Genomic DNA, 115,100 nt, shown 5'->3' on the forward strand with positions numbered 1-115,100 from the left:
CATAATCACGGGGGTCTGGTGTGTCTGGCGAAGCGCTTTCAGCGTATCGATACCGTTTTTCTTCGGCATCATGACATCAAGCAAAAGTAAATCAATGCTGTCGTCCAGAAGCTCAAGCGCCTGCTCCCCATCGTGGGCAACCAGCACATTGAAGCCTTCCATTTCGAGCAGCTCCTTTAAAAGGGAAGTCAGCTCTCGGTCATCATCAACTAACAGGATTTTATTCATTGTTTAAGTACCTCCGAGGCAGAAATTACGTCATCAGGCGTCGCTAATCCATGACTTTACGTTGTTTTACACCCCCTGACGCATGTTTGCAGCCCGAATCGTAAACTGTCTCTCGTTGAATCGCGACAGAAAAGATTTTGGGAGCAAATGATGCGCAAAGTTACCGCTGCCGTCATGGCCTCAACGCTGGCACTCAGTACCGTTAGCCATGCAGCTGAAGTCGTTACAGGCGATAACTGGCACCCGGGAGAATCCTCTGCGCCGCGCACTGTACAAAGCCATATGTTTGACGGCATAAGTTTAACCGAACATCAGCGTCAACAGATGCGAGATCTGATGCAACAGGCCCGACATGAACAGCCGCCTGTTAATGTTAGCGAAATGGAGACGATGCATCGTCTTATTATTGCAGAAAAATTTGATGAAACCGCTGTACGCGCTCAGGCAGAAAAGATGGCGCAGGCACAGGTTGCCAGACAGGTCGAAATGGCCAGAGTTCGCAACCAGATGTATCGCCTGCTTACCCCCGAGCAACAAGCGGTTTTGAACGAGAAGCATCAACAAAGAATGGAGCAGTTGCGCGACGTGACGCAATGGCAAAAAAGTTCTTCGTTGAAGTTATTGAGTAGTAGCAACTCACGTTCCCAGTAGTAAACCCTGTTTTCCTTGCCATAGACACCATCCCTGTCTTCCCCCACATGATGTGGGGGTTTTTTTTATCAATAACTTACATCAAACCTTAAACAAAAACAGCACCTTACAAAAAGCTGGAAGGAACCTGAACGACTTGGGATTCCCCAGAGTGTGGACACAATGTGGACACTCTGAGGACGGTTTTACATTAAATCGACGTTCCACCCGCAAGCGGATTCAGTGTGACAGCATTTTGCAGATAATCTGGCGACAAATGCGCATAGACCATCGTTTGTTGAATGCTGGCGTGTCCCAGTATCTGTTGTAAGGCAATTATGTTCCCCCCGTTCATCATAAAATGGCTGGCGAAGGTATGGCGCAAAATATGCGTTGCTTGGTTCGGCGGGATGTCGGGTTTGACCATCCGCAGTGTTTTGCAAAATTTCTCATAATCCACCTTAAACAGTTTCGCGCTGGCTTCCTTCCTGATCATCTTTTCCAGTTCTGACGAAATGGGGACCGTTCGTTTTTTCCCGTTCTTCGTTTTAAGGAATGTGATCCGGCAGTTTGCTATCTGCGAAGGTTTTAGCGTTGCCAGTTCTGACCACCTCCCACCAGTGCTAACCCCCAGCAATGCAATTAATCGGGCATCACCTGTTAAGGCATCCAGCAGGCTGGCTATTTCGGCTTTTTCCAGGAAGGTCATTTCTGGGTTAGCCTCGGCCAGTGGCGGTAATCCATGTACTGGATGTGTCCCGACAAACTCTTCCAACTGAATCAGCTTTGTGAACATGCCGGAAAAACGGTACATATCCCGGTTAATTGTTGATGGGCTGATCCCGTCGCGAAGTCTTGCGGAACGGTAATCCATCAACATTCTTTTGTTCATCCTGCTAACCGGAATATCACCCAGCCCGCTGATAGTTTTGAGCAGGTGATTAAATTCCTTTTGGCCGTGTTCATGATTCTGGCCGTGATACTTCCACCATAAATCCAGCAGTTCTTTTAGCGTGCGGCGATCTGCCCGCTGTCCAGCCCATTCTTTCTGGTTCGCGTTTGCCAGCGTATAGCGTTCAAATGCGACCGCCTCAGCTTTCCTTTCAAACTTCCGGCGAATGCGACGTCCTTCGCGCCCGCGCGGTCTTATGTCCACTTCATAGCGACCATCATCGAGCTTCTTAATTGACATAAGAAAGCCCTCCGGCGCATAGATCACTATCTTGGTAACAAATAGTGAAAATGTAATGTTTATAAAGTGTTAACCAGTCTGTTTCTCGGATTGGTCTGATTTTGTTACGTCTGGCCCAATGTGTGCGAGGGCCGGTGCGATTTGACCAGCTTGCGGGGCTGTCTTATTGGTCATTAGCCATAGCGTGTATTTTTCAAACAGCTTTGACTGGGTTATCTGCAAAACTACTTGGATTCCTGGTTCCTGCTGCCCAGACTCATAGTTCTTAATCGTACCTTTCGCTATTCCGCTGATTTCGCTGAATTTTGCTTGAGTAAACCCCTCTGCTTTCCTTATCGCTCTTAGTTTTTGCGCAAGATTCATTTGACATGTTCCTGACTTAATGACTATATTCACCCGAAAAGGTCATTGATTCAGGATCTTTTCGGGCATGACTCCAGCCCTTCAGGAGCGTTCCTGAACGGTCTGTAATGGGCTGGATCCTCTGAGACTAGCACGAACTGACCTTAACGCCGAGATTTCGACGGGTCATTCATCGGAAAAGAGTAGGGGTATGTGATGGAAGCTAATGATTACGTGATCCAGTACCCACTGGAAGCGGTACACCCTGATAAGTTCGCAGAATTGGTGGGCAAGCCAGCATCGGCGATTGAGTCAATGATTAAGGCTAACAAGCTGCCGGTTGTTGAATTCCGCGACCCAACCAAACCTAATGCGCGCGCTGGCGATAAATTGGTGCTTTTGTCTGAGTTTAACCGTGGTGTTCGTGAGGCATTTCGTAACCGTCCTGTTGAGCAACGCGACGCTTGGCTTTTATGGATGGGACTTTAAGCATGGTTGAACCTCGTTGCATTGCTCAGTTACTGCGTAGCGAAAGCCAACGCCCGATGCCGTTCAAGATTACTCATGGTAAAGGGCGGAAGGGAATCATCATTCGCACTCGTAAGCCGGGATTTATTTCCATGGTTAAACGTTTCATAAAATCCAGAGGGTTATCGTTATGACGGTTATGACTTTTGCCATAGTGGACAAACAACCCGCAGCCCTTCGCGGCTTGATTGGAAAGTATCTGGCCGCGCCTCGCTGGTCAGATACCTGTGATTTCTATAACCAGATGATGGAGCGCGAGCGCCTGACAATTTGCTTTCATGCTCAGTTAAAACAGCGTCACGCAAATATGCGCCTCGAGGAAATGAACGACGCCGATCGCGAACGTCTGATTAACGCGATTGACGAGCTGCGCAATACCTTCTCTAAATCCCGTCAGATGGGGGCGAGTGCCTCAACGTTCGTCGGGCGAATGACCGTCAGCCAGCGCCGCGCACTATTCATGCATGCCGGTTTAACTGAAAAAGAATTTAATCAGCCCATCTGGCGCACCGATGAGGCGTCATGTTATTGGCGTGAGAAGCTATTACGCGCACTGCGTGAATTGATTGCGCTATTTGAAAACGCACCAACGATATTAACTTCGGTAAAGCCTGAACAGTATTTACATTAATTAGTTTGGATGTGAATTTAACGCGCTTAACTGCGCGGGGAATTCTTTTATCTGGAGAATGGAATGAAAGAATTAATAGAGCTTATTTATAAAAGCAATACCTGTGAGGTGTTTGATTGCTGGCGCTTTATTAAAAAGCAAAAGCAATTATTTGTTTTTAATGTTGATGTAAATAAAATCATTTCGGCAGTTTTAGACGAATATTTTGCGCCCGGCGAAGTTGGTTATCTGTTTTACCTTGCCTCTAAACCTTCTTTTGTACCAGCCAATGCTACAGCCGTTTCTTTGTCAGCGCGTGATATCAACAAAATCGTTAAGTACGTTTGGCGCGAACAACAGCGGCGACGTCGTGCCGAGCGGTGTGACTCAGGCTTTGATGATGGGATTCCGTTTTGAGAATTTGTATTAATAAGGTGAGATCTAATGTCTGCTCATAATTATGTGATTATTAATAAATGGTTAATTATCTGTGCTATGCCCAACGGCGATTATCAGCTCGCGGAGTTGCGACACGATAAACAAACAGGAGGAGCATCACAGTCTGTTATCGCAATTTATCAGAATAAATTAAACCTCGTGGCTGACTCGGTGAATATGCTGGTCAAGCGCGCGATTTATTGTAGGGATATTTTCACAAATGAAGAGCTGGCAACGCTGACCGCTGAGTTTACTCGTAATTGCATTGATGGTGTAGCGATGTTCAAAAATAAAGGGGGTGGAAATGTCAGCAAATAAAACTAATGAACAAATCAGACGTGAAGCAACAAAAGAAGTTATTAACAAAATGCGCATTATTTCATTGGCTCAGGCAACCATTTTTGGTGTGGGTAATCCTGATGCCGGAAAATTAGTAAAAGAGTTGACCGACACAATTATCAACATTGTTGAAGCATCTTATCAGGAGTCTAACTAATGGGTGTTCGTATTGAAATAGGCGACCGCTATGTCGTCACCAGTGACCAGTTTCAATTTATTTTACGCGAGAAGAAAATCGCAAAAGCCGGGATTAACACCGATAAAGAATATCTTGATACTGTCGGATATTATCCGAAATTAAGCCAGCTTGTTTCTGGTTTGCTGCATCATACAATTCTGACCGGCGACGCAACCGCATTTGAATCGCTGGCCGTACAGGTTGAGCGCGTGGCCGAACAATGTCAGGCGGCTTTCTGCAACAATGGCCGTTGAGAACCGGGGGCGTGCAGCCCCTTCGCCTCCACCACCATTTCGCAAAAATGCCGGTGAGCCCTTCACCGGCGCTTTCCCATGGAATAAACCAAAAGCGGCCATTGGTCGCGACAGACCTCTTACACGTGCCGAATTCCGTCAGGTGCAAGCGGTTTTATTCAAAATTGACCGTCTGCCGTTCTTTCTGCGCTCACATTTTACCTCGCGTTATAACTACATACGCCGCACTAAAAGCCCGGTGCATGGCCTGTTTTACCTGAAAAAAACATTTGAAGAGCGGCTCTGGCCGCGCCTCGAGCGTGTTAATCAGGTGTACGGGATGGACACCAGTAAATCGATACGGCTTTTATCCGAACGCGATGAATTTGAAACGCTGCCCGACATGAATGACAAAGTGCTGAAGAAATTCGCCGCCCGATTATCTGCACAGATTTTCATGGCGTATGAAGAACTTAGCGATGAATACACTGAACGCTCAGGCAAAGAGGCGCTGTTTACCGATGGTGCTCAGTCGTTTCTTTACGGCCAGCTTGCTGGCGCGGTGCGCGCGCTTAACATCACCCCGATGCACTGGAAGAAATACCGGAAGGGTCAGATGACCATCCGTATGGCCTACTCAGCCATCGCGCGCATGATGAATAACGAGTGGTGGGTCAGCCAGCTTAAAGCCCAGCGCATGCGCTGGCGTGAGTCCCTGCTGATTGCTGCCGGTGAGGTCAATAAAGACCGTTCTCCGTATGCCAGCAAGACAGCAATTCGGGACGTTCACGCGCGCCGTCTGGCTAATCTGGAATACCTCAAATCCTGCGAGCTCGAGAATAAAGCGACAGGCGAACGTATCGACCTGATTAGCAAGGTCATGGCGAGTATTTCAAACCCTGAAATTCGTCGTATGGAGCTGATGAATACCATCGCCGGTATTGAGCGTTACGCCGCATCAGTCGGCGACGTTGGCATGTTTATCACCATCACCACGCCGTCAAAATATCACCCGACCCGTCAGGTTGGGAAAGGTGAGAATAAAACCGTTCAGCTTAATCACGGCTGGAATGATGAGGCGTACACGCCGAAAGATGGTCAGCGCTATTTATGCGGCATCTGGAGCAAAATGCGCACGGCATTCAAAGATAATGATTTGCAGGTGTACGGGATGCGCGTTGTTGAGCCTCATCACGATGCCACTCCCCACTGGCATATGATGTTGTTTTGCAAACGCAGCCAGCGTAAGCAGATTATCGACATTATGCGGCGCTATGCGATGAAGGAAGACGGTAACGAGCGCGGAGCGGCGCGTAATCGCTTCGAGGCTAAACACCTCAACAAAGGCGGCGCGGCTGGCTATATCGCAAAATATATCGCTAAAAATATCGACGGCTATGCGCTTGACGGCCAGCTCGATAAAGACACAGGTAAACCCCTGAAAGATACCGCCTCAGCTGTCACCGCATGGGCGTCAACATGGCGCATCCCTCAGTTTAAACCGATTGGCATCCCGACGATGGGCGCATATCGCGAGCTCAGAAAGCTGCCTCGCGGCGTCAGCATTGCCAGCGACTTTGACGAGCGTGTTGAAGCGGCTCGCGCGGCTGCTGATGAGGGGGAGTTTGATTTCTATATTGCCGCACAGGGTGGCGCGAATGTCAGGCGTGATGACCAGACCGTCAGGGTTGCGCGCACCACGACCGATGAGGTTAACGAATATGAAGAGGATATCGAGAGAGTCGTCGGTATTTACGCCCCGCATCTTGGCGCGGGTCACATTCGGATCACCCGTACATCAGAATGGCGAATCGTTCCAAAGGCTGTTGCCGTTGAGCCTTTGACTTTAAAAAGCGGCATCGCCGCGCCTCGGAGTCCTGTCAATAACTGTGGGTTGCCGGTCAACGGCACTACCACAGATATGCAGCCCACACCGTCTGAGCAAGCCGCAGCGGTGCTAGATCTCATTGATGCCGGGGTTATTGGTTGGGATGACCCGGAGGCCGTGAGGGTGCTCAGGGGCGCGCTAAAGGCGGGAGCTAAACCTCAAAACAGGCAGCAACGAAACCGATCACCGTTAAAACAGGATGAATTAGCACCTTCAGCGCGCCTGACTAAATCGCAGCGCGACCAGATATCACGCATCCGGTTTGACCTCGCACAACACGGTATCACGCAGGAACGGTGGGAACTGTATGTACTGGCACGGGGCGCAACGGTGACATATGGCGAGAAAAAATTCAGTTATGCGGTCGCTGATGAGTGGCCGGGGTATTCCAATTTTTCAACAATGGAGATTGATTAAATGACCATGTACACCGACGAAATAAAACAGGTTATCAAAGATAGCGAAGGAATGATCACGGCGCGAGACCTGCTATTTGACGTTATGCCGACTGCGGTATCTCGATTTTATCGTCTTTCTACCGCGCTAGAAAAACTGCGTCAGGAGGTGCGTAAACACTTCCCAGAGGCTAAGTACTACACGGTGGGTGGCGATGGCTTCGCGTTGGTTCTCGGGGATACACATAGCGGAAGGGATTCATCCGCAAATCATGAGTTAGCGGCGCTCATTTCAGACAAGCTACACGTTGAAGGTGGAGACTGGTAAATGCACAAACTACACCGTGAAATTCCGCTGCATAAGAACAGCAACATAAAACTGATGGGCATTGTGCATCGACTGCAACAAATAATGGTCAATGAGAACCTGACACCCGCCGAGCTGGTCGGGTGTGCCGAAATCGTCAGGGATAATTACGGGCGGCTGCATGATATCAGCAATCAGAAAATTGAGGCATTCATACCGGCGAGAGGTCCGATAATCCCGCCGCCACGTCGACCATAGGAAACGCCGACGGTGCTGAAACTTGCTTTCAGTGCTGACGGGGTTGAACAACGAGCCCCGTGAGGCGTTAGTGGTTTTCAGTATGTGCGTTGTATGTGGTAGGCTGCTATCTAACTTACTTCATGTTTTTATGGAAAAAAATCGAAAAGCATGGTAAAGAGGCAAAAAACGCATAGAATGTCGTTAAATTTATTTAGATTATGGTGCATGAAATGCCACTGACTGTCTTAGAACCATTCAAAACACAGATGATTTCCCCAGATGAATTAATCTTGGATGCTAAAAATCCAAGGCTTTATAACGGGAAAAGTTTTAATGACAATGCCGACCCGCATGAGCTGGTTAAGGCTCTCTCTGATACAGCTGATTTGGAGGAGTTGATTAAATCCATTTCAGAGAATGGATATATGTCAATCGAACCTTTGATTGTCATGAAAAAGGGTGCCAAATACGTTGTCTTAGAGGGGAATCGTCGTTTAGCGGCAATCAAGTTACTTACTGAACCGGGGTTGGCGCAAAAGTGTCGTGTTGTTGTTCCTAAAAGCCTAGACGCTCGTGTTATAGATAGCTTGAAAGAAGTAGCTGTATATCTCGTAAATGATGAGTCAGAGGCTCGTTCATTTATTGGTTTTAAGCATGTCAATGGTCCGCATAAGTGGGATTCTTTTGCTAAAGCGCAGTTTGCATATAAATGGTTTATAAATGAAAGGGCAAATGGGCTCACAATAGATGATATAACAAAGAAACTCGGTGATAGTAATAATACTGTGCGTTCTATTGTTAGTGCTATGTTTGTACTTGAACAAGCAAAAAATCAGGATGTATATGATATCCATGCTGATCGTATGTCTCCAAAGTTTTCATTTTCACATTTATATACTGCTTTAAATAGGTCTGAATATAAAGACTTCTTGGGGCTAGAGAGAGATTGGAATGTTACTCTTAAAGATAACCCTGTCCCATCGCAGAATATTGATAAGCTCAAAGATGTTCTTACTGGTCTTTATGGTTATAAAAAAGATAAGAGAGCTTCTTTAATCTCATCCCAGAATCCTGATTTAAAATATTTTGGCGAGGTTTTGGCTAATGAAGCATCATATGAAGCCTTTAAGTCTGGGGTTGAAAGTCTGTCTGAATTATATAAGCAGGCCGGGGATCCACTTCAGCACATTAAAGATGCTTTTCTGGAGATAAACAAGCAACTTGATACTATATCTTCTGTTCTGGATAGGACTGACTCGTTAGATGATACAACGAAGAACTATATTGAGCAATTTAAGAAAAAAGTATCTAAGGTTCAATTTCAATTGCAGAGTATTGAGGGATAATAAATGCAGTTGTTACCTTATCCGGAGAGTCATCATATTCAAGTTAAATTAGATTGGCTTGAATTGTCATGTTTGTCGAATATTTACTTTACTATGCGTATTTCGGAGTTAAGAAATATTCTTGAGAATTTAGATTCTTTTACATCCTCTGATATAGGTGAGGAAGATGCTGAAGTAGAAAATGAAATACAAAGGTTGCTGGAGCAATATCAACAAAGAAAAGACATTTTAGGTGACAGCTATCCATTTGTTTTTAATGAACAAACGCTTTGTCTTGAGTTAATAGAAGGTACATTGGAACAACTGACTGTTGACCAACATATCTATTTATATTGCTTGTATTTTTCTCATATGTCAGCATCGAGGTTATTTAGTGGTTTAGAAACTCCAACTAACCAACAGCGGGATTTATTACAGATTGCTGCAACCATTGCTTTAGCCGGTTATGTTCAAGGCCATAGTATTTCATTCGGTTGGCCAAGACCAGATAGCTCAAAGTTTTATGATGCGTTAACTCGAGCTGTTGATTTAATAGGGGAGGGAAGAGTCAAATCTATTGAGGATGTAAATCGTTATTTACAGTCTCGCCCTCATAAAGATGCTGGTATTGATGTTATTGCATGGAAGGATAACAATCCTCGCGATATGTACCCCGGTAATAAAATTATTTGTTTTGCGCAAGTTGCGAGTGGAAATGACTGGCGCTCAAAAGCAGTAAAAGAAGATATCTCTGTTATACAAAATCATTGGCTGTCGCAAAGAATATATAGAATAATTGATGCGATTGTTATTCCATTTGATTTCGAAAGTGATGACGAGTCTATAAAAAGAGATCATATTTCTCTGATAGCAGAGGAGTTTGGAGCGGTGTTACATAGGCTACGGTTGCCAGCTTGTTTTAAGAAGGGTTTAGAGCTTTTGGTTTCTAACCCGGAGTTGCTAATAGAAAGAGGGAATGAAATAAATAATATTTCACAATATGTGATATCAACAACTGCAACGTTGCAACAAGAAGCGGCCTAATATTAGGCCGTTTTAATAGCTTTTTTTTCAATCGAAATTTTACTTTCAGATTCTAATATATCGACAGTAAATAGTGACTCTGGCATTCTTAATCGAGAGTCTGCTATCATTAGTTCTTTTCCAACCTTGGCTTGGTTCATTACATAGCTTATCTCTACCGCTCTTGCGCCATGCTTTGAATATAACTCATGCACTAATGGATGGTCATCATAAGAAATTAGCCAACGGTTTGCATAACCGGCTATATAATCCTTAAGCTCTCGGTGCTGTGTATCATCGAAACAAAAGTTTTTAGAGTAAATATTTCGACCCTCTTTAACATAAGGAGGATCAAGATAAACAAAGTCATTTTCATAATTATCTTTGTTATCAAATCTTTTTAAAAAGTCAATGCAATGTTCATTGTAAACAAATATAGATTCACGCATGCTTGCAATTTTTTCGAGCTTCTTAATAAGGGTGCTTACAGTGTATCTACAATCAATTTTATATTTTCCTGATTGGTCTAAACCACCAATTGGCCCTGCACTTAGTACCCCAGATCTATTTGCTCTGTTTAAATAAAAAACACTGAATCCGTACTCGAGTTTAGTGTGCTTATTGGGGTCACTAATACTTGACTGATAAATTTTCTTTTGATTATGCCATTCATCGATACTTGGTATATTCTGATATACCATATCTAACAGATTATCGGTGTTGTTAAGTAGTTGATCCCAAAAACAAAACAAAGCATAGTTCTTGTCATTTAAGTGGATCTCTTTGACATATCCGCCCAATAACAGAGAAAGCGATGCACCAGCGCCGCCACAAAACGGTTCAATAAACCGTGCACCATTTAACTTATTATGCATGAGGAAAATAGCGAGAAATGAAGCAAGCTTGTCCTTGCCACCTGGATAGCGGAATGGTGAACTGGCTCTAGGGACATCGTGAACCCCAAACAACTTGCGTACTGATTTTTTGCTAAGTTGTTTTATCGCTTCATGTTCAAGGATTCTCTGATCCATATTTCACCGTTACTCTTATGAAAAATATTTCTATTATCGCATGCGATATTTGTTCCTGCAATAACGGTAGCTCATGCATCTATAGAGTGCATGAATTTGCATTTATGTTTTTTGGTCACTGACTCTTTCGTGTGCTAATCCCCAAGCGGGGTCGATTACCTAATGCAACTGCATGAAAACCGACCCATAAAGCGGGCAGGCGTGGCGGGGATAGCATTGCGCGCTGAGGCGGGTATTTATTTTATTTTTCCAGCGCCTGAGCGCGTCCCTGTGGCGTTGTTGTGGTCGTGGGTGAGTAATGAGGCGAAGCGAAGCGGCGACGGCGTGTCGTGGCGCTGAGGGCGTTGTGTGCGGTGGGGGTAAAGCCGCCACGACGGGCGGCTGTGAGTGGGGTTACTCGTCGTCGCCGAGGCTATATTTTTCGAAGCGGATAATCTCTTCACCCGCCCATTCGTTCAACTCCATAAACCGCGCCTGTAGCGGGGTCAGTTCGTTACGCACAAAGACCTTTGCCACCTTCTCAACGTCACCCACTGAGCCGACGTTCTCGGGCTTACCGCCCATAAGCTGGAACGGGATGCGGTGCGCGTCGAGCAGGTCAGCGGCGCTGACTTTTTTGATATTAAAAAAATCATCCTTCGTGGCGACTTCGCTCAGTGGCACAATTTTAATCCCGTCTGCTTTACCATTCGGCGCGTAAAAAAACAGGTTCTTAAAATTGCCGAGCCCTTTCGAGTCGCGCATCGCCTTTCGCAGTGCCTCGACGTCGGTGCTGCTTTGCGCGGCGTCGGTCACATACATGATGTAACCCGCATGCGCGCCGTTCTGATAATACTTGCGACGGAACAGGGTCGCCGATTCATTCAGCCAGGCTGAATTGAGTGCGCTCAGGTATTCCGGCATCCCGTAAAGCTCCTGATTAATATCGGGCTCGAGCAGGTGGAAGACGGAGCCGGGCGCGAACTGGTGCGGCTGTGTGTAGCTCTGAATGTACCAGTAAACGTCATCCTCGATGCCACGGCGGGTGTATTTCGCCGGTGAGGTTTCCAGTTTTAACGGCTTGCCGGTCAGGCTGCGACGCTCTTCGATAAACGCATTACCAAACACCAGATAGTCGAGCGCAAACCGGGTGAAATCCTGACGGGATAACAGCGGGTGCGGGATGTAGGTCGACACCAGAATATTACGCTTCACGTAAATCGGTGAGCTGTGGTGCACGGCGGCGCGCATGCTCTTCGCCAGCCCGGAGAAACTTACCGGCGGCTCGTACCACTGGCCGTTATCGATACACTCGACGTAATCGAGAATATCGCGGCGGTCGAGTACCGGCGTCGGCTCACCAAAGGTGAATGCCTCCATGCTCTGTGCCGGTGCGGCGGTGTGGTTTTGGGTGCGCGGCGGCTGCTGGCGCTTGTTGCGTTTCTTGCTCATTAGTTCCACTCCATGATGCTGGATGACTGCTCACCGGTCGCGGCGGTCAGCGGCTCATTGATTAATACGTGCATGGTTGCCCACGCGAGATCGGCGTGACTGGCTTCCTCGGTGCGGCTGGCCTCATAGGTCGAGCTGCGCCCGCTGCTGGTCATGGTTTTGCGGATAGACATAAACGACTGCGTGATATCGGTCGCGCTGACGTCGTACTCGAGGCAACCGCGGCGAATGGTGTCTTTGGCTTTGAGCACCATCGCGGTTTTCATTTCCGGCGTGTAACGGATTTCACGCGCGGCCGGGTAGAACGAGCGCACGAGCTGGAAAACGCCCTGACCGAGCCCGGTCGCATCGATGCCGATATATTCCACGGTGTATTTCTGCGTGAGCTCGCGAATGGATTCGGCCTGTTGGGCAAAGTCCATCCCTTTCCACTGGTGGCGCTCGAGGATGCGGAATTTGCCCCCGGCAACGACCGGCGGCGCGATGACGACGCACCCGGCACTGTCGCCACGTAATGACGGGTCGTAACCAATCCACACCGGGCGGTGACCGAATGGCCGGTCGGCAAATGGCGCGTAGTCCTCCCATTTCTCGAGGCTGTCGACCATGCAGCGCTGTAGCTCTTCGAACGGGAATACCGACGCTTTATCGTCGACGAACTCGCACATAAACAGGTTGCGGAACTCATCGACACTGTTCTCGCGCTTCAGCGTATCGATGTTGAACAGGGTGCACCCTTTGGCGAGTGCGTCCTCGATGGTGACAATCTGTCGCCACTGGCCGTCAGGACAGGCGACGCCCTTCGCGAGTGCGGCGTGACTGATATCGATATCGACGCGCTCGCTCTTGTCTGAGCGCCCCTTGTTGAACTGCTCACCCGACCAGAACGGGTAAGCGCCGTGCGCCAGCGATGAGGGGGTCGAAAAATAGGTCGTGCGTAAATGCTCCTGTGACGACATGCCCCCGGCGACACGCTTCAGTTTCTGGAAGTTGGGGATCCAGAAAATTTCGTCGACATACAGGTCGCCGTTGTGACTCTGTGCCGTGTTGGCATTGGTACCGAGAAACATCAGCTCCGCGCCATTGTTGCCGAGCACAATCGGGTCGCCGGTGAGTTCAACGCCAGCCTGTCGGGCAAAGGCGATGATGTATTTTCGGAACACGTAGGCCTGTGTCTTACTGGCCGATAAAAATATCTGGTTGTGGCCGGTCTTCAGCGCCTGTAACAGCGCCTCACGCGCAAAATAGAACGTCGCGCCAATCTGTCGCGATTTCAGGATGTGCCTGATGCGGTGCGCCAGCCCCGCGCGCCACCACTCAAGCTGATAGTCGAAAGACTGCTCGAGGAAAATCTCTTCGAGTTTCTCGATAGCCTCTTCGCTGAAAAAATTCTTTTTCGGCTTCTTCTTTTCCCCTTTGTTGCGGTTGGCCACGTTCGGGTTTAAATCCGCTTCGTTGCCGGTCTGGCCGTAGCGGTTTACCCGCGCGAGGCGCTCCATCTGGCGCGCCAGAAAATCCGCGACCTTAAAGTCGTGAGCCGTCAGGTCAGGCTTGGCATAGAGCTGAATCAGCCGCGCCTCGAGCGTGAATTCAACCCGGTTTAACGGGGCGGTTTCTTCCCATTTATCGCGCTGTTTCCAGCTCTGCACCGTGGGGCGCTTGACCTGTAACTGTTCCGCTATTTGTGGCACGGAATAGCCCTGCCAGAACAAAAGCGCGGCCTGTCGTCGCGGGTCGCTGAGTAATGATGTGTCGGTTGTAGTGGTCATAAAACCTCACTGTGATGAGTACACGGCAAGGCTAAAGATTCAGGGGGGATGAATCGCTAACCCCCTGTTGTGTCAGGGGTTGCACTTCTGTAACCGGTGGCTGGCGAGGGAGGGAGTCGGGAAACTACATCCGACCCGATAACCCAACTCAGGACACCTGACTCATGGCTAAAAAAGTTTCGAAATGGTTTCGCATCGGCGTCGAGGGTGACACCTGCGACGGTCGCGTCATCAGTGCGACCGATATTCAGGAAATGGCCGACGGCTTTGACCCGCGCGTCTATGGCTGTCGCATTAACCTCGAACATATCCGCAGCGTTATTCCCGACAGCCCGTTTTGCCGCTATGGCGACGTCACGGAAGTGAAAGCGGAAGTGATCGACGACGATTCGGCACTTAACGGCAAGCTGGCGCTGTTCGGCAAAATTGCCCCGCTCGACAACCTGCTCGCGATGCTGGCGAAAGGCCAGAAAGTTTACACCTCGATGGAAATTCGTCCGAACTTTGCCAACACCGGCAAATGTCACCTCATCGGGCTGGCGGTAACCGATGACCCGGCGAGTCTCGGTACCGAATACCTGCAATTCTGTTCCCGCGCACAACAAAACCCACTGGCCGGGAAGAAAGACCAGCCGGGCGACCTGTTCTCAGTGGCAACCCTTGCCGAGCTGGAATTCGAAGACCTGCCCGACACCCTGCTGACCAAACTCAGCGACACCGTGAAAGGCATCTTCAGCCGTAAACAGACTGACGACGATGCGCGTTTCGGTGATGTACATGAAGCTGTGACCGCCATCGCCGAGCGGGTGCAGACCGGCGGCGAAAGCGCCGGGGTGCGTTTCAGTGCCATTGAAGCCGAACTCGCCGACGTCAAAAAAGCGCTGGCCGAGCAGGCCGACGCCACCTCGCAGCAATTCAGCACCCTGACCACCACGCTGGAAAACACCGAAAGCAAATCACAGGCGCGCCGCAAGTTAAGCACCGGTGGCGACGGTGATTCGTCTGGCTCCACGCTGACCGACTGCTAACCCCTGATAACTCCGAAGGAATACAAAACCCATGCGTAAAGAGACCCGTTTTAAATTCAATCAGTACCTGAGCCGTATCGCCGAGCTGAACGGCATCGCGGCCAGCGACCTCGACAAAAAGTTTGCCGTCGAGCCGTCGGTGACGCAGACCCTGTTTGACAAAATCCAGCAGTCGTCCAGCTTCCTGAAACTCATCAACATGGTGACGGTTGGCGAGCTGACCGAAGAGAAAGTCGGCATTGATGTGACCGGCTCCATTGCCAGCACCGCTGACACCGACGGTGGCGTCGAGCGTAAGACCGCTGATTTTGGCAAGCTCGATTCGTACCGCTATTTCTGCCACCCGGTGAACTTCGACTATCACCTGAAGTACGGCAAGCTCGACCTGTGGGCGCGTTTTCAGGATTTCCAGATTCGGATCCGTAACGCCATCATCAAGCGTCAGGCGCTGGATTACATCACCATCGGCTTTAACGGCGTGAGCCGGGCGGCGACGTCTGACAGTAGCAAAAACCCGTTACTTCAGGATGTGGCTGTCGGCTGGTTGCAGAAATACCGCAACGACGCGCCTGAGCGTGTGATGTCCAGCGTCACCGACGCTGACGGTACCGTGATTTCGAACACCATCAAAGTGGGTAAAGGGGGGCATTACGCCAACCTCGACGCGCTGGTCATGGATGCTTTCGAGTCACTGGTCGCGGAAATTCACCGCGAAAACCCGGAAATGGTTGTCATCTGTGGTCGCCGTATCCTGACCGACAAATACTTCCCGATGATTAACAAGTTCCAGGCAAACAGCGAACAGCTCGCCGGTGAGCTGATTATCAGCCAGAAAACCATCGGCCAGCTTCAGGCGGTGCGCGCGCCATTCTTCCCGGCAAACAGCGTTTTCATCACCACGCTGGATAACATTTCGATTTATCTGTACGAGGACGGTCACCGCCGCCACATCGTCGAAAATCCGAAACTCGACCAGGTGGAAAACTACGAACAGGTCAAAGTCGATTTCGTTATCGAGGACTACGAGGCCGGTTGCCTGATTGAAAATATCGAGATCCTCGAACCGGAAGAACCCGCCACCTCGGAACCAGTGAGCGCGGAAGTCTTCGCGGCGGCAATGGTCAAAGCGATGCAGTCTCTGACAGGCGACGCACCGGCTGAAACCAGCGCCACTGACGGCAAGGAGGCATAACCGATGGCAACCCCCGCACAGCGTCATGCGATGCGGGTCTCGGCTATCAGGGCATCGCAGCGGGATAACGCCCCGCTGCGTCATGCCTCACCTTACGAGCAAATGCTCGTCAAGCTGGCCGCAGACCGCCGGACGCTATCAGCAATTCGTTCTAAAGAACGCAAAGCGGATAAAAAACGCGAATTACTCCCGCTGTACCTGCCGTGGGTCGCTGGCGTACTGGAAAGTGGCACCGGCGCACAGGATGACATTCTGATGACGGTGATGCTCTGGCGTCTGGATGCGGGGGATATCACCGGCGCGATTGAGATTGCGCGCTATGCGCTGCGTTTCGGCCTGTCGATGCCGGAAAACCATTCCCGCCCCGCGCCTTACATGCTGGCCGAAGAGGTCGCGCTCGCGGCTCTCCGCGCCCGTATCGCCGGTGAGCCGGTCGACGCTGCGCAACTGCTCGAGGTCATCGGGCTGACCGATACCGCCGATATGCCTGACGAAGTACGCGCCCGACTGCATAAGGTCACCGGTCTGACCCTGCGTGATGCCGGTCAGCCTGAGAATGCGCTTTCTCACCTGCAACGCGCCTTACAACTCGACACCAACGCCGGGGTAAGAAAAGACATTGAGACCCTCACTCGTGAGCTGAACCCGAAACCGGTCGCCGTCAAAAAAACAGCGCTGAAAGCCGCGAAAAAGGCACCCGCGAAAAAACAAGATTCACCGGTGAAACGAGGGCGTGGACGCCCGAAGAAAGTCGCCGGTTAACAGAACGCGCCCCGCGCCGGGCGGCACGCTGGTCAATGTCGGTGATTCACCGTAACTGCGACCGGCGTCCACCGCCCACCTATTTACTGAGGTACTCATGACCATGATTGTGATGAATAACCCGGCGCAACAGCGCGACCCGATGGTCATCCCGCCGGTGCCGGTCGACGAGCCGGTGATTAAAAACACGGCCTTTTTCCCGGATGTTGATCCGAAGCGCATGCGCGAAGAAATGCGCCTCGAGCAGACCGTGACGCCGGTGCGTCTGCGCCGGGCGATTAAAACCGCGATGGCCGAGACCAACGCCGAGTTAACCGACTGGCGCGACCTTCAGCTCGCCGCCGGTTATCAGCGCCTCGAGGATGTGCCGACGGATGAGCTCGACGGCGAAAGTGTGCGGGTTTTTCACTACTTCAACGCTGTTTGCTCGATGACGACCGCGACGCTGTACGAGCGTTACCGGGGCGTTGATGCGAGCGCCAAAGGTGACAAAAAGGCCGACAGCATCGATGACACCATCGATGAAATGTGGCGTGACATGCGCTGGTCGGTTGCCCGTATCCAGGACAAAGCGCGTTGCATCGTGGGGCAAATCTGATGAACGTCATCGCGCATCAGGGCGACACGCTCGACACGTTATGTCAGCGGCATTACGGGCGCACTGAAGGTGTGGTCGAGGCGGTATTGCTGGCTAATCCGGGGCTCGCCGAGCTGGGTGTCGTCCTGCCACATGGCACGGCGGTCAGTCTGCCTGAAGTCGACGCCGCACCGGTATCGGAGACCGTGAATTTATGGGACTGACTGTGGATAAAATCACAACCTTTCTGACCTACTGGCTGTCAGTGGTGCTGGCGTATTTCGGTACGCAGACACCGGAACGGCTCGCGCTTTATGTCGGGGGAAGCTGCGCCATTTTTACTGCGCTGGTTAACTTCTGGTACCAGCGAAAGAAATACCGCTATCTCGTCTCGATGGGGATTGATAAGGGGGTTATTCGTGGGCTCATTCGTTAAACGTTGCAGTGTGGCCGTCGTGCTGGCGCTGGCGGCACTGGTGCCTGATTTTCGTTTGCTTCACACCTCGCCGGAGGGGCTCGCGCTGATTGCCGACCTCGAGGGGTGCCGGTTGCGCCCTTATCAGTGCAGCGCGGGCGTGTGGACGTCAGGCATCGGCCACACTGCCGGGGTGGTACCGAAACGGGATATCACCGAGAAGGAAGCCGCCGCGAATCTGGTCGCTGATGTGCTGAACGTCGAGAAACGACTCGCGGTCTGTGTGCCTGTTGAAATGCCACCCGCCGTCTATGACGCGCTGGTCAGCTTCGCTTTTAACGTCGGTACCGGCGCGGCCTGTCGCTCAACGCTGGTGTATCACCTGAAACACCGGCAATGGTGGCAAGCCTGTGACCAGCTCACCCGCTGGGTGTTTGTGAATGGTGAGCGTAATACCGGGCTCGAAAATCGCCGCTTTCGCGAGCGCGCCTACTGCCTGAAGGGGGCGAAATGAAAACGATAGTCGTGTTGTTAGTGCTGGCGGTGGCCGGGCTGCTCTGGATGCGCCACGAAAACACCACGCTGACCCGCTCCTTTGAGCGGGCGAACAAGGTCGCAGGTGAACAAAAAACGGTGATTACCATGCTGAAAAGCCAACTTAAAACGGCCTCCCGTATCCGTGGGGAAAATGAGACCGCTCAGGTCTTACTGCGCGGTGAGCTCATCGATGCCGGAGCGCGGGCGCAACGCCGGGAACAGACCATTACGAGGTTACTCAATGAAAATGAACAGCTTCGCCGCTGGTATAGCGCTGATTTACCTGATGCTGTGCGCCGGTTGCACCAGCGCGCCGCCTGTGCCGACGCCGGTGATTGTTTACAACGCATGCCCGAGGGTCAGTCTTTGCCCGATGCCGGGAAGTGACCCGACCACCAATGGCGACCTGAGCGCGGATATACGCCAGCTCGAAAGCGCCCTCGAGCGCTGTGCGCTACAGGTCAGAACCGTGAAAAACTGTCAGGATAAAATCGATGTACAAGCCGAAGAGTCTGCGAAAAGCCTTAACTGACGCCGTGCCGGTGCTGGCACGAAACCCCGATATGATGCGTGTCTTTATCGACAACGGGAATCTTGCCTCGACGCTGGCGACGTCGCTGTCGTTTGAGAACCGGTACACGCTGAATGTGGTGGTGACTGATTTCACGGATGATATCGAGCTGTTACTCGTCCCGATTCAGGCGTGGTTGCGCATCCATCAGGCTGACATTATGACGACCGATGAAGGGCGTAAAAAGGGATTCACCTATTTTGCTGATATCAACGACAATGACAGCACCGATATCAGTATCAGCCTTATGCTGACCGAGCGCACCCTCGTTAAAGAGCAGGGGGATAAGCTCCACGTCGAACAGGCAGAAGAGCCGCAGCCGCCGGAACCCGTTACCCGGCCAGTTGAGCTGTATGTTAACGGTGAGCTCGTGAGTCGATTGCATGAATGACTTTAAACCCTTTGACGATAAGCTCGCGGGGCTGATAGCGGCGCTGTCTCCTGCCGCCCGTCGCAGAATGGCCGCAGATATCGCGAAGACCCTGCGAGCCCGTCAACAGCGCCGGATTAAAACGCAGAAAGCACCGGACGGGACACCTTACGCCGCCCGAAAACGCCAGCCGGTAAAAGCCAAAAAAGGCCGGGTTAAGCGGGAAATGTTCGCCAAACTCCGCACCAGTCGTTTTATGAAAGCCTCAGCGGGGAATGACACGGCGGTCGTGGAATTTACCAGCAAGGTACAACGAATGGCGAATGTGCATCAGTACGGCCTCAAGGATAAGCCAGGGCGAAACAGTGCGCCGGTGCAGTACGATGCCCGACCGCTCATCGGTTTTGATCAAGACTCTATTCAACTCATTGAGAATGCGATATTAATAAGATTATCCAGGAGTGGTTGAGAACGTTGATGTTATGAATTTAAAATTTAGCATGCTGAGACAACGGATAAAAAAGTCTCAAAAAATCGTTATGGATAGGATTATCGCGGATCACAACGCCGAGATTTGTGTTCTCTGTGGGAGTGAAAATGAAATTACTCGGGAGCATATTATTCCTCAATGGGCTTTTGAGGCTGACCAAACAAAGTTTCTTATTAATACTAAAAACAATCAGTCTGCCAGTTATATAAAATCAACCATACCGGCTTGTAGGGGGTGTAACTCAGATTTACTTGGCGCTTTTGAAGACTATTTAAAACGATTATTCCGTGATAAAGATGGCTCAGAACTGAATTCATATGAAGTTGATTGCATCATATGGTGGTTACAGTACATGGGTTTCAAACTGCAACTGATGGACTTGCGCTCTCGATTCCTAAGGTATAAGGGCGGGGATTATATACCTTTTATTGCGGATATCCCTGTTGCAATGTTTTGGGGCGATATTGATACGACTCCACACAAGGTTTTTCGCACGATAAGACGAACAAGAAGAACTCTTATTAAAATGAATAAATACAATAAGAGAAATTCATTATTGGTATTTAATACAACAAACCCTAGCTTTCATTTTTTTCATAAAGTAGATGAGTTTATTTTTATTGAAATGCCTCAGGTAAAGAAAGCTTTCTTTCTTTTCTACAACAAAGAGTTTGAACAACATAAAACCGCGCATGCTGAGTGCATGGACGTAATCAAAAAAGTTTACAATAGTTAATCCCGATGTTGTGCCACCGACAGTAAAACCCGCATCAATTGCCGTTCAGAGCACCGGGCGGCATCCTTTCTTGCATGAATACTCGCGCAACTCTTCAGGACGCTTTACGCCTCCTTCGCAACCTGATACGCACCGGCGTCGTTGTCGAAGTCGACCTCGATGACGGGCGCTGTCGCGTCCAGACTGGCGGCATTGTTACCGACTGGCTTCAGTGGCTGACCACGCGCGCCGGTCGCTCACGTGTCTGGTGGGCTCCGTCTGTGGGTGAGCAGGTTTTACTGCTGGCCGTCGGTGGTGAGCTCGACACCGCTTTTGTGCTGCCCGGTATTTTCTCCGATGACCACCCCGCGCCGTCGGCATCGGCTGATGCATTTCACATCACCTTTCCTGACGGGGCTGTTATCGAGTACGAGCCGGAGACCGGCGCACTGACTGTGAGCGGCATTAAAACCGCAGATGTTACGGCGTCGGATTCCATCACCGCGACGGTACCGCTGGTGACGGTGAAAGCCGAGACCCGCATCACCCTCGACACCCCGGAAGTGGTCTGCACCAACAAACTGACGACGGCGACGCTTGAGGTACAACAAGGCGGCACCATGCGCGGAAACATCGAACACACCAACGGTACGTTTAAATCAAACGGCGTGCAGGTCGACGACCACGGTCACGGTGGTGTGCAAAGAGGTGGAGCCTGGACGGAGGGCACGAAATGACGACCCGTTATATCGGTATGAACAGGGAGACCGGGCGCGCCATCACTGACGCCGATCATATCCGTCAGAGTTGTGGCGATATTTTGCGAACGCCGGTCGGCTCTCGCGTGATGCGTCGCGATTATGGCTCGCTGCTGTTCTCCCTGATTGATATGCCGCAGACCGATGCGTTGAGACTGCAAATTATGTGTGCCTGTTATATGGCGCTGCTGAAGTGGGAGCCGCGCATCAGCATCAGCTCGCTGACGGTCGAGCGTCAGTTTAACGGTCAGATGATTGTTGAGCTGACCGGCGAGACCCGGGACACCGGCAAAACCCTGTCACTGACTATTCCTGTGAGTTGAATTTATGGCAACCATCGACCTGAGCCAGCTCCCCGCGCCTGACGTTGTGGAAACGCTGGATTTTGAAACCATTCTCGCGGAACGCAAAGCGACGCTGGTCTCGCTTTACCCTGAAGAACAACAGGACGCTGTTGCGCGTACTCTCGCCCTTGAGTCTGAGCCACTGGTGAAGTATCTGGAGGAAAACGCCTATCGGGAGGTTATCTGGCGTCAGCGTGTGAATGATGCGGCGAAAGGCTGCACACTGGCTTACGCGAGTAATAACGACCTCGATGTGATGGCCGGAAACAACAACACCGGGCGACAGATTGTGACGCCCGCCGATGACAGTACTATCCCGCCGACACCTGCCGTCATGGAATCTGATACCGATTTACGGTTACGCGCACAACAGGCCTATGAAGGGCTCAGCGTGGCTGGTCCGGTAGGTGCATATGAATACCACGGTCGCAGCGCCGACGGTCGGGTCGCTGATATCTCGGTTGTCAGCCCGTCACCGGCCTGTGTGACCATCACCGTGCTGTCACGCGAGGATGACGGCACCGCATCCGATGAACTTCTGACCATCGTTGAAAAAGCACTAAATGCTGAAGAGGTGCGCCCGGTTGGTGACAGGGTGACGGTGCAGAGTGCTGAAATCGTGCCGTATCAGATTGACGCCACGCTGTATTTTTATCCGGGGCCGGAGGCCGCGCCCATCCGTCAGGCCGCAGAGGAAAAACTCAAGACGTATATCACCGCACAACAGCGACTGGGCCGCGACATTCGTCAGTCAGCCATCTATGCCGCCCTGCACGTCGAAGGTGTGCAGCGTGTCGAACTGGCCGCGCCACTGGCTGACATTGTGCTCAGTAAATACCAGGCATCCTGTTGCACCGAATACCGCATCGCTGACGGGGGTGCTGATGAGTAATAACCGGCTGTTGCCTGTTGGCTCATCGCTGCTCGAGGTTGCCGCCGCCCGCGCGGCCGCAGATATCGAGCGTGTGCCGGTACCGCTTCGCACATTGTGGAACTGGCGTACCTGCCCGGTGCGGCTGTTGCCGTATCTGGCGTGGGCGTTTTCGGTTGACCGGTGGGATGAGAACTGGCCGGAGGCGACAAAACGCAGCGTCATCGCCTCGGCGTTTTTCATCCATGCCCACAAAGGCACTATCGCCGCCTTACGGCGCGTGGTGGAGCCGCTGGGCTATCTGATTGAGGTTAAGGAGTGGTGGGAACTCAACGAAGAGCCCGGAACTTTCCGGCTTGTTGTTGGCGTACTCGAGACCGGCATCACCGATGAGATGTACCTCGAACTCGAGCGCCTGATAGAAGGGGCAAAACCGGCAAGCCGACACCTGACCGGGCTCGCTATCAGCCTGAGCACCACCGGGCGCGCTTATGTGGGCGCAAGCTGCTATGACGGTGACCTGTTAACCGTTTATCCCTATGCCGCCGGGGAAATTGTCGTCGGTGGTGAGTTTTATCCGGCTTCGGCCATTCATCTGATTGATAACCTGCGAGTAAGCGCATGACAACTAAATATTTTGCCATCCTGACCAATCAGGGCGCGGCGCGACTGGCAAACGCGACCATGCTCGGTACAAAACTGAATATCACACAAATGGCTGTCGGTGATGGTAACGGCACGTTGCCGACGCCTGACCCGGCTCAGACAAAACTCATTAACCAGACCCGCATCGCGCCGATTAATTCACTGAGCGTGGATGCTAACGACGCCGGTCAGATTATTGCCGAACAAATTATCCCGGAAAATGAGGGTGGTTTTTTCATCCGTGAAATCGGTCTTTATGATGACGATGGCATTTTGATTGCTGTCGCCAACTGCCCGGAAACCTACAAGCCGTTACTGGCCGAGGGGAGCGGTAGAACGCAGACCATTCGCATGATTCTTGTTGTCTCGAGCACGTCGGCGATCACCTTAAAAATCGACCCGTCGGTCGTGCTGGCAACCCGCAAATATGTTGACGATGCGGTCATCGAGGTAAAGAACTACGCTGATGAACTAATGCGCAACCACGAACAGTCGCGCAATCATCCCGATGCAACCACTACCGCTAAAGGTTTTACGCAGCTTAACAGCAGTGTGACGGATGACCGCGAGACACAATCGGCAACCCCGAAAGCCGTAAAAATTGCGATGGACAATGCGAATGCACGGCTGGCTAAAGAACGCAATCTCGCCGATTTACCTAATCCGGCACTGGCGCGCCAGAATCTGCAACTTGGTGACAGCTCGATGAAAAACACCGGTACAACGGCCAATACTGTTGCGGCGGGTGATGATGCACGTATCACCGGCGCGATGCAGAAAAGCCAAAACGGCGCGGATATTCCAGATGTGGCGAAGTTTCTCCAAAACCTTCATTTGGGAGAAGTGGCGAATGCTCCGTATATAAAGAGTCGTGGAGGTAATGCTAATGGTAGTTGGACTATCTGGTCTGACGGGGCAATTGAATTGACCGGGATGTCTCAAGGGGTCGTTAACGGACTAGCTACGATAAATTATCCTATTGCGTTGCCCTACGTCAGTCGCCATATCAGTATTGCTGAACACCAGGCTGTCGATACTGGCCCTACAGATAATTATGTACACGTATCAACAATTATTGGTGATCAGGTCACAAAGTCAGGATTTAAAGCGCGTTGTACGATGGCGGCAACTGGCACGCCATCATCTAGTGGTTTTTCTTGGAGGGTTTATTGTGCCCCGTCTGTTTAATCCTAATACCATGACTGAAGTAATCCCAGGGTTCCACGATATTACCGGTGCCATTGAATTGCCGGATGACAACTGGTTTTTCACAACAGATGAAATGCCGGACGGCAAAATACTCACCGTTAATAATAACGGCGAGCCTGTGATGATTGATATTATTCAGGATAATTAAGCCATTCAATGTCTGACGCACTGGCGGTGTCTACCGCTTCCAGTGCGCCGGATATCAACTGGCCTACGCCTCCGGAGGAACAGGCCAGCTAATATTCTCAGGGTCGATTGTCACATCGACCGCCTTAACCTCATTTTTATAGCCCTGCCACGCCGATAGCTTAGCTCTGTTGGCGTCGCTGATTTCACCTAGCATCAATTCTGTACGCCAGTCGAGCATCACTTCATCAGCATAGTTAAGACGTTGCTGGCGCTCATTCTCTGCTGCTGCTATCCAGTCTTCCTGTGATGGTGGAGGCAAAGCCACCCAGGATGGCATATTGCTGGCATCCGGTTGCATGGCAAAACCATCACGGCATCCGAGATAAAACTCCTGATAGACTGAATCATCAACCTGAATACAGTCTTCAGGCCACGCACCGAGGGCATCGTAATAATCAGGTTTCAGGTCGCTGTTATAAAATGTATTCTTTGTCGGACTGTAGAAATAATTCATCAGACACCCTCCGCGATAAATCCAACACTCCATCCACCATTATCCCCGGTAATACTTAGTGTAAACCCCGTGGCTGTTATGGCAGTAATAGCCAGCCCTTCGACACTTGCTCCATGCGGTGATTGCAATACAGGAATGACATACCAGCACTGACGGGCAAATGGCGTCGGAAAATTAATCTGAACCTCCTTATTAACCACTCCGGCAGCACCAGAGAAACTACTTTTAAAGAACTGTTTCAACACTCCGCCAGTTATCCGATGAAAGCTACTACCGAACGAAAACTCATCCTCACACACATTGCGACGCCATGGCGTTGCTGTGTCTAATTTGACAGGGGAGTTGCTAAATCTGTGGTGGAGTTCACCAGCAGCATTAATAAAAATCTGTGCCCTCCGGTTCTCAGCATACGATGACTGAAATCCAGCCCCGTTCGCGGGGACCTCATCACTATTTGCGCTGTATGCCAGAAACTGATTCTTCATCCCCATAACAATGTTTCCAGAATATCCTGCGCCTGACGTGTTAACTCTTTCTACTATTTCTCCCAAATGAAGGTTTAGGAAAATGCAGGTTTACGTCTCAACTGGCATCATTCCGGCTTTTGCATGAGGGAAAAAGGATGCAGGTTGGTTATGTGCGCGTATCAACAAATGAACAAAACACCGCGCTACAGCGTGACGCACTGGAGCGGTCGGGATGTGAGCTAATATTCGAGGATAAAATCAGCGGTAAATCGACAAACAGACCAGGATTAAATCGCGCTCTCAGGCAACTAAATGCCGGTGATACTCTCGTTGTCTGGAAGCTCGACCGGCTCGGGCGTAGTATGCGTCATCTTGTCTCGATGACTGAAGAGCTTCGCCAGCGCGGGGTTAATTTCCGAAGCCTGACCGACAGTATTGACACCTCAACGCCAATGGGGCGTTTTTTCTTCCATATCATGGGGGCTCTTGCGGAAATGGAGCGCGAGCTCATTGTCGAACGAACCCGCGCCGGTCTGGATGCTGCCAGAGCACAAGGCAGAATCGGAGGTCGTAGGCCGAAGCTGACGCCTGATAAATGGGCTCAGGCTGGCCGGTTGATTGCGGCCGGGGAGTCACGACAGCGTGTCGCACTGATTTTTGATGTGGGCATATCGACGCTGTATAAAAAATTTCCGGCGACAATTCCCGTTGTGTCAGCCACCGGAGAACCCTGACAAATAGCCCCCTGTAAACGTACACCCGACAATATCACTCACCCCAACTAACGGAGTTAAACGGATGAGTGATTTTCATCACGGTGTCGAGGTCGTCGAAATTAACGACGGCACCCGCACAATCTCGACGGTATCAACAGCGGTCGTTGGTATGGTCTGCACGGCCAGCGATGCTGACGCCGGGGCATTTCCGCTCAATGAGCCGGTGCTGATTACCAACCCACAAAGCGCCATCGCAAAAGCCGGTACTAAAGGTACCCTGGCAAAATCCTTACAGCTCATCGCTAACCAGTCAAAACCGGTTGTTGTTGTCGTGCGTGTCGCCGAGGGTACCGGTGATGACGAAGAGGCTCAGAAGCAAACCATTTCTAACATCATCGGCACCACGGATGAGAACGGCAAATACACCGGGCTGAAAGCGCTGTTGACGGCGAAAGCGGTCACTGGCGTGAAGCCCCGCATTCTCGGTGTGCCGGGTCTCGATACTCAGGAAGTGGCGACCGCGCTTGTCTCTGTGGCTCAGAAACTGCGCGCTTTCGCCTATGTCAGCGCATGGGGCTGTAAAACCATTTCTGACGTCATTGCCTACCGTGAGAATTTCAGCGCGCGTGAACTCATGATTATCTGGCCTGAATTCCTCGGATGGGATACCACGGTCAGCGCCACAACGACCAGCTACGCGACCGCCATCGCGCTGGGTCTGCGCGCAAAAATTGATAATGACACCGGCTGGCACAAAACCCTGTCAAACGTCGGTGTCAATGAGGTCACTGGTATCAGCGCGTCCGTCTTCTGGGATTTGCAGGAAAAAGGCACCGATGCTGACCTGCTGAATGAGGCCGGTGTTACCACGCTGATTCGTGCCGATGGTTTCCGTTTCTGGGGTAACCGTAATTGCTCCGATGACCCGCTGTTTCAGTTTGAGAGCTACACCCGCACGGCACAGGTCATCGCCGACACAATGGCCGAGGGGCATATGTGGGCGAACGATAAGCCCATCACCGCGACGCTGATTCGCGACATTATCGACGGCATCAACGCGAAATTCCGCGAGCTGAAAAGCGGCGGTTACATCATCGATGCGACGTGCTGGTTTGACGAAGAGGCCAACAGCAAAGAATCCCTGAAAGCCGGGAAACTGTTTATCGATTATGACTATACGCCGGTGCCACCACTCGAGCACCTGACCTTACGCCAGCGCATCACCGATAAATATCTGGCGAATCTTATCTCGTCCGTCAACAGCAAATAAGGAGCCTGACAAATGGCATTACCGCGCAAGCTCAAACTCATGAACCTGTTTATCGACGGGGTGAGTTATCTCGGCGTCGTGCAGTCCGTCACGTTGCCGAAATTAACCCGCAAGCTCGAGAAGTATCGCGGCGGCGGGATGAATGGCTCAGCCTCGGTTGATCTTGGTCTCGATGACGATGCGCTGTCGGCTGAAATCTCGCTCGGCGGTTTTCCTGATGATGCTGTCTGGTCGTTATATGCCGCCACCGGTACGGCCTCCGTGCCGCTACGTTTTGCCGGGTCTTACCAGCGTGATGACACCGGCGAGACCGTGCCGGTTGAGGTTGTTCTCCGTGGCCGTCAGAAAGAAATCGACCTCGGCGAAGCCAAGCAGGGCGAAGATACTGAGTCGAAAATCTCGCTCGAGTGCTCGTACTACAAGCTGACCCTCAACGGTAAAGATATGGTCGAAATTGACACCGTGAACCTCGTCGAAATGGTGAACGGTACCGACATGCTTGAGGCACACCGACAGAATATCGGCCTGTAATTATTGTCCCGGTCAGCATGGCTGGCCGGGCATCCTGAAACCTGAATTTAACGAGAAATATCATGGAAAAAGCTAACGAAAATATCGTCACTCTGATTAAACCCATCAAGCGCGGTGAACAGGTTATTTCCGATGTGACGCTGTTAAAACCGTGTGCCGGAACCCTTCGCGGTGTCAGCCTGGCATCTGTCGCAAATTCTGACGTCGACGCGCTGATTAAAGTGCTGCCACGCATGACCATGCCGTCGCTGACTGAGCAGGAAGCCGCCGCGCTGGAGCTGCCCGACTTGCTGTCGTTTGCCGGTAAGGTGGTCGGTTTTTTGTCACCGAGTTCGGCGGCGTAACCTTCCCGAAAAAACTCTCGGTCGATGACCTGATGGCTGACATAGCGGTAATTTTCCACTGGTCGCCATCAGACCTTTATCCCATGAGCCTGACCGAGCTCGTCAACTGGCGCGAAAAAGCGCTACAGCGAAGCGGAAACACGAATGAGTAATAACCTCAAACTCGAAGTGCTGCTGAAAGCTGTCGACCAGGCGACCCGACCCTTTAAAGCGATCCAGACGGCGAGTAAAACGCTGTCTGGTGATATCCGCACGACTCAGCAATCCCTGCGTGATTTGAATGGTCAGGCATCGAAAATCGACGGTTTTCGTAAAACCAGTGCGCAACTGGCGGTAACCGGTCAGTCGCTGGAAAAAGCAAAACAGGAAGCTGAAGCGCTGGCGGTGCAGTTTAAAAACACGGAACGGCCAACAGCGGCACAGGCCAGAGTGCTGGAGTCAGCGAAACGCGCGGCTGATGGGTTACAGACGAAATATAACAGTCTCACGCAGTCAGTTAAGCGGCAACAGGCCGAGCTCGGTAAAGCGGGGATAAATACCCGCAACCTGACGAATGATGAAAACCGCCTGAAAAATAATATCAGCGAAACAACCGCACAGCTTAACCGCCAGCGTGAAGCACTGGCGCGCGTCAGCGCTCAACAGGCGAAACTGAGTGCGGTTAAATCCCGCTATGAATCCGGGCAAAAGCTCGCCGCCGGTGCGCGTAATGTCGGTGTGGCCGGTGTTGGGATGGCGACCGCCGGTGTGGTCGCCGGTGGTGCAGTGCTCAAACCCGGCTTTGATTTTTCGCTGAAGAACTCAGAGCTTCAGGCTGTACTCGGTCTCGATAAAGAATCGCCAGAAATGAAGGCGTTAAAGGGGCAAGCCCGAACGCTGGGCGATAATACGGCTGCATCTGCTGATGACGCCGCAGCGGCACAAATTATCGTGGCAAAATCCGGCGCGGATAAAGACGGTATTCTCGCGCAGACGCCCGCCATTCTGAATATGTCGCTCGCGAATAAAGAAACGATGGAGGATAACGCAAAGTTACTCATCGGTACGAAATCCGCTTTCGGTCTCGCTGATGACAAGGCAACGCATATTGCCGATGTGATCTCGATGACCATGAATAAATCACAGGCTACGTTTGCCGGTCTGAGTGACTCACTGACTTATGTCGCGCCGGTCGCAAAAAATGCGGGTGTGAGTCTGGAGGAAACCGCCGCGATGATAGGCGCGCTTCATGACAACAATATCACCGGCTCGATGGCCGGTACCGGTAGCCGTGCCGTGTTAAGTCGATTACAGGCACCATCCGGCAAGGCATATGACGCGATTAAAGAACTGGGCGTCAAAACGATGGACAGCAAGGGCAACACCCGCCCGATTTTCTCCATCCTCAAAGAAATGCAGGCCAGCTTTGAGAAAAATAACCTCGGTACCGGCCAGCGCTCAGAGTACATGAAAGCGATTTTCGGTGAAGAGGCCAGCTCATCGGCCAGTGTCCTGATGGCCGCAGCGGCCAGCGGAAAACTGGATAATCTGACACGTCTGATTAAAAGCTCTGACGGCAAAACTGAAGAGCTGGTCAAGGTCATGCAGGACAATCTCGGCGGCGACTTTAAAGAGTTTCAGTCAGCCTATGAGGCGGTCGGAACTGACCTTTATGACCAGCAAGAAGAGTCGCTCCGCAAGCTCACCCAGACGGCCACAAAATACGTGTTACAGCTCGATGGCTGGATCAAAGACAACAAGGAGTTAGCGGAAACTATCGGCCTTATCGCCGGTGGTGCGCTTGGTCTCATTGCCGTGATTGGCGGTATTGGTCTGATTGCATGGCCGGTCATCGCCGGGATTAACGCCATTATTGCGGCGGCTGGCTTGCTTGGTGCGGTCTTTACGACCATCAGCGGCGGGGTTATCGCTGCTATCGGCGCTATTACGTGGCCGGTCGTGGCCGTTGCGGCGGCGGTTGTCGCTGGCGCGCTGCTGATTCGCAAATACTGGGAGCCTGTCAGCGCCTTTTTCGGCGGTGTTATCGAGGGGCTGATGAGCGCCTTTGCGCCGGTCGGGGAAATGTTCGCGCCGCTGGCACCCATCTTTGACGGCCTCGGGGAGAAACTTCGCGGTGTCTGGCAGTGGTTTAAAGACCTGATAGCGCCGGTAAAAGCGACTCAGGACACGTTAAACAGTTGCCGTAACGTCGGTGTCATATTCGGTCAGGCGCTGGCTGATGCTTTGCTGATGCCGCTTAACGCCTTTAACAAGCTGCGAAGCGGTATTGACTGGGTGCTCGAAAAGCTCGGGATTATCAACAAAGAATCCAGCTCACTTGACCAGACCGCGGCGAAAGCCAGTGCGGCGACGCAGAACGGCTACAGCCCGGCTATCAGCTCTTACAACAGCTATCTGCCGGTCACGGCACCCGCCGGTAAAACCTACATCGACCAGAGTCGGCCAACCTATCAAATCAACGTGCCGGGCAACGGTATGCCGGGCGGTCGGTTAGGTGATGATTTACAGGATGCACTAGAAAAATATGAGCGTGAGAAACGCGCCAAAGCCCGCGCAAGCATGATGCATGACTAAGGAGACCGATTATGATGCTGGCATTAGGTATGTTTGTTTTTATGCGTCAGACGTTGCCCTATCAGAGCATGCAGCGCAGCGCGGATTATAGCTGGGCGTCAAACTCCCGCATCGGGAAGCGTGATGCTTTTCAGTATCTCGGTGAAGGGGAGGACAAAATCACCCTGAGCGGTGACCTTTATCCTGAGCTGACCGGCGGCAAGTTTTCGATGCTGACGCTTTATGCGATGGCCGAGCAGGGGCGAGCATGGCCGCTTATTTCTGGCTCAGGCTGGATTTACGGGATGTTTATTGTCAGCAATGTCTCGGAGACCGGCACGGTATTTTTTGAGGACGGGTCCCCCCGAAAAATCAGCTTCACTCTGTCACTGACCCGTGTCGATGAATCGCTCGCGGCGGTCTATGGCGATATCGGAAAACAGGCCGAAAGTCTGGTCGGTAAAGCTGGCGATCTGCTGTCTAAGGTGGGGGCTTAATCATGCTGGATATTATCACCGGCGCGGGTGCCACACTGACGCCCGATTTTATGCTGACACTGGAAAGCAAAGATATCACCGGCAATATCAGCGACCGGCTGATTAATCTCTCGATGACGGATAACCGGGGCTTTGAAGCTGACCAGCTCGACATTGAACTCGATGATTCTGACGGGCTTGTCGCGCTGCCGATTCGCGGCGCGGTGCTGTCACTGTATCTCGGCTGGAAAGGTTTCGCGCTCGTTGGTAAGGGGCGATTTACCGTCGATGAGGTGGAGCACCGGGGGGCGCCAGATACGGTGACCATTCGCGCCCGTAGCGCTGATTTTCGCGGAACGCTCAATTCACGCCGCGAGGAATCATGGCACGACACCACACTCGGCGCTATTGTCAGCGCGATAGCCGCCCGGAATAAATTAACGGCCAGCGTCGCGGATTCTCTTGCCGGGATAAAAATTCCGCATATCGACCAGTCGCAGGAATCCGACGCTGTTTTCCTGACTCGCCTGGCGGAACGCAACGGCGGCGCGGTATCGGTCAAAGCGGGTAAATTGCTGATGCTTAAAGCGGGAAGTGGTACGACGGCCAGCGGAAAAGCTATCCCTCAGATTACTATCCAGCGCAGTGACGGCGACCGGCATCAGTTTGCTATTGCTGACCGTGGTGCTTACACCGGCGTAACGGCTAAATGGCTGCACACCAAAGACCCAAAACCGGCGAAGCAAAAGCAAGCGGTGAAGCTGAAGCGCAAGCCCAAAGAGCAACACCTCAGGGCGCTACAGCACCCGAAAGCAAAAGTCGTGAGCAGTAAAACCGCAGCGAAAAAGAAGAAAGAGCAGGAAGCCCGCGAGGGTGAATATATGGCCGGTGAGGCTGACAACGTTTTCGCACTGACGACCATTTACGCGACAAAGGCGCAAGCGATGCGCGCGGCTCAGGCGAAGTGGGATAAATTACAGCGTGGCGTTGCGGAGTTCTCAATCATGCTGGCAACTGGTCGGGAAGATATTTATCCCGAAATGCCGGTCAGGGTCTCGGGCTTTAAGAGCGTCATAGATGACCAGTCATGGATAATCAGCAAGGTGACCCATAACCTCGGCGGGAATGGCTTCACGACGGCTGTAGAGCTCGAGGTGATGCTCTCTGATGTGGAGTATGAAACGGATAGTGATATGTTAGAATGTGATGATAAGTAATTGTTTTGTAAGTATTAAATGGTTAAAATTGGGTCATTGAGTCCAGCCGGTGAGGTGAAAAAATGTTTCATTGTCCTTTATGCCATACAGCCGCTCACGCGCGCACCAGTCGTTACTTTACTGATACCACCAAAGAGCGCTATCACCAGTGCACTAATATTAATTGTAGCTGCACGTTTGTAACGACTGAAACGGTCGAGCGATACATCGTCAAGCCGGGTGAAGTGGTACCTGCATTACCTCATCCTATGCAAAACGGCCAGCAATCAATACCTTGGATGTAGACGCAAAAAAGCCCCGTGAATGCGGGGCTTTTTAATTCGATGTGGACGATGTGTGGACATCGGATAAAACAAATCCTTTTGTTTCATTCAGTTATGGTGAAAAATAAATCACCATCCCTGTCTTCCCCCACATGATGTGGGGGTTTTTTTTGCCTTAAAATTGTCACTGTCATAATCGCTGACTGTCTTACACCATCCGTTATACTACCGGCATGAGATGGCAGGAGTGTTTATGAATCAATCCTATGGGCGGTTAGTCAGTCGGGCGGCCATTGCCGCGACAGTGATGGCGTCGCTGTTACTTTTGATCAAAATTTTTGCGTGGTGGTACACCGGGTCGGTGAGTATTCTGGCGGCTCTGGTCGACTCGCTGGTGGATATTGCCGCGTCGCTCACTAACCTGTTAGTGGTGCGCTATTCGCTACAGCCAGCGGATGATGAACATACCTTTGGTCACGGCAAAGCGGAATCCCTGGCCGCGCTGGCGCAAAGTATGTTTATTTCCGGTTCGGCGCTGTTTTTGTTTTTAACCGGTATTCAGCATCTGATTTCACCTACGCCGATGAACGATCCCGGCGTGGGGGTTGTGGTTACCATTATCGCCCTGATATGTACGGTGGTGCTGGTCTCGTTTCAGCGCTGGGTGGTGAAGCGGACGCAAAGCCAGGCGGTGCGGGCAGATATGCTTCATTATCAGTCTGATGTTATGATGAACGGTGCTATTCTCGTGGCGCTCGGTCTGGCCTGGTACGGCTGGCATCGTGCGGACGCATTGTTTGCATTGGGGATTGGCATCTATATTTTATATAGTGCGTTACGCATGGGCTATGAAGCCGTGCAGTCGTTACTGGATCGCGCCTTACCCGATGAAGAACGACAGGAAATTTTTGACATTGTGACATCATGGCCGGGCGTCAGTGGTGCTCACGATCTCCGTACGCGGCAGTCAGGGCCGACCCGCTTTATTCAGATTCATTTGGAAATGGAAGATAATCTGCCGCTCGTTCAGGCGCATGTCGTGGCTGAACAGGTAGAGCAGGCGATTTTACGGCGTTTTCCGGGATCCGATGTCATTATCCATCAGGACCCGTGTTCCGTCGTCCCCAGGGAAGGCAAAAGGTTTGAGCTTTCGTAAGTGAGCGTAAAAAAGAGAGCCAGGCCCGCATTTTGTGTATAAATTACCGCCATTTGGCCTGACCTGAATCAATTCAGCAGGAAGTGATTGTTATACTATTTGCATATTCGTTGGAGAGTATCGATATGCAGGATCGACTTCCGGCAACAGACTTCATTTTGCATTCCAAAGTTCAGAGGTAGTCATGATTAAGAAAATCGGTGTGTTGACAAGCGGCGGTGATGCGCCGGGCATGAACGCAGCAATCCGTGGTGTGGTGCGCGCAGCACTGACGGAAGGACTGGAAGTCATGGGTGTTTATGATGGCTACCTGGGTCTGTACGAAGACCGAATGGTGCAGCTTGACCGTTACAGCGTGTCCGACATGATTAACCGCGGGGGTACCTTCCTGGGTTCCGCACGCTTCCCGGAGTTTCGTGACGAAAACATCCGCGCCGTGGCTATCGAAAACCTGAAAAAACGCGGTATCGACGCGCTGGTGGTGATCGGCGGTGACGGTTCTTACCTGGGTGCAAAACGCCTGACTGAAATGGGCTTCCCGTGCATCGGTTTGCCTGGCACTATCGATAATGATATCAAAGGCACTGACTACACCATCGGTTACTTTACGGCGCTGGGCACCGTGGTTGAAGCGATTGACCGCCTGCGCGACACCTCGTCTTCTCACCAGCGTATCTCTATTGTTGAAGTGATGGGGCGTTACTGTGGCGACCTGACCCTGGCCGCGGCGATTGCCGGTGGCTGTGAGTTCGTTGTGGTACCCGAAGTGGAATTCAGCCGGGACGATCTGGTCAATGAAATCAAAGCGGGCATCGCGAAGGGTAAGAAACACGCTATCGTGGCGATCACTGAGCACATGTGCGACGTAGACGAACTGGCGCATTACATTGAGAAAGAGACGGGCCGTGAAACCCGTGCGACCGTCCTGGGCCACATCCAGCGCGGTGGTTCTCCGGTGCCTTACGACCGCATCCTGGCGTCCCGTATGGGTTCTTACGCCATTGAACTGCTGCTGGAAGGTCACGGTGGTCGTTGCGTCGGTATTCAGAACGAAAAACTGGTTCACCATGACATCATCGACGCTATCGAAAACATGCAGCGTCCGTTCAAAGGTGACTGGCTGGATTGCGCGAAGAAACTGTACTGATTCTTCTCTGCGCCTGATGGCGCTACGCTTATCAGGCCTACAGATCGCAAAGACTTGTAGGCCGGATAAGGCGTCAGCCGCCATCCGGCATAAGCCCTTCATATATTCCTCCAAGTTATAGCCAATCTTTTTTTATTCTTTAATGTTTGAATGTCTTTCTGGCACGCTTTGCTCATCACAACACAACATAAGAGAGTTGGGCGATGAACAAATGGGGCGTGGGGTTAACTTTGCTGCTGGCATCCAGCGGCGTTCTGGCAAAGGATATTCAATTACTGAACGTGTCTTACGATCCAACGCGTGAGCTGTACGAGCAGTACAACAAAGCGTTTAGCGCACACTGGAAGCAAGAGACGGGCGATAACGTGGTGATTCGTCAGTCGCACGGCGGGTCGGGCAAACAGGCCACTTCGGTGATCAATGGCATTGAGGCGGATGTGGTGACGCTGGCGCTGGCCTATGATGTTGATGCGATTGCCGAGCGCGGTCGTATTGATAAAAACTGGATCAAACGCCTGCCGGACAACTCTGCGCCTTATACCTCCACCATTGTGTTCCTGGTTCGCAAAGGCAACCCGAAGCAAATTCATGACTGGAATGATCTGGTAAAACCTGGCGTCTCTGTGATCACGCCGAACCCGAAAAGCTCCGGCGGCGCTCGCTGGAATTACCTGGCGGCGTGGGGCTATGCGCTGCACCACAACAACGGCGATCAGGCGAAAGCCCAGGATTTCGTGAAGGCGCTGTTTAAAAACGTTGAAGTGCTGGACTCCGGCGCGCGCGGTTCCACCAATACCTTTGTGGAACGCGGCATCGGCGACGTGCTGATCGCCTGGGAGAACGAAGCGCTGCTGGCGACCAATGAGCTGGGCAAAGATAAGTTCGAAATCGTGACGCCGAGTGAATCCATTCTGGCTGAACCGACGGTCTCCGTCGTGGATAAAGTGACCGAGAAGAAAGGTACTCAGGCCGTGGCGGAAGCCTATCTGAAGTATCTTTATTCACCGGAAGGTCAGGAGATTGCGGCGAAAAACTACTACCGTCCACGTGATGCAGATGTGGCGAAGAAATACGAAAATGCGTTTCCGAAACTGAAACTCTTCACTATCGATGAGGAGTTTGGCGGCTGGGCGAAAGCGCAGAAAGAACACTTCTCGAACGGCGGAACGTTCGATCAGATCAGTAAGCGTTAAGCGCGGATCAACGAAGAGGCCCGGGGCAAATGCCATCGGGCTTTTTTTATTTGTCATGATTTTGCGTTACTCTTGCAGGTCGTTGAGATACAGGGAACGCGTTATGAAAAAAACGGGCTATGGACTACTGACCGTTGTCGTTATTGTTGTGGCAGCCGGTTTTGGCTACTGGAAGCTGGCCGGAAACCCGGATGCGTTGCGTAAAATTGTCCTTGAGCAATGTCTGCCCAATCAGTTGCAGCATCAAAACCCTGCGCCATGCGCCGAAGTGAAGCCCGGTGCCGGATACGTGGTCTTTAAAGACCGCAATGGCCCGCTGCAATATCTGCTGATGCCGACTTACCGCATTAACGGCACCGAGAGTCCGCTACTGGTGGAACAATACACGCCGAATTTTTTTTGGCTGGCCTGGCAATCTCGTGACTTTATGAGCAAGACGTATGGTCAGGATATTCCGGACAGCGTCGTGTCGCTGGCAATCAATTCGCGCAGTGGACGGACGCAAAATCATTTCCACATCCATATCTCCTGCCTGCGTCCTGATGTCAGAGCGCAACTGGACGCGAATCAGGCAAAAATCAGCACCCGCTGGTTGCCGCTGCCAGGCGGACTGCGCGGGCACGAATATCTTGCCCGTCGCGTGACGGAAAGCGAACTGGCGCAGCGCAGTCCGTTTATGATGCTGGCAGAAGAGGTGCCGGAGGCACGCGAGCGGATGGGGAGCTATGCGCTGGCGTTGGCCCGTCAAAGCGATGACACTTTTGTTCTGTTGGCGACGCAGCGCAACTGGCTGACGTTTAACCGGGCGTCGGCGGAAGAAATTCAGGATCACGACTGCTCACTGCTTACCCAACCCTAGTCACACCCCGCCGAACGGTCGGCGTTTTTTTGCACGATCTCTCACTTCAGACCCGCGAAGATGTATCGTTGGTTAAATTAATGTGAAATTGATCAAAAGATATAAAGGTATACCTTTATATCTTTTGTGATTCCATTACACTCCCTCATAACGCTTACCCCTGGCTGTCCGGGGAATGTGTTAATCATAAAAGCTTTTATTTCACGTAGTTACGTCATCCTTTTTTCGACATTCTTGCGCCCAACGGCGCAAAAGGAATACCGATATGAAATTGTCTATCGTGGAAAAAATAGGTTTCGGCGCCGGGGATATGGCGATCAACGTAGTGATTATTGCCATGCAGCTACTGCTGGCATATTTCTACACGGATATTTACGGTTTACGTGCAGCGGATGTGGGTGTGCTGCTGGTGGTTGTACGGATGATCGATGCCATTATCGATCCGGCGATGGGAATGCTGACTGACAAAGTCTCGACCCGCTGGGGGCGGTATCGTCCGTGGTTGTTATGGTTTGCCATTCCGTTTGGTTTTGCCGTCTATCTGATGTTCATCACGCCGGATATGGCGTATACGGCGAAGCTGGCGTGGGCCTATTTCACTTACATCCTGATGACGCTGGTCTATACGGCGATCACCATCCCGTATATCTCTCTGATTGGCGTCATCACGGACGATCCGGGCGAGCGGTTGAGCGCCAACGGGTATCGCTTTGTGATGACCAAAATCGCCGCGTTTCTGGTGACGATTGTGGTTCCCATGCTGGCAGTCTGGCTGGGACAGGGCAATAAAGCGCTGGGTTATCAGCTCTCTATGGGCCTGATGGGCGCGATGGGTGCAGTGCTGTTTATCTTCTGCTTTATGACCACCCGCGAACGCAGCGAGCCTGAACTGCCGTCACTGTCGGTAAAACAGCAGTTCGCGAATTTGCTGCGCAACGACCAGTGGCTGATTTTGGGCGTGGTGATTATGTTGCTGATGTGCGGCTACGTGATCCGTGGTTCGGTTGCCGCCTACTACGCCAAATATTATCTGAATGGTGGTGATAGCCTGATTTCACCGTTCCTGACCGTCGGTGTCGTGGCGTCTATTCTGGCGATGATTGCGACCACGTGGGTGACCAAGTTCTGGGACAAAATAAAAATGTTCCGCTACACCCAACTGATGACCTTCGCGCTGAGTATCGCCATGTACTTCTGCGTCGGGCAGCAGAACCTGATCCTCGCCTTTATCTTTTACTTTCTCATCAACTTCTTCTGCGACATGCAAATGCCGGTGTTCTGGTCTTCCATCGCGGAAGCGGTCGATTACGGCGAGAAGAAAACCGGGTTGCGCGTTTCCGGCCTGGCTTTCGGCGGCATTCTGTTCTTTCAGAAATTCGGTATGGGGATTGCCGGCGGCGTCCTCGGCTTCCTGCTGAGCCACTTCGGTTATCAGGCGGATGTCCAACAGAGCGCGAGTTCGCTGGCAGGAATTGCACTGATGATGACGCTCATCCCCGCCATCTTCCATCTGGTGGTTGGTGTCGTGATGAAAAAGTATCTGATCAACAACGATTATTACCGCGACATCCAGAGTGAACTGGCGCAGCGCCAGGCGTGAGGAGGAGCAGATGAGTCATCTCAATAAAGTGTGGGTGATTGGCGATGCGTCCGTGGATCTGGTGCCGGAAAGAACGGACTCTTACCTGAAATGTCCGGGCGGGGCATCGGCTAACGTCGCCGTCTGCGTCGCACGACTGGGAGGCGACTGCGGATTTATCGGCTGTCTCGGAGAAGATGATGCCGGGCGTTTCCTTCGCCAGACGCTGGCAGAAAACGGGGTAGGCGTGGGTTCGCTACGCCTCGACCCACAGCAAACCAGCGCGGTGCTGATAGTCAATCTGACGCCAGAAGGCGAACGCAGTTTTACCTATCTGGTGCATCCCGGCGCGGACACCTTTGTCTCCGTGCAGGATTTACCGGCCTTCAGCGCTAACGAGTGGTTTTACTTCAGCTCGATTGGCCTGACCGACAGTCCGGCGCGCGAGGCGTGTCTGGAAGGGGCCAGACGCATGAAGGCGGCGGGCGGGCACGTTATGTTCGACGTCAACCTGCGCGTCAGCATGTGGCGAGATACCCATGAAATCGCCCCTTTACTCGCGCAATCTATTGCGCTGGCCTCCATCTGCAAGGTCTCTGCCGATGAGCTGTGTTGGCTGGGCAAGGTCGAGCGCTGGCAGGACGCACGTTACCTGATGCGTGAACTCGGCTGTGAAACCACCGTCATCTCACTGGGCGACGAGGGAGCGTATCTGGTGACGCCAGAGGGCGAATGCGCGTTCCCGACCGCGAAAATTTCCGTGGTGGACACCACTGGGGCAGGCGATGCCTTTGTCGGTGGGCTGCTCTATACCCTTTCACAGGCGGCGAACTGGGATAGCCGCCTGCTTGCTCAGGCGATCGGTACCGCTAACGCCTGTGGCGCGATGGTAGTCACGGCAAAAGGGGCGATGACCGCGCTGCCTTACCCTGAGCAGCTCGCCGCTTTTCGCGCCAGCCATCCGCTGGAAAAATCATGCTAAACCGTTAAGGAGTCATTCATGCACGTTGAAATTAACAAAATACTGGGCTGCCTGATTGGCGCCGCTGCGGCGGACGCGATGGGCGCGGCGACTGAAGTGCGCACTCAGCAACAAATTCGCGAATACTTCGGTGGCTGGGTGACCGGTTTTGAGAAACCGCCCGCCGATACGTTTGGCCGCTGTAATGAAGCCGGAATGTGTACCGATGACTTTATTCAGGCGAAGTACATCATGGACGCCCTGTTACAGCATCATCGTCAGGTGAGCGATGACGCGATGCGTGAAGCCTTCCAGCGCTGGCTGGCCTATCCGTATTACGCCAATTTTACCGGGCCAACCACCCGGGCCGCGATGAAAGCCATTTTTAACGATAACCGTGCGTCCCTGCAGGGGGAACTGGAAGGTGAGAAGCAGTCGGTACAGATTATCAATAAAGGCAATGCGGAAGCCACTAACGGCGCGGCAATGAAGATTTGGCCTGCCGCCGTATTGCATCCTGGCGATATTGAAAAAGCGATTCAGACTGCGCTGGATATCTGCCGTTTTACCCACAACAACGTGCTGGCGATGTCGGGTGCCGCGGCGATGGCAGCGGCGACCAGCGAGGCGCTACAACCTGTGGCGAGCGCGGAAAGCATCATTGCGGCCGGGATTTACGGTGCCGACCGGGGCTATGCGCTGGCGGCTGAGCAGGGCGCGATGATGGTTGCCGGGCCGTCGGTGGCACGCCGTATCGAACTGGCGGTGGCGATCGGCAAACGTCACGCCCATTGGGAGACGGCGATTGTCGAGATTGCCGATATCATTGGTTCCGGACTGCATGTCAGCGAGGCCGTTCCGGCGGCGTTTGGTTTGTTCGCGTGTTGTCCGAATTCTGCCGTTGATGCTATTATTTCCGCCGTTAATATCGGCAATGACACCGATACCGTCGCCACCATGGTTGGGGCACTCTCCGGCGCCTGGCACGGTGCTGATGCTTTTCCTGCCGACTATTTAACTACCGTTAATCGTATGAATCATTTCGATTTGGCTGAACTCGCCAGACAGATTAAAGGGTAGTGCGCTGCCCTGCGGGGGCGGCGACAACCGTCCCCGACTGGCAGACTTTCGAGGTAAATGGCTTGCAGGTTGATAAAACGAGTTTCACTCCGCTGTATAAGCAGTTGTTTTATATCATCTGCCAGCAGATCCAGAATGGCACCCTGCCGCTGGGGAGTCAGTTGCCGACGCAAAAGGCGATCGCGCAAACCTATAACGTGTCGCTGATTGTCGTGAAGCAGGCGTGGAGTGAGTTGATCAACGCCGGTGTGATTACCTCCCAGCGCGGAAGCGGCTCCGTGGTGAGCGCGGTGCCGGAAGGCGTCAGCTATGGCCATACCTTTCGCGGGATCACCAGCGATCTGCGTGATGCCAGCGTGGCGGTTGAGAACCGCATTCTGGAGATCGCCACACGGCGGGCGCGCGACGCGCAGGAAGATGGTTTAAGCCTGCCAGCCCATCATCACTATCTCTATATTTCCCGGGTGCGATACCTGAATAATCGCCCGTTTAACCACGAGAAAATTTATCTCGATCTCTCCTTCTTTCCGGGACTCACGCTGACGGCGGATGAACTGGCCCATACCTCGCTTTATCACCTGTTGAATGTGAAAAGCGACTCGGCGATCGAAAAGGTCGATGCCATTCTGCCCAGTCCCGATCTCTGCGAGAAGCTACAGATTGCTGAGAACAAACCGCTTCTTTCCGTGGCGCGCCAGACATTTATGGCGGGGGAAGAGCACCCCTTTGAGTATTGCCGCTACTATGTGCTGTCTGACTACTTCGGCGAAATCCATTATCACTAACCCTCTGCTTTTTTAGGGGGAAACGCGCGTTTACAGACGGGGGATGCCCCCGTATCCTTGTTGAAAAAAACAACAGGAGACAGGCATGTCGCTCTGGTTTTCACACCCTCTGTTTCTGCCCTCGCTGGTGGTGCTGGTCACCATCCTGCTCTGGGCGACCTCGCTCTTGCCGGAATTTATCACCGCGCTGCTGTTTTTCACCGTGGCGATGGTGGCGAAAATCGCCCCACCGGACGTCATCTTTGGCGGCTTTGCCTCGTCGGCATTCTGGCTGGTATTCAGCGGCTTTGTGCTGGGCGTGGCGATCCGTAAAACCGGACTGGCAGACAGAGCGGCAAGAGCACTGTCCTCACGGCTGACGGAGTCCTGGCCGCTGATGGTTTCAAGCGTGGTGCTGTTGAGCTATGCGCTGGCGTTTGTGATGCCTTCCAATATGGGACGTATCGCGCTGCTGATGCCCGTCGTTGCCGCGATGGCGAAACGCGCCGGGATCCTCGATGGCACTCGCGCGTGGTATGGCCTGGCGCTTGCCGTGGGTTTTGGCACTTTTCAGCTTTCCGCTACCATTCTGCCAGCCAACGTGCCGAACCTGGTGATGAGTGGGGCGGCGGAAGGGTCGTACGGCATCCACCTGAACTATCTGCCTTATCTGCTGCTGCATACGCCGGTATTAGGCTGGCTGAAAGGTGGACTGTTGATTGCGCTGATCTGCTGGCTGTTTCCCGGAAAACCCCATGCGCCGCGTGAACTCACACCGCCGGAACCGATGAGCCGCGATGAAAAACGACTGGCCTGGATGCTGGCAGTGGTGCTGGTAATGTGGGTCAGCGAAAGCTGGCATGGCATTGGCCCGGCATGGACCGGACTGGCGGCGGCAGTCATCACCCTGTTACCGCGCGTTGGGTTTATCAACGGAGAGGAGTTTTCCGCGGGACTTAACATCCGCACCTGCATTTATGTTGCCGGTATTCTTGGACTGGCGAGCGTGGTGACGCAAACCGGCATTGGCGATGCGGTTGGTGAGGCGCTGCTGCACGTGATGCCGCTGGACCCGGAGAAACCGTTCACCAGTTTTCTCGCCCTGACCGGCATCACCACCGCGCTTAACTTTATCATGACCGCCAACGGCGTTCCGGCGCTGTATACCACCCTGGCGCAGAGCTTTTCTGAGGCAACGCAGTTTCCGCTGTTGTCGGTGATTATGATTCAGGTGCTGGGCTACTCAACGCCGCTGTTGCCGTATCAGGCATCGCCTATTGTGGTGGCGATGGCGCTGGGAAGAGTGCCGGCGAGGGCCGGGATGCTGCTGTGTCTGGTGCTGGCGGTGGCGACCTATCTGGTCCTGCTGCCACTGGACTATGCGTGGTTTAATTTATTAGGGAAATTGTAGTGTTAATCGCCTGATAATGTTGATTTTGTGAGAGGGCGGTGGGTTTTACCGGCACGAATAACGGTTAATACCAAAACGCATACTTATGCGCAGGATACTCAAGGATTGATCCATGGACAGATTGACCCCTATTCGCGGTTGGCCCGCCATTATCTCTATCGTTATCACACTGACTATCTGGTTTATCATCCCCTGTCCTGCGGATGTGACGCCACAGGCGTGGCATCTGCTGGCGCTGTTTATCGGCACTATCGCGGCCATTATCGGTAAAGCCATGCCCATTGGGGCGATTGCCGTTGTGGCTATCATGCTGGTGGCGATGACCGGCGTGACGAATCCCGGTAAGCCCGCGGCGGCGCTTAACGATGCGCTGAGCGGTTTTTCCAACCAACTGATCTGGTTGATTGGCTTATCGATCATGCTGTCGCAAAGCTTGCTGAAAACAGGACTTGGCGCGCGCATCGGCTACGGGTTTATTGCGTTGTTTGGTAAGCGGACCTTAGGTATCGCATGGGCATTAACGCTCGCAGAAACGCTGATTGCTCCCGTCACCCCAAGCAACACGGCGCGCGGTGGCGGTATTATCCACCCGGTTATGCGTGCCATCGCCGACAGCCTCGGGTCGCAGCCTGGCGACAGTGAAAATGGCTCAACGGGCCGCTATCTGGCGCTGGTGAATTACAACATTAACCCCATCAGTTCGGCGATGTTCATCACCGCAACCGCTCCTAACCCTCTCATTGTCACCTTTTTGACTCAGGGGACGGATGGCGTACTGAACATGACCTGGGGGATGTGGGCCATTGCGGCGCTCCTTCCGGCGGTGGTCTCGCTGCTGGTGATGCCCATCGTCATCTGGTGGCTCTATCCGCCCGCCATTACCCGCACGCCCAATGCGCCGCAGTTCGCCCGACAAAAGCTGGATCTTCTCGGCCCGCTGTCGCTGGCAGAGAAAATCACGCTGGGGGTGTTCATTTTGCTGCTCTGCCTGTGGGCTGGCGTTCCCGCGATGATTATGGGCAGTGGCTGGACCGTGAACCCCACCAGCGCGGCGCTGATCGGATTATCGATTCTGCTGGTGACGGGGGTCTTAAACTGGGAGGACATTCTTAAGTGTCGCGGTGCCTGGGATACCATTGTCTGGTTTGCCGCGCTGGTGATGATGGCGGATTTCCTCAGCAAGCTGGGGCTGGTCGGCTGGCTGGCGACGAGTGTGGGGACGGCTATCAATCATCTTGGCGTTCACTGGAGTATCGCGACGCTGCTGTTGATCCTGCTTTACGTCTATTCTCACTACTTTTTCGCCAGCACCACGGCGCATATCACGGCCATGTTCTCTGCCTTCTTCATCGCAGGGTTAGGTCTGGGTGCACCACCGGCCTTGCTGGGGCTGATGCTCGGTTTCTCCTCCTCGCTGATGATGTCGCTCACCCACTATGGCACGGGCACTGCGCCGATTATTTTTGGCTCTGGCTACGCCACGCTGGCGGAATGGTGGAAGACGGGGCTGGTGATGAGTGTGGTGAACCTGACTATCTGGGCGGTGACCGGGGCTTTCTGGTGGCACTGGCTGGGGTATTGGTAATTCGGAAATAAACCGGGGGAAAGGCTCCCCCGGCTGCACAACTTACGCCTGTTTTGCCGCTTCAGCCGCTTTTACGATCACAGCGAAAGCGTCAGCTTTCAGAGAAGCACCGCCAACCAGCGCGCCGTCGATGTCCGGCTGAGTGAACAGTTCTGCCGCATTGGCTGCGTTTACGGAACCGCCGTACTGGATGATGACCTGCTCAGCAATTTTCGCGTCTGCTTTAGCAATGTGGTCACGGATGAATTTGTGAACAGCCTGTGCCTGCGCAGGCGTTGCGGATTTGCCGGTACCGATTGCCCAAACAGGTTCGTAAGCGATAACCACGCCTTCGAATGCCGCAGCGCCCTGGGTTTTCAGAACCGCGTCAATCTGACGTGCGCACACTTCTTCCGTTTTGCCCGCTTCGTTTTCGGCTTCGGTTTCACCGATGCACAGAACCGGCGTCAGACCCTGCTCTTTCAGCACGGCGAATTTTTTCGCGATCAGTTCGTCAGACTCTTTGTGGTAAGTACGACGCTCAGAGTGGCCGATGATGATGTACTGGGCACCGATGTCTTTCAGCATTTCAGCGCTTGTTTCACCGGTAAATGCGCCGGACAGGTTCAGGTCAACGTTCTGCGCGCCCAGGAGGATATGGCTACCGGCCGCAGCATGTTTTGCCAGGTCGATGTACATTTCCGGCGGCGCGATCGCTACCGCGCAGCCTGCGACGCCAGCCAGCTCTGTACGCAGGTTAGCAATCAGTTCGTTTACCATGTGGCGGCTGCCGTTCAGTTTCCAGTTACCCATCACTAAAGGATGTCGCATTTCTATTCTCCACGCTTTGTCAGCGAATTAAGGAAGATGGCCGCCCCTCAGGGCAGCATGGTCTGTGAAACAGTATAGAGATCACTCCCTGGAAAGGCTTTGCTTTTTATCATCTCCCCGTCATTCTCCGCGTTGCAGGTGCGTTGGCTATACTCGCTCACCCCAGTCACTTACTGATGTAAGCTCCTGGGGATTCGTTGCGTCGCCGCCTTCCTGAAACGTGAATAATTTAGGGGGAATTGGACCCGTCCAGGTTTTCAGATAACGCCAGCTTAATCGGTTCAACTGCGAAGGTCAGCCCCTTTTCGCCGTTATCTGCGACAACATAGCGAATTGCGCCTTCGGTCTCTGCGTAATAGCGCTTATTTTTCCCGGCGGTAAGCAGCTTTTGCAGCTTTTTCTGGCTCTGCTCTTTGGTTAGCAAGGGGGCGATGGTGCGGATCACCGCCGCCATATACTCCAGCGCTTTAGCTTTCGCCGCTTTCTGTTCCGGCCCCTGAATCGGCAGCCAGGTTATCTGCATGCTCTTGATCTTCAATGTCCCGCGCTCAAGGGCGGTCGAAGCATAGAGGTTTTCATTAATTTTGCTGGCCGCACGAGTGAGGTTGGCTTTGTCGCGGTTGCTGTCGATCGCGCGGAATTCGTTTAAGGTAAGCTTCGGATTTTGCGTATTAAAGTTTTCGCGAAACTGGCTGATGGAAAGGTCAAACGTGGGGGCGCCGGCGATCAAATACGGGGCAGTGGTGGCCGTCAATGACTCAGCCGCCAGCGTCGGAGCGCTGGAGAATATCGCAGAAAACAATAATAAAAACAGTGAACATCCTGGCTTCATCAATCTTACCTTTCGTTATGCCTGTTCACGATTAAAACGATAACCGTCTGGCTTGTCAAAAGGGTAAACTGTCAAAGATAGTCATTTTTAAGGAACAGGCATGACCTTACAGCAGTGGTTATTCTCATTTAAAGGGCGTATTGGACGCCGTGATTTCTGGATCTGGATTGCGCTGTGGATTGTCAGCATGGTGGTTTTATTTTCGCTCGAGAGTCAAAAATTACTCCCCGATCAGATAGCCCCCTTTGCCCTTGTGTGTCTGCTCTGGCCGACGGCGTCGGTTACGGTGAAGCGTCTGCACGATCGCGGGCGTTCAGGGTTGTGGGCGTTATTGATTATTCTTGCCTGGATGCTGTTAGCCGGCAACTGGGCCATTCTTCCGGGGATGTGGCAATGGGTGGTCGGACGCTTTGTCCCGACGCTTATCCTCATCATGACGATTATCGATCTGGGGGCGTTTGTCGGCACCCAGGGCGAAAATAAATACGGTAAAGACACCCAGGATGTGAAGTTCAGGTAACGCGCAGGCCGGATAAGGCGAGGCCGCCTGTCCGGCAACATGCTTACCAGTAGTGTTCTGCGGTCATATGACCCGGTCGGCGGCGCAAATGTTTAGTCATTTGCCGGGTCTCTTTCAGCAACTGCTGCGTGTCGCGTACCATCTGCGGATTCCCGCATAGCATCACATGGCTGGTCTCTTTATCCATTGGTAAGCCTACCGCTTTTTCCAGTTCGCCACTTTCAATCAGCGCCGGAACGCGACCGGTCAATGAACCTGCGACCGTCTCACGGCTTACCACCGTCTGGATCCGCAGTTTGCCTTCATAGCGCGTTTGCAGTTCCTGCATCAGCGGCAGGTAGCTTAAATCAGCGGCGTAGCGCGCGGCATGGACCAGGACCAGGTGCTTGAAGCGATCGAGATCTTTACCCAGTTGCAGAATCGATAAATAGGGGCCGATGGCGGTGCCGGTTGCCAGCATCCACAATGTGTCGCAGTCCGGCACCTCATCCAGCACAAAGAAACCAGCGGCTTCGCTCACCACCTGTACCTCATCGCCAGGCTTCAGTGCAGCCAGACGCGGGCTCAGCTTACCGTCAGGTACGGTGACCAGGTAAAACTCCAGATTCGGATTATCAGGGGCATTCACATACGAGTAAGCGCGCTGGACGCGCTCGCTGTCAATCTCAAGACCGAGCTTGGTAAATTGACCTGCGGTGAAGGGATGAACGGGGGCGTGAACGGTCAGACTAAACAGGGCATCGGTCCAGTTCTGTACCTTTGTGACTTTGCCTGTTACCCAATCTGCCATGGTTTTCTCCTGTACGGGTCTCGTTCCCTTATCTTCGTTGGTTGGCAGAAAGATTTCCAGCCCGGTGGGGCTGGAAGGCTCTAACAAACAAATTCGTTAAAGGATATGCGTCTGCACGTCCGGGTCTTTGCGATCGAGATAGTGAATCGACTGAATGCGGCGGATGGTACGTGATTTACCGCGGATCAGCAGCGTTTCGGTGGTCGCGATATTGCCTTTACGGCTGATCCCTTCCAGCAGATCGCCTTTAGTGATACCGGTCGCAGAGAAAATGACGTTGTCGCTGCGCGCCATGTCATCCAGACGCAGCGCTTTACCGGCCTCGATGCCCATTGCCTGACAGCGCGCCAGCTCCTGCTCGCCGATACGGCGGTTCTCTTCGCTGTCGCCTTTGACATCATGACGCGCCAGCAGACGGCCCTGCATGTCGCCATCCAGTGCGCGGATCACCGCAGCGGACACTACGCCTTCCGGCGCGCCGCCAATCCCGTACAGCACATCCACTTCGCTGTCCGGCATACAGGTCAGGATAGACGCTGCCACATCGCCATCAGGAATCGCGAATACGCGTACGCCCAGCTTCGCCATCTCTGCGATTACCTCATCATGGCGCGGTTTTGCCAGAATCGTCACCGTCAGTTCGCCAAGCGGTTTGCCCAGCGCGTTGGCAATATTGCGCAGGTTCTCTTCCAGCGGCAGATTGAGATCGATGCTGCCCTTTGCGCCGGGCCCGACAATCAGCTTTTCCATGTACATATCCGGCGCGTTCAGGAAGCAACCCTTGTCACCGACGGCCAGAACGGCCAGCGCGTTGGCCTGGCCCATCGCCGTCATTCGCGTGCCTTCGATGGGGTCGACGGCAATATCCACCGCGTCGCCGCGACCGGTACCGACTTTCTCACCGATGTAGAGCATCGGCGCTTCGTCGATCTCGCCTTCACCGATCACGATGGTCCCGTCAATGTTGACCTGGTTTAGCATAATGCGCATGGCGTTAACCGCCGCGCCGTCGGCGGTGTTTTTGTCACCGCGTCCCAACCATTTATAGCCAGCCAGCGCCGCCGCTTCGGTTACGCGGGAAAATTCGATGGCAAGTTCTCGTCTCATAGCAAACTCGTAGCAGAAAGGAATGGCGCGAAGTGTAGCACAGGGGAGGGGAGGGAATTATTGATATCAGAGGGTGAGTGTGCGGGGTTGCCCCCGCACACGTAATACAATCCGTAGGCCGGATAAGACGCTCTCGCGTCGTCATCCGGCGATTCACGATTACTCTTCGTGATCTTCCCACGCCAGCGCGCGTTTGACCGCTTTCTTCCAGCCGCTGTAACGGTAGTTACGCTCGGTGGTTTCGATGCCAGGGCGGAATTCACGTTCGATAACCGCTTTCTCCTGCAACTCATCAAGGTTCTGCCAGAAACCAACGGCCAGACCGGCCAGGTAAGCTGCACCCAGCGCCGTCACTTCACGCACTTCCGGACGTTCAACGCGCGTGCCGAGAATGTCTGACTGGAACTGCATCAGGAAGTTGTTGGCGACCGCGCCACCGTCCACGCGCAGGGCGTGCAGGCGAATGCCGGAGTCTGCCTGCATCGCTTCCAGCACGTCGCGAGTCTGGTAGGCAATCGATTCCAGCGTTGCGCGAATGATGTGGTTGGAGTTCACGCCACGGGTCAGACCGAAGATCGCCCCACGCGCATACGGGTCCCAGTAAGGCGCGCCCAGTCCCGTAAAGGCCGGCACGACGTACACGCCGTTGGTGTCCTTCACTTTGGTCGCGAAATACTCGGAATCGAAGGCGTCGCTGATGAGCTTCATTTCATCACGCAGCCACTGAATGGAGGCGCCCGCCATAAACACGGCGCCTTCCAGCGCGTAGTTCACTTCTCCGCTCGGGCCGCAGGCGATGGTGGTCAGCAGGCCGTTTTCGGACTTCACCGCTTTCTCGCCGGTGTTCATCAGCATAAAGCAGCCGGTGCCGTAGGTGTTTTTCGCCATCCCTTCCTTCACGCACAGCTGGCCGAACAGCGCAGCCTGCTGGTCACCGGCGATGCCGGAGATAGGAATACGCGTGCCGCCTTTACCGCCGATGTTGGTCTGACCGTAGACTTCAGAAGAACGACGTACTTCCGGCAGCATGGCACGCGGAATATCCAGCGCATCCAGCATTTTGTCGTCCCAGTCCAGCGTGTGGATGTTGAACAGCATAGTCCGTGAGGCGTTGGTGTAATCCGTTACGTGTACGCGTCCCTGAGTCATTTTCCAGATAAGCCAGGTATCAACGGTACCGAACAGCAGTTCGCCGCGACGTGCGCGCTCACGGGAGCCTTCGACGTGGTCGAGGATCCACTTCACTTTGGTGCCGGAAAAATACGGGTCAATGACCAGACCGGTGTTATTGCGGACGTACTCTTCCATGCCATCGCGCTTCAGGCGCTCGCAGATCTCCGCGGTACGGCGGCACTGCCAGACAATCGCGTTATAGATAGGTTTACCGGTTTCACGCTCCCAGACGATGGTGGTTTCACGCTGGTTAGTAATCCCGATAGCTGCAATCTGATCGGAACTGATGTCCGCTTTGGCCAGCACTTCCACCAGAGTAGAGCTTTGTGTTGCCCAGATTTCCATCGGGTCGTGTTCTACCCAGCCTGCTTTCGGGTAGATCTGCTCAAATTCGCGCTGTGAAACGCTCACAATATTGGCATCATGATCCATCACGACGGCGCGGGAGCTGGTGGTTCCCTGGTCGAGCGCAACGATATACTTTTTCTCAGTCATAATTATTTGTCCCGTAGTCACATTACAGCGAAGCTTTTTGTTGTGAAGTGGTCGTGGTTTCCTTCTCTTCCACGGCACAGGTATCGCACGGCAAATGGCGACCGATCAGCTTGCGATAGGCAAAAGCGCCCAAAATAGCGCCAACGATGGGGCCAAACAGCGGCACCAGGAAGTAAGGAATATCTTTGCCACCGGTGAAGGCGACATTACCCCAGCCCGCGAGCCAGGCGAACGCTTTCGGACCAATATCACGCGCCGGGTTCATCGCAAACCCGGTCAGTGGGCCCATGGATGCGCCGATAACCGCAATCAGTAAACCAATCAACAAAGGAGCCAGCGGGCCACGCGGTACACCGTTACCGTCATCAGTCAGCGCCAGGATAAGCCCCATCAGGATAGCGGTAATCACCATTTCAACCGCGAAGGCCTGCACAAAATTGATATGTGGGTTGGGATACGTTGAGAAAGTGCCGGCCAGATCAACACTCTCAATGCTGCCACGTACAATGTGGTGCGTCTGTTCGAAGTCGGCAAAAAGGTTGTAGTAAAGCCCGTAAACTAACGCCGCTGCACAAAAGGCACCGGCAAATTGAGAAAGGATAAAAGGAACAACTTTGCGCTTGTCGAAACACGCAAACAGCCACAACGCGATGGTGACTGCCGGATTGAGATGCGCGCCAGATACCCCTGCGGTCAGGTAGATAGCCATGGCTACCCCCAGTCCCCAGATGATGCTGATTTCCCACTGTCCAAAAGACGCACCCGCGACTTTAAGCGCAGCGACACACCCCACACCGAAGAAAATCAACAACCCGGTACCGAGGAATTCAGCAATGCACTGGCCTTTTAAGGTTGATGTTTGACTCATAATCGGATCCTGAAGAGTTTAATGTTTATTGTATGCGAGGAGGTCACTGACGTCCGCGATGCCCTGTAGGCACACTGTTAATTTATCGTTAACGAGCAAAAACGAGAAATATCGAACTTAAAATGTGTGTACTCCGTCAATAAAATGAGCGTTTTCGCGCCATGAAGCGCGTTTTGTTATACAAAAACAGTGTGAGCTGAATCATTTCATTAACCAAAGCGTTAACACTTAAGGGTTAGGCGGTCGCTGTCTGTAAGAGTCGACTGAAAAGTGTTGCAAACCGCAATCAGCGCGGGATGCCGCTGGACAGGGAGGACGGGGCTTCATACAATCGGCACTATATATTGTGCGCGTTCACGTGAAGCGTCGCCTTGCAATTCAGGAGAGTATGACCATGTCTTTAGAAGTGTTTGAGAAACTGGAAGCAAAAGTACAGCAGGCGATTGATACCATCACCTTGTTGCAGATGGAAATTGAAGAGCTGAAAGAGAAGAACAACTCGCTGTCACAGGAAGTGCAATCTGCACAGCACGGCCGCGAAGAGCTCGAGCGCGAAAATCAGTCTCTGAAAGAACAGCAGAATGGCTGGCAGGATCGTCTGCAGGCTCTCCTCGGCCGTATGGAAGAAGTCTGATTACGCTTCATCTTTCGCGCCGTAGCGGCGTTGGCTGCGCTCAGCTACCCCAGTCACGTAGTTTACTACGCTCCTGGGGATATCTTCGTTTGCCGCCTTGCTACAACACGAAATCTTTCGCGTAATCGCATTGTCATGCAGTCATGTAGGCCGGATAAGGCGCAAGCCGTCATCCGGCAATATCCTAGCGTTACCGCGATACAACGTTAGTTTCAGGCATTCAAACCCCCATCCACGTCCAGACCAGTGCCGGAAATCTGCCCAGCCGCTGGGCTTGCCAGAAACGTCACTGCCGCTGCAACATCCTCCGGTGTACCGTAATGCCCTGTCGCAATAAGCTGTCGTTGGGAGTCCGCCTGTTCGCCATCTGCTGGGTTCATATCACTGTCCGTTGGGCCGGGATGGACAAGGTTGACGGTAATACCCCGTGGGCCGAGATCACGAGCCAGGCCACGGGTTAGCGAGTTGAGCGCTGATTTAGTCATCGCGTAGACAGCAATCCCCGGCTGGGCGACACGGTTGGCAAGGCAACTGCCAATATTGATAATTCGCCCACCTTCAGGGAGATGTGGCAACGCGGCCTGTATGGCTACCACCACGCCACGGATATTCACGTTAATCAACGCGTCGATGTCTTCCAGTGACAGCGACTCCAGCGGGCCACCGCGTGCGATCCCTGCGTTGTTGACCAGAATATCTAATCCTCCTAGTGACTGTATCGTGTGATTTACGGCGTTCTGAATAGCCTGAGCGTTTGCACTGTTTGCCTGAATAGCCTCGCCATGGCGGCCGAGTGCTGTAATTTCATTGGCAACGGCCTGGGCTTTCTCCGCAGATTTTTCATAGGTTATAACAACATCAGCACCGGCTTTCGCCAGCGACAGTGCAATAGCGCGCCCTAATCCACGACTGGCTCCGGTGACCAGCGCTTTTTTACCTGTCAGATCGATATGCATGATGACCTCGTGACGAGAGTGATGAGATTCATCATTAGGTATAGAGAGAGTTTTTTCTTCGTCAATGCGCTGAATGGGGGAATCGAAAGGGTGAAGTGACAAAAAAGAGGATCTGGAGATGTCCAGAATCGAAGTAAATTGCCAGTCAGTTGTTTAACCGACTGGCATCACACCGAATGGCGGTATTTTCTTTACTCGATATCGAGCGGGTCTTCGGAGAGGATGATTCCCGTATTGTCGGCGTACAGATGGTCGCCGGAGAAGAACGTCACGCCGCCAAAATTGACGCGGACATCGCTTTCCCCAATCCCTTCACCTGCTGCACCTACCGGAATCGCGGCAATCGCCTGAATGCCGATGTCCAGCTCTTCCAGATCGTCTACCTGACGCACTGCGCCATAGATGACCAGTCCTTCCCATTCATTCTGTACAGCCAGACGCGCCAGTTCGGCATCGACCAGCGCACGACGGACAGAACCGCCACCATCGACCAGCAGAATGCGACCACGACCATTTTGTTCGAGCAGATCATACAGCAACCCGTTGTCCTCGAAACATTTCACCGTGACGATTTGTCCGCCAAACGACGACCGTCCTCCAAAGTTGGAGAACAGTGGTTCCACGACGTTGACATCTTCTTGATAGATGTCACAAAGCTCGGAAGTATCGTATTTCATAGGATTAACGTTCAGTTGCTGCGAGAATTTTTAGTATATCGCGCTATGTGTACTGTTGGCAAAATCATCAATTGTTAATTGATATTTGTCAGTTATCTTGCCCACTGACTTAAGAAAATCCCGACGACAAACAGCAGGTTAGTCAGCAACGCGGCTTTTACCGTACGTTCGAGCATCGGACGCATCGCCGCCGGTTCCATTTGGCGCATAACGTAACGCGCCTGTTTTACCAGTACCGGCGCGGCCAACAGGAACAGCCAACCCCACGGACTTTGTAGCGAAAGCAGGTTAAACAGCGCCAGGCAAACCAGCGTCCCCATCAGCAGACCGGCATGGTAACGACGGGCATTCACCGCGCCGAGGCGGACGACCAGCGTATTCTTGCCGTTTTCCCGGTCGCTGTTGATATCGCGCAGGTTATTGATGTTAAGTACGGCAGTGGCCAGCAGACCACAGGCGGTTGCCGGAAGAATAAGCGCCGGGATCAGCGTATGCGCCTGCAGATACCAACTGCCCATCACGCTCAGCCAGCCAAAGAAGACCAGTACGGAAATATCACCCAGGCCGATGTAGCCATAGGGACGATTGCCCACGGTATAGGTGATGGCGGCAATGATCGACAGCACGCCAAGTACCAGGAAACCAACAAAATCCGCCGGCGTGCGGCACGCCACGGCAACCAGCGACAGACCGGACAAACAAATGAGTACAACGGTGATGACCAGCGCGCGCTTCATCTCCTGTTGGGTGATCACCCCTTTCTGCATCCCACGCAGCGGTCCGATGCGGTCCGGTTTATCGCTGCCCTTAACGGCATCGCCATAATCGTTGGCGAGATTTGACAGGATTTGCAGAAGCCCTGCGGTAATGAGTGCCAGCAGGGCGACCAGTGGATCAAAGTATCCCCGCCACCATGCCAGGGCCGTACCGACGATGATCGCCGCGAAGGCGAGCGGTAGGGTCTTGGGTCGTAAGCTTTCCAGCCAGGCCTGGGAGCGGCTAATTTGTTGTTGTTCAGTCATATTTAGCGCCAATAAAAATGGGGCCTTTCAGCCCCATCAACAATGATGAAAATGCAGTGAACGCGATTATAGGATAAAACGGCTCAGATCTTCATCTGCGACCAGCGCATCCAGATGTTTGCTCACATAATCCGCATCAATTGTTATGCTTTGACCATTCAAATCGCTCGCATCATAGGAAATATCTTCCATCAGGCGTTCCAGAACGGTGTGCAGACGACGGGCACCGATGTTTTCGGTGGTTTCGTTAACCTGCCATGCCGCTTCAGCAATTTTCTTGATACCGGATTCAGTAAACTCAATGTTGACGCCTTCGGTCGCCATCAGTGCCTTGTACTGCACGGTGACAGAGGCATTAGGCTCCGTCAGAATGCGTTCGAAGTCGCTGGTGGTCAGCGCCTGCAGTTCCACGCGAATCGGCAGACGCCCCTGCAGTTCCGGGATCAGGTCAGACGGCTTCGCCACCTGGAATGCGCCAGACGCGATAAACAGAATGTGGTCGGTTTTGACCATACCGTGCTTGGTGGAGACGGTGCAGCCTTCAACCAGCGGCAGCAGGTCGCGCTGTACGCCTTCACGGGACACGTCCGGGCCGGAGGATTCGCCGCGCTTACAGATTTTGTCGATTTCGTCGATAAACACGATCCCGTGCTGCTCAACGGCGTAAATCGCTTCCTGTTTCAGCTCTTCCGGATTCACCAGTTTGGCCGCTTCTTCTTCAATCAGCAGCTTCATCGCGTCTTTGATTTTCAGCTTACGCGCTTTCTGCTTCTGCCCGCCCAGGTTCTGGAACATGGACTGCAGCTGGCTGGTCATCTCTTCCATTCCCGGAGGCGCCATGATTTCCACGCCCATCGGTGCGGCGGCAAGGTCTATCTCGATTTCTTTATCGTCGAGCTGGCCTTCACGCAGTTTTTTACGGAACGCCTGACGCGCAGCGGACGGCTCAGACTGTTGTTCCGCCTGACCCCAGTTATTTTTAGCCGGTGGGATCAGCACATCAAGAATACGTTCTTCCGCCATCTCTTCTGCACGATAGCGGTTTTTCTCGATAGCCTGGACGCGAACCATTTTGATGGCGGCATCGGTCAGATCGCGGATGATAGAGTCGACTTCTTTACCGACATAACCCACTTCGGTGAATTTTGTCGCTTCCACTTTGATGAACGGCGCGTTGGCAAGCTTTGCCAGACGACGGGCGATTTCGGTTTTACCGACACCGGTGGGGCCTATCATCAGAATGTTTTTCGGGGTGACTTCATGGCGCAGCTCTTCGTCGAGCTGCATGCGGCGCCAGCGGTTACGCAGTGCAATCGCCACGGAACGCTTGGCGTTATCCTGGCCGATGATGTGCTTGTTCAGTTCGCTGACGATTTCGCGTGGGGTCATTTCAGACATGGGAGATCCTTACGCTTTAGACGGTAATTCTTCAATGGTATGGAAATGGTTGGTGTAAATGCAGATATCGCCTGCAATATCCAACGCTTTTTCAGCAATGTCGCGAGCGCCGAGCTCGGTGTTTTCCAACAGAGCACGTGCCGCAGCCTGGGCGTAGGGACCGCCGGAGCCGATGGCAATCAGATCGTTTTCCGGCTGCACGACGTCACCGTTACCGGTGATGATGAGGGAGGCGTTTTCATCCGCGACCGCTAACAGCGCTTCAAGTTTGCGTAGCATCCTGTCGGTACGCCAGTCTTTCGCCAGCTCAACGGCGGCTTTGACCAGATGTCCCTGATGCATTTCCAGCTTGCGCTCAAACAGTTCAAACAGCGTGAACGCATCCGCCGTTCCCCCCGCAAAGCCAGCAATGACTTTGTCGTTGTACAGACGACGCACTTTTTTCACGTTGCCTTTCATTACGGTGTTACCCAGTGTGGCCTGACCATCACCGGCGATAACCACATGGCCGTTACGGCGTACGCTTACTATTGTTGTCACGAGCAGACCCCTTGGTTACAAATACAGAATACAAGCCCCGCACGGTGTACGGGGCGTAATGCAAGTATAGATGGGGGGGATTTTGGGGGTTTCAACCCCCGGAGGCGAGCCGAATACAGTTTGTGTGACCCGCCATCTTCAGACGGCTAATGGTGCTGTCGGCATTCTCTTTGCCTTTCACCGGCCCGATGACCACGCGATTCCAGCCATTGTTGGTGGTGATTTTGGAGTCAAAGCCTTCGAAAGCCAGCTGCGCCCGCACTGTTTCTGCCTGCTCAGCGCCTTTAAACGAACCGCACTGCACCATCCAGCGACGTTCGTCTTTCTTCTCTGCTGTCGGCTTCGGTGCTTCCGGCACGCGCTCAACCGGAGCGGCCGGTTGCGCTTTTGGTGCAGACGCCGTTGTGTGCGCTGGGGTCTGAAGCAGATCCTGATACGGCTGTGACGTCGCGGCCGGTTTTTGCGGCTGCGTGGCAGGTTTCGACGGTTGCTGTACCGGCGCCGTTTGCGCTGTGCGCGTTTGCGTCTGTGGCTGTGTACGCGGCTGTTGAACCGGCGGCGTGTTGTTCCACTGCTGCTGTTGCTGCTCAACCTGACGTTGTTGAGCCTGGCGCTGTAACGTTTGCTGACGCTGTGCCGGCGTCTGCTCGTTCCACGGTACTTCGTTGAGCTGTGTTGGCTGCTGGCGCATATCGGCCTGCATTTGCGCAAGCAACTGGCGCTGTTCGTTGGTCAGCTGATCCGGCTTCATCACTTCACCGCCTGCAGACGGTTCTGTCGGCGCGCGTACGCCCGGCTGGCGGCTTTCCAGCTCTTTAATATAACGCCAACGCTCTTCCGGCTTCGGCGGCAACCCGTTGCCGGTCACTTTCTGACCCTGCAACGTTTCGGATTCTTCTTTCTTATGATGCGTAATGAAGTACAAACCACCGATAAAGGCCACAAGTACGGCGGCGGCAATGGCGACCATTGCGGGCGATACCGCAGACGTGTTGCGTTGCTTTTTCCGTGAGGTGCTCTTTTTGCGCCGCGAAGGTGCCGGTTGGCCGCGACGTACATAATCTCGTTGTGCCACTATCGTTTCGCTGTATTGATTTGTTCGTCAGCCCGCCATGTTACTTAAGCGGCGGGCCTTTGACCAGACACCGTGTCTGAAAGGTTTACGTTAAGGCGCGCGTGGTGCCCCGAAGGATCAGTTCACAGTCCATCAAACGCGAGCCGCTGTTGACATTCTGCCCATGAATTTGGTCAAGCAGCAACAGCATCGCTTCACGACCAATTTCGAAGCGCGGTTGCGCAACGGTGGTCAGCGGCGGATCGCAAAATTCCGCGAGGGCGATGTTGTCGAAACCAATAATCGACAGGTCATCCGGGACTTTGATGCCCTGACGCTTGGCCCATGAGAGGGCGCCGAGCGCCATGACATCGCTATGACAGAATACGGCGGTCGGCGGTTGCGGCAATTCGAACAACTGCCTGAGCGCATTGCCGCCAGCTTCGAAGGTGAAATCCCCGCGAGCGATATAGTGCGGATCCACCGTCACACCGCAACGACGCAGCGCCTGTACGTAACCCTGCAAGCGGTAATGACATAGCGGCATCTCTTCCGGCCCGGCAATGCAGCCAATGCGCTGATGCCCCAGTTCATGCAGGTAGTTCACGGCATTGAAGGCGGCGGTCAGGTTATCGATATGGACTGTGGGCAACTCCAGTTCCGGCGCAAACTCGTTCGCCATCACCATCGGCGGCAGATTGCGCTGCTCTTCAATACTGGCGTCAAACGGCAGACGAGAACCCAACAGCAACATGCCATCAATTTGCTTGGTGATGATCAGATTGACGAAGGTTTTTTCCTACTGGTTCTGGTGCGCGCAATCGCCGATCAACACCAGATAGCCATGACTGGCGGCAGTGACCTCGATCCCACGGATCAGTTCGCTAAAGAAGGGATCGCAAATATCCGGGACAATCACCAGGATCGTTCGCGATTCATTACGTTTAACATTGCGTCCTGTCGCCTGCGGTAAATACCCCACCTCTACAGCTGCCTGTTCAACCCGGTTTCGGGTGGACTGAGAGACTTTATCGGGGTTCATTAGCGCACGGGACACCGTTGCCGTTGAGACTTTCGCCTTCATGGCAACATCTTTCATTGTAGCGGCAGCGGCCTGCTTATTCGATTTCACTCTTTCTCCTCGCCTGGAAAATTCGGCGCAGCACAATCCCTGTTTAAATTCACATCGAAAACATTTTTATCAGATAGCGGATGGAAACGGTTACAGAATTTTCATGAAAAGTGTGATGAATGTTGAATTTTTCGATCCGCCTCGCATCATGAGCGGATTATCCCTCAATCGGATCGACATCCAGCACCCATTTCACCTTGCGCGACTCCGGTAACGTATTGATGAGCGCCAGCGTTCCGCTGATGATATGTTGCAAACGAATCCGCGACGGATGCTGCAATAAAATCTGCCAGCGATAGCGCCCGCCGCGCTTCGGTGCCAGCGCCGGTACCGGGCCTAAAATCCAGAGCTTATCGTCAGCCAGCGGACTGGACTGAATCAGATTACGCAGTTGCTGCAAAAACAGCGGCGCCTGCTGATTGTTATGATCTTCTGCGCGCACGATGACGTGACTGGTCCACGGCGGCAGTTGCAGGGTTTGTCGTTCCGCCAGCGCCTGTTCAGCAAATGCGTCATAGCCTTTATGCAACAGGGTTTGTAGCAGCGGATGTTCCGGGTGGTGGGTCTGCAAGACCACTTCCCCCTGTTTGCCTGCGCGTCCCGCGCGCCCGGAAACCTGGGTATAAAGTTGGGCAAAGCGTTCTGCTGAGCGGAAGTCTGCCGAGAACAGCGCGCCGTCCACATCCAGCAGCGCAACCAGCGTCACATCAGGGAAGTGGTGGCCTTTTGCCAGCATCTGGGTGCCGATCAGGATCCTTGCGCCACCGCGATGCACTTGCGCCAGATGCTGCTCAAGCGACCCTTTGCGGCTGGTGGTATCGCGGTCAATGCGGGAAATCGGCACGCCGGGAAAGAAAGGCGCCAGGGCTTGTTCAAGCTGCTCGGTGCCTAACCCGACCGGTACCATATGCGTGGAGCCACAGGAAGGGCACTGACGTGGCACCGGACGCTGGCTGTCGCAGTGATGACAGCGCAAGTGATGCTGTGCCTGATGCAGGGTGTAGTAGTGATCGCAACGCGGGCACTCCGCAATCCAGCCGCAGTCGTGGCAAAGCAGCACAGGCGCAAAGCCCCGGCGATTGAGAAATAAAATCACCTGGTTGTCGGCCTGTAAATGCTGACGCATACGGGCGATCAGCGCCGGTGCCAGACCGGCCTGCACCTGCTGACCTTTTAAATCCAGCACGTGCTGGGTCGCGGGTCGCGCGTTTCCGGCACGGCGCGTCAGGCGCAGCATACGGTATTTTTTCTGGCGCACGTTACACAGCGTTTCCAGTGCCGGCGTGGCCGATCCGAGGATTATTGGAATGCGTTCGCTATGGGCGCGCCAGACCACCAGATCGCGGGCATGATAGCGCCAGCCTTCCTGCTGTTTATAGGAGCTGTCGTGTTCTTCATCGATCACGATCACGCCAAGATTTTTAAACGGCGTAAATAAGGAGGAGCGTGTGCCAATGACGATCGCCGCTTCGCCGTTTTTGGCCTTCAACCAGGCAGAAAGGCGTTCGCTGTCATTGAGGCCGGAATGCAGCACTTCCACCGGCGCGTTGAAACGTTCGCGAAAACGGGCGATGGTCTGCGGCGTCAGACCGATTTCCGGTACCATCACCAGCGCCTGCTTACCCTGCGCCAGAACGTTTTCCAGAATGCTCAGGTAAACTTCGGTTTTACCTGACCCCGTCACCCCGGCCAGTAGCCAGGCGGAGAAACTGTCTGACGCGCTGTGAATGGCGCCAACGGCGGTGGCCTGTTCAGTGTTCAGTCGCAGACGTTCGCCGCAGACCGCGTAGTGCGTACGCCAGTCGCTAAAACCGGGGGTTTCGCTCGCCAGTTCACACAAGCCTTTTTTACGCAGAGCCTGAAGCGCGGCGTCGTTGAATTCAAGAGCGGCGACCTGATCGCGCCAGATTTTCCCCTGTCGCAACGCGGCCAGCGCCTGCTGCTGTTTGGGGGAACGTTTCAGGCTATTGAGATCAACGGCCTGGCCCTCTTCGGTGGCAAACCAGTACCACATTGGCGTGTTGGTGGCAGGCTTCCCTTGACGTAGCAGGATGGGCAGGGCATGGAACAGCACATCGCCAATGGGATGATGATAATAATCCGCCGCCCAGATCAGCAGACGCCAGACGGAGGTCGAAAAGAGCGGCTCATTATCCAGCACATCAACGATCGCTTTCAGTTCATTCAGCGGCAGCTCGCTTTTGTCGCTGACCGAGACCACGATCCCGACGCGTTCCTGCTGTTTGCCAAACGGTACGCGCACGCGACATCCCGCTTTGACGTTCATGCCTTCCGGCAGAAGATAGTCAAAGGTGCGAGGGAGCGGAACGGGTAAGGCAACGTGCGCTACGGGCATAAATCATCCTGACTTGAAATCTGGCCGGTTAGTATACACATTAGTCACGGGTGACGAGCGAATCAGTTTGCATGAGCGGGCTAATTTCTGTATGATTCGCCGCCTTTGATGCAAATTGATTGTGTCAAAACTTGACCGTTACCCGAGAATTTCACGCTGCTGGAAGGCGACGGGTAAAAATTAACATCGCGTGGTGTCTGGCGTTAGGGCTGGAAGAGCGACGCGGCCTTAAACTGAGGTTTCCCCATGAAAAAAGATATTCACCCGAAATACGAAGAAATTACTGCTACCTGTTCTTGCGGTAACGTCATGAAAATCCGCTCTACCGTAGGTCACGATCTGAACCTGGACGTATGCGGTAAATGCCACCCGTTCTACACTGGCAAACAGCGTGACGTTGCAACCGGTGGCCGTGTTGACCGCTTCAACAAGCGTTTCAACATCCCGGGCAGCAAATAAGTTTCCGCTGTCAAAAAAAAGCGCCTTCTGGCGCTTTTTTTGTATCCGAAGTTTATCTGTTTCATATTTTCTATTGACGTCTTGAATAAATAACGAGATGCTAAATTGAAATGCTGTTTCTAATTTATCGATAAATTGTTTCTGTTGGTGATGTTCGTCTCTCTCATCTTTCTTTTTTTGCCATATTTTTTATTTGCTGGCAAAATTCAAAAGGTTTTAACTTCCCCGCTTAAATAAACTTCATTACGCAATATAAAATTATTTTTATCCCTTATTGTTATCATGGCGTTTTAGTCGTAGTGATACCGATAAGGTCAGATTGTTGTTGGCGTTTTCTTTGAGAGGGATTGCTATGAAGCGTGGATATGCATTATTACTTATTCCATTATTATCTGGAGCCGCTCACGCAGGCTACGTAGATTATCGTCATGAATATTATGATGATGGACGTAACTATGACCGTGTTTATATGTCTCACCGTTTTGCGACTGGTTTTGGTGTGGCAGTCGAAGCGATCTCCCGTTCCGATGATGCGCAATCTAATGATGCGTGGAACAATATGGAAAGTAATGGTAACGAGTATACTGCAAGCTATCAATTCACCTGGCAGGGTCTTATCTGGCAACCGGGCATCGCGGTTGAAACGGGTGATAACATGACGATCTATAAGCCTTATCTTCGCGTACAGTATAATATCAATGACAACTGGTGGACGGCGTTCCGCTATCGTCAGGAATATATGCGCAGAAATGCTGACGGTAAAGACGATCGGATGGTCTATCGCCCGGAAGCATGGCTCGGTTATAACGTCAATAACTGGATGTTTGAACTCAACGGCATTTATAAAATTGCCGACAGTGAAGATTTATATAACAACAAAAATGAAGATTATGAATATAACTTCCGTGTGGCTTACAAGATAGGTTCCTGGGTTCCTTTTGTTGAAGTGGGTAATGTTTCCTCTGGTTATAACACGACAACGACGGACGATCGCCAGACGCGTTATCGCGTTGGTCTGGGTTATAACTTCTGAGTGTTAACCCCGTTAAAGTGAAGTTTATCTATATAAAACATCATCAAGTGCCTTTCAATACGCAAACCATGCTTGCCTTAATTTTTTGCGTGAATAAGGTGTCTAAGGAGTTGACATAATGTCTAGTGATGAACATGTTATAAGAACTAATGCAAGCATTGCTATTAGGCCTTTCGGATTCAGAGATAAAATAGGTTATTTATGCGGCGACCTGGGAAATTGTTTCATTCTTGGGTTGGTGAATAGTTTTCTAATGATTTATTACACTAATGTGCTCGGTGTTTCCGGGGTTATTGTCGGGTCACTCTATTTTGTAACGAAACTCTTTGATGCGTTTGTTGATGTCGCCGTAGGGCGCTTATGCGATACGTCTAAACTGACCGTTCACGGGCGTTTTAACCCCTGGGTTCGTCGCATGAAATACCCTTTCTGCATCATTTCGGTCGTTCTTTTTCTGCCGTTTGTTCATGAATTTTCTGAAACGGCGAAAATTATCTATATCTGCTGTTCCTATTTTATTTATGGTTCGCTGCTATCAACCGTTAGCATTCCTTATGGCGCAATGTCCGCCGCGATTAGCTCGAATCCGGACCATCGTGTTTCGCTTTCGACCTACCGCAGCGTTGGCTCGGCAATTGGTGGTGGGGCAACCGGTTTTTTTATTCCCATTCTGATGTATTCCACCCTTGTTGACGGAAGCATGGTGATTTCCGGGCAGCGTTTCCTCTGGATTGCGATTGGTTGCTCAATACTGGCTTTTATCTTTTTAACACTGACCTGTCACTTAACGACAGAGCGTGTGCGTGTGGAAAGAAAAGAGAGCATGCCCGTTTCTGTTTTGCTGAAGGGATTGCTACGCAATAAGGCGTTGATTGTTCTGGTTGTGGTTGATCTGCTTATTGTGATTAATCAGGGACTCTCCGGCACCAATATGACCTATCTGTTTAATGATTATTTCCACAATAAAGCCGCCATGTCTGTCGCACTCTTGTTTACCTTTGGTTCCCTGATTCTGCTGGCACCATCGGCGTCCTGGCTCACGAAGCGGTTTGGTAAAAAAGAAGCCAGCGTAGGCGCACTGTTCTTCTCAGTGGCGATGTATCTGATTATGTACTTCATCCATATTACGGATGCGAAAGTCTATCTGGTCTTTCTTTTCCTTGCGACGCTTGGAGCCGGATTATTCAACCTGATGATTTGGGCGTTTATGACGGATGTTTGCGATTATCATCAGTATGTTACTGGCGATCGCGAGGATGGCACCGTTTATGGTGTGAACTTCCTTGCTCGCAAAGTGGGTCAGGCATGTGCGGGGGCCATTGGGGGTTTTATGCTGGCCATCATCGGTTATCAATCCTCGTCAACGGGCGGGGCTGTGCAAACCAGCGTCGTGCAGGAAAATATTTACACGATGGCGAACCTCATACCGGCTTTATGCCTGTTTCTGGCCGCCGTAATGCTGATTTATTTCTACCCATTGAACCGTAAAGAAACGCTCAAAATGGAAGCAACGCTGAATAAATTTAATGGGATCAGCAAATAACCCGTGAGTACTGTATGAAAACAGTGGGGCAGCGAGTCTGAAAGGCAGAGGAAACCCTCTGCCTTTGTTGCTTCACCACCAACGCAGTGGCCACGCCTTCCCAACCGTTTCCAGCTGCGGCGCATCAAAAAGCGCCTGCGGGGAAATAACCGTTTCATTCAGCGGGATATTTTTACCGTAGCGTTCTCTCATTTTGGCTTGTACCGCCGGGTGACTGAGATCGAAATCCTTCAGCTTTTGCAGCTTACCCATTTTCATCCCGAGCGCATGGTCATACACCTTCCACACCACTTCAGAGCAGTACTGACGCTCGTCACTCCAGGAGAAGGCCAGATCGTAAGGTTTGCCGAGATACTGCTTCGCGGTTTGCGCGAGCTTTTGCTGCTGCTGTGGCGATAATCCACCGTCAACGCGACGCACAATGTATTTTCCGTCTTTACCGTGTTTTATCCATTTTTGCAGCGGGGTATAAACCACCGGGCCAATGGCCTCAAAGACATACGGTTTTTTCTCACGGATAACAACCATGCCGGTATGGCTATAGTCGGAATGGGTTGCCAGTTGAATCGCCTGGCTCTGGGAGGATAAGGACATTTGAAAGATGATGTCGCCGGTTTGCGGTTCCCAGGCAAAAACAGGCGTCGCAATCAGCAGACTGAAAACCAGTAAGCCTCGATTCATGGCATAACGTCCTTGTTACACAATTAAAAAGAGCGGCCAGGAAGCCCGCGCCGCTCTTTTCTGCAAATCAATATTCCCATGTCTCCGGGTCGATCCCCAGTTCACGCATAATCTCTTTCGCCGCTTCCGGGATTTCATCACTGCGCTCTTTACGCAGGTCTGCATCGTTCGGCAGAGGTTGCCCGGTAAAGGCATGCAGAAACGCTTCACACAGCAACTCGCTGTTGGTGGCGTGGCGCAGGTTGTTCACCTGACGACGCGTGCGTTCATCGGTGAGGATTTTTAACACCTTCAGAGGAATGGAAACCGTAATTTTCTTTACTTGCTCACTCTTCTTACCGTGCTCAGCGTATGGGCTGATATATTCGCCGCTCCATTCAGCCATGAGATACTTAATCCTCTTTGTCATTAATATGAGGCAAAGCCACACTGTTTGTGTGCCTACTCGCCGTAATTCCGCATAGTTTACCGTACAGGCGATACTGTGACACTGATAAAGCGCCTGTAGTTGTGCGCTAATGCAGATAATTTTAACGGCTATTTCCAGTTTGCTCAATCTATACGCAAAGAAGTTTAGATGTCCAGATGTATTGACGTCTATTGTTAACCTGTTTACTCTGGGACCTGACTTTTCATCGACTCAGCTCAGGAACACCCTAACATGACGCGTAAACAGGCCACCATCGCAGTGCGTAGCGGGTTAAATGACGACGAACAGTACGGTTGCGTCGTTCCGCCGATTCACCTTTCCAGCACCTATAATTTTACCGGTTTTAATGAGCCTCGCGCCCATGATTACTCTCGTCGCGGCAACCCTACGCGCGATGTGGTTCAGCGTGCGCTGGCCGAACTGGAAGGTGGTGCGGGTGCGGTGTTGACCAATACCGGCATGTCAGCGATTCACCTGGTAACGACCGTGTTCCTGAAGCCTGGCGATCTGCTGGTGGCGCCACATGACTGCTATGGCGGCAGCTACCGCCTGTTTGACAGTCTGGCGACGCGCGGCTGCTATCGCGTGCGGTTTGTCGATCAAGGGGATGAGCAGGCGTTGCAGGCCGCGCTGGCAGAAAAACCCAAACTGGTGCTGGTTGAAAGTCCGAGTAATCCGCTGTTACGCGTGGTGGATATTGCGAAAATCTGCCAACTGGCGCGTGAAGCCGGAGCCGTCAGCGTTGTCGACAACACTTTTTTAAGCCCGGCGCTGCAAAATCCGCTGGCATTGGGCGCCGATCTGGTGTTGCATTCATGCACGAAATATCTGAATGGCCACTCTGACGTGGTGGCGGGCGTGGTGATTGCCAAAGATCCGGAAATCGTCACCGAACTGGCATGGTGGGCGAATAATATCGGCGTGACCGGCGGCGCGTTTGACAGTTACCTGCTGCTGCGTGGTTTGCGTACGCTGTCGCCGCGCATGGAAGTGGCGCAACGCAATGCGCAGGCGATCGTCGATTATCTGCAAACCCAGCCGCTGGTGAAAAAGCTCTATCACCCGTCGCTGCCGGACAATCAGGGGCATGACATTGCCGTGCGCCAGCAGAAAGGCTTTGGCGCAATGTTGAGTTTTGAACTGGATGGCGATGAGCAGACGCTACGTCGTTTCCTGAGTGGACTGTCGTTGTTTACACTGGCGGAATCCTTAGGGGGAGTGGAAAGCCTAATCTCTCACGCTGCAACGATGACGCATGCCGGCATGGCGCCAGAGGCGCGTGCTGCCGCCGGGATCTCCGAGACGCTACTGCGTATCTCCACCGGTATTGAAGATGGCGAAGATTTAATTGCCGACCTGGAAAATGGCTTCCGGGCTGCAAACAAGGGGTAAACATGAGTGTGATTGCGCAGGCAGGGGCGAAGGGTCGTCAACTGCACAAATTTGGTGGTAGTAGTCTGGCTGACGTGAAATGTTATCTGCGCGTCGCGGGCATCATGGCGGAATACTCACAGCCTGACGACATGATGGTGGTTTCCGCTGCGGGCAGTACGACCAACCAACTGATCAGTTGGCTGAAACTGAGTCAGACCGATCGCCTCTCTGCGCATCAGGTGCAACAGACCCTGCGTCGCTATCAGTGTGAGCTGATTAGCGGCCTGCTTCCCGCTGACGTGGCGGAGGCATTAACCAGCCTGTTTATTAGCGATCTGGAACGTCTGGCAAATCTGCTGGATAGCGGCGTGAATGACGCCGTTTATGCGGAAGTTGTGGGCCACGGTGAAGTGTGGTCGGCGCGTCTGATGTCCGCGGTACTTAATCAACAGGGCATGGAGTCGGCCTGGCTGGATGCGCGTGAATTCTTACGCGCCGAGCGTGCCGCGCAACCGCAGGTGGATGAAGGGCTTTCTTACCCGTTATTGCAGCAACTGCTGATCCAGCACCCGCAAAAACGTCTGGTGGTGACCGGTTTTATCAGCCGCAGTAATGCGGGCGACACGGTGCTACTGGGTCGTAACGGTTCTGACTATTCCGCCACGCAGATTGGCGCGCTGGCAGGCGTTTCCCGCGTCACCATCTGGAGCGACGTAGCCGGGGTGTACAGCGCCGACCCGCGTAAAGTCAAAGACGCCTGCCTGTTGCCGCTGTTGCGTCTGGATGAAGCCAGTGAGCTGGCGCGTCTGGCAGCGCCGGTTCTGCACGCCCGTACGCTGCAGCCGGTTTCCGGGAGCGATATCGATCTTCAGTTGCGCTGTAGTTACACGCCGGATCAAGGCTCCACGCGCATTGAGCGCGTACTGGCTTCGGGGACCGGCGCGCGTATCGTGACCAGCCATGATGACGTTTGTCTGATTGAATTTCAGGTTCCCGCCAGCCAGGACTTTAAGCAGGCGCATAAAGATATCGATCAGGTCCTCAAGCGTGCGCAGGTGCGTCCGCTGGCCGTTGGCGTCCATACCGATCGGCACCTGCTGCAGTTCTGCTACACCTCGGAAGTGGCCGACAGCGCCCTGCGAATCCTCGATGAAGCGGGTTTGCCGGGTGAACTGCGTTTGCGTCAGGGGCTGGCGCTGGTGGCGATGGTGGGCGCGGGCGTCACCCGTAATCCGCTGCACTGCCACCGTTTCTGGCAGCAACTGAAAGGACAGCCGGTGGAATTTACCTGGCAGTCGGAAGAAGGCATCAGCCTGGTGGCGGTGCTGCGTACCGGCCCGACAGAGAGCCTGATTCAGGGTCTGCACCAGTCAATCTTCCGCGCGGAAAAACGCATCGGCCTGGTGCTCTTCGGCAAGGGCAATATTGGTTCCCGTTGGCTGGAACTGTTTGCCCGCGAGCAGAGCACGCTCTCGGCGCGTACTGGTTTTGAATTTGTGCTGGCAGGGGTGGTGGATAGCCGTCGCAGCCTGCTGAACTACGAAGGGCTGGATGCCAGCCGCGCGCTGGCGTTCTTCAATGATGAAGCCATTGAACAGGATGAAGAGTCGCTGTTCCTGTGGATGCGCGCGCACCCGTATGACGATCTGGTAGTGCTGGATGTGACCGCCAGCGAACAGTTGGCCGATCAATATCTCGACTTCGCCAGTCACGGTTTTCACGTCATCAGCGCGAACAAACTGGCCGGGGCGAGCACCAGTAATAAGTATCGCCAGATCCACGATGCGTTTGATAAGACCGGACGTCACTGGCTGTACAACGCCACCGTGGGTGCCGGGTTGCCGATCAACCACACCGTGCGTGATCTGATCGACAGCGGCGACACCATTCTGTCAATCAGCGGGATCTTCTCCGGCACGCTGTCCTGGCTATTCCTGCAGTTTGATGGCTCCGTGCCGTTTACCGATCTGGTGGATCAGGCCTGGCAGCAGGGACTGACGGAGCCGGATCCGCGTGTCGACCTGTCGGGTAAAGATGTAATGCGCAAGCTGGTGATTCTGGCGCGTGAAGCGGGCTACGACATCGAGCCGGATCAGGTTCGCGTCGAGTCGCTGGTTCCCGCGCACTGTGAAGAAGGTTCAATCGATCACTTCTTTGAAAATGGCGATGAGCTGAACGACCAGATGGTGCAACGTCTGGAAGCGGCCCGCGAAATGGGGCTGGTGCTGCGCTACGTCGCGCGTTTCGACGCCAACGGCAAAGCGCGCGTCGGCGTCGAAGCCGTTCGTCCAGAACACCCGCTGGCGGCGCTGCTGCCGTGCGATAACGTCTTCGCCATTGAAAGTCGCTGGTATCGCGATAACCCGCTGGTCATTCGCGGACCGGGCGCCGGTCGTGACGTTACCGCCGGGGCGATCCAGTCGGATATTAACCGTCTGGCGCAACTGCTGTAGTTTTTGCCGGATGGCGCTGCGCTTATCCGGCCTACGGTTCGTCAATCATGCTGGCCGGTGCGTTACCGGCCGGCAAACACCTCTTTTGCGGCGAACAGACCGTTCAGTGCGGCTGGAAAGCCTGCATATACTGCCATCTGCATTATCACTTCAATGATTTCCTCCTGCGTTAACCCGACGTGCAGCGCAGCGGCAATATGTACCTTCAGCTGTGGCGTGGCATTGCCCAGCGCGGTCAGGGCGGCGACGGTGGCAATCTCCCGACTGCGTAAATCCAGTCCCGGGCGGGAATAGATATCGCCGAAAGGAAATTCGATCAGGTAGCGGGCGAAGTCCGGCGCGATATCTTGCAAACTTTCGACGACGGCATCGCCGCCTTTGCCATCCACCCGTTGCAGCATGTCCTGACCCGTTATAAAGCGTTCTGAATGCATCACATCTTCCTCGTTTGCTCAGTATGTGGCGTGAGGATAGGGCGCGCAGAATGATTTGGATAATACCGTTTCCGTGATACCTTTTCGGTATGACAACACCGCCTCTGCACTCTCTGGATATTCGCCTGCTGCGCTATTTCGCCGTGGTGGCGGAAGAGAACAACATCAGCCGGGCGGCCCAGCGACTGTTTATGGCGCAGCCGCCGCTCAGCCGCCATATACGCCAGCTTGAAGAACGTCTGGGGGTCACGCTATTTGTCCGTCATACCAAAGGCCTGACGCTGACCAATGAGGGATTGCGTGTGCTGGAGATCGTGCGTCCGCTGCTGGAACTGCAGGATAAAACCTGGGCCGCCCTGAGTCAGCTTGCGCCAGATGGCGTGCAGTCGCTGCGTCTGGGGCTGACGACGGCGTTTGAGCAGGGGGTTTTCGCGGCGCTGGAAACACAACTGAATACCCGGGTGGAGACCCTGCGTCTGGTACGCCAGAGCTCGCCCGATCTCGTACGTCAGGTGCGACGCGGAAAACTGGATGCCGCCGTGGTGGCGTTGCCGCTGGAGAGCGTCGGACTTGCCGTCACGCCGCTCGACTGGCACGAGCCGCTCATCGCTGCGCTACCTGCCATCTGGTCAGAAGCTGGCAGAGCGTCGCTCCCGCTGGCGGCACTTAACCACCGGCCGCTGTTCTGGTTCAGCCGGGAACGCAATCCGGCCTTCTTTGACGCCACGCGGGCGCGCTTTCAGCGCGTGGGTTACGCCCCTGCCTGTCTTGAGGAGCCGCTGGAGCATGACGTTCTGCTGGCGCGAATTGCGCACGGCGACGGTCTGAGCTTACTCCCGGCCTCCTTTGCCGCCATTCAGCGCCAGGGCGTGGTTTTTCGTCCACTGAGTGATGGCGAGCTCAGTATTCAGGCGGGGCTGGTGATGCTGCCGGAGAACGCTTCGCGCTTACAATGGCTGAAAAGCGAGATGCCATCCTTCTGATAAAAGGTCGCTTTGTTCTTGTTTTTTTCCTGCTTCACTAATGTGGTTATATTAGCGAACCCACCAATTGCACGTTTACCGTCTGCCACATACGGTAATTTGTAAGTATCAACATGAGCATGGAGATCATTGGTATAAATAATAATAACATTTTGCGCCATGCTGGAAACTGAAAAAAATCCCAGCAACGCTGTGGAAATAAACATACGTTTCATTATTTGCATTTTACATTCCTTGTTCAATAAATGGTTTCTATACATTAGAATCTATTTTGCTACGTCCATTACTCTTTTAGTTAAGTCTGGTGTAACAGGGTCATGCTTTTTGAAATAATCAATAATGGAATCTGCCGATGTTACTCCTGGAAGCGTTTTTATATTTTTTCCTTTCAGAAATGCTTCAAAGCCGTCGCCGCCACTGGCACAGAAAGAATGAGTGGCAATACGATATGTTTGGTTATCTTCTACTGGTTTGCCATTGATGGTGAACGAGATCAGCCGTTGGTTGAGGGGTTTACTACTGTCGTAGACAACAGCAACGCTTTTGGAAACCTGTAAAACACCATTAGTCAAATTTGTTGCATGTATCATCAACGACTTGAGATCACGACCCGTCAAATCCATCTCAATGAGGTCGTTATTGAAGGGGAAAGTGCTAATGACATCCCCTAATGTGATATCTCCTTTAGGGAAATCAGCGCGCATTCCTCCGCTATTTTGAAACCCGGCAACCGCATCTGGTGCTTTTTCCACCATTGCATCAAGAATGAGATTACCGGTAGAGGAAGAACTACCATATTCACGTGTTAACACGGCTGTAGAATGACCGATAACTTGCTGAGTGATCTTATTAAGTTTTTCATTCCATTTGTTAATAGTATGTTGAACTGTAGCATCAGGTTGAAATTTATCTGCAAACATGGTGATTAACTCACCTTTATAACTATCAATTTTCTTTGTTTGCGGATTGTAATCAAGTACCAGTTTTCCAATATTCGTACCATATGCATCGGTCGATACAATCAATGTATTATTAACTTTTATCGGTTGCGGCGTTCCAACATGGGCGTGACCGGTAATCAAGACATCAACACCATTGACTTTTTTAGCTGTATCGATATCTGCCTGTAATAGTCTTTCCACATCTTTATTACCAAAACTGGATTGCCGCGCAGGAACACCCTCATGGATTAGCAGAACGGTAATGTCTGCTTTGCCTTTTAATTCTGAAAGCGCTTTATTTAAATACTTAATTTCATCCCTGGCTTCGACGCCTTCGCGGGCTTTCGCTGCGACTGTATCATAAAAGGCAAATGCGCCATGCAATCCAATAACGCCAATCTTTAATCCGTCTTTTTCAATGATGGTCCATGGATGATCCCAGACGGGTTTATGTGTCTCTGTGTAGTAAATATTTCCCAGTAACACGGGGAATTTCGCTTTGGATAATTGGGTAACCATGTTAGCTACACCATGATCAAATTCATGATTACCAACAGAAACAGCGTCAAAAGGCATAGCGTTCATTATATCAATAATGGCTTCACCTTTAGTCAACGTACTGATATATGGGCCAGTAAAGTAATCTCCTGCATCAAAGAAAAATACATCTTTAGCTTTTTTCTTCGCTTCATTAACGACGCCTGCGATATTTGCCATTCCACCAATAGCCCTGTTTTTATCAACCGAAGGGATTTTTGCCGGATTGACGTGAGCATGGAGATCGTTAGTGTAATAGATAGTAATGTCTTGTGCTAATGCACTGTGAAAAAATACAAGGCTAAATATAATTGATATCGTGTTGAATGTAGTTCGCATAATTCTTCCTTGATAAGGATAGTGTTACATGAGGATCTGATTAATAAAAGACCTGACCATTAAACTCTACGTGAAAGGAATGTTATGTGATCTTAGTTACAAAAGATGTTATTAAATAAACATTTAAAATATGTATATATTTACAATAATAAATAAAGTTTTTTTATTTGAAAATATTATGTTTTCATAAGGGGGAAATAACAAAGGATCATGCTATACATTCGTGGAATATGTCAGTGCGCGAAATTTTGACCCGCTATCAATCTCTCTTGAATATCGCCATCGGCTGTGACGATTACATCAAAATATTACCGGCCCAGAGAGAGCAATGCATTGTATCTGCCCGCTAGTGAAGCCAGTATTTGCGTTACGCGCCCTGCAGAAAAGGGGGTACTGTGTGTCAATTCGGGCTGCTCTTTCAGCCATGTGATAAAGCGACGACTGGCTGCCAGAGTGATGGTTGCGCCTTTTTCTAATGGGGCTTTGGTGAGCAGGCAGACCATCTTGCGATTGTCACCCTGTCCCCAGAGTTGCCATTGGTTTTGCCACCATCCCTGATGTGTTTTACCCAGCAATTGCCAGGATGCGGAACATGCGGCGTCGTTTATGGTTTCTTCAACGAACCAAAGCGCGCCGCGACAATGGCGAAACCGTTCTGCCCACGCGGTAATCACCGCGCCACGCAGAAAACATTCATGCGCCACAATATGTTCTTTCACCTCCGGGAAAAGCGTTTTCAGTAAACGGAAATGGCCGTGCGCGGCAATCACTGGACGCAAAATGGCACCGCTGGCGTTACGCTTGAGCACGGCGCTCCCGTACTGAATTTCGTCAAACTGGCTGCGGCGTAAAAATTGGGTTTCTCGCTGACTCACACGCTGAACAATATCGTCATGAACCTCAACTGATTCACCAACTCCACTCCAGCGGTAAAGTAGTGAGGTACCCGCAGGGTGAGGCGTGAAATTGCTGGAAATATGCAGCACATTGCCGCGAATAGCGTCAAAGCTGAGTAAGACATAAAGCTGCTGATCTGCGCTTGCGCCCTGAAAAGGTACGATAAAAGGGATCGTGGCTAATTGTTCTGGCGGATCGATGGAGACCAGCGGCTTCTGCTTAGGCGTCCAGACTTTTTTACAACGCAGACACTGTACGCGTTGTGTCCCGCCTGGATTATGCCCATAGCGGATGATTTCCTGTTGATAGCAGGCAGGGCAAAAACGACCGTTCTCTTTGGCGTAATCTGATAACCCAGTCGATGCCCAGGACCGAAACTCCGCGCCGTTGAATAAGGGGGGATAACTCCCGCATGCCCGGCAGTGCAGTGCGGCATAACCCAACCGATAATCTGGCCAGGTGTAATCTGGCGAGCTCGCTAGTCCCAGATTGGGACAGCCAAAGGACTTGCAGCAATTGATGGTGAACAGAGACGTCATCGCATTACCAACGATTTTTAAGGGTCGTTGATATTGACCTGTAACTACCTCCGATGGATGTGAGTTTTCTCACATAAAAAAACCTTTCAGAACGTAACGTAGCGCTTCTTTAAATTACTGAAAGGGATTAATCATGAAATTAAAAATACTCGCTGTCGGTGTGTTGGTCTCACTGCCATTCTGGGCATCCGCGAAAGATGTCACGATTATCTATACTAACGATCTCCATGCCCATGTCGAACCGTATAAAGTGCCATGGATTGCTGATGGCAAGCGCGATATTGGCGGTTGGGCGAATATCACCACTCTGGTAAAACAGGAGAAAGCCAGGAACAGCGCAACGTGGTTTTTAGATGCGGGAGATTATTTTACCGGGCCGTATATCAGCAGCCTGACAAAGGGGAAAGCCATTATCGATATCATGAATACCATGCAGTTTGACGCAGTCACCATGGGGAATCATGAATTCGATCACGGCTGGGACAACACGCTGTTGCAGCTCAGTCAGGCGAAGTTTCCAGTTGTGCAGGGGAATATTTTCTATCAGAACAGCAGTAAAGCATTCTGGGACAAGCCTTACACCATTATTGAAAAAGACGGTGTGAAAATTGGCGTTATCGGTTTGCACGGTGTGTTTGCCTTCGATGATACCGTTTCCGCGGCGACGCGCGTGGGCATTGAAGCACGGGATGAAGTGAAGTGGCTACAGCGTTATATCGATGAACTGAAAGGCAAAGTGGATTTGACCGTAGCGTTGATTCATGAAGGCGTACCTGCGCGTCAGTCAAGCCAGGGTAGTACCGATGTGCGTCGTGCGCTGGATAAAGATATTCAGACTGCAAGTCAGGTGAAGGGGCTGGATATTCTTATCACCGGCCATGCGCACGTTGGCACGCCAGAACCGATCAAAGTGGGCGATACTCTGATCCTCTCTACCGACAGCGGGGGTATCGATGTCGGTAAGTTGGTGCTTGATTACAAAGAGAAACCACATCATTTTACGGTGAAGAACTTCGAGCTGAAGACCATTTTTGCCGATGAGTGGCAGCCCGATCCGCAGACCAAGCAGGTCATTGATGGCTGGAATGAAAAGCTCGATAAAGTGGTACAGCAGACGGTGGCGCAGTCACCTGTTGAACTGACCCGCGCCTATGGCGAATCGTCTTCGCTGGGGAATCTGGCGGCAGACGCCTTGCTGGTCGCGGCGGGTAAAGATACTCAGATAGCGTTGACCAATTCCGGTGGCATTCGTAATGAGATTCCGGCGGGCGCGGTAACGATGGGCGGAGTCATCAGCACCTTCCCATTCCCTAACGAACTGGCCACGATGAAATTGACGGGTAAACAGTTGCGAAACCTGATGGAGCACGGGGCGGGACTGAGCAACGGCGTACTGCAGGTTTCCAGAGGTGTGGAAATGAAGTATGACAGCAGCAAGCCTGTTGGTCAGCGAGTTATCACGTTTACGCTCAATGGAAAAGCGGTCGAGGATGCGACGGTTTACCTTGTTGCCACCAATAGTTTCCTTGCCGATGGCGGAGACGGGTTTACGGTGTTTACCGAAGGCAGCGCGCGAAATACATCTGGTGGATACTACGTCTCTAATGCCGTGGTGGACTATTTCAAAAAGGGAAATACCCTGACGGATGAGCAGTTAAAAGACATGCGTGTGAAAGATGTGAAGTAAAATGAGTGGGATGGTCGGCCTGAATGCGGGCCGACCATAGGATTATCAACGCAGGGTTGTGGCAAGTGATGTTGAATTATTTTCATATTGGCTGAATATTCCTCACCGTTTACGCGGATCTTTCTATTGACCTTACCTGTCTTTTCCTTCATCTTTACATCCAGACGTCTAAACGGATAGATGTTCACAACACAACATATAATGACAAGCGATTGATGAGGTAAGGTATGAGCTTTTTTCACGCCAACCAGCGGGAAGCCCTGAATCAGAGCCTGGCGGAAGTCCAGGGTCAGATTAACGTTTCGTTCGAGTTTTTCCCGCCGCGCACCAGTGAAATGGAGCAAACCCTGTGGAATTCCATCGATCGCCTGAGCAGTCTGAAGCCGAAGTTTGTTTCAGTGACCTACGGCGCCAACTCTGGCGAGCGCGACCGTACGCACAGTATTATCAAAGGGATTAAAGATCGCACGGGTCTGGAAGCGGCACCACACCTGACCTGTATTGACGCGACCCGTGATGAACTGCGCACCATTGCGCAGGACTACTGGAACAACGGTATCCGCCACATCGTTGCGCTGCGCGGCGACCTGCCGGCAGGCAGCGGCAAGCCGGATATGTATGCTGCCGACCTGGTGAGCCTGCTCAAAGAAGTGGCCGATTTTGACATCTCTGTTGCCGCTTATCCGGAAGTGCATCCGGAAGCGAAAAGCGCGCAGGCGGATCTGCTCAACCTGAAGCGTAAAGTGGATGCCGGGGCGAATCGCGCCATCACCCAATTTTTCTTTGATGTCGAAAGCTACCTGCGTTTTCGCGACCGCTGCGTCTCCGCGGGCATCGACGTGGAAATCATTCCTGGCATTCTGCCGGTCTCGAACTTTAAGCAGGCGAAGAAGTTTGCTGATATGACCAATGTGCGCATTCCGTCGTGGATGTCACAAATGTTTAACGGCCTCGATGACGATGCGGAAACCCGCAAGCTGGTGGGGGCAAATATCGCCATGGACATGGTGAAAATTTTAAGCCGGGAAGGGGTAAAAGATTTTCATTTCTATACACTTAACCGCGCTGAAATGAGCTACGCGATTTGCCACACGCTGGGCGTCAGACCCGGTGTATAAAATGCCTCAGCCCTCCCCGGAGGGCTTTTTTACACCTCATTTTGATCTACATCTCTGTAACTAAAAATATAAAAGGTATCAGCTATCGAATCTGTGGATTATTTCGACTATATCTTATCTCTGTAGGTGTATATCGTAATGTAAACACTGTAAAGGGAGCATATAGATGAGCACGCCAGACGATATCCATAACCCGACGTCCGCCGGAAAATGTCCTTTTCATCAGGGCGGCCATGACCAGAGCGCTGGAGCAGGAACAACCAGCCGCGACTGGTGGCCTAACCAGCTCCGCGTCGACCTTTTAAACCAACATTCCAATCGCTCAAACCCGCTGGGTGAAGATTTCGATTACCGCAAAGAATTCAGCAAACTCGATTATTCCGCGCTGAAAGGCGATCTCAGAGCGCTTCTCACCGAATCTCAACCGTGGTGGCCTGCTGACTGGGGAACATATGCCGGTCTGTTTATCCGCATGGCCTGGCACGGCGCAGGTACCTATCGTTCCGTTGACGGACGCGGCGGCGCGGGTCGTGGACAGCAGCGTTTTGCTCCCCTGAACTCCTGGCCGGATAACGTGAGCCTGGACAAGGCGCGTCGTCTGCTGTGGCCAATCAAGCAAAAATACGGACAAAAAATTTCCTGGGCAGACCTGTTTATTCTGGCGGGTAACGTTGCGCTGGAAAACTCGGGCTTCCGTACCTTTGGTTTCGGTGCGGGTCGTGAGGACGTCTGGGAACCGGATCTGGATGTGAACTGGGGTGATGAGAAAACGTGGCTTGCCCACCGTGACCCGGAAGAACTGGCAAAACGTCCTTTAGCCGCCACCGAGATGGGGCTGATCTACGTTAACCCGGAAGGCCCTAACGCCAGCGGTGAACCGCTTTCTGCGGCCTCAGCGATTCGTGCGACCTTTGGCAACATGGGGATGGACGATGAAGAAACCGTCGCGTTGATCGCAGGGGGTCACACGTTGGGTAAAACCCACGGCGCAGGCCCGGCGACACATGTCGGTCCGGACCCGGAAGTGGCACCGATCGAGAACCAGGGTTTAGGCTGGAAAAGCGATTTTGGCAGCGGTGTGGGCGCGGATGCGATTACCTCCGGACTGGAAGTGGTCTGGACGCAAACGCCAACCCAGTGGAGCAATTACTTCTTCGAGAACCTGTTCAAATATGAGTGGGTACAGACGCGTAGCCCGGCAGGCGCCATCCAGTTTGAAGCGGTCGATGCGCCAGAAATCATTCCCGATCCGTTTGACCCGTCGAAAAAACGTAAGCCCACCATGCTGGTCACCGACCTGACGCTGCGTTTTGATCCGGAATTCGAAAAAATTTCCCGTCGCTTCCTGAACGATCCGCAGGCGTTTAACGAAGCCTTCGCCCGCGCGTGGTTCAAATTGACCCACCGTGATATGGGGCCGAAAGCGCGTTACATCGGACCGGAAGTACCAAAAGAAGATCTGATTTGGCAGGATCCGCTGCCACAACCGACCTTCAATCCGACAGAAGAAGATATCCTGAGCCTGAAGTCCGCGATTGCCGCGTCTGGCCTCTCTGTTGGTGAGCTGGTGTCCGTCGCATGGGCATCTGCGTCGACCTTCCGTGGTGGTGATAAACGTGGCGGGGCGAACGGTGCGCGTCTGGCATTAGCGCCGCAGCGTGGTTGGGATGTCAATGCGATTGCCACGCGAGTGCTGCCGGTTCTGGAGAAAATCCAGCGTGACGCTGCTAAAGCCTCGCTGGCTGACATCATCGTTCTGGCCGGTGTCGTGGGGGTTGAAAAAGCCGCCAGCGCCGCAGGTGTCAGCATTCATGTGCCGTTCACCCCAGGTCGCGTGGACGCGCGTCAGGACCAGACAGATGTCGAGATGTTTGAACTGCTCAAGCCGATTGCCGATGGTTTCCGTAACTATCGCGGAGAACCTGGCGCGGCAACGACAGAGTCCCTGCTGATTGATAAAGCGCAGCAGTTGACCCTGACCGCACCGGAAATGACCGTGCTGGTGGGTGGTCTGCGCGTGCTTGGCGCGAACTACGACGGCAGCAAGCACGGTGTCTTTACCGATCGTCCGGGCGTACTCAGCAATGACTTCTTCGTCAATCTGCTGGATATGCGTCACGAATGGAAACCGGTTGATGAGGCAAACGAACAGTTTGAAGGCCGCGATCGTCAGACCGGTGAAGTGAAATACACCGCTTCCCGTGCGGACCTGGTCTTTGGCTCTCATGCCGTATTGCGTGCTCTGGCGGAGGTGTATGCCGGAAGCGATGCGCATGTGAAGTTCGTGAAGGACTTCGTTGCGGCATGGGTGAAAGTGATGAACCTGGACCGCTTCGACCTGCAGTAATCCCGATTCTGACGTAATCTGACCCCATTTCAGCGACTGCGTGCAGTCGCTGAAATGTATCAGTAGGGGTATAGTGTCCGCAGGAAACGTCAACTTACTGGATTTATCATGTCTGTCTCAGGAAAGGGCAATCCACTGGCAATCGGTGGTCTTATCTTACTTACCCTTATCTGGAGCTATAGCTGGATTTTTATGAAGCAGGTCACGAGCTATATCGGCGCGTTCGACTTCACTGCATTACGCTGTATCTTCGGAACCTTACTCTTATTTATCGTCCTCCTCTTGCGCGGCCGCGGTCTGCGCCCGACACCGTTCAAATACACGCTGGCGATTGCGTTATTACAGACCTGCGGCATGATCGGGCTGGCGCAATGGGCGCTGATGAGCGGCGGGGCGGGGAAGGTCGCGATTCTGACTTATACCATGCCATTCTGGGTCGTTATTCTGGCGGCGCTGTTTCTGGGCGAACGGCTACGGCGTTTGCAATACGCGGCAATTATGATTGCGGCTATCGGGTTACTGCTGGTGATGCAGCCATGGCAACTGGATTACTCCTCGCTGAAGAGTGCGTTGCTGGCGATCCTCTCCGGGGTCAGTTGGGGCGCGAGCGCCATCGTTGCCAAACGGATGTATGCCCGCCATCCTCGTATCGATTTACTGTCGTTAACCGCCTGGCAGATGTTGTATGCCGCGCTGGTGATGAGTGTGGTGGCCTGGTGGGTTCCACAGCCGGAGGTTGACTGGCAGCCCATCGTATTCTGGGCGCTGGCCTATAGCGCGATTCTGGCGACAGCGCTGGCCTGGAGTTTGTGGCTGTTTGTGTTGAGGAATCTGCCTGCCAGTATTGCCAGCTTAAGTACCCTGGCGGTGCCGGTGTGTGGTGTTCTGTTTTCCTGGTGGCTGCTTGGCGAAAACCCCGGTCCTGTCGAGGGTGGGGGAATTGTGCTGATTGTCATGGCGCTGGCGATTGTCAGCCGGAAAAAGCGCGAAGTACAGACGGTAGAACAGGCTTGATAACATAAGAAACACTCCCGGGCGATGCCGGGAGTGTTATGCGTTTTATTCCCACTCTTGCAGATAGCGCTGACCGTACTGGTCGGCAACCAACAGCGCTGCATAAACCTGATCCGGCGTCGCGCCGCCAGGCATGTTATGAATGGTTTCGCCTTCCGCACAGGCGGCTTCCGCCACGATACGCATCTTCGCCGGAATATCCTGTTTGATATCCAGTTGCGCCAGCGTAATCGGCAGACCGACGGAATGGCAAACTGCGGCAACGGTCTCAATCTCTTCAACCGGCGCGTTTTCCAGAACCAACTGAGTCAGTGTACCAAACGCCACTTTTTCACCGTGATAATAGTGGTGCGCATCCGGGATCGCCGTCAGACCGTTGTGAACCGCGTGTGCGGCGGCCAGACCGCCGCTTTCAAAGCCGACGCCGCTCAGATAGGTGTTAGCTTCAATTACGCGCTCAAGCGCCGGGGTGACGACGTGCTGCTCGGCGGCCAGCATCGCTTTTTCACCCTCTTCGAGCAGCGTGTTGTAGCACAGTTCAGCCAGCGCCAGTGCCGCCTGCGTGCATTTGCCGCCCGCCATGGTGATCGCGCCGCTGCGTGAACACGCGCGCGCTTCAAACCAGGTTGCCAGCGCATCACCAATCCCTGCGGCTAACAGACGCGCCGGGGCGCCGGCGACGATTTTGGTGTCGACAATAACCATATGCGGGTTATGCGGTAGCAGCAGATAACGGTCAAATTCACCCGCATCGGTGTAGATAACGGAAAGGGCGCTGCATGGCGCATCGGTTGAGGCGATGGTGGGTGCGATCGCCACAGGCAGGTTCATAAAGTGGGCAAGGGCTTTCGCGGTATCCAGCGTTTTACCGCCGCCGATGCCGAGCACCGCGCCGCACTGCGCGTTTTCCGCCACGCTGCGCAAACGGTCGATCTCGTTTTGCGAGCATTCACCGCCAAATGGCGCAACTTCCAGCGCCAGTCCTGCATTTTTAAAGCTTTTTTCCAGTTCGCCCTGAGCGAAACCGAGAACGAATTTATCGCCGACAACCAGCCAACGTTCAGCCAACGGCTTGAGGTATTCGCCAAGACGAGTGATGACATCTGCACCCTGGATGTACTTACCGGGGGATTGAATAATGCGATCCATATCCTATTTTCCTCACAGGTTGATGTTACCGAATGCGTTTTTCCAGTCTTGCTCAAACTTCTCAACAGCTGACTGTACCGCAGGGGTATCGAGCATTTGTTGCGCTACATCTAAAGGAAGGGTGATCGCTTCACAACCCGCCAGCAGGCAGTCGAGTGCCTGGCGTGGGGTTTTAAAACTGGCGGCCAGTACCTTGCTTTTCGGCGCATGCCGTTCCAGCAGCGTCTGTAATTCCTGTACCGTGCGGATACCGTCTCCGCCCTGGGCATCCACGCGGTTGACGTAAGGCGCGACATATTTCGCCCCCGCCAGCGCGGCAAGTAGTCCCTGAGACGCGCTGTACACAGCGGTACCCAGGGTGACAATGCCCTCTTTTTTCAACTGCTTGATGGCGACCAGTCCTTCAGAGGTCACCGGGATTTTCACCACAATTCCCGGAACGGCATTGTTCAGACGTTTGGCTTCGTTCACCATTCCCTGCGCATCGCGGCTCATGGTCTGGGCAAACAGAACGCCGTGTTCGCCAATCACCCTTTGCAGACGCGGCAGGACATCCCAGATAGATTCTTTGCTTGCCGCCACAATGCTCGGGTTGGTTGTCACCCCGGCGATAGGGAAGATGCGGGCCAGACGTTCGACTTCCGCCACATTGGCGCTATCCAGATACAGTTCCATTTTGCTTCCTCTTAAAGTTCAAGCTCATGTTGCAGCAGGTTGGCAATCGCGTCTGCAGACGCGGCGTTCACCAGCGCGTTGCGAAATTCTTCGTGCATAATGCGGCGGGCCAGGCGCGAGAAGATACGCATATGCTGGTCCCCCGCCGCGTGTTTGTTGAGCGTCAGCATGATGATGAACTGCGCCTCATCATCCCCCCAGCGTACGGGGGCTTTCAGGCGCGCGACGCTTATCGTGGACTGCTCGATATGTTCCGATTTACTGTGCGGAATGGCGAAACTGAAGCCCAGTCCGGTGGAGAATACCGCCTCGCGAGCCCACAGATCGGCTTCCAGTTTGCGGGGATAGCGACAGCGACTGGCGAGCAGCAGGTTGTCGGTCATTCCCTTGATCACCTCTTCTTTGCTGCGCCAGTCGCTGTCGAGGGTGATGCACTGGGCGGTGACCAGCGGGGCATCCTGCTGCGTCATGCGGAACTGCGCCAGCAGATGCTCCACTTCCAGCGACGTGCGACAGGCCATCGCCTGATTCAGCAACTGTCGGCAAGCGCGACTGTCGAGTTGTGCCATCCGCGCTTTAGCGGCAGGAATGGCGGGGGCGCTCATGCTGATTTCGTCCAGCCCCAGTCCGACCAGTAGCGGCAGAACGGAGCCTTTTGCCCCGAGCTCGCCACACAGGCCGATCCATTTCCCCTGACGGTGTACTGCCTGCACCGCGAAATCCAGCGCGCGCAGGAAGGCCGGGTTCAGGCTGTTGTAATGGCGGGTGACTTTGGCGTTATCGCGGTCAACAGCCAACAGGTATTGCGTCAGATCATTACTGCCAATACTAAAGAAATCAATCTCTTCACAGCACTGATCGATGATGAACATCACTGACGGGACTTCCAGCATAATGCCGAGCGGGATCTTTTCATCAAACGGGATCTGCTCATTACGCAGCTGTTGCTTGGCTTCCGCCAGTTTCTCTTTAACCCACAGGATCTCTTCCATCGAGGAGATCATCGGGATCATGATTTTCAGGCTACCGTGCGCCGACGCGCGCAGGATCGACCGGAGCTGAGTGGTAAACAGCGCGGCGTATTCTTCATAGATACGCACGGCGCGATAGCCGAGGAACGGGTTGGCTTCAGCAGGAATATTCAGGTAATCAACGGGTTTATCGCCGCCAATATCCATCGTGCGCACAATAATGCTGCGTCCCTGCGCGGATTCCAGCGCCTGGCAAAAAATGTTGTACAGCTCGTTCTCGCCCGGGGCGCAGACCCGGTCCATATACAGCATTTCGGTGCGGAACAGACCGACCGCCTCCGCGCCATTGCCAAATGCCGCCTGCGCTTCCACGGAGTGGGCGATGTTGGCGGCAACTTCCATACGGATACCATCAGCCGTGCGCGCTTCCTGGGTCAACCAGACGCGCTGTTGCTCGCGCAGCGCCTCGTGCACGCGGGCTTCCTGCTGATAGTAGCGGCTGACCGGTTCGTCAGGCGCGACCACTACCGCCCCTGCATTGCCATCGATATAGACCTCTTGCTGTAGCCATGGAGTTAAGGCGTCAGTCGCGACGCCAACCAGCGTTGGAATATTGAATGAACGAGCAAGAATCACGGTGTGCGAGGTCGTACCGCCGCTTTTCAGCAACAGGCCTTTGAGGAACGTTTTGTCCAGTTCCAGGAACTGGCTGGGCGTCAACTCATCCGCCATGCAGACGGTCGGTTGGGTCAGTTTTCCGGGGGCCGGAAAGCGTTTTTCGCCGTAGATGTGTTGCAGCAACTGGAAGCAGACGTCGCGTACGTCCAGCGCGCGTTCCTGCAAATAGCTGCTGCTGGAACGGGCAAACTCATCGCAGAAATGGTTAGCGCTGTCGACAATCGCCTGCGCGCAGCTTAAGCCGCGAGAAACGCCTGCCAGCAGATGCTGACGCAGGGAGGTATCACCTGCCAGTGAACGGTGGGCTTCCAGAATGGCGCTGGTGGCGCCGTCGCTGTCGAGCAAACGAAACTCAATGTTCTTCACCAGTAGCGTTAAGCCGCGATCCAGTGCCGATTGCTCGCTTTCCACATCGTTTGCCGCAGGGAGTTCGCCGAGTGCATTGAGATCCAGCGAAGAGAGAAGCGTCAGGATGCCGCCTGCGCTGCCGCTGCAAACGCTGCGGGCGCGGAAAAGCTGCGGGTTCAGGTGAGTCAGCGAGGCCGGTAGCGGTTCTAATTCGCTGTTGTTGACCTCTGCCAGCGGCGCATCGCAGTGGGGGAACTCGTCGCGTAACCACTGGCTCAGGCGCTGATGGGCATCGGCTTCATCCGAGCCTGTAATCAGTAACTGACAATGGTCGCCAGCCAGCGTATCGGTGCCAATCAGCGCCAGCGCGCTCTTGGCGTTGCCTTTACGATCGGTTCGTAGGTTGTGCCACTCAATGTGTGAAGTAAAGGTATTACACAGTGTCTCAACATGGCTTGCCGGGCGTGCATGAACGCCATTGGGCAGCTCACAGGTAAATTCCACAATCAGGGCCATTGCCTCTCTCCCATAACGGTTTTCTGCCTACAGGATAAAAGGCCTTGGTTGTTCCCTGCCATGTGACAATTCTGCCAAAAACTGGACAAATGTAATGTAAGACGAAAAGTGGGAGATAGTTCACAAGTCCTCGTGGCATCCGTGAATTCTCTTATTCCTCAACTTATGAGGCGGATCCCATTTTTGTACTGACAATACAAAAATCCAGTAAATGGCCTTTTTATCCACTGTCTGCGCCCTTGCGGATTGCCTATTGTTTGCCACAACAACGTTATGGACATGGGCAAACATATGCCCGGGAGCGACTTATGAATGAGTTGGTACAAATCCTGAAAAATACCCGTCAGCATCTGATGACGGGGGTGTCGCATATGATCCCCTTTGTGGTCGCGGGCGGCATATTACTGGCGGTCTCTGTCATGCTGTATGGCAAAGGTGCGGTGCCTGATGCCGCGACCGATCCGAATCTTAAAAAACTGTTTGATATCGGCGTGGCCGGGCTGACGCTGATGGTGCCTTTCCTCGCGGCGTACATCGGTTATTCCATTGCGGAGCGCTCCGCACTGGCACCGTGCGCGATCGGCGCCTGGGTGGGCAACAGCTTCGGCGCCGGGTTCTTCGGGGCGCTGATCGCCGGGATTATCGGCGGCATCGTTGTGCACTACCTGAAAAAAATACCGGTTCATAAGGTGCTGCGTTCCGTGATGCCGATCTTCGTGATTCCTATCGTCGGGACCTTTATCACGGCGGGCATCATGATGTGGGGGCTGGGCGAACCCGTTGGCGCGCTGACCGCCAGTCTGACCCAGTGGTTGCAGGGGATGCAGCAAGGCAGCATCGTGATGCTGGCGGTGATTATGGGGCTGATGCTGGCCTTTGACATGGGCGGCCCGATCAACAAGGTTGCTTACGCCTTTATGCTGATTTGCGTGGCACAGGGCGTTTATACCGTGGTGGCCATTGCGGCTGTCGGGATCTGCGTACCGCCATTGGGCTTAGGACTGGCGACGCTGGTGGGGCGTAAAAACTTCTCTTCTGAAGAGCGCGAAGCCGGTAAAGCGGCGCTGGTGATGGGCTGTGTCGGCGTGACCGAAGGGGCGATTCCTTTCGCTGCCGCTGACCCGCTGCGCGTCATTCCTTCCATCATGCTGGGTTCGGCCTGTGGCGCGGTCACTGCGGCGCTGTTCGGTGCGCAGTGTTACGCCGGTTGGGGCGGGCTGATTGTTCTGCCGGTGGTTGAAGGCAAACTGGGCTATGTCGCCGCGGTGGCGGTGGGGGCGGTGGTGACGGCTGTTTGTGTGAACGTGCTGAAAAGTCTGGCGCGCAAGAATGTCTCTCAGGCCGACGAGAAAGAAGACGATCTGGATTTAGATTTTGAAATTAATTAAGTGAGGAGTGGCGTCATGACGAAAATTATTGCAGTAACCGCATGTCCTTCAGGTGTTGCACATACCTATATGGCCGCTGAAGCGCTGGAAAGCGCAGCCAAAGCAAAAGGCTGGGAAGTGAAAGTTGAGACGCAGGGCTCGATTGGTCTGGAAAATGAACTGACGCCAGCCGATGTGGCGCAGGCCGATATCGTCATTCTGACCAAAGATATCGGGATCAAATTTGAAGAGCGTTTTGCAGGCAAAACCATCGTACGCGTCAACATCAGTGATGCGGTGAAACGCGCCGACGCGATCATGAACAAAATTGGCGCGCATCTGGCGCAGACTGCGTAACCGTTTTGTTTGCCGGATGGCGGCGTTGCCTTATCCGGCCTACGAATCTGTAGGCCTGATAAGCGTAGCGCCATCAGGCATTCATGCCCACAGGAGTTCCTCATGACCCACCGTATCCATCGTCTCAAAACCGCCCTTTTTAAAAATAACCGTGAAATCTCACTTGAGCGCGCCGTGCTGTATACCGCCAGTCATCAGCAGACAGAAGGGGAGCCGGTCATTTTACGTCGGGCGAAAGCGACGGCTTATATCCTTGAGCATGTCGCGATTTCGATTCGTGATGAGGAACTGATTGCCGGCAACCGTACCGTTAAGCCGCGTGCGGGCATCATGTCGCCGGAAATGGACCCGTACTGGCTGCTCAAGGAGTTGGATCAGTTTCCGACTCGTCCTCAGGACCGTTTCGATATCAGCGAAGACGATAAACGCCTCTATCGCGACGTGCTTTTCCCTTACTGGGAAAAACGGTCGATGAAGGATTTCATCAACGGTCAGATGACGGATGAGGTCAAAGCCGCTGTCAGCACCCAAATTTTTAGCATCAACCAGACGGATAAGGGACAAGGGCATATCATCATTGATTATCCCCGTCTGCTGAATCACGGGCTGGGTGAACTGGTGGCACAGATGCGCACGCACTGCCAGCAGGAACCGGATAACGTCTTTTATCAGGCGGCGCTGCTACTGCTGGAAGCGTCGCAGCGCCACATTCTGCGCTATGCCGTACTGGCGGAAAGCATGGCTGAACGCTGCCCGGACGCCGCGCGTCGCCAGGAGTTGCTGACTATCGCCGCCAACTCGCGGCATAACGCGCAGCATAAGCCGCAAACCTTCTGGCAGGCGTGCCAGTTGTTCTGGTACATGAATATCATTCTGCAATACGAATCCAACGCCAGTTCGCTGTCGCTGGGCCGTTTTGATCAGTACATGCTGCCGTTTTATCAGGCGTCGCTGACGCAGGGAGACGATCCCGCATTCCTGAAAGCGCTACTCGAATCGCTGTGGGTGAAATGCAACGACATCGTGCTTCTGCGTTCGACCAGCAGCGCGCGCTATTTCGCCGGCTTCCCGACCGGGTATACCGCGCTACTCGGCGGCCTGACGGAAAACGGTCGCAGCGCGGTAAACGTGCTTTCGTTCCTCTGTCTGGATGCCTACCAGAGCGTACAGTTACCGCAGCCGAATCTGGGTGTTCGCACCAACGCGCTGATTGATACGCCGTTTCTGATGAAGACCGCCGAGACCATCCGTCTGGGTACCGGCATTCCGCAGATCTTTAATGACGAAGTGGTGATCCCGGCATTCCTCAACCGGGGCGTCTCACTGGAAGATGCGCGTGATTACGCGGTGGTGGGGTGCGTGGAGTTATCGATTCCGGGCCGAACCTACGGCCTGCACGATATCGCCATGTTCAACCTGTTGAAGGTCATGGAAATAAGCCTCTACGAGAACGAAGGCAATCACGAGCTGACTTACGACGGCCTGCTGGCGCATATTCGCGCCAAAATCAGTCACTACATCACGCTGATGGTGGAAGGCAGTAATATTTGCGATATCGGTCATCGCGACTGGGCGCCGGTGCCGCTGCTCTCCTCGTTTATCAGCGACTGTCTGGAGAAGGGATGTGACATCACCGACGGCGGCGCGCGCTATAATTTCTCTGGGGTGCAGGGTATTGGTATCGCCAACCTGAGCGACTCGCTGCATGCGCTGAACGGACTGGTATTTGAACAGCAGCGCATCAGTTTCGACGCGCTGCTGGCGGTGTTAAAGGCCAACTTCGCCACGCCGGAAGGGGAAAAGATCCGCGCGAGACTTATCAACCGCTTCCAGAAATACGGTAATGACATTGATGAGGTGGACGACATCAGCGCCGAACTGCTGCGTTATTACTGCAAAGAGGTGGAAAAATACCAGAATCCGCGCGGAGGCCAGTTTACGCCTGGCTCTTATACTGTTTCCGCGCACGTTCCGTTGGGGGCGGTGGTAGGGGCGACGCCGGATGGGCGTTTTTCCGCAGAACAGCTGGCCGATGGCGGCCTGTCGCCGATGCTCGGGCAGGATATGCAGGGGCCGACGGCGGTACTGAAATCGGTCAGTAAACTGGATAACACGCTGCTGTCCAACGGGACGTTGCTGAACGTGAAGTTCACGCCCGCCACGCTGGAAGGAGAGGCGGGATTACGCAAGCTGTGTGATTTTTTGCGCGCCTTTACCCAGCTAAAATTGCAGCATATTCAGTTTAACGTAGTGAATGCCGAAACGCTGCGGGAAGCGCAGCTGCGACCCCAGGATTTCGCCGGGCTGGTGGTGCGCGTGGCGGGGTATAGTGCCTTCTTTGTCGAGCTGTCGAAGGAGATCCAGGATGACATCATTCGCCGCACCGCGCATCAGTTGTGAGGTTGTGGAGTCGCGCGACGAGGAGGTTGCGCGCATCTTCAATATTCAACGCTATTCGCTGAATGACGGTCAGGGGATCCGCACGGTGGTTTTTTTTAAAGGTTGCCCGCATACCTGTCCGTGGTGCGCCAATCCGGAATCTGTCTCGCCACGGATTGAAACGGTACGACGGGAAAGTAAATGTCTGCACTGTACGCCGTGTCTGCGTGATGCCGATGAGTGTCCGTCCGGGGCGTTTGAACGGATTGGCCGCGACGTCACCCTGGATGAACTGGAACGTGAGGTGATGAAAGATGACGTTTTCTTTCGCACTTCTGGCGGTGGGGTGACGCTGTCGGGCGGCGAAGTGCTGATGCAGGCGGCCTTTGCCACGTCGTTCTTACAACGTCTGCGGCGCTGGGGCGTGCACTGTGCGATTGAAACGGCGGGCGATGCCCCCGCTCGTCGTCTGCTGCCGCTGGCGAAAACGTGTGATGAGGTGTTGTTCGATTTAAAGATAATGGAGCCAGAACGGGCCCGTGAGATTGTGGCGATGAATATGCCGCGCGTGGTGGCGAATCTACAAATGCTGGTGGAGGAGGGCGTGAACGTGATCCCCCGCTTGCCGCTGATCCCCGGCTACACGCTCACGCAGGAGAATATGCAGCGCGCGCTGACGCTGCTGTTATCGCTTGGTATAAAGCAACTGCACCTGTTACCGTTTCATCTGTACGGTGAACCGAAATACCGGTTGCTTGGGCAGCAATGGTCGATGAAGGATGTCCCTGCGCCAACGGAGCAGGTTGTCGCCCAAATGCGGGAGATGGCGGAGAACGCTGGCTTTCAGGTCACAACAGGAGGTTAATATGTCCGTTTCAACAGGGCGATATCTGGTCGCGGTGACGGCCTGCGTAAGCGGCGTGGCGCATACCTACATGGCGGCTGAACGACTGGAGAAGTTGTGCCAGCAGGAAAAGTGGACCATCAAGATTGAAACGCAGGGGGCGCTCGGTACGGAGAATCGCTTAACCGAAGACGATATCCGCCGGGCGGACGCCGTGCTGCTGATTACTGATATCGATCTGGCGGGCGCGGAGCGTTTCACCCAATGCCGCTATGTCCAGTCCGGGATTAACGCCTTTCTGCGCGAACCGCAGCGTGTGATGAGCGCGGTGCGTAAGCTTCTTTCCGCTCCGCAATATACCCATCTTATTCTGGAGTAACCTGCTTTTCCGTTAGCTGGCTGTGATACTGACGACGATATTCTGACGGCGAGCGTTCGGTATTCTTACGAAACAGGCGGCAAAAGTAGTTACTGTCCACAAATCCACAGGTGTGAGCCACCTCTTTGATCTTCAGATCGTAGCCTTTTAGCAACGTTTTCGCGTGCTCCAGTCGCATATGATTCAGGTATTCGTTAAAGCCGGTAGCCCCTGTTTTTTGAAACAGATGCGAGAGATAGTTCGGCGAGATATAGAACGCCTGCGCCACCGATTCCCGGGTGAGCGGTGAGGCGTAACGCTCGTCAATGTAGTCGCGAATAGCCTCAAACAACGCCTGACTGCGTGAGGCGGTTTGAATCTGACTGCCGAGCAGATCGCGACAGTGGCTGAGCAGGCTGGCGACAATCAACCGCGCGGTCTGCTGCTCCTGCGGTTGCATCTGCATTTCGGTGAGCGTCTGCAACAGAAAGGAACCAATACGCGGGCCACGGCGCGCCACATGTTGTTTGACCAGATTCTGGTACGTTTTCCCGTCCCATTGCACAACGCTGAATCCCAGCTGTTGTTTGCCAAACAGAATACTGAGCGTGATGACGGGCATTTGCCACTGCGGGAGATTCCAGCCGCCTGCCGGCACATAGAGCACATCGCAAGGGGTGAGTGTGCCGGTAAGGCTGGCATCGGTCAGTTCACCTTCCAGTATGATTTCCAGACGGGGAAAATCGACCTGATACGCCAGTTCCGGGATGGGGGTGAGCGTACTGGCAAAGAAAATCTGGCGCAGCGGCGTGGGGCCATGAATCAGGCGGGAAAGAAGATGACTGACGTCTTGATACATGATGATCCCTTGCGTTGCGCAGACAGGGAAACAGTAACCGCCATGGTGAAAAAAGGCCACCCTAAAAAGCGTGGCCTGTTGAATGACTTACTGATTTCCGACCTGATCGCCATACGGCAGGCTGTCGTAGTCAATCAGCGCATTTTTCTTGTACGGGTTGCCAATCCAGCGCGTCGTTTCTTTGAACTGCGGGCTGGTGAGGGAACGCGTCGGATCGTAATCGTCGTAGGTCAGACCGGCTAAGTCGGACCAGGTGTGGATCAGTTCCGAACTGCTGTACTTGCGATTCACATCCTGTGAGAAATCACGCGGATGCGCGGCCTGCCATTTCTCGGAAGTCCACAACAGGAACGGCACGGTATACATGTGACGCGTTGGGTTATCCTCGTTGCGACCCTGTGTTTTATGTGGCGGGGTGTCATACACCTCTTCACCATGATCGGAGAAATAGAGCAGGAAACCGTTCGGATCGGTTGCTTTATAATCCTTAATCAGGCTCGCGACGACCTTGTCGTTATACAGGTTGGCGTTATCGTAATCGTTATACGACTCCTGCTCTTCTGCGTTCAGGCCCGGCGGGAGATGATCGGTATTACCGTCGAACTTGCCCTGGTCTTCCGGGTAGCGGAATTTGTACTTAATGTGCGTGCCCAGCAGATGAACAATGATGAACTTTTTCGGTGTCGGATCGGCCATGATCTTCTTGAATGGCGTCAGCACGTTAGTGTCATATTCGCGCGCGCTTTGCGTACGCTGCTGGTTCATATAGAACTGCTCATCGGTCTGCTTAGAGAAAACCGTCAGCATGGTGTTACGCGCGGTCATCGTCTGCTGGTTTGTGATCCAGTAGGTTTTGTATCCCGCCTGTTTCATCATGTTCATCAGCGACGGTTTCGTCAGATACAGGTCCGGATTCTTCTCGTTTGCAAAGGTCAACGCCTGCTGCAAGATTTCGATCGTGTAAGGACGTGAGGTCACGACGTTATTAAACACGGTCAGATTCGGGTCTGACTTATGCAATTCGTCCAGTTCCGGCGTGGTTTCACGCGGATAACCGTACAGACTCATGCGACCACGCTGGGTAGACTCGCCAATCACCAGCACCAGCGTACGTGGTGCGTCGCCGGAGTTGTCTTTAAAATTGCTCAGCGGAGGCAGCGCATGGTTCTGGCTCAACAGGTTGTTGAGTGAGGTCAACTGGCGCTGATACTGGTAGTAACCAATGACAAACTGCCACGGCGCCGCCGGTTCCATACGCGAGGAGAGGCCGCTTAACGTCTTCTCATACGGAGAGTTGCCAAATGCGGAACGCACCACAAACGGGTTCAGGATCAGTCCATACAGCAACGCAAAAGAGACGAGCCAACGCCAGCGTCCCGGAATATAGACGGGGCGCAGTCGCGTCCAGAGAAACACGGCGACGACGGTATAGGCCAGCGCAATGGCGATAATCTTCAGACTGAAATACTGGCTCAGGTATTCGCTGGCTTCGTTAGCATTGGTCTCAAACATCACAAACAGGACGCTTTGCGAAAACTCTTGTCCATAGATAACGAAATAGCAGAGTGTGGCCAGCGACGTAGCCCACAACACGACCCCCACCACCGCAGCAATAACGCGGGTCCGACTCGGGAACAGGAAAATCGGGATCAGCCAAAGGGAGCTGTAAAGTAATGAGTCACGCAGCCCGTTGGTACCGCTGAAACCCGTAATTAAAATAATGGCCTGTAGTAAGGTGGAAAAAAACCAAAAATAGAGAAGCGCCCAGCCAAGGGCTTTCCAGCTAAATGATGGCGTAGACTGGAGGGTTGTGGATTGCATATTGTCAGCCTGTCTTTAAACGTGGTGCCAAACGTAGCGACTAAACCTTAAGAGAATCTGAAGCACCGGCGCAAAGGCGCACGTTGCTCTGGAAAAATCTCACGGTGGAAAAAACAGACAGAAATATAGTGAATGTGCGGAGGTTATGACAGAAATATTTCAGCCCTCGCGCGCGCAATAGCACGCGAGAGGGCTGGGGTGAAATTAGCCGGTATTACGCATACCTGCCGCCACGCCGGCGATAGTGACCATCAGCGCCTGTTCAACGCGAGGATCGGGCTCTTTGCCCTGTTGTTCCGTCAGTCGCGAGCGGTGTAACAGCTCAGCCTGCAGGACGTTCAGCGGGTCGGTGTAGATATTACGTAACTGGATAGATTCGGCAATCCACGGGAGATCGGCCATCAGGTGTGAATCGTTGGCAATCGCCAGCACGACTTTGATGTCCTCTTCCAGTAGTTCGCGCAGCTCTTTACCTAGCGGCCACAGCTCTTTCGCCACCAGGCGCTGATCGTAATATTCCGCCAGCCACAGATCCGCCTTCGAGAACACCATTTCCAGCATGCCGAGGCGAGTGGAGAAGAACGGCCAGTCGCGACACATTGCTTCCAGTTCGCTCTGCTTACCATCTTCAACCACTTTCTGCAGCGCGGTACCGGCACCCAGCCAGGCTGGCAGCATCAGGCGGTTCTGCGTCCAGGCGAAGATCCACGGAATGGCGCGCAGGGATTCCACACCGCCGGTCGGGCGACGTTTCGCCGGACGCGAGCCAAGCGGCAGTTTGCCCAGTTCCTGTTCCGGCGTTGCAGAACGGAAGTACGGGACAAAGTCTTTGTTTTCACGAACATAACCACGGTACACCTCACAGGAGATAACCGAGAGTTCGTCCATGATATGACACCAGGCGTCTTTCGGCTCCGGCGGCGGCAGCAGGTTCGCTTCCAGAATCGCGCTGGTGTACAGCGACAGACTGCTGACGGTGACTTCCGGCAGACCGTATTTGAAGCGGATCATTTCGCCCTGTTCGGTCACGCGCAGACCCCCTTTCAGGCTGCCCGGCGGTTGTGAAAGCAACGCAGCATGGGCTGGCGCGCCTCCGCGACCGATGGAACCTCCGCGACCGTGGAACAGCGTCAGCTCGATACCCGCTTTCTCGCAGGTTTTAATCAACGCATCCTGCGCCTGATACTGCGCCCAGGAGGCGGCCATCACGCCGGCGTCTTTTGCCGAGTCGGAATAGCCAATCATCACCATCTGCTTGCCCTGAATCAGACCGCGATACCAGTCGATGTTCAGCAGTTGGGTCATGACGTCGTCGGCGTTGTTCAGGTCGTCGAGGGTTTCGAACAGCGGCGCAACCGGCATCGCGAAGCCAATTCCAGCCTCTTTCAGCAGCAGATGTACGGCCAGTACGTCGGATGGCGTTTTTGCCATCGAGATGACGTAGGCGGCAATCGAACCTTTTGGCGCTTCGGCAATGACCTTACAGGTGTCGAGCACTTCGCGAGTGTCATTGCTCGGTTCCCAGTTGCGCGGCAGCAGCGGGCGTTTGGAGTTCAGTTCGCGGATCAGGAAGGCCTGTTTGTCTGCTTCTGACCAGCTTTCGTAATCCCCGATACCGAGGTAACGGGTCAGTTCACCCAGCGCTTCGGTGTGGCGGGTGCTCTCCTGACGGATATCAATACGCACCAGCGGTACGCCAAAACATTTCACGCGACGCAGGGTGTCGAGCAGTTCACCATTGGCGATAATGCCCATGCCGCAGGCTTGCAGTGACCGGTAGCAGGCGTACAGCGGCTCCCACAGCTGTTCGTTTTGCGTCAGCAGACCTGCCGGTTTCGGCAGCTTTTCGCCTTTCAGACGCGCTTCCAGCCAGGCCTGGGTTGCCATCAGGCGTGCGCGCAGGTTTTTCATCAGGTAGCGGTAAGGCTCCGATGCGCCTTCTTCGCCGACCATCGCCAACAGTTCCGGCGTGGCATCGACCATCGACAGCTCAGAAACCAGAACATGAATATCTTTCAGGAACAGATCGGTCGCTTTCCAGCGGCTCAGCAGCAGAACGTGACGGGTGATATCCGCGGTCACATTTGGGTTGCCGTCACGGTCGCCGCCCATCCACGAGGTGAAACGTACCGGAACGAAATCAACGGGTAACTGGTAACCCAGATTCTCTTCCAGCTGTTCGTTTAGTTCGCGTAAATAGTTCGGTACGCCCTGCCACAGGCTGTTCTCAACCACCGCGAAGCCCCATTTGGCTTCATCCACCGGGCTCGGGCGCAGCTTACGAATTTCATCGGTGTGCCAGGACTGTGCAATCAACTGGCGCAGACGGCGCATCAGCTGGTGGCGTTCGTATTCAACGATATCTTTGCTATCGAGTTGCTTCAGACAGGCGTTGATTTCGCCCATTTTGTGGATCAGCGTGCGACGGGTAATTTCCGTCGGATGTGCGGTCAACACCAGCTCCAGAGATAACGACTCCACCGCTTTTTTGATGATGGCGTCGTTCAGGTCCGGCTGGTTTTTCAGTTTACGCAGGGTGCGGGCAATCACTTCCGGGTTGCTGGCGCCTTCGCCTTTTGGCGAACTGCTGTGATATTGCTCGGCGGTGTTGGCCAGGTTCAGGAACTGGCTAAACGCGCGTGCGACCGGCAGCAGCTCGTCATTCGACAGATTTTGTAACGTGGTGAGCAACTCCTGGCGATGAGCTTCATTGCCAGCGCGTGAGGATTTAGACAGCTTACGGATTGTTTCTACGCGATCAAGAATGTTCTCTCCCAGCGCATCCTTGATGGTTTCTCCCAGCACTTTGCCGAGCATACTGACATTACTACGCAACGCGGAATATTGTTCGTTCATATTAACCCAGACACCCCATCTCATATGTTTTACCCTTCGTCTTTCGCGCCGCAGATGCGTTGGCTGCGTTTGTGGACCCCGGTCACTTACTTATGTAAGCTCCCGGGGCTCCACAAACTTGCCGCCTTCCTGCAACACGAAATACGGTGGGTTTGAGTCCTGTGATCAGGACATTTGTTAATTCATCTCACTTTATAAAGCCACGTAAAAAACCATTCGTCAATTGCGGCGAAATCGCTTCAGCAAACGAATAAATGTCGATAATTTACGAAATTTAATTCACTTTGCGGCAGATAAGTATTACTTATGGAATTGTGACAAAAGTCACTCTCCGGTGTTACCGGAGAGTGATGGAGGTCAGTGCCAGCAGAAATGATGAACAACCTGGGTAATCAGTTCACGCGTCGGTTTGATGAACCGGGTTTCCAGATATTCATCCGGCTGGTGCGCCTGATTGATAGAGCCCGGACCCAACACCAGCGTCGGACAAAGCGTCTGAATAAACGGCGCTTCGGTGCAGTAGTTCACCACATCGGTTTTCTCGCCCAGCAGTTTCTCCACCACTTCAACCAGTTGATGGTCTGGTGGACATTCGTAGCCTGGGATCGGTGGATGCAGTTCGGCAACGGTCAGTCGGCCCGGCCAGCGTTCGCTCACCGGTGCCAGGGCTTCTGTCAGCAGGCCATCCAGATCGCCCAGCGTCATACCCGGAAGCGGGCGAATGTCCATATGCAGTTCACAGCAGGCGCAAATGCGGTTCGACGCATCGCCACCGTGCAGACTGCCCAGATTCAGGGTGGGATACGGCACGGTGAAGGCGTCATAGTGATAACGTTCCTTCAGGGTGTCGCGTAGTTGCATAATGCGACCAATCGCGTCGTGCATCAGTTCGATAGCGTTCACGCCGCGCGCCGGATCGCTGGAGTGGCCGGACTGGCCCATTACCCGCACCGCCGTTGAGATATGGCCTTTGTGCGCGCGAATCGGCTGTAGCGACGTGGGCTCACCGATGATCGCACAATCGGGGCGAATCGCTGTGTTTTCCGAGAAGTAACGCGCCCCCGCCATGCTGGTCTCTTCATCTGCCGTCGCCAGAATGTAGAGCGGCTTTTTCAGTTGTGTCACATCAACGTCGCGAAGCGCGTCGAGAATAAAGGCGAAGAAGCCCTTCATGTCCGCCGTGCCCAGACCGTAGAGCTTGTTGTCATGCTCGGTGAGGGTGAAGGGATCGCGCGTCCAGCGCCCATCGTCAAACGGCACGGTGTCGGTATGACCCGTCAGCAGCAGGCCGCCCGCACCTTGTCCGGTGCTGGCCAGCAGATTGAATTTATTGCGGGTTCCCGGGACCGGTTGAATCTCAACGTTGAAACCGAGATCGCTGAACCAACCCGCCAGCAGATTGATTAAAGACTCATTGCTCTGATCCAGCGCTTCTTCGGTAGCGCTGATGGACGGCGTGGCAATCAGCGCGCGGTAGATCTCGATAAATGGCGGTAAGTTCATTTTCATTGTTGACACACCTTAGGTCGTGATAGTATCAATATTCATGCAATAAATGTGCATAAAAATACATTAACGTTGAGCATAAAGGAACCTGATGTTGAATACGCTGATTGTAGGCGCTAGCGGTTATGCGGGCGCAGAGCTTGTAAGCTACGTGAATCGCCACCCCCATATGACCATAACCGCTTTGACCGTCTCAGCGCAAAGCAATGATGCGGGAAAGTTAATTTCTGATTTGCATCCACAGCTTAAAGGCATTGTCGATCTGCCCTTGCAGCCGATGTCCGATATCAGCGAGTTTACCGACGGCGTGGATGTGGTGTTTTTAGCCACCGCCCACGAAGTCAGCCATGACCTGGCGCCGCAATTTTTGGCCGCCGGTTGCGTGGTCTTCGATCTTTCCGGTGCCTTCCGCGTGAACGATGCCGGGTTCTATGAAAAATACTATGGTTTCACTCATCAGCATTCCGACCTGCTTGAACAGGCGGTGTACGGCCTGGCGGAGTGGAGCGCCGACAAACTGAAAGAGGCGAATCTGATCGCAGTGCCGGGGTGCTATCCCACGGCGGCGCAGCTCTCTCTTAAACCACTGATCGACGCCGGGCTGCTGGATTTGGCGCAATGGCCGGTGATTAACGCGACCAGCGGCGTTAGCGGGGCGGGACGTAAAGCGGCGCTGTCTAACAGCTTCTGCGAAGTGAGCCTGCAACCGTATGGTGTGTTTACCCATCGTCATCAGCCGGAGATCGCCACCCATCTGGGGACTGAGGTGATTTTCACTCCTCATCTGGGTAATTTCCCGCGTGGGATTCTGGAAACGATCACCTGTCGACTGCAGCCGGGCGTGACGCATGCGCAGGTCGCTCAGGTATTGCAGCAGGCGTATGGCGATAAACCGCTGGTGCGTCTGTATGACAACGGCGTTCCGGCGCTGAAGAATGTGGTTGGGCTGCCATTCTGCGATATCGGTTTCGCCGTGCAGGGTGAACATTTGATTGTGGTGGCCACCGAAGATAACTTGTTGAAAGGTGCCGCCGCACAGGCAGTGCAGTGCGCCAATATCCGTTTCGGCTTTGCTGAAACGCAGTCTCTTATTTAAGGGTGCAATGATGAGTCCATTAATTATCAAGCTGGGTGGCGTATTACTGGATAGCGAAGAGGCGCTGGAGCGTCTTTTTACCGCACTGGTGAACTATCGTGAGTCGCATCAGCGTCCGTTGGTCATTGTGCACGGCGGCGGCTGCGTCGTTGATGAACTGATGAAAGGGCTCAACCTGCCGGTGAAAAAGAAAAACGGCCTGCGCGTGACGCCAGCCGACCAGATCGACATCATTACCGGCGCGCTGGCGGGAACAGCCAACAAAACGCTGCTGGCCTGGGCGAAGAAGCATCACATTGCCTCCGTTGGTCTGTATCTTGGCGATGGCGACAGCGTAAAAGTGACTCAGCTCGACGAAGAGCTCGGCCACGTTGGACTGGCGAAGCCAGGTTCGCCTAAGCTGATTAACACGCTGCTGGAAAATGGTTTTCTGCCGGTCGTCAGCTCGATTGGGGTGACGGAAGAAGGGCAACTGATGAACGTGAACGCGGACCAGGCGGCGACGGCGCTGGCGGCGACGCTGGGCGCGGACCTGATCCTGCTCTCCGACGTGAGCGGGATTCTCGATGGTAAAGGTCAGCGTATTGCGGAAATGACCGCCGCGAAAGCGGAGCAGCTGATCGACCAGGGTATCATTACGGATGGCATGATTGTGAAGGTAAATGCCGCACTGGATGCCGCGCGCACGCTGGGGCGTCCGGTGGATATCGCCTCGTGGCGTCACGCGGAGCAACTTCCGGCGCTGTTTAACGGCACGCCAATTGGTACGCGTATTCTGGCGTAATTATGTTGAGCCCGATGGCGACTACGCCTTATCGGGCCTACGAAAACACAACCTGTAGGCCGGATTAGCGCAGCGCCATCCGGTAATTCAAGAATTTAAGGAAGCATGTTATGGCACTTTGGGGTGGGCGTTTTACTCAGGCAGCAGATCAGCGGTTCAAACAGTTCAACGATTCGTTGCGTTTTGATTACCGTCTGGCGGAGCAGGATATTGTTGGCTCTGTGGCCTGGTCCAAAGCGTTAGTCACCGTTGGCGTGTTAACCGCAGACGAACAGCTTCAGCTCGAAGAGGCGCTGAACATTCTGCTGGAAGAGGTTCGCGCCAATCCTCAGCAGATTCTGCAAAGCGATGCCGAAGATATTCATAGCTGGGTGGAAGGCAAACTGATCGACAAAGTGGGCCAGTTAGGTAAAAAACTGCATACCGGACGTAGCCGTAATGATCAGGTCGCCACCGATTTGAAACTGTGGTGCAAAGAGACGGTGACCGAACTGCTTAGCGCCAATCGTCAGTTGCAAAGCGCGCTGGTCGAGACGGCGGAAAATAACCAGGATGCGGTGATGCCGGGGTATACCCATTTGCAGCGTGCGCAGCCGGTGACGTTTGCTCACTGGTGCCTGGCCTATGTCGAAATGCTGGTGCGCGATGAAAGTCGTCTGCAGGACGCGTTAAAACGTCTGGATGTTAGCCCATTAGGCTGTGGCGCCCTGGCGGGGACGGCGTATGAAATCGATCGTGAACAACTGGCCGGTTGGCTGGGCTTTGCCTCGGCAACGCGGAACAGTCTGGACAGCGTTTCCGATCGTGACCATGTGCTGGAACTGCTCTCTGACGCCGCTATCGGGATGGTGCATCTGTCGCGTTTTGCCGAAGACCTGATCTTCTTTAATACGGGAGAAGCGGGCTTTGTTGAGCTTTCCGATCGTGTGACCTCCGGCTCGTCGCTGATGCCGCAGAAGAAAAACCCGGATGCGCTGGAGTTGATTCGCGGTAAATGTGGCCGTGTTCAGGGTGCATTGACCGGCATGATGATGACGCTGAAGGGGCTGCCGCTGGCCTATAACAAAGACATGCAGGAAGACAAAGAAGGTCTGTTCGACGCACTCGACACCTGGCTGGACTGCCTGCATATGGCCGCGCTGGTGCTGGACGGTATCCAGGTGAAACGTCCGCGCTGTCAGGAAGCGGCGCAGCAGGGTTATGCCAACGCCACCGAACTGGCGGATTATCTGGTCGCGAAAGGCGTTCCGTTCCGTGAAGCGCACCATATCGTGGGTGAAACGGTCGTTGAGGCGATTCGTCAGGGGAAACCGCTGGAAGATCTGCCGCTGGCCGACTTGCAGAAATTCAGTAGCGTCATCGGCGATGATGTGTATCCGATCCTCTCCCTGCAGTCGTGTCTGGACAAACGTGCGGCGAAAGGCGGCGTGTCTCCTCAGCAGGTTGCGCAAGCGATCGGCTATGCGAAGGCGCGTCTGGCATAACGGATATCGGGTTTCACTCAGCCTGGCGCGATGCCAGGCTTTTTTATGTCATGGCATCACGCATCACTGACCATAATACGCATTCGCGCCGTGCTTCCTCAAAAAGTGCTTGTCCAGCAATGTTTGCTGCATCGCGGTGAGATGGGGTTGCAGTTGCTGCGTGAACAAATTCATATAAGCGATTTCTTCAAGCACAACGGCATTATGTACGGCATTGGCAGGATCGGTGCCCCAGGCAAAGGGTCCATGACTGTTTACCAGTACGGCAGGAATATGGAGGGGCGCGAGCCCTCGTTGTTTAAAGGTTTCAATAATGACGCTGCCGGTGTCGTATTCGTAACGTCCGTTGATTTCTTCATCCCGCATGGGGCGTGTACAAGGAATTGCGCCATAGAAATAATCCGCATGCGTTGTGCCCAACGGCATTAAATCTTTTCCGGCCTGCGACCAGATGGTGGCGTGGCGTGAATGGGTATGGACGATGCCGCCAATGTCTGGAAAAGCGTGGTACAGCGCCAGATGCGTGTCGGTATCCGATGACGGTTTTTTGTTTCCTTCGACAACCTTTCCACTGTGTATATCGACGACGACCATATCATCCAGATTCATATTGTCATATTCGACACCGGAGGGTTTAATGACCATCACCCCTTTTTCGCGATCAATTCCGCTGACATTTCCCCAGGTAAAGGTGACCAGTTGATGCGCGGGCAGAGCTAAATTAGCAGCCAGCACTTTTTTCTTTAGTGTGTTCATTCTTTACTCCTGAATTACAATTTTAATTTATAAAAAGCGGGTTTCCTCGCATTCTTTAATTGGCGTGGTGTGCAACGTTGTTATTTAAATTACGCTGAATAAATAAGATGTAAAATTCATACGGATTATTTGTATGTATAAAACAACGAGAACGGTCAAACTCGGAACAATTCGGTCATGTTTTTCCGTTTTACTGATGCCCGTAAATGACCGAATGATGGTTTTCTTGTGGAGGCAACAGAATAAAAGAGGGCTTTTTTGTGATATAAATCGTGTTTTATGTTATTTATTTCTTTCGTTGCAACGAAATTTTAGATTTTAATCACGTTATGATGTGTGTGTTATTTCTGTAAAACGATCCTTGACACTACTCACTTTAATTCACGGCGAAAAGATTAATGATAAACACATGATGAAATCGGTTTTCGTGGGTCGATATTATGTTGCAGGCAGAGCGTTATAAAATGATTTGTGCGCATGTTCAGAAGCTGGGAGCGGTGCGCGTTACGGAACTGTCGCAATTATGTCAGGTATCGCAGGAAACGATTCGCCGTGATCTGACGAGGCTGGAAAAAAATAATAAACTCACCCGCAGCTTTGGCGGTGCGGTTTCACTGGATATGCCGGATGTGACGTCTGTGGCGATTGAAGACAACACCTGGCAAAAAAATAGTGTGGATCGGGCAGAATCATTTCGTAAGCGTACAGAAGAACATCCTGATATTAAAGCAAAAATCACCAAAGCAGCGCTTCAGTTTATTCATCCTGGCGACTGCATTTTGATGGATAACAGCAGCACCTGTTGGTTTCTGGCCCGGCAAATCCCGGATATCGATATAACGGTCGTGACCAATTCACTGCGTATTATCCAGGCGTTAGCTTGCCGGGATAACGTTCGTATTATTGGTATTGGCGGCGAGTATTCCGAACGTCATGATGATTTTCATGGCCCGGTTGCGGAGAGCGCCATCAGAAACTTTCAGATTAATAGTTTCTTTTTTTCCTGTCAGGGCGTGAATCTGGAAAATGGAATCCGTGATGGTAGTGAAATAAATGCCCGTCTGAAACAGGTTATGTTACAGGTTTCGGCGAAAAAAATATTAATGGTTGACTCCAGTAAGTTCGAACAGTTCGCTTTTAGTAAAATATGTATGCTGGATGAAATTGATATTATGGTTACCAACAGTTGTAGTGATGAGCGTTACCGTAGTTTGCATCCGCAGTTAAACGTTGTTGAAGTTGATAAGTCATAGATGTGAATCGTCATCTGAATAATTGAGGTAATATCCCGGTTATTTAGCCAATGCCAGAGAAAAGTTGAAATTAATAAAAAGTCAGGCTGATATTTTTATCGGGTTTCCCTGACACATGACGCTATTTCTTAAGGAAATTACGATGAAAAAATTAATCTTACCCTGCCTGATTACTGCTGTTTTAACATCCACCGCCGCCTGGGCGGAACAACCCGCTACACCGCAAAAAGCCAATAAACCTTTCACGATGGGTGTCGTGGTTAAGGTGGGGGGCATTCCCTGGTTTAACGTGATGGAACAAGGCATTAAGGATGAAGGAAAAGCATTGGGCGTTAATGCCTGGCAAGTCGGGCCGACGACCGCAGACCCGGCTGAACAGGTCCGCGCCATCGAAGATTTAATTGCTAAAAAAGTCGATGTGATTGGCGTAGTGCCAAACGATGCGAAAGTCCTGGAGCCTGTGCTGAAGCGCGCTCAGGAAGCCGGTATTAAAGTTATTACGCATGAGTCGCCGAACCAGGCTAATGCTGACTGGGATTTTGAATTGCTGAACACCCAAACAATGGGTGCCAACCATATGAAAGATATGGCGAAATGCATGGGCGAAGAAGGGAAATATGCCATGTTCGTGGGCAGCCTGACAGTACCCCTGGTGAATGACTGGGCTGACGCCGCTATCGCGTATCAAAAAGAGCATTACCCAAAAATGACGCTGGTTGAGGATCGTTTTGGCGTGGCGGAATCCGTGGATGACTCGATGCGTACTGCGAATGACCTGATGTCAAAATATAAAGATCTCAAAGGGATCATGTCATTTGGCTCGCAAGGCCCTATTGGCGCCGGCCGCGCAATTGATAAGCGTAAGAAAAACGATGCGATTTGCGTATTTGGCACATTCACTCCAGGACAGGGTATTAAGTTGCTGGAAAAAGGCGCGATTGATGGCGGATATATTTCTAATCCGATGACGGCGGGCAAAGTTTTTGTTCAGGTCGCCACCGCGATGATGAACGGCGAACCTATCAAAAATGGCGTAAAACTCGGCGACATGGGGGAAATTAACGTTCAGAACAATACCATTCTGAGTGATAACCCTGAAAAACTCGATCTTGAAAATACACAGCGTTTAGTGAAGTTAGGTTTGTAATTTTAGGTAGCATCACCGGGCCAGTCGTGGCCCGGATATCCTTTAGTCGTTCAGGAGCCGCAGATGCCCCATATTGCAGAGCGAAATGCAGATGTGCCGTTAGTGACGTTAAAGTCACTGACTAAAAGCTTCGGCGGTCATCAGGCATTAAAAAATATTGATCTCACGCTAAATAAAGGTGAAGTCCACTGCCTTGCGGGTGCGAATGGTTGTGGCAAAAGCACGTTAATAAAAACGTTGAGCGGTGTTTATACCCCGGATACTGGCAGTGAAATTATCATCGATGATAAATCGTGGGCCAGACTTTCGCCCGATAAAGCGCGTGAGTTAGGCATTCAGGTTATTTACCAGGATCTCTCTTTATTTCCTAACCTGACGGTCGCGGAAAATATTGCCTTTGAATACAACCTGAAAGGGTATTTTCGCTGGCATAAAAAATCTCACCTGAAAGCCGTATCGCAGAAAATTATTCAGGAATTGAATTTTAATCTCGATACCGATGCGCTGGTTCAGCATTTGCCTATTGCACAACGCCAGCAGGTGGCGATTTGCCGTGCGCTGGTCGCGGAAGCCCGGCTGGTTATCATGGATGAACCGACGGCTTCGCTGACCCGCACCGAGGTGAACCAGCTATTACGAACGGTGAATTATCTCCGTGATAAAAATATTACGGTGGTTTTTGTCAGCCACCGACTGGATGAAGTCAAAGAAATCTCTGACCGTATTACCGTGATTCGCGATGGCGAAATCATCGGAACCTGGGCGGCAGACCTCTTGTCGCCGGGACGCATTACCGAACTGATGACCGGCAGAACGATTGTTCATCAGAAAAAATTACCGAACAGTATTGGCGGGAAGGTCGTCCTTGAGCTGAATAAATTGAGCCGGAAAGGGCAATTTGAAGATATTTCCTTCCAGCTTCACCAGGGTGAAGTGCTGGGATTATGTGGCTTATTAGGTTCAGGGCGAACAGAACTGGCATTGAGCCTTTTTGGTATTACGCATCCAGATAGTGGGGATATTTATCTGGATGGGAAGAAAGTCGCGATTAAAGATAATACGCAAGCCGCGAAGCTGGGTATTGCTTATGTCTCTGAAGATCGCCTGACGCTGGGAGCCGTTTTACCGCAATCGGTCAGTGACAATATGGTGCTCTCGATCCTGAATCGGTTAAAAACACCCTGGCAATGTATTGATAAAAAGCGGCAGGAGACCCTGGTTACGGAATGGATTCAGGATCTGGATATTAAAGTCACCGATCCTGATAACCCGTTGTCCACGCTTTCTGGCGGTAATCAGCAAAAAGTAGTGTTGGCGAAATGGATTCTCACTCGCCCGAAAGTGTTGATTCTCGATGCGCCAACGGTAGGCGTTGATATTGGTGCGAAAGACAGTATTTACCAGCTTATCCACCGGCTTTCCGGTGTCGGGATTTCCGTGTTGCTGATTACTGATGAAGCGCCAGAAGCGTATTACAACTGCGATCGTATTTTCCATATGCAGCGAGGAAAAATTATTAACGAATTGCGGCCTTCTCTCTATACCGAACAGCAACTTGCAGAGGTGATCAATGGCTAATGTATGGCGGCTCCGGTTTCCACGTTCGGTCGAAGGATGGTTGGGCTGGGTCATTGTCCTGATGCTGGCGCTTTTTTCTCTGATGAGCGATGAGTTCCTGTCGATTCAGAATTTGCTGGATCTGACCGAAAGCTATGCCGTGACGGGGATTTTCGCCCTCGGTTTATTTGTCGTGCTGGTGACAGGAGGCATTGATATTTCGTTTGCGGCCGTCGCTTCCGTGGTGCAGTACATGGTGGCGTCGCTGCTGTTGAATGAAGTGATAGCGAATCCCTTGCTGTGCCTTGGATTGGCGATTCTGCTGGGCGTTCTGTTTGGCCTGATTAACGCGATCCTCATTTATTACCTCAATGTGGTTTCCATCATTATCACCATCAGTATGCAATCACTGCTGTTTGGCATGTTGATGTGGCTGACCAATGGTCACAGCATTTACGACCTGCCTGACTGGTGGGTTACACAGCGATCCCTTTTCAGCTTTGGGTTTGAGGGGGAGGTTTATCAGGTTGGGTTACCGTTGGTGGTGATGCTGGGCATGGCCTGCTTCACCTGGATTGTGATGAATAAAACCCATATTGGACGTCAGCTGTATGCCGTGGGCGGCAGTACCGAGTCGGCGCGGCGTATTGGTATTCGGGTTTCACTCATTTATCTGTTCGCCTATGGCTATCTTGGCGCTGCGGCAGCAATTGGGGGAATGCTTCAGGCTTATCGTATGAGCGAGGTCGTGCCCAATGCGTTGGTGGGAGGCGAACTGGATGTGCTGGCTGCCGCCGTGTTAGGTGGCGCGAGCCTATCCGGCGGTCGCGGGTCAGTCATGGGTACGTTGATGGGGGTATTCCTCATCGGCATTCTGAAAAATGGTCTTAACCTGGTGGGCGTGTCCAGCTACTTCGTCAATATCGTCATCGGGGTGGTCATTGTCTCGGCAATTTGCGTCACTCACTACAAAAAACGTAAAGAAACGGACGTTGGATTCGTCTGACAAGGGGCTTGAAATGAAAAAACAGGCATTTTTACCAATTGATGGCACCAGCTCCGGTTTACTGGCGATATGTTTCTTCGCGGTGGTGGCATTTAGTCTGGCCATGCCCGGACGTTTTTTTACCGATAATACGTTTCTGAGTATCGCCTTCCAGTTGCCAGAACTGGGGCTGCTCACCTTCGCCATGTTTGTCCCTATGCTGAGTGGCGGGTTGAATCTGGCGATCATCGGCACGGCGAATCTGACCAGTCTGTTTATGGCCTGGCTGTTAATTCAGTATGTGCCTGCCGAGGCATCTATCGGCCTGCAGTTAGGGTGGTTACTTCTGGCGATGCTGGGCGCGATGGCGATCGCCATCGTGATTGGTGCTATCACAGGGATCATTATTTCCCGGGTGGGGGCGCACCCGATTCTGGTTACGCTGGGCAGTATGACGATTATCAGCGGTATTGGTATTTATCTTACCAAAGGGGCCGCGCTCAGTGGGATGCCACCCATTGTCCGCAGTATGGGATCGGAAGTGGTTTATGGCGTGCCGGTTCCCATGGTGATTTTTATCGTCGCGACGCTCATGCTGGCACTGTTCCTCGGAAAAACCCGCACCGGGAAGGTTATTTACATGTGCGGTAGCAATATCAATGCGACCTGGTTTAGCGGTATACGGACCGACCGTGTACTGATGGCGATTTATGCCATATCCAGTCTGCTTTGCGTACTGGCTGGGCTCATTATGCTGGCTCGCTTTAACTCTGCACGTATGGGCTATGGCGATTCTTATCTCCTGCTGACGGTGCTGGCCATTGTCCTTGGCGGCACCGATCCATTCGGCGGGGTCGGTAAAGTCGGTCATGTCTTCTGCGCGTTGTTGGTGCTCCAGGTTATCGCCACCGGGCTTAGCCTGTCTGGACTGAGTCTGCATTTCAATCTGGCGGTATGGGGAATAACGTTGATTGCCGCACTGGCCTTTAAGTTCTTCAAACAAAAATGGCAGGCGCGGCGTGCCATGAATAACAGCCTGAAAGCATTTCAACAACAACTGGCCACTCGTGAGGGAAAAAATGCGTAGCCATCCATTAGGTATTTATGAAAAGGCGCTTCCCAGGAACACCAGTTGGGTAGAAAAACTGGCGCTGGCGAAATCATGCGGGTTTGATTTTGTTGAAATGTCAGTCGATGAAAGCGAAGAGCGGCTGGCTCGTCTGGACTGGTCGCTTGCCGAGCGCATGGAAATCATCAGCGCCATTCAGAAAACGGGTGTGCGTATTCCGACCCTGTGTTTATCGGCTCACCGTCGTTTCCCGTTCGGCAGTCACGATAGCGACACCCGCCTGCAAGCGCGAACGATCATGCAAAAAGCATTACGGCTGGCGCAGGATTTAGGCATTCGAACCATCCAGCTTGCCGGGTATGACGTCTATTACGAGCCGCAGAATGATGACACTATCGCTTTGTTTGAGGATGCGATGGCCTGGGTGGCGGAGCAGGCCGCGGCTGCACAGGTGATGTGTGCAGTGGAAATCATGGATACCCCCTTTATTAACTCCATCAGTAAATGGAAAGTGCTGGATGCAAAAATCAATTCTCCATGGTTTACCGTTTACCCCGATGTCGGCAATCTCACCGCATGGGGCAACGAGCTGGAGAGTGAATTGGCGAAAGGTATTGACCGGATTGCCGCCATCCATCTTAAAGATACCTTTCCGGTGACGCCGGATTCCCCTGGGCAGTTCCGCGATGTCCCCTTTGGTGAAGGATGCGTAGATTTCGTTAAGCTATTCAGGATATTACGCCGTCTGAACTATAGGGGCACTTTCCTGATTGAAATGTGGACAGAAAAATCCCCTGAACCGTTACTGGAAATTATCCACGCGCGCCAGTGGATAGAAAGCAAGATGCAGGCGGCGGGGTGGCACGACGAGCGGGCGTTGATCGCAGGATAAGGAGAGGACGATGAGCCATTACTTTATGGGCATTGATTTGGGCGGCACCGTCACCAAGGCGGGGATATACACTGCCGAGGGACGAGAAATCACGGTGGCCGCTCAGACCTTATCGTTACTCAGCCCACAGGCAGGATTCTGCGAACGCGATATGGAGGCCCTTTGGGCGACAACGTGTGACGTTATCCAACGTGCACTGGCTGAAAGTCATCTGTCGGCGGAACAGATTAACGGAATTGGTTTTTCTTCACACGGTAAAGGACTGTATCTGGTCGATAAGTCAGGAAGACCCGTACGCAACGGGATTGTCTCCTCGGACTCCCGGGCACAGTCTCTGGTTGCGGCCTGGAAAGCGCAGGGTGTCGATCGTCTGGCGTATCCGCATAGCTTTCAGCAGTTATGGCCTTCCCATCCGGCGGCATTGTTGAGGTGGCTGAAACAGAACGAGCCGGAGCATTACGCGCGTACGGGTTATGTGCTGATGGCCCACGATTACATTCGTTATCGTTTGACGGCGGAATTGACCTGCGAAGAAACCAATATTTCGGGAAGTCAGTTATTTAATTTGCAGCGTAATGATTTCGATCCTGCGCTGTTCACGCTGTTCGGCATAGAAGAGATGATGGAGTGCATGCCGAAAGTGATTGGCTCCGCTGAGCAGGCAGGGGTTGTCACAGCAGACGCCGCCGCGTTATGCGGATTAAACGCAGGAACGCCGGTATTTGGCGGAGTGTTTGATGTCGTAGGCGCGGCAATGACTTCCGGCGTCTATGACAGTACGCAGCTTAGCGCGGTTGCCGGAACATGGTCGATTGCCACCCGCGTTTTTGATGACATTATCCCGGCTGACTATCCGTATGTATGGGGTAAGTTCAGTATTCCGGGGCACTATTTTGCCCACGAAGGCAGCCCCACTTCTGCCAGCAATCTGACCTGGTTTATTCAGCACTTTTTACCGGAGTTGCAGGATGACCACGACACGCTTAACCAGTGGGCGGCGCGTGGGTATGAGAAACCCGACAGCATTCTGTTTTTTCCCTGGTTATACGGTTCGAATTATGACGATTCACTGAGTGGCGGATTCGTCGGGCTGGGAGGTCACCACGATGCGGCAGACCTCGTTTACGCTATCTATCAGGGGATCGTGTTCTCGCACTTACTGCATCAGGACAAACTGTTGCAGCTCGGGGACGGTGTTCAAACGATTCGTTTCACCGGCGGTCCTACGCATTCACGTATCTGGATGCAGATGTTTTGCGATGTCAGTAATTTGCCGCTTGAAATTGTCGACGTTGAGCAGTCTGGCTGCCGGGCGGCGGCGATGTGTGCGGCTGTGGGTTCGGGGGATTATCCTGGGTTTGAGCAGGCCATTAAAGCGACCCTGCCGCCGGTGATTCGTCTGGAGCCGGATGCGAAGAAGCACAGTATGTTACGTCGCCGGTTCGAACGGTTTAAGCGTGTCGCCGATGCGTTGAGTACTGTCGAACGCGAATAACAACCTGCTTTTATCTCATCACGGCCTGGCGTTAAGCCGGGCTTTTTTACGCAAAAAAAATGCGGACCTCAGGTCCGCAAAAGTTCACGTTGGCTTTAGTTATTTGGGTATGAGAGAGACTCTCAGAACGGGCAGTGGCTTCAAGGGTTAAACGAGACCGCTCCGTTTCTGTGATGGATTATCAGACAGAAAGCTTGATAGGGATAATCGTTCGTTGCTATGCTACCTATCGCCATGAACTATCGTGGCGATGGAGGATGAATAATGAATATTCGTGATCTTGAATACCTGGTGGCATTAGCCGAACATCGCCACTTTCGGCGCGCGGCGGACTCCTGTCACGTCAGCCAGCCAACGTTGAGCGGTCAAATCCGCAAGCTGGAAGATGAGCTGGGCGTAATGCTGCTGGAGCGTACGAGTCGTAAAGTGCTGTTCACCCAGGCAGGTTTACTGCTGGTGGATCAGGCACGTACCGTGCTGCGTGAGGTCAAAGTGCTCAAGGAGATGGCAAGCCAACAGGGTGAGACCATGTCAGGTCCACTGCACATTGGTTTGATTCCCACCGTTGGTCCTTACCTGCTGCCGCATATTATTCCGATGCTGCACCAGACTTTCCCGAAGCTGGAAATGTATCTGCATGAAGCGCAAACCCATCAGTTGCTGGCACAACTGGATAGCGGCAAACTCGATTGCGTGATCCTGGCGCTGGTGAAAGAGAGCGAGGCATTTATTGAAGTGCCGCTGTTCGACGAGCCGATGCAACTGGCGATCTATGAGGATCACCCGTGGGCGAATCGCGAATGCGTGCCGATGTCCGATCTGGCCGGCGAAAAACTGCTGATGCTGGAGGACGGCCACTGTCTGCGCGATCAGGCGATGGGTTTCTGCTTTGAAGCGGGGGCTGACGAAGACACCCACTTCCGCGCGACCAGTCTGGAAACGCTGCGTAACATGGTGGCGGCGGGAAGCGGGATTACGTTGCTGCCAGCGCTGGCGGTTCCACAGGAACGCAAACGCGATGGCGTTGTGTATCTGCCCTGCATTAAGCCTGAGCCGCGTCGCACAGTGGGACTGGTTTATCGTCCTGGGTCACCTTTGCGCAGTCGTTATGAGCAACTGGCAGAGGCCATCCGTGGTGCGATGGATGGCCATTTCGACAATGCGTTAAAAAAGGCGGTTTAAGCCATTTAGCGCAGCGACCCGATAGGCTTCCGCCATGGTCGGGTAGTTAAAGGTGGTGTTAACGAAGTACTCAATTGTGTTACCGCCACCTTTCTGCTCCATAATCGCCTGACCGATGTGAATAATCTCGGCTGCGCGCTCGCCAAAGCAGTGAATTCCTAGAATCTCTTTGGTTTCCCGATGGAACAAAATCTTCAGCGTGCCCACGTTCATGCCGACGATTTGCGCCCGCGCCAGGTGTTTAAACTGGGCGCGTCCCACTTCGTAAGGCACTTTCATCGCCGTCAGCTGCTGTTCGGTTTTACCAACGGAGCTGATTTCCGGAATGGTGTAAATGCCGGTGGGGATATCTTCAATCAGGTGCGCGTTCGCTTCCCCTTTCACCAGCGCCTGGGCGGCAATGCGTCCCTGGTCGTATGCCGCGGATGCCAGGCTCGGGTAACCAATCACATCACCCACCGCGTAAACGTGCGGCAGGGCGGTCTGGTACATGCTGTTGACCTTGAGCTGACCCCGGCTGTCGGTTTCCAGACCGATATTCTGTAACGCCAGGGAATCGGTATTCCCGGTACGACCATTGGCATACAGCAGGCAGTCGGCTTTCAGTTTCTTACCGGACTTCAGGTGCATGATCACGCCGTCGTCGCAGCCTTCGATCTTCTCATATTCTTCATTGTGGCGAATGACGACGCCGCTGTTCCAGAAGTGATAAGAGAGGGAGTCGGACATCTCCTGATCGAGGAACGCCAGCAGACGGTCACGGGTGTTGATAAGGTCAACTTTGACCTCCATTCCGCGGAAGATCGACGCATATTCGCAGCCGATCACCCCGGCGCCATAAATAATGACATGGCGAGGTTCGTGGTGCAGGCTGAGGATCGAATCGCTGTCATAAATGCGCGGATGTGAGAAGTCCACGTCTGTCGGATGATAAGGGCGCGATCCGCAGGCAATGACAAATTTCTCTGCCGTCAGGGTCTCAACCGTACCGTCATGACATTCCAGCGCCAGCGTGTGTTCGTCAACAAAATGGGCGTTGCCCTGCAAGATTTCGCAGTGGTTACGCTCATAAAAACCCTGACGCATCCGTGTTTGTTGATTAATCACGTTGTCGGCATGGTTGAGAATATCGGCGAATGAGGAACGAAGCAGGCGGGAATGATCGCTGTAAAGGGGGTTCTGATTGAATTCGATAATACGACTGACTGCGTGACGGAGCGCTTTCGACGGGATGGTGCCCCAGTGGGTGCAACCGCCGCCAACGTTATGATAACGCTCGATAACGGCAACGCGAGCTCCTTGCTTAACCAGACCCATTGCAGCGCCTTCGCCGCCGGGGCCGGAACCTATTACTATGGCATCGTAATCGTAGGAATGTGGCATGGTAAGGCTTACCTGTTCTTATACATAAAAGCAACAGAATAGTAACATCATTGCCGGGATAACCCAATTATCGTTGTGCTTTTTTGCGAGGCTGAAGCACAAACTGCGCGTAAACAATCATTCACAAAGCGGAACAAGCAGATTAACTTTGAACTCTGGTATAGTGCCAGACAAGACATATGGAAGGATTCAGACATCGTGATGGGCGTTAGAGCGCAGCAAAAAGAAAAAACCCGGCGTTCGCTGGTTGAGGCCGCATTTAGTCAACTGAGCGCGGAGCGTAGCTTCGCCAGCCTGAGTTTGCGTGAAGTCGCACGCGAAGCGGGCATTGCGCCAACCTCCTTTTATCGTCATTTCCGTGATGTTGATGAACTCGGCCTGACCATGGTCGATGAAAGCGGTTTGATGCTGCGTCAGTTGATGCGCCAGGCACGTCAGCGTATCGCCAAGGGCGGGAGTGTGATCCGCACCTCGGTCTCTACATTTATGGAGTTCATCGGTAACAACCCCAACGCCTTCCGTTTATTATTGCGTGAACGTTCTGGCACCTCAGCGGCTTTCCGTGCCGCCGTTGCGCGAGAAATTCAGCACTTTATCGCGGAACTTGCGGATTATCTGGAACTCGAAAACCATATGCCGCGTGCGTTTACTGAAGCGCAAGCCGAAGCGATGGTGACGATTGTCTTCAGTGCAGGCGCCGAGGCGCTGGACGTGGGTGCGGAACAACGCCAACAGTTAGAAGAGCGACTGGTACTGCAACTGCGCATGATTTCGAAAGGCGCGTTTTACTGGTATCGCCGTGAACAAGAGAAGATGACCCTCATTCCGGGTAACGTGAAGGAAGAGCAATGAAACAGTCAGTTCAGGATAAAGGTACGCTGTTGCTGGCGCTGGTCGCTGGCTTGTCGATCAATGGCACATTCGCGGCGCTGTTTAGCTCCATCGTGCCGTTCTCTGTATTCCCGATTATCTCGCTGGTGCTGACGGTGTACTGTCTGCATCAACGTTATCAGAATCGCACCATGCCTGTGGGGTTGCCGGGTCTGGCTGCCGCCTGCTTTATTCTCGGCGTTCTGCTTTACAGCACGGTGGTGCGCGCGGAGTATCCGGATATCGGCTCTAACTTCTTCCCGGCGGTGCTGTCGGTCATTCTGGTCTTCTGGATCGGCGTGAAAATGCGTAATCGCAAGCAGGAAGTGTCGGAATAAGCGCGGTTGACGTTCAGGCCGGATGCGGCATAAATGCTTTATCCGGCCGATAACCGATTACTTCGCCGTCAACAATACCCCGCACTCCATATGGTGCGTATACGGGAACTGATCGAACAGCGCCAGACGTGAGACGTTATGCGTCTGGCTCAAGGTTTCCAGGTTCTTGCACAGCGTCTGCGGATTGCAGGAGATGTACAGAATACGCGGATACGCCTGCACCATTTTCTCCGTCTCGCTGTCCAGACCGCTGCGGGGCGGATCGACAAAAATCGTTTCGCACTGATAGCTCTTGAGATCGATGCCCTGCAAGCGGTTAAACTCGCGCACACCGTTCATCGCCTGCGTAAACTCTTCCGCCGCCATGCGGATAATCTGCACGTTATCAATCTGATTCGCCGCAATGTTGTATTGTGCGGCGGCAACCGAGGGTTTGGCGATTTCGGTCGCCAGTACGCGGTCAAAGTTGCGCGCCAGCGCGAGCGAAAAGTTGCCATTCCCGCAGTACAGTTCGAGCAGATCGCCTTTCGATTCGCGGGTGGCATCCAGCGCCCATTCCAGCATCTGAATGTTCATCGCCGCATTGGGCTGCGTAAAGCTGTTCTCGACCTGACGATAGATCACCTCTTTACCCGCGACCGGCAAGCGTTCGTCGATGTAATCCTGGTCCAGCGCGATTTTCGTTTTCGTCGCGCGGCCAATCAGATGCACGTTCAGGTTCTGCGCGCGCAGGGCATCGCGCAACGCTTCGGCGGCTTCACGCCACTCATCGTCCAGCTTTTTATGATACAGCAGCGAGACCACCGCCTGATTGCTCATGGTGGTCAGATAATCAATCTGGAACAGCTTATGGCGCAGCACGCGGTTGTCACGTACGCCAGCGATCATCGTGGTCATCAACTGATTGATCAACTCACTCGCCGCCGGGAAGCTGTTGACGCGGATTCGGCTTTTGCTCTGTTGATCAAAAATGATGTGATACAGGTCATCACCGTCGTGCCAGATGCGGAATTCCGCACGCATACGGTAGTGACTGACCGGTGAGCGAAACACTTCCGGAACCAGGCCAGAGAAGGGCGCCATCATACTCTGCAAGCGCACCACTTTCTCGGCGAGCTGCGCGTCATACTGTTCTGTTGGAAGGTGTTCGGGGGTCATGATGTATCCTGAAAAATATAAGTACGCGGGGATTGTAGGGATTGCTCAACAGATGTCCAGACATTGATGACTTCCGATATTTAACAATCACGCTGGACAGTAAGATGTTACAAACTGTAGCATCCGTGTGCCGGTCCTGTGAGTTAATAGGGAATCCAGTGTAAATCTGGAGCTGACGCGCAGCGGTAAGGAAAGGTGAGATGAGAGCGTAAGCAGACACTGCCCTCGGGTGGGAAGTCTTCATTTCTGTTATCCCTGACGGGGATACCCTTCCAAGCCCGAAGACCTGCCGGCTAACGTCGCAACTGGTTTTCATCATCGCGTACTATCGGTGGGACCTGCGGCATCCTTCTTATATTGTGGATGCTTTACAATGATTAAAAAAACATCGCTGTTGACGGCGCTCTCCGTCACGGCTTTTTCGGGTTGGGCACAGGATGCCACGCCTGACACGCTTGTCGTGACGGCAAACCGTTTTCAGCAACCTGTTAATACCGTTCTGGCTCCGACTGACATTGTCACGCGTGAGGATATCGAACGCTGGCAGTCCCGCACCGTCCTTGATGTCATGCGTCGCCTGCCTGGTGTGGATGTCGCCCAGAATGGAGGCATGGGACAAAGTTCTTCTCTGTTTGTGCGTGGTACCGAAGCGAAACACGTTCTGGTGTTAGTGGATGGTATCCCGGTCGCCCGTCCGGGCATTTCGAATAACTCCGATATTGATCAGATTCCGGTCTCGCTGGTGCAGCGCATCGAGTATATCCGTGGCCCGCGTTCAGCGATTTATGGGTCCGGCGCAATTGGCGGCGTGGTGAACATTATCACCATGGCAGGTGAAGAGCGTTCGCAGATCAATGCGGGAGTGGGGTCAAAAGGTTATCAGCAGTATGACGGCACTTACCGCCAGCGTTTTGGCGATACCGTGGTGACCGCTGCCGGGGCGTATCAGACGACCAAAGGTTTCGATG

Annotated in this window: 116 protein-coding genes, 2 pseudogenes and 1 riboswitch (2 of these 119 cut by a window edge); of the genes and pseudogenes, 80 read left to right on the forward strand and 38 right to left on the reverse strand. The window is 53.1% G+C overall.

Annotation, left to right across the window (positions count from 1 at the left end; genetic code table 11):
• Positions 1–228, reverse strand: partial view of an envelope stress response regulator transcription factor CpxR gene (cpxR, locus tag F384_RS21265; RefSeq protein ID WP_001033731.1) — the 5' portion only. It extends 471 nt beyond the left edge of the window; 228 of the gene's 699 nt are visible here — the first part of the coding sequence; it begins with the start codon at positions 226–228; its stop codon lies beyond the left edge, outside the window.
• A 150-nt stretch (positions 229–378) separates the two neighbouring features.
• Here cpxR and cpxP point away from each other — a divergent pair, with 150 nt between their 5' ends.
• Entirely contained in the window at positions 379–879 is a 501-nt protein-coding gene (gene cpxP / locus F384_RS21270) for a cell-envelope stress modulator CpxP (RefSeq protein ID WP_046498482.1), read from the forward strand.
• Positions 880–1,069: 190 nt separating this feature from the next.
• Here cpxP and F384_RS21275 read toward each other — a convergent pair whose 3' ends face one another.
• Entirely contained in the window at positions 1,070–2,050 is a 981-nt protein-coding gene (locus tag F384_RS21275; RefSeq protein ID WP_046493307.1) for a tyrosine-type recombinase/integrase, read from the reverse strand.
• Positions 2,051–2,119: 69 nt separating this feature from the next.
• Positions 2,120–2,413 (reverse strand): helix-turn-helix domain-containing protein, encoded by a 294-nt coding sequence (locus tag F384_RS21280; RefSeq protein WP_046493310.1) that lies wholly within the window; start codon positions 2,411–2,413, stop codon positions 2,120–2,122.
• Between the two features lie 195 nt (positions 2,414–2,608).
• Between F384_RS21280 and F384_RS21285 the strand changes: the two genes are divergently transcribed.
• The 11 genes from F384_RS21285 (at position 2,609) to F384_RS21335 (ending at position 9,917) form a co-directional block, all read left to right on the forward strand.
• Complete coding sequence (locus tag F384_RS21285; protein ID WP_046493313.1) at positions 2,609–2,881, forward strand: Cox family DNA-binding protein; 273 nt, start codon at positions 2,609–2,611, stop codon at positions 2,879–2,881.
• 169 nt (positions 2,882–3,050) lie between these two features.
• A complete protein-coding gene (locus F384_RS21290; RefSeq protein ID WP_046493317.1) occupies positions 3,051–3,551 on the forward strand; it encodes a hypothetical protein in 501 nt (166 codons plus the stop codon).
• A gap of 63 nt (positions 3,552–3,614) precedes the next feature.
• Entirely contained in the window at positions 3,615–3,947 is a 333-nt protein-coding gene (locus F384_RS21295) for a hypothetical protein (protein WP_046493320.1), read from the forward strand.
• Between the two features lie 27 nt (positions 3,948–3,974).
• Positions 3,975–4,286, forward strand: a complete 312-nt coding sequence (locus F384_RS21300; protein WP_046493322.1) for a DUF5405 family protein — start codon at positions 3,975–3,977, stop codon at positions 4,284–4,286.
• Positions 4,273–4,464, forward strand: a complete 192-nt coding sequence (locus tag F384_RS21305) for a hypothetical protein (RefSeq protein ID WP_046493325.1) — start codon at positions 4,273–4,275, stop codon at positions 4,462–4,464. Before F384_RS21300 ends, F384_RS21305 begins: the two co-directional genes overlap by 14 nt.
• The gene (locus F384_RS21310) at positions 4,464–4,739 is read left to right on the forward strand and encodes a DUF5405 family protein (RefSeq protein WP_046493326.1); all 276 of its coding nucleotides are present in this window, start codon (positions 4,464–4,466) and stop codon (positions 4,737–4,739) included. The genes F384_RS21305 and F384_RS21310 overlap by 1 nt, the downstream gene beginning before the upstream one ends.
• The gene (locus tag F384_RS21315; RefSeq protein ID WP_046493327.1) at positions 4,729–7,023 is read left to right on the forward strand and encodes a replication endonuclease; all 2,295 of its coding nucleotides are present in this window, start codon (positions 4,729–4,731) and stop codon (positions 7,021–7,023) included. Before F384_RS21310 ends, F384_RS21315 begins: the two co-directional genes overlap by 11 nt.
• Positions 7,024–7,329, forward strand: a complete 306-nt coding sequence (locus F384_RS21320) for a hypothetical protein (RefSeq protein ID WP_052746970.1) — start codon at positions 7,024–7,026, stop codon at positions 7,327–7,329. It begins immediately after the preceding gene.
• Entirely contained in the window at positions 7,330–7,566 is a 237-nt protein-coding gene (locus tag F384_RS21325; protein ID WP_046493329.1) for a hypothetical protein, read from the forward strand. It abuts the gene before it with no gap.
• A gap of 212 nt (positions 7,567–7,778) precedes the next feature.
• Positions 7,779–8,894 carry a ParB N-terminal domain-containing protein gene (locus F384_RS21330; protein ID WP_046493332.1) on the forward strand — a complete coding sequence of 372 codons (1,116 nt, stop codon included), beginning with the start codon at positions 7,779–7,781 and terminating at the stop codon, positions 8,892–8,894.
• A 3-nt stretch (positions 8,895–8,897) separates the two neighbouring features.
• On the forward strand, positions 8,898–9,917 hold the full coding sequence (locus tag F384_RS21335) for a hypothetical protein (RefSeq protein WP_046493333.1): 1,020 nt from the start codon (positions 8,898–8,900) through the stop codon (positions 9,915–9,917).
• A gap of 2 nt (positions 9,918–9,919) precedes the next feature.
• Here F384_RS21335 and F384_RS21340 read toward each other — a convergent pair whose 3' ends face one another.
• The 3 genes from F384_RS21340 to F384_RS21350 all read right to left on the reverse strand — a co-directional run bounded on the left by F384_RS21340 (position 9,920) and on the right by F384_RS21350 (position 14,127).
• Complete coding sequence (locus F384_RS21340) at positions 9,920–10,927, reverse strand: DNA adenine methylase (protein ID WP_046493335.1); 1,008 nt, start codon at positions 10,925–10,927, stop codon at positions 9,920–9,922.
• A gap of 393 nt (positions 10,928–11,320) precedes the next feature.
• Positions 11,321–12,358: a phage portal protein gene (locus F384_RS21345; protein ID WP_023223238.1), complete on the reverse strand. Its 1,038-nt coding sequence runs from the start codon at positions 12,356–12,358 to the stop codon at positions 11,321–11,323.
• The gene (locus F384_RS21350) at positions 12,358–14,127 is read right to left on the reverse strand and encodes a terminase ATPase subunit family protein (protein ID WP_046493337.1); all 1,770 of its coding nucleotides are present in this window, start codon (positions 14,125–14,127) and stop codon (positions 12,358–12,360) included. Before F384_RS21350 ends, F384_RS21345 begins: the two co-directional genes overlap by 1 nt.
• A gap of 164 nt (positions 14,128–14,291) precedes the next feature.
• On the opposite strand from F384_RS21350, the gene F384_RS21355 reads away from it, so the two are divergent.
• The 18 genes from F384_RS21355 to F384_RS21435 all read left to right on the forward strand — a co-directional run bounded on the left by F384_RS21355 (position 14,292) and on the right by F384_RS21435 (position 24,759).
• Positions 14,292–15,155, forward strand: a complete 864-nt coding sequence (locus F384_RS21355; protein ID WP_046493340.1) for a GPO family capsid scaffolding protein — start codon at positions 14,292–14,294, stop codon at positions 15,153–15,155.
• Positions 15,156–15,186: 31 nt separating this feature from the next.
• On the forward strand, positions 15,187–16,347 hold the full coding sequence (locus F384_RS21360; RefSeq protein WP_046493343.1) for a phage major capsid protein, P2 family: 1,161 nt from the start codon (positions 15,187–15,189) through the stop codon (positions 16,345–16,347).
• Between the two features lie 3 nt (positions 16,348–16,350).
• Positions 16,351–17,109, forward strand: coding sequence for a terminase endonuclease subunit (locus F384_RS21365; RefSeq protein WP_046493346.1), 759 nt, complete (start codon positions 16,351–16,353; stop codon positions 17,107–17,109).
• A gap of 97 nt (positions 17,110–17,206) precedes the next feature.
• A complete protein-coding gene (locus tag F384_RS21370) occupies positions 17,207–17,707 on the forward strand; it encodes a head completion/stabilization protein (RefSeq protein ID WP_000177982.1) in 501 nt (166 codons plus the stop codon).
• Positions 17,707–17,910 carry a tail protein X gene (locus F384_RS21375; RefSeq protein ID WP_001100637.1) on the forward strand — a complete coding sequence of 68 codons (204 nt, stop codon included), beginning with the start codon at positions 17,707–17,709 and terminating at the stop codon, positions 17,908–17,910. The genes F384_RS21370 and F384_RS21375 overlap by 1 nt, the downstream gene beginning before the upstream one ends.
• Positions 17,901–18,122, forward strand: a complete 222-nt coding sequence (locus tag F384_RS21380) for a hypothetical protein (protein WP_000524754.1) — start codon at positions 17,901–17,903, stop codon at positions 18,120–18,122. The genes F384_RS21375 and F384_RS21380 overlap by 10 nt, the downstream gene beginning before the upstream one ends.
• Complete coding sequence (locus F384_RS21385) at positions 18,106–18,615, forward strand: lysozyme (RefSeq protein ID WP_046493353.1); 510 nt, start codon at positions 18,106–18,108, stop codon at positions 18,613–18,615. The genes F384_RS21380 and F384_RS21385 overlap by 17 nt, the downstream gene beginning before the upstream one ends.
• Complete coding sequence (gene lysB / locus F384_RS21390; protein WP_046493356.1) at positions 18,612–19,025, forward strand: Rz-like lysis system protein LysB; 414 nt, start codon at positions 18,612–18,614, stop codon at positions 19,023–19,025. The genes F384_RS21385 and lysB overlap by 4 nt, the downstream gene beginning before the upstream one ends.
• Complete coding sequence (lysC, locus tag F384_RS30495; protein ID WP_079935231.1) at positions 18,925–19,170, forward strand: Rz1-like lysis system protein LysC; 246 nt, start codon at positions 18,925–18,927, stop codon at positions 19,168–19,170. Before lysB ends, lysC begins: the two co-directional genes overlap by 101 nt.
• A complete protein-coding gene (locus F384_RS21395) occupies positions 19,133–19,600 on the forward strand; it encodes a phage tail protein (RefSeq protein WP_044701608.1) in 468 nt (155 codons plus the stop codon). Before lysC ends, F384_RS21395 begins: the two co-directional genes overlap by 38 nt.
• Positions 19,593–20,048 (forward strand): phage virion morphogenesis protein, encoded by a 456-nt coding sequence (locus F384_RS21400; RefSeq protein WP_046493363.1) that lies wholly within the window; start codon positions 19,593–19,595, stop codon positions 20,046–20,048. The genes F384_RS21395 and F384_RS21400 overlap by 8 nt, the downstream gene beginning before the upstream one ends.
• Positions 20,049–20,061: 13 nt before the next feature.
• Positions 20,062–20,805: a hypothetical protein gene (locus tag F384_RS21405; protein ID WP_046493365.1), complete on the forward strand. Its 744-nt coding sequence runs from the start codon at positions 20,062–20,064 to the stop codon at positions 20,803–20,805.
• Positions 20,806–20,879: 74 nt separating this feature from the next.
• The gene (locus F384_RS21410; protein ID WP_046493367.1) at positions 20,880–21,521 is read left to right on the forward strand and encodes a phage baseplate assembly protein V; all 642 of its coding nucleotides are present in this window, start codon (positions 20,880–20,882) and stop codon (positions 21,519–21,521) included.
• A complete protein-coding gene (locus F384_RS21415) occupies positions 21,518–21,865 on the forward strand; it encodes a GPW/gp25 family protein (protein ID WP_000213440.1) in 348 nt (115 codons plus the stop codon). Before F384_RS21410 ends, F384_RS21415 begins: the two co-directional genes overlap by 4 nt.
• 4 nt (positions 21,866–21,869) lie before the next feature.
• Positions 21,870–22,778 carry a baseplate assembly protein gene (locus F384_RS21420; RefSeq protein WP_046493369.1) on the forward strand — a complete coding sequence of 303 codons (909 nt, stop codon included), beginning with the start codon at positions 21,870–21,872 and terminating at the stop codon, positions 22,776–22,778.
• Entirely contained in the window at positions 22,771–23,382 is a 612-nt protein-coding gene (locus F384_RS21425) for a phage tail protein I (RefSeq protein ID WP_046493372.1), read from the forward strand. The genes F384_RS21420 and F384_RS21425 overlap by 8 nt, the downstream gene beginning before the upstream one ends.
• On the forward strand, positions 23,379–24,590 hold the full coding sequence (locus tag F384_RS21430; protein WP_046493375.1) for a phage tail protein: 1,212 nt from the start codon (positions 23,379–23,381) through the stop codon (positions 24,588–24,590). The genes F384_RS21425 and F384_RS21430 overlap by 4 nt, the downstream gene beginning before the upstream one ends.
• Complete coding sequence (locus F384_RS21435) at positions 24,574–24,759, forward strand: hypothetical protein (RefSeq protein ID WP_046493377.1); 186 nt, start codon at positions 24,574–24,576, stop codon at positions 24,757–24,759. Before F384_RS21430 ends, F384_RS21435 begins: the two co-directional genes overlap by 17 nt.
• 63 nt (positions 24,760–24,822) lie before the next feature.
• Here F384_RS21435 and F384_RS21440 read toward each other — a convergent pair whose 3' ends face one another.
• Both F384_RS21440 and F384_RS21445 read right to left on the reverse strand, forming a co-directional pair.
• Positions 24,823–25,254 (reverse strand): tail fiber assembly protein, encoded by a 432-nt coding sequence (locus F384_RS21440; RefSeq protein WP_046493379.1) that lies wholly within the window; start codon positions 25,252–25,254, stop codon positions 24,823–24,825.
• A complete protein-coding gene (locus tag F384_RS21445) occupies positions 25,254–25,745 on the reverse strand; it encodes a hypothetical protein (RefSeq protein ID WP_046493382.1) in 492 nt (163 codons plus the stop codon). The genes F384_RS21440 and F384_RS21445 overlap by 1 nt, the downstream gene beginning before the upstream one ends.
• A gap of 131 nt (positions 25,746–25,876) precedes the next feature.
• Here F384_RS21445 and F384_RS21450 point away from each other — a divergent pair, with 131 nt between their 5' ends.
• The 19 genes from F384_RS21450 to F384_RS21530 all read left to right on the forward strand — a co-directional run bounded on the left by F384_RS21450 (position 25,877) and on the right by F384_RS21530 (position 44,826).
• Positions 25,877–26,455, forward strand: coding sequence for a recombinase family protein (locus tag F384_RS21450; RefSeq protein ID WP_046493384.1), 579 nt, complete (start codon positions 25,877–25,879; stop codon positions 26,453–26,455).
• A 64-nt stretch (positions 26,456–26,519) separates the two neighbouring features.
• Positions 26,520–27,707 carry a phage tail sheath protein gene (locus F384_RS21455; RefSeq protein WP_046493386.1) on the forward strand — a complete coding sequence of 396 codons (1,188 nt, stop codon included), beginning with the start codon at positions 26,520–26,522 and terminating at the stop codon, positions 27,705–27,707.
• A 12-nt stretch (positions 27,708–27,719) separates the two neighbouring features.
• A complete protein-coding gene (locus F384_RS21460) occupies positions 27,720–28,238 on the forward strand; it encodes a phage major tail tube protein (protein ID WP_023223221.1) in 519 nt (172 codons plus the stop codon).
• Positions 28,239–28,300: 62 nt separating this feature from the next.
• Entirely contained in the window at positions 28,301–28,582 is a 282-nt protein-coding gene (locus tag F384_RS21465) for a phage tail assembly protein (protein ID WP_044701589.1), read from the forward strand.
• A gap of 32 nt (positions 28,583–28,614) precedes the next feature.
• Positions 28,615–28,734, forward strand: a complete 120-nt coding sequence (locus F384_RS29355; RefSeq protein WP_000763326.1) for a GpE family phage tail protein — start codon at positions 28,615–28,617, stop codon at positions 28,732–28,734.
• Positions 28,727–31,156 (forward strand): phage tail tape measure protein, encoded by a 2,430-nt coding sequence (locus tag F384_RS21470; protein WP_046493389.1) that lies wholly within the window; start codon positions 28,727–28,729, stop codon positions 31,154–31,156. Before F384_RS29355 ends, F384_RS21470 begins: the two co-directional genes overlap by 8 nt.
• Positions 31,157–31,167: 11 nt before the next feature.
• Positions 31,168–31,632 carry a phage tail protein gene (locus F384_RS21475; protein ID WP_023252154.1) on the forward strand — a complete coding sequence of 155 codons (465 nt, stop codon included), beginning with the start codon at positions 31,168–31,170 and terminating at the stop codon, positions 31,630–31,632.
• A gap of 2 nt (positions 31,633–31,634) precedes the next feature.
• Positions 31,635–32,828, forward strand: a complete 1,194-nt coding sequence (locus F384_RS21480; RefSeq protein WP_046493395.1) for a phage late control D family protein — start codon at positions 31,635–31,637, stop codon at positions 32,826–32,828.
• Between the two features lie 62 nt (positions 32,829–32,890).
• Positions 32,891–33,112: a DNA-binding transcriptional regulator gene (locus tag F384_RS29360; protein ID WP_052746971.1), complete on the forward strand. Its 222-nt coding sequence runs from the start codon at positions 32,891–32,893 to the stop codon at positions 33,110–33,112.
• Positions 33,113–33,344: 232 nt separating this feature from the next.
• Positions 33,345–34,247: a CDF family cation-efflux transporter FieF gene (gene fieF, locus F384_RS21485; protein ID WP_046493396.1), complete on the forward strand. Its 903-nt coding sequence runs from the start codon at positions 33,345–33,347 to the stop codon at positions 34,245–34,247.
• A 184-nt stretch (positions 34,248–34,431) separates the two neighbouring features.
• Positions 34,432–35,394: a 6-phosphofructokinase gene (gene pfkA, locus F384_RS21490; protein WP_046493399.1), complete on the forward strand. Its 963-nt coding sequence runs from the start codon at positions 34,432–34,434 to the stop codon at positions 35,392–35,394.
• 203 nt (positions 35,395–35,597) lie between these two features.
• The gene (gene sbp / locus F384_RS21495; RefSeq protein ID WP_046493401.1) at positions 35,598–36,587 is read left to right on the forward strand and encodes a sulfate/thiosulfate ABC transporter substrate-binding protein Sbp; all 990 of its coding nucleotides are present in this window, start codon (positions 35,598–35,600) and stop codon (positions 36,585–36,587) included.
• Between the two features lie 103 nt (positions 36,588–36,690).
• On the forward strand, positions 36,691–37,446 hold the full coding sequence (locus tag F384_RS21500; RefSeq protein ID WP_046493404.1) for a CDP-diacylglycerol diphosphatase: 756 nt from the start codon (positions 36,691–36,693) through the stop codon (positions 37,444–37,446).
• A 265-nt stretch (positions 37,447–37,711) separates the two neighbouring features.
• Positions 37,712–39,046 (forward strand): MFS transporter, encoded by a 1,335-nt coding sequence (locus tag F384_RS21505; protein ID WP_046493407.1) that lies wholly within the window; start codon positions 37,712–37,714, stop codon positions 39,044–39,046.
• A 10-nt stretch (positions 39,047–39,056) separates the two neighbouring features.
• The gene (locus F384_RS21510) at positions 39,057–40,007 is read left to right on the forward strand and encodes an aminoimidazole riboside kinase (RefSeq protein WP_046493410.1); all 951 of its coding nucleotides are present in this window, start codon (positions 39,057–39,059) and stop codon (positions 40,005–40,007) included.
• 18 nt (positions 40,008–40,025) lie between these two features.
• Positions 40,026–41,066, forward strand: coding sequence for an ADP-ribosylglycohydrolase family protein (locus F384_RS21515; protein ID WP_046493412.1), 1,041 nt, complete (start codon positions 40,026–40,028; stop codon positions 41,064–41,066).
• Positions 41,067–41,128: 62 nt separating this feature from the next.
• Positions 41,129–41,851: a GntR family transcriptional regulator gene (locus tag F384_RS21520; RefSeq protein ID WP_042325679.1), complete on the forward strand. Its 723-nt coding sequence runs from the start codon at positions 41,129–41,131 to the stop codon at positions 41,849–41,851.
• Between the two features lie 85 nt (positions 41,852–41,936).
• On the forward strand, positions 41,937–43,241 hold the full coding sequence (locus F384_RS21525) for an SLC13 family permease (protein WP_046493415.1): 1,305 nt from the start codon (positions 41,937–41,939) through the stop codon (positions 43,239–43,241).
• Between the two features lie 112 nt (positions 43,242–43,353).
• Complete coding sequence (locus F384_RS21530) at positions 43,354–44,826, forward strand: DASS family sodium-coupled anion symporter (protein WP_046493416.1); 1,473 nt, start codon at positions 43,354–43,356, stop codon at positions 44,824–44,826.
• 42 nt (positions 44,827–44,868) lie between these two features.
• Here F384_RS21530 and tpiA read toward each other — a convergent pair whose 3' ends face one another.
• Positions 44,869–45,636 (reverse strand): triose-phosphate isomerase, encoded by a 768-nt coding sequence (gene tpiA, locus F384_RS21535; protein WP_046493417.1) that lies wholly within the window; start codon positions 45,634–45,636, stop codon positions 44,869–44,871.
• A 229-nt stretch (positions 45,637–45,865) separates the two neighbouring features.
• Complete coding sequence (locus F384_RS21540; protein ID WP_046493418.1) at positions 45,866–46,468, reverse strand: YiiQ family protein; 603 nt, start codon at positions 46,466–46,468, stop codon at positions 45,866–45,868.
• A gap of 100 nt (positions 46,469–46,568) precedes the next feature.
• Between F384_RS21540 and F384_RS21545 the strand changes: the two genes are divergently transcribed.
• Positions 46,569–46,988 (forward strand): DUF805 domain-containing protein, encoded by a 420-nt coding sequence (locus F384_RS21545; protein ID WP_046493420.1) that lies wholly within the window; start codon positions 46,569–46,571, stop codon positions 46,986–46,988.
• A gap of 43 nt (positions 46,989–47,031) precedes the next feature.
• On the opposite strand, the gene fpr is transcribed toward F384_RS21545, so the two are convergent.
• The 4 genes from fpr to glpF form a co-directional block, all read right to left on the reverse strand.
• On the reverse strand, positions 47,032–47,778 hold the full coding sequence (gene fpr / locus F384_RS21550; protein ID WP_046493421.1) for a ferredoxin--NADP(+) reductase: 747 nt from the start codon (positions 47,776–47,778) through the stop codon (positions 47,032–47,034).
• A gap of 96 nt (positions 47,779–47,874) precedes the next feature.
• Positions 47,875–48,885, reverse strand: coding sequence for a class II fructose-bisphosphatase (gene glpX / locus F384_RS21555; RefSeq protein WP_046493423.1), 1,011 nt, complete (start codon positions 48,883–48,885; stop codon positions 47,875–47,877).
• A gap of 159 nt (positions 48,886–49,044) precedes the next feature.
• Positions 49,045–50,553 carry a glycerol kinase GlpK gene (glpK, locus tag F384_RS21560; protein ID WP_046493424.1) on the reverse strand — a complete coding sequence of 503 codons (1,509 nt, stop codon included), beginning with the start codon at positions 50,551–50,553 and terminating at the stop codon, positions 49,045–49,047.
• 22 nt (positions 50,554–50,575) lie between these two features.
• Complete coding sequence (gene glpF / locus F384_RS21565; protein ID WP_046493425.1) at positions 50,576–51,421, reverse strand: glycerol uptake facilitator protein GlpF; 846 nt, start codon at positions 51,419–51,421, stop codon at positions 50,576–50,578.
• Between the two features lie 388 nt (positions 51,422–51,809).
• On the opposite strand from glpF, the gene zapB reads away from it, so the two are divergent.
• The gene (zapB, locus tag F384_RS21570) at positions 51,810–52,055 is read left to right on the forward strand and encodes a septal ring assembly protein ZapB (RefSeq protein WP_155404026.1); all 246 of its coding nucleotides are present in this window, start codon (positions 51,810–51,812) and stop codon (positions 52,053–52,055) included.
• A gap of 212 nt (positions 52,056–52,267) precedes the next feature.
• Here zapB and F384_RS21575 read toward each other — a convergent pair whose 3' ends face one another.
• The 8 genes and pseudogenes from F384_RS21575 to priA form a co-directional block, all read right to left on the reverse strand.
• Positions 52,268–53,011, reverse strand: coding sequence for an SDR family NAD(P)-dependent oxidoreductase (locus F384_RS21575; protein ID WP_046493430.1), 744 nt, complete (start codon positions 53,009–53,011; stop codon positions 52,268–52,270).
• 191 nt (positions 53,012–53,202) lie between these two features.
• A complete protein-coding gene (gene rraA / locus F384_RS21580; RefSeq protein ID WP_042998924.1) occupies positions 53,203–53,688 on the reverse strand; it encodes a ribonuclease E activity regulator RraA in 486 nt (161 codons plus the stop codon).
• Positions 53,689–53,780: 92 nt separating this feature from the next.
• Positions 53,781–54,710 carry a 1,4-dihydroxy-2-naphthoate polyprenyltransferase gene (menA, locus tag F384_RS21585; protein WP_046493433.1) on the reverse strand — a complete coding sequence of 310 codons (930 nt, stop codon included), beginning with the start codon at positions 54,708–54,710 and terminating at the stop codon, positions 53,781–53,783.
• Between the two features lie 66 nt (positions 54,711–54,776).
• A complete protein-coding gene (hslU, locus tag F384_RS21590; RefSeq protein ID WP_046493436.1) occupies positions 54,777–56,108 on the reverse strand; it encodes an HslU--HslV peptidase ATPase subunit in 1,332 nt (443 codons plus the stop codon).
• A gap of 9 nt (positions 56,109–56,117) precedes the next feature.
• Positions 56,118–56,648 carry an ATP-dependent protease subunit HslV gene (gene hslV, locus F384_RS21595; RefSeq protein WP_046493441.1) on the reverse strand — a complete coding sequence of 177 codons (531 nt, stop codon included), beginning with the start codon at positions 56,646–56,648 and terminating at the stop codon, positions 56,118–56,120.
• Positions 56,649–56,739: 91 nt separating this feature from the next.
• Entirely contained in the window at positions 56,740–57,723 is a 984-nt protein-coding gene (gene ftsN, locus F384_RS21600; RefSeq protein WP_046493443.1) for a cell division protein FtsN, read from the reverse strand.
• An 85-nt stretch (positions 57,724–57,808) separates the two neighbouring features.
• Positions 57,809–58,834, reverse strand: a pseudogene (gene cytR, locus F384_RS21605) (DNA-binding transcriptional regulator CytR).
• Between the two features lie 157 nt (positions 58,835–58,991).
• Entirely contained in the window at positions 58,992–61,190 is a 2,199-nt protein-coding gene (gene priA / locus F384_RS21610; protein ID WP_046493445.1) for a primosomal protein N', read from the reverse strand.
• Between the two features lie 246 nt (positions 61,191–61,436).
• Here priA and rpmE point away from each other — a divergent pair, with 246 nt between their 5' ends.
• From rpmE to F384_RS21625, 3 genes are all read left to right on the forward strand, one after another.
• Entirely contained in the window at positions 61,437–61,649 is a 213-nt protein-coding gene (rpmE, locus tag F384_RS21615; RefSeq protein ID WP_042325590.1) for a 50S ribosomal protein L31, read from the forward strand.
• Between the two features lie 352 nt (positions 61,650–62,001).
• Entirely contained in the window at positions 62,002–62,682 is a 681-nt protein-coding gene (locus tag F384_RS21620; RefSeq protein ID WP_046493449.1) for an oligogalacturonate-specific porin KdgM family protein, read from the forward strand.
• A 118-nt stretch (positions 62,683–62,800) separates the two neighbouring features.
• Entirely contained in the window at positions 62,801–64,225 is a 1,425-nt protein-coding gene (locus F384_RS21625) for an MFS transporter (RefSeq protein ID WP_046493452.1), read from the forward strand.
• Positions 64,226–64,297: 72 nt separating this feature from the next.
• Here F384_RS21625 and F384_RS21630 read toward each other — a convergent pair whose 3' ends face one another.
• Together F384_RS21630 and metJ are read right to left on the reverse strand one after the other, a co-directional pair.
• A complete protein-coding gene (locus F384_RS21630; protein ID WP_046493455.1) occupies positions 64,298–64,906 on the reverse strand; it encodes a YiiX family permuted papain-like enzyme in 609 nt (202 codons plus the stop codon).
• Positions 64,907–64,973: 67 nt separating this feature from the next.
• Entirely contained in the window at positions 64,974–65,291 is a 318-nt protein-coding gene (gene metJ / locus F384_RS21635) for a met regulon transcriptional regulator MetJ (protein WP_042325599.1), read from the reverse strand.
• Positions 65,292–65,567: 276 nt separating this feature from the next.
• On the opposite strand from metJ, the gene metB reads away from it, so the two are divergent.
• Together metB and metL are read left to right on the forward strand one after the other, a co-directional pair.
• The gene (metB, locus tag F384_RS21640; RefSeq protein WP_046493458.1) at positions 65,568–66,728 is read left to right on the forward strand and encodes a cystathionine gamma-synthase; all 1,161 of its coding nucleotides are present in this window, start codon (positions 65,568–65,570) and stop codon (positions 66,726–66,728) included.
• 2 nt (positions 66,729–66,730) lie between these two features.
• Entirely contained in the window at positions 66,731–69,163 is a 2,433-nt protein-coding gene (metL, locus tag F384_RS21645; protein ID WP_046493460.1) for a bifunctional aspartate kinase/homoserine dehydrogenase II, read from the forward strand.
• A gap of 62 nt (positions 69,164–69,225) precedes the next feature.
• On the opposite strand, the gene F384_RS21650 is transcribed toward metL, so the two are convergent.
• Positions 69,226–69,597, reverse strand: a complete 372-nt coding sequence (locus F384_RS21650) for a carboxymuconolactone decarboxylase family protein (protein WP_046493462.1) — start codon at positions 69,595–69,597, stop codon at positions 69,226–69,228.
• Between the two features lie 89 nt (positions 69,598–69,686).
• Between F384_RS21650 and F384_RS21655 the strand changes: the two genes are divergently transcribed.
• Positions 69,687–70,580: a LysR family transcriptional regulator gene (locus F384_RS21655; RefSeq protein WP_046493465.1), complete on the forward strand. Its 894-nt coding sequence runs from the start codon at positions 69,687–69,689 to the stop codon at positions 70,578–70,580.
• Here the strand turns inward: F384_RS21655 and F384_RS29370 are convergent.
• From F384_RS29370 to F384_RS21665, 3 genes and pseudogenes are all read right to left on the reverse strand, one after another.
• A pseudogene (locus tag F384_RS29370) lies at positions 70,580–70,786 on the reverse strand (bifunctional metallophosphatase/5'-nucleotidase); the annotation flags it as partial. The gene F384_RS21655 and the pseudogene F384_RS29370 overlap by 1 nt on opposite strands.
• Positions 70,787–70,846: 60 nt before the next feature.
• On the reverse strand, positions 70,847–72,397 hold the full coding sequence (locus F384_RS21660) for a bifunctional metallophosphatase/5'-nucleotidase (RefSeq protein WP_046493466.1): 1,551 nt from the start codon (positions 72,395–72,397) through the stop codon (positions 70,847–70,849).
• Between the two features lie 308 nt (positions 72,398–72,705).
• Positions 72,706–73,833, reverse strand: coding sequence for a hypothetical protein (locus tag F384_RS21665; RefSeq protein WP_046493468.1), 1,128 nt, complete (start codon positions 73,831–73,833; stop codon positions 72,706–72,708).
• Between the two features lie 133 nt (positions 73,834–73,966).
• Between F384_RS21665 and F384_RS21670 the strand changes: the two genes are divergently transcribed.
• The 4 genes from F384_RS21670 (at position 73,967) to F384_RS21685 (ending at position 79,999) form a co-directional block, all read left to right on the forward strand.
• A complete protein-coding gene (locus F384_RS21670; RefSeq protein WP_046493471.1) occupies positions 73,967–75,520 on the forward strand; it encodes a bifunctional metallophosphatase/5'-nucleotidase in 1,554 nt (517 codons plus the stop codon).
• 227 nt (positions 75,521–75,747) lie between these two features.
• Positions 75,748–76,638 (forward strand): methylenetetrahydrofolate reductase, encoded by an 891-nt coding sequence (metF, locus tag F384_RS21675; RefSeq protein ID WP_046493473.1) that lies wholly within the window; start codon positions 75,748–75,750, stop codon positions 76,636–76,638.
• A 166-nt stretch (positions 76,639–76,804) separates the two neighbouring features.
• A complete protein-coding gene (katG, locus tag F384_RS21680) occupies positions 76,805–78,985 on the forward strand; it encodes a catalase/peroxidase HPI (RefSeq protein WP_046493475.1) in 2,181 nt (726 codons plus the stop codon).
• A 108-nt stretch (positions 78,986–79,093) separates the two neighbouring features.
• Positions 79,094–79,999 (forward strand): DMT family transporter, encoded by a 906-nt coding sequence (locus F384_RS21685; RefSeq protein WP_046493477.1) that lies wholly within the window; start codon positions 79,094–79,096, stop codon positions 79,997–79,999.
• 45 nt (positions 80,000–80,044) lie between these two features.
• Here F384_RS21685 and gldA read toward each other — a convergent pair whose 3' ends face one another.
• From gldA to ptsP, 3 genes are read right to left on the reverse strand one after another with little or no spacing between them, the layout of a single operon-like run.
• Positions 80,045–81,148 carry a bifunctional L-1,2-propanediol dehydrogenase/glycerol dehydrogenase gene (gene gldA / locus F384_RS21690; RefSeq protein WP_046493479.1) on the reverse strand — a complete coding sequence of 368 codons (1,104 nt, stop codon included), beginning with the start codon at positions 81,146–81,148 and terminating at the stop codon, positions 80,045–80,047.
• Positions 81,149–81,160: 12 nt separating this feature from the next.
• A complete protein-coding gene (gene fsa / locus F384_RS21695; RefSeq protein WP_046493481.1) occupies positions 81,161–81,823 on the reverse strand; it encodes a fructose-6-phosphate aldolase in 663 nt (220 codons plus the stop codon).
• A gap of 11 nt (positions 81,824–81,834) precedes the next feature.
• On the reverse strand, positions 81,835–84,336 hold the full coding sequence (ptsP, locus tag F384_RS21700; RefSeq protein ID WP_046493483.1) for a phosphoenolpyruvate--protein phosphotransferase: 2,502 nt from the start codon (positions 84,334–84,336) through the stop codon (positions 81,835–81,837).
• Positions 84,337–84,644: 308 nt separating this feature from the next.
• Between ptsP and F384_RS21705 the strand changes: the two genes are divergently transcribed.
• From F384_RS21705 to F384_RS21725, 5 genes are all read left to right on the forward strand, one after another.
• Positions 84,645–85,724 (forward strand): PTS fructose transporter subunit EIIC, encoded by a 1,080-nt coding sequence (locus F384_RS21705; protein ID WP_046493484.1) that lies wholly within the window; start codon positions 84,645–84,647, stop codon positions 85,722–85,724.
• Between the two features lie 15 nt (positions 85,725–85,739).
• Positions 85,740–86,060, forward strand: a complete 321-nt coding sequence (locus F384_RS21710; protein ID WP_044257490.1) for a PTS fructose-like transporter subunit IIB — start codon at positions 85,740–85,742, stop codon at positions 86,058–86,060.
• Positions 86,061–86,162: 102 nt separating this feature from the next.
• Positions 86,163–88,460 carry a formate C-acetyltransferase gene (locus F384_RS21715; protein WP_046493486.1) on the forward strand — a complete coding sequence of 766 codons (2,298 nt, stop codon included), beginning with the start codon at positions 86,163–86,165 and terminating at the stop codon, positions 88,458–88,460.
• Complete coding sequence (locus tag F384_RS21720; protein WP_046493488.1) at positions 88,426–89,304, forward strand: [formate-C-acetyltransferase]-activating enzyme; 879 nt, start codon at positions 88,426–88,428, stop codon at positions 89,302–89,304. The genes F384_RS21715 and F384_RS21720 overlap by 35 nt, the downstream gene beginning before the upstream one ends.
• A 1-nt stretch (position 89,305) precedes the next feature.
• A complete protein-coding gene (locus F384_RS21725) occupies positions 89,306–89,662 on the forward strand; it encodes a PTS fructose-like transporter subunit IIB (protein WP_046493492.1) in 357 nt (118 codons plus the stop codon).
• On the opposite strand, the gene F384_RS21730 is transcribed toward F384_RS21725, so the two are convergent.
• From F384_RS21730 to argE, 4 genes are all read right to left on the reverse strand, one after another.
• Positions 89,649–90,500: a helix-turn-helix transcriptional regulator gene (locus F384_RS21730; protein WP_046493495.1), complete on the reverse strand. Its 852-nt coding sequence runs from the start codon at positions 90,498–90,500 to the stop codon at positions 89,649–89,651. The genes F384_RS21725 and F384_RS21730 overlap by 14 nt on opposite strands.
• Before the next feature lie 87 nt (positions 90,501–90,587).
• Positions 90,588–92,321, reverse strand: a complete 1,734-nt coding sequence (locus F384_RS21735) for a phosphoethanolamine transferase CptA (protein WP_046493498.1) — start codon at positions 92,319–92,321, stop codon at positions 90,588–90,590.
• A gap of 204 nt (positions 92,322–92,525) precedes the next feature.
• Positions 92,526–95,177 (reverse strand): phosphoenolpyruvate carboxylase, encoded by a 2,652-nt coding sequence (gene ppc, locus F384_RS21740; RefSeq protein ID WP_046498494.1) that lies wholly within the window; start codon positions 95,175–95,177, stop codon positions 92,526–92,528.
• 357 nt (positions 95,178–95,534) lie between these two features.
• A complete protein-coding gene (gene argE / locus F384_RS21745) occupies positions 95,535–96,686 on the reverse strand; it encodes an acetylornithine deacetylase (protein ID WP_046493499.1) in 1,152 nt (383 codons plus the stop codon).
• A gap of 88 nt (positions 96,687–96,774) precedes the next feature.
• Between argE and argC the strand changes: the two genes are divergently transcribed.
• From argC to argH, 3 genes are all read left to right on the forward strand, one after another.
• Complete coding sequence (gene argC, locus F384_RS21750) at positions 96,775–97,779, forward strand: N-acetyl-gamma-glutamyl-phosphate reductase (protein ID WP_046493500.1); 1,005 nt, start codon at positions 96,775–96,777, stop codon at positions 97,777–97,779.
• A 7-nt stretch (positions 97,780–97,786) separates the two neighbouring features.
• Complete coding sequence (argB, locus tag F384_RS21755) at positions 97,787–98,563, forward strand: acetylglutamate kinase (protein WP_155404027.1); 777 nt, start codon at positions 97,787–97,789, stop codon at positions 98,561–98,563.
• 110 nt (positions 98,564–98,673) lie between these two features.
• Positions 98,674–100,047, forward strand: coding sequence for an argininosuccinate lyase (gene argH, locus F384_RS21760; protein WP_046493505.1), 1,374 nt, complete (start codon positions 98,674–98,676; stop codon positions 100,045–100,047).
• A 63-nt stretch (positions 100,048–100,110) separates the two neighbouring features.
• Here the strand turns inward: argH and araD are convergent, their stop codons facing one another.
• A complete protein-coding gene (araD, locus tag F384_RS21765) occupies positions 100,111–100,803 on the reverse strand; it encodes an L-ribulose-5-phosphate 4-epimerase (RefSeq protein ID WP_046493508.1) in 693 nt (230 codons plus the stop codon).
• Positions 100,804–101,243: 440 nt separating this feature from the next.
• On the opposite strand from araD, the gene F384_RS21770 reads away from it, so the two are divergent.
• The 8 genes from F384_RS21770 (at position 101,244) to oxyR (ending at position 110,383) form a co-directional block, all read left to right on the forward strand.
• Positions 101,244–102,056 (forward strand): DeoR/GlpR family DNA-binding transcription regulator, encoded by an 813-nt coding sequence (locus F384_RS21770; RefSeq protein ID WP_046493512.1) that lies wholly within the window; start codon positions 101,244–101,246, stop codon positions 102,054–102,056.
• 142 nt (positions 102,057–102,198) lie between these two features.
• The gene (locus F384_RS21775) at positions 102,199–103,203 is read left to right on the forward strand and encodes a substrate-binding domain-containing protein (RefSeq protein ID WP_046493514.1); all 1,005 of its coding nucleotides are present in this window, start codon (positions 102,199–102,201) and stop codon (positions 103,201–103,203) included.
• 63 nt (positions 103,204–103,266) lie between these two features.
• The gene (locus F384_RS21780; RefSeq protein ID WP_046493516.1) at positions 103,267–104,781 is read left to right on the forward strand and encodes a sugar ABC transporter ATP-binding protein; all 1,515 of its coding nucleotides are present in this window, start codon (positions 103,267–103,269) and stop codon (positions 104,779–104,781) included.
• Positions 104,774–105,766 (forward strand): ABC transporter permease, encoded by a 993-nt coding sequence (locus F384_RS21785; RefSeq protein WP_046493518.1) that lies wholly within the window; start codon positions 104,774–104,776, stop codon positions 105,764–105,766. The genes F384_RS21780 and F384_RS21785 overlap by 8 nt, the downstream gene beginning before the upstream one ends.
• Before the next feature lie 13 nt (positions 105,767–105,779).
• Positions 105,780–106,832: an ABC transporter permease gene (locus F384_RS21790; protein ID WP_046493519.1), complete on the forward strand. Its 1,053-nt coding sequence runs from the start codon at positions 105,780–105,782 to the stop codon at positions 106,830–106,832.
• Positions 106,825–107,706, forward strand: a complete 882-nt coding sequence (locus tag F384_RS21795; protein ID WP_046493521.1) for an L-ribulose-5-phosphate 3-epimerase — start codon at positions 106,825–106,827, stop codon at positions 107,704–107,706. The genes F384_RS21790 and F384_RS21795 overlap by 8 nt, the downstream gene beginning before the upstream one ends.
• Before the next feature lie 10 nt (positions 107,707–107,716).
• Positions 107,717–109,201 (forward strand): FGGY-family carbohydrate kinase, encoded by a 1,485-nt coding sequence (locus F384_RS21800; protein ID WP_046493523.1) that lies wholly within the window; start codon positions 107,717–107,719, stop codon positions 109,199–109,201.
• A 264-nt stretch (positions 109,202–109,465) separates the two neighbouring features.
• Complete coding sequence (gene oxyR / locus F384_RS21805) at positions 109,466–110,383, forward strand: DNA-binding transcriptional regulator OxyR (RefSeq protein WP_046493525.1); 918 nt, start codon at positions 109,466–109,468, stop codon at positions 110,381–110,383.
• On the opposite strand, the gene sthA is transcribed toward oxyR, so the two are convergent.
• Positions 110,366–111,766, reverse strand: a complete 1,401-nt coding sequence (gene sthA, locus F384_RS21810; RefSeq protein WP_046493527.1) for a Si-specific NAD(P)(+) transhydrogenase — start codon at positions 111,764–111,766, stop codon at positions 110,366–110,368. The genes oxyR and sthA overlap by 18 nt on opposite strands.
• Before the next feature lie 198 nt (positions 111,767–111,964).
• Between sthA and fabR the strand changes: the two genes are divergently transcribed.
• Both fabR and F384_RS21820 read left to right on the forward strand, forming a co-directional pair.
• Entirely contained in the window at positions 111,965–112,618 is a 654-nt protein-coding gene (gene fabR / locus F384_RS21815) for an HTH-type transcriptional repressor FabR (RefSeq protein WP_080950006.1), read from the forward strand.
• The gene (locus tag F384_RS21820) at positions 112,615–112,974 is read left to right on the forward strand and encodes a YijD family membrane protein (RefSeq protein ID WP_046493534.1); all 360 of its coding nucleotides are present in this window, start codon (positions 112,615–112,617) and stop codon (positions 112,972–112,974) included. Before fabR ends, F384_RS21820 begins: the two co-directional genes overlap by 4 nt.
• 57 nt (positions 112,975–113,031) lie before the next feature.
• On the opposite strand, the gene trmA is transcribed toward F384_RS21820, so the two are convergent.
• Complete coding sequence (gene trmA / locus F384_RS21825) at positions 113,032–114,132, reverse strand: tRNA (uridine(54)-C5)-methyltransferase TrmA (RefSeq protein WP_046493537.1); 1,101 nt, start codon at positions 114,130–114,132, stop codon at positions 113,032–113,034.
• A 114-nt stretch (positions 114,133–114,246) separates the two neighbouring features.
• Positions 114,247–114,441: riboswitch (cobalamin riboswitch) on the forward strand.
• A gap of 64 nt (positions 114,442–114,505) precedes the next feature.
• On the opposite strand from trmA, the gene btuB reads away from it, so the two are divergent.
• Positions 114,506–115,100: the 5' portion of a TonB-dependent vitamin B12 receptor BtuB gene (btuB, locus tag F384_RS21830; RefSeq protein WP_046493538.1), read on the forward strand. It continues 1,244 nt past the right edge of the window; 595 of the gene's 1,839 nt are visible here — the first part of the coding sequence; its start codon is at positions 114,506–114,508; the stop codon falls past the right edge of the window.

This window comes from Citrobacter amalonaticus Y19 (assembly GCF_000981805.1).
Lineage (GTDB): Bacteria > Pseudomonadota > Gammaproteobacteria > Enterobacterales > Enterobacteriaceae > Citrobacter_A > Citrobacter_A amalonaticus_C.

Coding starts and splice junctions, on each gene's coding strand:
- cpxP (WP_046498482.1), top strand. CDS start 379: ATGCGCAAAGTTACCGCTGCCGTCATGGCCTCAACGCTGGCACTCAGT.
- F384_RS21275 (WP_046493307.1), bottom strand. CDS start 2,050: ATGTCAATTAAGAAGCTCGATGATGGTCGCTATGAAGTGGACATAAGA.
- F384_RS21280 (WP_046493310.1), bottom strand. CDS start 2,413: ATGAATCTTGCGCAAAAACTAAGAGCGATAAGGAAAGCAGAGGGGTTT.
- F384_RS21285 (WP_046493313.1), top strand. CDS start 2,609: ATGGAAGCTAATGATTACGTGATCCAGTACCCACTGGAAGCGGTACAC.
- F384_RS21290 (WP_046493317.1), top strand. CDS start 3,051: ATGACGGTTATGACTTTTGCCATAGTGGACAAACAACCCGCAGCCCTT.
- F384_RS21295 (WP_046493320.1), top strand. CDS start 3,615: ATGAAAGAATTAATAGAGCTTATTTATAAAAGCAATACCTGTGAGGTG.
- F384_RS21300 (WP_046493322.1), top strand. CDS start 3,975: ATGTCTGCTCATAATTATGTGATTATTAATAAATGGTTAATTATCTGT.
- F384_RS21305 (WP_046493325.1), top strand. CDS start 4,273: ATGTCAGCAAATAAAACTAATGAACAAATCAGACGTGAAGCAACAAAA.
- F384_RS21310 (WP_046493326.1), top strand. CDS start 4,464: ATGGGTGTTCGTATTGAAATAGGCGACCGCTATGTCGTCACCAGTGAC.
- F384_RS21315 (WP_046493327.1), top strand. CDS start 4,729: ATGGCCGTTGAGAACCGGGGGCGTGCAGCCCCTTCGCCTCCACCACCA.
- F384_RS21320 (WP_052746970.1), top strand. CDS start 7,024: ATGACCATGTACACCGACGAAATAAAACAGGTTATCAAAGATAGCGAA.
- F384_RS21325 (WP_046493329.1), top strand. CDS start 7,330: ATGCACAAACTACACCGTGAAATTCCGCTGCATAAGAACAGCAACATA.
- F384_RS21330 (WP_046493332.1), top strand. CDS start 7,779: ATGCCACTGACTGTCTTAGAACCATTCAAAACACAGATGATTTCCCCA.
- F384_RS21335 (WP_046493333.1), top strand. CDS start 8,898: ATGCAGTTGTTACCTTATCCGGAGAGTCATCATATTCAAGTTAAATTA.
- F384_RS21340 (WP_046493335.1), bottom strand. CDS start 10,927: ATGGATCAGAGAATCCTTGAACATGAAGCGATAAAACAACTTAGCAAA.
- F384_RS21345 (WP_023223238.1), bottom strand. CDS start 12,358: ATGAGCAAGAAACGCAACAAGCGCCAGCAGCCGCCGCGCACCCAAAAC.
- F384_RS21350 (WP_046493337.1), bottom strand. CDS start 14,127: ATGACCACTACAACCGACACATCATTACTCAGCGACCCGCGACGACAG.
- F384_RS21355 (WP_046493340.1), top strand. CDS start 14,292: ATGGCTAAAAAAGTTTCGAAATGGTTTCGCATCGGCGTCGAGGGTGAC.
- F384_RS21360 (WP_046493343.1), top strand. CDS start 15,187: ATGCGTAAAGAGACCCGTTTTAAATTCAATCAGTACCTGAGCCGTATC.
- F384_RS21365 (WP_046493346.1), top strand. CDS start 16,351: ATGGCAACCCCCGCACAGCGTCATGCGATGCGGGTCTCGGCTATCAGG.
- F384_RS21370 (WP_000177982.1), top strand. CDS start 17,207: ATGACCATGATTGTGATGAATAACCCGGCGCAACAGCGCGACCCGATG.
- F384_RS21375 (WP_001100637.1), top strand. CDS start 17,707: ATGAACGTCATCGCGCATCAGGGCGACACGCTCGACACGTTATGTCAG.
- F384_RS21380 (WP_000524754.1), top strand. CDS start 17,901: ATGGGACTGACTGTGGATAAAATCACAACCTTTCTGACCTACTGGCTG.
- lysB (WP_046493356.1), top strand. CDS start 18,612: ATGAAAACGATAGTCGTGTTGTTAGTGCTGGCGGTGGCCGGGCTGCTC.
- lysC (WP_079935231.1), top strand. CDS start 18,925: ATGCTGTGCGCCGGTTGCACCAGCGCGCCGCCTGTGCCGACGCCGGTG.
- F384_RS21395 (WP_044701608.1), top strand. CDS start 19,133: ATGTACAAGCCGAAGAGTCTGCGAAAAGCCTTAACTGACGCCGTGCCG.
- F384_RS21400 (WP_046493363.1), top strand. CDS start 19,593: ATGAATGACTTTAAACCCTTTGACGATAAGCTCGCGGGGCTGATAGCG.
- F384_RS21405 (WP_046493365.1), top strand. CDS start 20,062: ATGAATTTAAAATTTAGCATGCTGAGACAACGGATAAAAAAGTCTCAA.
- F384_RS21410 (WP_046493367.1), top strand. CDS start 20,880: ATGAATACTCGCGCAACTCTTCAGGACGCTTTACGCCTCCTTCGCAAC.
- F384_RS21415 (WP_000213440.1), top strand. CDS start 21,518: ATGACGACCCGTTATATCGGTATGAACAGGGAGACCGGGCGCGCCATC.
- F384_RS21420 (WP_046493369.1), top strand. CDS start 21,870: ATGGCAACCATCGACCTGAGCCAGCTCCCCGCGCCTGACGTTGTGGAA.
- F384_RS21425 (WP_046493372.1), top strand. CDS start 22,771: ATGAGTAATAACCGGCTGTTGCCTGTTGGCTCATCGCTGCTCGAGGTT.
- F384_RS21430 (WP_046493375.1), top strand. CDS start 23,379: ATGACAACTAAATATTTTGCCATCCTGACCAATCAGGGCGCGGCGCGA.
- F384_RS21440 (WP_046493379.1), bottom strand. CDS start 25,254: ATGAATTATTTCTACAGTCCGACAAAGAATACATTTTATAACAGCGAC.
- F384_RS21445 (WP_046493382.1), bottom strand. CDS start 25,745: ATGGGGATGAAGAATCAGTTTCTGGCATACAGCGCAAATAGTGATGAG.
- F384_RS21450 (WP_046493384.1), top strand. CDS start 25,877: ATGCAGGTTGGTTATGTGCGCGTATCAACAAATGAACAAAACACCGCG.
- F384_RS21455 (WP_046493386.1), top strand. CDS start 26,520: ATGAGTGATTTTCATCACGGTGTCGAGGTCGTCGAAATTAACGACGGC.
- F384_RS21460 (WP_023223221.1), top strand. CDS start 27,720: ATGGCATTACCGCGCAAGCTCAAACTCATGAACCTGTTTATCGACGGG.
- F384_RS21465 (WP_044701589.1), top strand. CDS start 28,301: ATGGAAAAAGCTAACGAAAATATCGTCACTCTGATTAAACCCATCAAG.
- F384_RS29355 (WP_000763326.1), top strand. CDS start 28,615: ATGGCTGACATAGCGGTAATTTTCCACTGGTCGCCATCAGACCTTTAT.
- F384_RS21470 (WP_046493389.1), top strand. CDS start 28,727: ATGAGTAATAACCTCAAACTCGAAGTGCTGCTGAAAGCTGTCGACCAG.
- F384_RS21475 (WP_023252154.1), top strand. CDS start 31,168: ATGATGCTGGCATTAGGTATGTTTGTTTTTATGCGTCAGACGTTGCCC.
- F384_RS21480 (WP_046493395.1), top strand. CDS start 31,635: ATGCTGGATATTATCACCGGCGCGGGTGCCACACTGACGCCCGATTTT.
- F384_RS29360 (WP_052746971.1), top strand. CDS start 32,891: ATGTTTCATTGTCCTTTATGCCATACAGCCGCTCACGCGCGCACCAGT.
- fieF (WP_046493396.1), top strand. CDS start 33,345: ATGAATCAATCCTATGGGCGGTTAGTCAGTCGGGCGGCCATTGCCGCG.
- pfkA (WP_046493399.1), top strand. CDS start 34,432: ATGATTAAGAAAATCGGTGTGTTGACAAGCGGCGGTGATGCGCCGGGC.
- sbp (WP_046493401.1), top strand. CDS start 35,598: ATGAACAAATGGGGCGTGGGGTTAACTTTGCTGCTGGCATCCAGCGGC.
- F384_RS21500 (WP_046493404.1), top strand. CDS start 36,691: ATGAAAAAAACGGGCTATGGACTACTGACCGTTGTCGTTATTGTTGTG.
- F384_RS21505 (WP_046493407.1), top strand. CDS start 37,712: ATGAAATTGTCTATCGTGGAAAAAATAGGTTTCGGCGCCGGGGATATG.
- F384_RS21510 (WP_046493410.1), top strand. CDS start 39,057: ATGAGTCATCTCAATAAAGTGTGGGTGATTGGCGATGCGTCCGTGGAT.
- F384_RS21515 (WP_046493412.1), top strand. CDS start 40,026: ATGCACGTTGAAATTAACAAAATACTGGGCTGCCTGATTGGCGCCGCT.
- F384_RS21525 (WP_046493415.1), top strand. CDS start 41,937: ATGTCGCTCTGGTTTTCACACCCTCTGTTTCTGCCCTCGCTGGTGGTG.
- F384_RS21530 (WP_046493416.1), top strand. CDS start 43,354: ATGGACAGATTGACCCCTATTCGCGGTTGGCCCGCCATTATCTCTATC.
- tpiA (WP_046493417.1), bottom strand. CDS start 45,636: ATGCGACATCCTTTAGTGATGGGTAACTGGAAACTGAACGGCAGCCGC.
- F384_RS21540 (WP_046493418.1), bottom strand. CDS start 46,468: ATGAAGCCAGGATGTTCACTGTTTTTATTATTGTTTTCTGCGATATTC.
- F384_RS21545 (WP_046493420.1), top strand. CDS start 46,569: ATGACCTTACAGCAGTGGTTATTCTCATTTAAAGGGCGTATTGGACGC.
- fpr (WP_046493421.1), bottom strand. CDS start 47,778: ATGGCAGATTGGGTAACAGGCAAAGTCACAAAGGTACAGAACTGGACC.
- glpX (WP_046493423.1), bottom strand. CDS start 48,885: ATGAGACGAGAACTTGCCATCGAATTTTCCCGCGTAACCGAAGCGGCG.
- glpK (WP_046493424.1), bottom strand. CDS start 50,553: ATGACTGAGAAAAAGTATATCGTTGCGCTCGACCAGGGAACCACCAGC.
- glpF (WP_046493425.1), bottom strand. CDS start 51,421: ATGAGTCAAACATCAACCTTAAAAGGCCAGTGCATTGCTGAATTCCTC.
- zapB (WP_155404026.1), top strand. CDS start 51,810: ATGACCATGTCTTTAGAAGTGTTTGAGAAACTGGAAGCAAAAGTACAG.
- F384_RS21575 (WP_046493430.1), bottom strand. CDS start 53,011: ATGCATATCGATCTGACAGGTAAAAAAGCGCTGGTCACCGGAGCCAGT.
- rraA (WP_042998924.1), bottom strand. CDS start 53,688: ATGAAATACGATACTTCCGAGCTTTGTGACATCTATCAAGAAGATGTC.
- menA (WP_046493433.1), bottom strand. CDS start 54,710: ATGACTGAACAACAACAAATTAGCCGCTCCCAGGCCTGGCTGGAAAGC.
- hslU (WP_046493436.1), bottom strand. CDS start 56,108: ATGTCTGAAATGACCCCACGCGAAATCGTCAGCGAACTGAACAAGCAC.
- priA (WP_046493445.1), bottom strand. CDS start 61,190: ATGCCCGTAGCGCACGTTGCCTTACCCGTTCCGCTCCCTCGCACCTTT.
- rpmE (WP_042325590.1), top strand. CDS start 61,437: ATGAAAAAAGATATTCACCCGAAATACGAAGAAATTACTGCTACCTGT.
- F384_RS21620 (WP_046493449.1), top strand. CDS start 62,002: ATGAAGCGTGGATATGCATTATTACTTATTCCATTATTATCTGGAGCC.
- F384_RS21625 (WP_046493452.1), top strand. CDS start 62,801: ATGTCTAGTGATGAACATGTTATAAGAACTAATGCAAGCATTGCTATT.
- F384_RS21630 (WP_046493455.1), bottom strand. CDS start 64,906: ATGAATCGAGGCTTACTGGTTTTCAGTCTGCTGATTGCGACGCCTGTT.
- metJ (WP_042325599.1), bottom strand. CDS start 65,291: ATGGCTGAATGGAGCGGCGAATATATCAGCCCATACGCTGAGCACGGT.
- metB (WP_046493458.1), top strand. CDS start 65,568: ATGACGCGTAAACAGGCCACCATCGCAGTGCGTAGCGGGTTAAATGAC.
- metL (WP_046493460.1), top strand. CDS start 66,731: ATGAGTGTGATTGCGCAGGCAGGGGCGAAGGGTCGTCAACTGCACAAA.
- F384_RS21650 (WP_046493462.1), bottom strand. CDS start 69,597: ATGCATTCAGAACGCTTTATAACGGGTCAGGACATGCTGCAACGGGTG.
- F384_RS21655 (WP_046493465.1), top strand. CDS start 69,687: ATGACAACACCGCCTCTGCACTCTCTGGATATTCGCCTGCTGCGCTAT.
- F384_RS21660 (WP_046493466.1), bottom strand. CDS start 72,397: ATGCGAACTACATTCAACACGATATCAATTATATTTAGCCTTGTATTT.
- F384_RS21665 (WP_046493468.1), bottom strand. CDS start 73,833: ATGACGTCTCTGTTCACCATCAATTGCTGCAAGTCCTTTGGCTGTCCC.
- F384_RS21670 (WP_046493471.1), top strand. CDS start 73,967: ATGAAATTAAAAATACTCGCTGTCGGTGTGTTGGTCTCACTGCCATTC.
- metF (WP_046493473.1), top strand. CDS start 75,748: ATGAGCTTTTTTCACGCCAACCAGCGGGAAGCCCTGAATCAGAGCCTG.
- katG (WP_046493475.1), top strand. CDS start 76,805: ATGAGCACGCCAGACGATATCCATAACCCGACGTCCGCCGGAAAATGT.
- F384_RS21685 (WP_046493477.1), top strand. CDS start 79,094: ATGTCTGTCTCAGGAAAGGGCAATCCACTGGCAATCGGTGGTCTTATC.
- gldA (WP_046493479.1), bottom strand. CDS start 81,148: ATGGATCGCATTATTCAATCCCCCGGTAAGTACATCCAGGGTGCAGAT.
- fsa (WP_046493481.1), bottom strand. CDS start 81,823: ATGGAACTGTATCTGGATAGCGCCAATGTGGCGGAAGTCGAACGTCTG.
- ptsP (WP_046493483.1), bottom strand. CDS start 84,336: ATGGCCCTGATTGTGGAATTTACCTGTGAGCTGCCCAATGGCGTTCAT.
- F384_RS21705 (WP_046493484.1), top strand. CDS start 84,645: ATGAATGAGTTGGTACAAATCCTGAAAAATACCCGTCAGCATCTGATG.
- F384_RS21710 (WP_044257490.1), top strand. CDS start 85,740: ATGACGAAAATTATTGCAGTAACCGCATGTCCTTCAGGTGTTGCACAT.
- F384_RS21715 (WP_046493486.1), top strand. CDS start 86,163: ATGACCCACCGTATCCATCGTCTCAAAACCGCCCTTTTTAAAAATAAC.
- F384_RS21720 (WP_046493488.1), top strand. CDS start 88,426: ATGACATCATTCGCCGCACCGCGCATCAGTTGTGAGGTTGTGGAGTCG.
- F384_RS21725 (WP_046493492.1), top strand. CDS start 89,306: ATGTCCGTTTCAACAGGGCGATATCTGGTCGCGGTGACGGCCTGCGTA.
- F384_RS21730 (WP_046493495.1), bottom strand. CDS start 90,500: ATGTATCAAGACGTCAGTCATCTTCTTTCCCGCCTGATTCATGGCCCC.
- F384_RS21735 (WP_046493498.1), bottom strand. CDS start 92,321: ATGCAATCCACAACCCTCCAGTCTACGCCATCATTTAGCTGGAAAGCC.
- ppc (WP_046498494.1), bottom strand. CDS start 95,177: ATGAACGAACAATATTCCGCGTTGCGTAGTAATGTCAGTATGCTCGGC.
- argE (WP_046493499.1), bottom strand. CDS start 96,686: ATGAAAATGAACTTACCGCCATTTATCGAGATCTACCGCGCGCTGATT.
- argC (WP_046493500.1), top strand. CDS start 96,775: ATGTTGAATACGCTGATTGTAGGCGCTAGCGGTTATGCGGGCGCAGAG.
- argB (WP_155404027.1), top strand. CDS start 97,787: ATGATGAGTCCATTAATTATCAAGCTGGGTGGCGTATTACTGGATAGC.
- argH (WP_046493505.1), top strand. CDS start 98,674: ATGGCACTTTGGGGTGGGCGTTTTACTCAGGCAGCAGATCAGCGGTTC.
- araD (WP_046493508.1), bottom strand. CDS start 100,803: ATGAACACACTAAAGAAAAAAGTGCTGGCTGCTAATTTAGCTCTGCCC.
- F384_RS21770 (WP_046493512.1), top strand. CDS start 101,244: ATGTTGCAGGCAGAGCGTTATAAAATGATTTGTGCGCATGTTCAGAAG.
- F384_RS21775 (WP_046493514.1), top strand. CDS start 102,199: ATGAAAAAATTAATCTTACCCTGCCTGATTACTGCTGTTTTAACATCC.
- F384_RS21780 (WP_046493516.1), top strand. CDS start 103,267: ATGCCCCATATTGCAGAGCGAAATGCAGATGTGCCGTTAGTGACGTTA.
- F384_RS21785 (WP_046493518.1), top strand. CDS start 104,774: ATGGCTAATGTATGGCGGCTCCGGTTTCCACGTTCGGTCGAAGGATGG.
- F384_RS21790 (WP_046493519.1), top strand. CDS start 105,780: ATGAAAAAACAGGCATTTTTACCAATTGATGGCACCAGCTCCGGTTTA.
- F384_RS21795 (WP_046493521.1), top strand. CDS start 106,825: ATGCGTAGCCATCCATTAGGTATTTATGAAAAGGCGCTTCCCAGGAAC.
- F384_RS21800 (WP_046493523.1), top strand. CDS start 107,717: ATGAGCCATTACTTTATGGGCATTGATTTGGGCGGCACCGTCACCAAG.
- oxyR (WP_046493525.1), top strand. CDS start 109,466: ATGAATATTCGTGATCTTGAATACCTGGTGGCATTAGCCGAACATCGC.
- sthA (WP_046493527.1), bottom strand. CDS start 111,766: ATGCCACATTCCTACGATTACGATGCCATAGTAATAGGTTCCGGCCCC.
- F384_RS21820 (WP_046493534.1), top strand. CDS start 112,615: ATGAAACAGTCAGTTCAGGATAAAGGTACGCTGTTGCTGGCGCTGGTC.
- trmA (WP_046493537.1), bottom strand. CDS start 114,132: ATGACCCCCGAACACCTTCCAACAGAACAGTATGACGCGCAGCTCGCC.